A 115343-nucleotide genomic window follows, 5' to 3' on the forward strand; every position below is an offset into this window, starting at 1 on the left:
TTTCGTTCGAGCAGGGGCATGCTCATAGGGCAGAAAATGAGATAAGGTGGTGATGAATCGGAATGTTCCTCGACAAAGTTACGCAGATAATCGGCTCTACAACGTACGAAAGGTGACGGATAGTTCGATTAAGGGCTGCGGAAAAGTTAGCACCCTGGGCAACCACTTGCTTTCCGAAAAAGGAACAAAGGGCCACTGCCGGGGTTGGCCGAACCAAAAACGGGCTAAGTGGTTGTCCAGGTGGGCGTTCGGGCACAACCGAGCTTGGAGAACTACGTATAGCCAAGAAACCCTTATTTCCTATGGCGACACAAGAAAAAAACTATACGAAGCAGTTGGAGACCACCATCGAATCCCTGCGGAGCAACGACTTTTCCGAAAAAGCCCGGCCTTTCATCAACGAGTGGCTCGACGTGCTCAAAGAGAGCGACGATGTTTTGCTAAAAACCCTGACGCGCGAACTGGAGTCGCTGAAGCAACTGCTAGGTTCCAAGCAGCCCGACAAGCAGGAACTGAGCCATCTGCTGCACGACATCGGAGAACATACCCTCGAAATTGCGGCCACCACGCGCGGCGATCTAGGCAACGAACTACGCAAGCTGGGCGATGCCATCAAGCTGAGCAGCAGCAAAATCAAATAACGAATTGATCTAACGCACGAACGCAAAAGACCCGCCCACCGGCGGGTCTTCTTGTATAGAGGTAGACCTACGCTAATATTCCAGTACCAGTTCCGGTTCGGCCTTCTGGGCCAGTTGTGCTTCCAGCGTAGCGATGTGTTTCAGGAACTCCTCTTCTTTCCGTTGCATCTCCTCCTGCGTCGCGGCCAGTTCTTCCATGTTCTGACGCATCTCTTCTTCTTGTTCCTGCAATTGCTGCGTGCGCAGGGTGGCTTCCGAAAGCAGACGCGCCGTCTGGGTGTTGATGCGCTGGTTGCGCAATGCAACGGCTAAGCTTTCGCCCAGGCTGTGCAGAAACTGCATGACGTGTGGCGGAAACTCCCGGAACGACGCGACTTCGATCAAGCCTTCCACCTGGTCGTCGTGCATCAGCGGCATGATCAACAGCGCGCGGGGAAGTGCCTCGCCGAGTCCGGACGTGATGTTGATGTAGTCGGCCGGTACTTCGGTAAGGTAGGTCGGCATCTTTTCCAGAAACGTCTGGCCCAGCAGGCCCTCGCCAATTTCGATGCGCTGTTCCAGGTATTTTTTGCGATTGTAGGCATAACAGGACTGCAACGCGAGGTAGGCGCCTTCTTCGTCCTTTTCAAGGCTGTAGAAACCACCCTGGTTTGCTCCCAGGTAAGGCACAAGCTCGGCAATGAGTCGATCGCCTAGCGTTTTCAGGTCGTGCTGTTCGCGCAGAAGGTGCGCGAAGCGCGCCATGCCTTCGGTCGCCCAGGTGCGCTGTTTCTCTTCCTGCGCAGAGTGGTGCAGCAGTTGAATGTTTTTCTCCAGCTCGTTTTGCGACGAGAGCAGCTCCTCATTGCGCTGCTCCATGGCCTGATACAACGCGTCGGCTTTGTTCTCGGCTTTGCGGTTGATGAGTGCGAGCGTCAGCACAATGGCCAGCCCCACCAGGAGGGCCAGCACGCTGGAAAGCGTCCCGAGAAATCCGGTGCGGATGATCTCCGTATCGAGGTCGATCTCCAGCCAGGCATTCAAGGTCGAAAACGCGCTCAGCAGCAGCAGCGAGAAAACCGTGGTGGCGATCAAAGGCGCTTTTTCGCGCAGGTCGTAAATGATGAACGGTACCAGCGTGAACGACAGGCTGATCATATGGATGCCCGTGACGGGTTCTTCCCCGGCTTTGGCCAGGTAGGCCTCGTAGATCAGGGCCAGGAGCAGCGGCAGGGTGGCCACCACAAACCGACCGATCTGAAAGGCACCGGCCGCGTTGAAGGCGATGATGCCCAGGCAAACCAATACGCCAACGATGGGAATGTGCACCAGGGGCGGGAAGAAGAAGTAGGAGAAGAATACGAAAGGAGTAGCGATACCAAACCCGATGATGAGAGCAATGGCGTTGCTGAGCTGAATTTTCCGTTGCGTAGGGGCATCATACTCGACACGACTGCCCAACTGAATAAGTGTGGTGATCCACATCATAATAGCTTACTAATTTATTGGTACAATTATAATAAAAATTGTAACTAATTTTGTTTCGTTCGACTCGCCTACAGGCGGCGTGCTCTGTAATGAAGTAGCGTCGTTTCGAGGGAAGTACAAAGCGGAAGGCGGTTGCGTTGCCGAACCTTACGTATGGGCAGCCCAAGGCATTTGGATCGAATTAAATAGCCTAGTCGGATGACGGTGAGTGAGTTGCCGACACGGGAAATTCAGACAAAGGATTGCGCTAGGCCCCTACTAGTGCAGCGTAAGGACCAGGACCGCGAAAGTGCGTGTCGTTTCACACGGCGTACGTTTTCGGCGTGCAGGAGGAGGAGCGAGCTAGCGGTCAGTAACGTTCCCACAGGGTACGAAGCACCTCCTGCATGGCGTGTCGGTAGTCGGACGAGGGCTGCACGAAGTTGTTGTGCATGAAGCTGAAAATCAGTTTTCGCCCATCCTGGGTAATCAGGTACCCACTCAGGCAATAGGTGTTGCTCAGCGAGCCGGTTTTGGCGAAGACATAGGGCGGGCCGTCGGGGTTGCCGTACCAGTTGCGAAGCGTACCGGACTTGCCACCGGCCGGGAAGATCGTGTACAGCCGTTCGTCGCTGAGCTGTGCGTCGATTTTACGCAGAAGGGCGACCATGTTGCGTGGCGTTTGCAGGTTGTAGCGCGAAAGGCCGGAGCCGTCGACCCAACGGGGCGGGTCGGGCAAATCGGTCAGGTGCGTCCGCATCATGTACGCAATAGTAGAATCGACGCTTAGGGTATCCAGCCGTTGCGCTGAGCAGAGCATCAGCAGTTGTTCCGCAAAAAAATTGTCGCTGACGTGCATCATCCAGCGGTAGGCGCTGTCGGCCGGCAGGCTGTACAGCGTTTGCGTGGGCAGTTCCTGAAACTGGGTGGAAAGCACCACCGGGCGGTGTAGTGTGTCGGCCAACAGGGCGGCGGTAAGCGACGCTGACGGTCGGAAGGGGACATCCTGCGTAAAGGCCAGGGTGTCGGGCCTGGCCGCGTACGAAAAGTGGTTCTGGTCTACCTGACGACGCAGGTACGTGTGTCCTGGCAAGCTGGCAGAAGCTTTGTGCAGGTACTGCCCGAAAAACGCCGGGAACGGCAGCGGTTGGGATTCCTCGGCTACAAACTGAAAGCGCACGATGTTGCCGTACAAGGGCAAGGTGGAGCGTTCGGCCGAATAGTAATCGTTGTAGTCGTCCCAGGCCCACCCCGGTCCGAAGTGCGCCGCGGCGGTAGGACGGGGGACGTAGCACAGCGTCTGCGGGGCCGCGCGCAGCATCTGGAACACGTGTGCCTCGTACGTGGTATCGATGTGAGGCAGATCGGGGTGCAACAGGGTCGGGTCGCCCGTGCCGGTAAAAAAGAGCGTGTCGTGACGCAGGTCGTACCGCAGGGCCGGCAGCGAGTCGCCGAGCAGTTGCAGGCACGTGTACAGCGTCAGGATTTTGGTATTGGAGGCGGGCGTAAAGTACTTGTCACTCTGGTATTCGTACACCATCCGGTCCAGAAGCGGATCGTACAGCGCAAAACCGGTAAACGCCTGCTGAAACACCGGCGATTCTGCAATGAGGTGCCGAAACTGACGGGAAGAAAGATGGGGCGAGTGGGTAGCACAGGCCGTTAGCAGCACCGCCAGACTACCAGCGCCGAGCCGATGAAACAAACGCGACAGGGTCATGCGGAGAAAGATACCGGCTTTCTGCCATTTTTGTAACCCCGGCCCCCGCCGTCGGCGTTGTAACAGGCAAAGCATACGCTCGTCATTAACCCTCACTTCCCTCGTGAACTACCCCTCTTTAGGCACCTCCGACCTGCGGGTCAGCGAAATCAGTTTCGGATGCATGTCGTTGCAGCGCGACGACCAGCAGAACCAACGCCTGTTGCACCAGGCCCTGGACCGGGGCATCACCTTGTTCGACACCGCCGATCTGTACGACAAAGGCCGAAACGAAGCGACCGTGGGACGGGCCTTCCGCGGCATGCGCCAGCGGGTCGTGCTGGCCAGCAAAGTGGGCAACCAGTGGCGTCCCGACGGGAGTGGCTGGGACTGGAATCCCCGCAAAGACTACATTCTGACCGCCGTCGAGCAAAGCCTGAAACGCCTGCAAACCGATTACCTGGACCTGTACCAACTGCACGGCGGCACGCTCGACGATCCCATTGATGAAACCATCGAAGCTTTTGAACTGCTCAAAGAGCAGGGAAAGATTCGTGCCTACGGCATTTCGTCCATCCGGCCGAACGTAATCCGGGAGTGGGTACAACGCGCGCACCTGACCAGCGTCATGATGCAATACAGCCTGCTGGATCGCCGCCCCGAAGAGACGTGCCTTGCCTTGCTTCATCAGCACGGCATCGGGGTGTTGGCGCGCGGCAGTGTGGCGAAAGGGTTGTTACTGAACAAGCCCGCGGAATCGTACCTGGGGCATGCTCCGGCAGACGTTACACGCGCGGCGCAGGGCGTCGCCCGCCTGACGACCCCACAGCGCCCCGCTGCGGCCGTGGCCACTCGGTTTGTGCTGCACCACCCGGCCGTGACCACCGCCGTTGTGGGAATCCGGACAGAAGTGCAGCTAAACGAGGCTTTGCAAGCGGGCGATACGCCGCCGTTGACGGCGGCAGACGTGGCGCAACTGGCCGCGTCCGCCCCGGCGCGTACGTACACCGACCACCGGTGAGAAGGGCTAGCTCCTACATTTAATCAACCAAACCTTAAAGATCGCGGGAATGCCTTCGGAAGCCTACCGTTTTGGCCTGATTTCTTACCTGCGTCGGGGCAGGGAAAGGGGGCGCATTTTAGTTGCGCTTTCGTGTGCCTGCGGTCGCCCTTCCGGCCCTCGTGACGGAGATTTTTAGGCGCCTTTCCTAACAAAATCCGGTCAGCCGAGTTGTGTTGAGCACGGCCACGGCACAGGCATCGTGCGCATGTCGTTCGTGGGCCCGGCCGCCGACCGATTCGGCTATTACGTAAAAAAGAGTGGGATCACATCAAGTTCGTATATTGCGCAGACGACTTTTTTAACTCGAACATTACTAGCTCCTGAATCCCGACCTCTCTATGTCTCAGTCACTTTCTACGCGTACGTCTCAAGGCCTTACCCCCTCTCAGGATTACGACTCAGAATTTTGCGGACGCATTCCCGTGCAGTACATCAACTCGACTCAGGCGTATGGTTTTTTGCTGGTGCTGTCGGTCGATACGCTCAGCGTGCTGCAGGTCAGTGATACTTCTCGGCATTTGGGGGGACGAAAGCCCACCGAGCTGCTGGAGCGCCGGTTGGAGGAGTTGTTGCCCTCGCATCAGTACGACGTGATCCGCGACAAAGTAAAGGCCGGCTTGCCCCCACGGTTCACAACGCCCCTGTCGCTGCAGTTGGACGATACGGAGCTGCGCTTCATGGTACAATGGCACACCACCAACCAGTATCTGCTGACCGAATGGGTACCGACGTCGCTGACCCGTGCGTCGGCCAGCCAGGGATTCCCGAGTTTGCAGCAGGAAGCACAGACCTTGCAACAGGCCGAAACCTTCGAAGCCCTGGCCCAGGAAACGGTCGAGATGGTGCGGACGCTGGCCGGTTTCGACAAAGTAATGTTGTATCAGTTCGATCCGAAGTGGAACGGCGTCGTCATTGCCGAGACCAAGGCCGAAGGCATGGCGTCGTACCTGGGGCTGCGTTTTCCGGCATCGGACGTGCCACGGCAGTCGCGCGAACTGTACCGCACCAATCCGTACCGCTTTATTCCCGACCGGACGTATACGCCGGCGCGGCTGTTGCCGCTGCTGAACCCCATTACACAAAGCTTTACCGACCTGTCGCAATGCAACCTGCGGGGGGTCGCTCCGGTCCACATCGAATACCTGGGCAACATGGGCGTGACGGCGTCGCTTTCGCTGCCGATCCGGGTCAACGAAAAGCTGTGGGGCCTGATTTCGTGCCACCACCGGACCGCCCTGCAACCCGATGCCGACCTGCTGTCGTCACTCGAAGTGGCCTCTACGCTGGTGGCGTTGCGCATCAGTGCGCTGGAGAAAGAGACACACCTGCAACAACAGTTGTCCCAACACCAACACCGGGTGCTGATGCTGGAGCGCTTTTACAACGGCGATTCGCTTGAAAGCTGCCTGTTCGAACAGTCGCCCAACGTGCTGGAGCTGCTGGGCCTGAGCGGGGCTTCGCTGGTAGTGCGCAACGAAATAGTAAACCAAGGCACCACCCCATCCGTACAGCAAATTAAAGCGTTAGTCACCTGGCTACGCCGTTACCATCCCAAAGCGAGCTTTTTCAGCCAGTCGTTGGCGCAGGAAGACGAGATCGGAGAGGGCATGTATGAAGTCGCGAGTGGGTTGGTGGCATTACCACTTCTCTCTTCCAGCGAAGCCTATTTTCTAGGGTATCGCGCGGAGTTAGTGCAGTCCATCGATTGGGGCGGAAACCCCAATGAAGCGATCAACTTTGAGGCGAACAGCAAAGCCTACCACCCCCGCCATTCTTTTGAACTCTGGAAAGAAACCGTACGGTTTACGTCCACGCCCTGGCAAGATGAAGAACGTCAGTTGGCGATGCAATTGCAGGTGATGATGCAACAGAAAATTCAGGGGCAGTAAGCCATTGGTATGCAAGCAACAGAAATACAGAACGGAACACCATCGATAAAAAACGGGCAGGATCATATAGTCGTGGGCATTGGGGCCTCGGCAGGGGGGTTGGATGCAATCAATGAGCTGTTCGACCACTTGCCGCCGCGTAACAACATTTCGTACGTCATCATCCAGCACCTTTCGCCCGACTACAAAAGCCTGATGGACGAGCTGCTGGCCAAGCATACCGACATCCGCATCACGGTTGCCGAAGACCGAATGCTGGTCAAGCCCAACCACATCTACCTGATCCCAAACAAAAAGAACCTCAAGTTACAGCGGAATCGCCTGCGGCTGGACGAAAAGCCCACCGGGCCGGGGCCCAACTACGTCATCGACGTTTTTCTGGAGTCGCTGGCGCGCGAAAAGGGGCCGCTGGCCATCGGCATTATTTTGTCCGGAACAGGCTCGGACGGCGCACGCGGGGCAGAGGCCATCAAGCGCAACCGGGGGCTGGTGCTGGCGCAGGACCCGGCTTCGGCCAAGTTCGACGGTATGCCTCAGAGCGCCATTCGAACCGGCTGCGTCGACTATGTGCTGTCGCCCCGCGACATGGTCGACAAAATTCTGAGCCATCCGCATGCCGATCAGAAACTGTTACCCGCCGCGTCGGTGCCGAGCGTAGCGGCTCCCACCGGCGATGTCCTGCAACAGATTCTGGACGTGGTGCAGCGGGAGACTACCCACAATTTTTCGTTCTACAAACCGCAGACGCTGGAACGGCGCATTCAGAAGCGCATGCAGAGCTACAACTTTGCCACGCCGGAGGTGTACCTGCAGTTTCTGGAAAACCACCCGGAAGAGGCCAAGCAGCTGAGCCAGGAGTTTCTGATCGGCGTGACGCAGTTTTTCCGGGACAAGCCCGCCTTCGAGGCAATTGAAGAAAAGGTGATTCCGCAAATTGTGGAGGAAAAATCCCCGGGCAGTACCATCAAGGTGTGGGTGGCAGCCTGCAGCACCGGCGAGGAGGCCTACACCCTGGCGATGCTGTTTTCCGAATACCTGGAAAAGAACCACAAAACGGTGGAGGTGAAGATTTTCGCCACCGACATGGACGCCCACGCGTTGCAGATCGCCAACAAAGCCCAGTATCCGTTGCGCATCGCCGACGACGTGGCCGCGCGGCGGTTGCAGCGCTACTTCGTGGCCTACGACGACTACTACCTGGTGCATCCGGACCTGCGGAAAATGGTCATCTTCGCGCGGCACAACCTGTTGCACGATCCGCCGTTCAGCCACACCGACCTGATCACCTGCCGCAACCTGCTGATTTACATGAAGCCGGAGTTGCAAAAAAAGATCTTGTCGAACTTCCACTTTTCCTTGAACCTCAACGGCTTTCTGATGCTGGGCGCCAGCGAATCGGGCGCGCCGTTGCAGCCTTCGATGGAACTACTCGACAAAAAGTGGAGCATCTACCGGAACAACCAACTGAGCCGACGGTACACGCCCATCACGTTCATGCGGCCCGACACGAAATCCCCCAAGACCAACTTGCCCGCTGTTGCCAGTCAGAACTCGGGGGCGGGGCAGGCCCCCCGGCCGCGCAAAACCATGGAAGATGCCTTTGCGGCGGCCATGATGGAAGAGGCGGGCTTCGCGGGTATTTTTGTCGACGAACGCTTCGATTTTGTACAGGCCCTGGGCGACTACAAGCATTATGTGGTGTTGCCGGACAAGTCGTTTTCGCGCAATCTGCTCAACCTGCTGCCCGAAGAACTATCGGCCTCGCTGAGTGTGGCGATGCGCAAGGCCCTGCGGTTGCACACCAAAATGACCTGCCCCAGCATCCGGGCCAAGTACGGCACCGAGACGCGCAGCGTCAGCATGACGGTGATTCCGCAGCCCGAAGCCGACCCCACGCAGGGCATACTGCTGATCTTGTTCCGGGAAGAGAAATCGGCGGTGCCCGACGGACTTGCGCAAGGCGAGGTAACGGAAATGAGCCGCGCCGACATGCTGCACATCGCCGAAATCGAGGCTGAACTCAAAGAAGCGAAGGAAAACCTCCAGATGACGGTGGAAGAGCTGGAAACCTCGAACGAGGAGCTCCAGTCCAGCAACGAAGAGCTGCTCTCTTCCAACGAGGAACTGCAAAGTACCAACGAAGAGCTACAGTCGCTCAACGAAGAACTCCACAGCGTCAACGCCGAACTGAAAGAGAAGATCCGGGAGTTGTCGGAGTTGAACGACGACCTCAACAATTACTTTAACAGCACGGACATCGGCCAGATCTTCGTCGATCAGAACATGCTGATTCGGAAGTATACCCCGGCCGTAGCCCAACTGATCAACATCATCGACTCCGACATCGGGCGGTCGATCAGCCACTTTTCGTTCAACATCAAGCAGGGTGACGCGCTGCTGCCGGACATCCGTCGGGCGATGGAAGAACGGTCGGTCGTGGAACGGGAAGTGGAGGTACAGAACGGCCGCACGTACCAGATGCGCATCCAGCCCTACGTGCGCAAAGACAGCTCGGTCGACGGCGTGGTGGTGACATTTGTGGACATTACCCGACTCAAGCAGTTGAACCAGATTCTGGCCGGGGTTATGGACAGCTCGCTGAACGGCATCGCCGCGCTGGAATGCGTCGAGAACGAAGACCACGAGGTCGTCGACTTCGAATGGCGTCTGCTGAACGGCGCGGTGGGCACCATGCTGGGCCTGGAACAGGGTCAGCTGCTGAACAAGCGCTTGCGCAAAACGTTGCCGTGCTTTGTAGAAGACGGCATTTTCGCGAAGCTGATTCAGGTATACCAGGAGGGCGGAAGCCTGCATACGGAATACCACTACCGGCACCACGACACCGACGCCTGGCTCGAACTGGTGGCCGTGCAGATGAACAGGGGCATTGCGCTGACCCTCAACGAGATCACCCAAAAGAAAAAGGCCGAAGAAGAGCTGCTCGACGCCTACCGCGAAGCCAAAGAGGCCCGCGAGCGCTTGGTGTTTCTGAACAACGAACTGGAGTCGCGCGTGGCCAAACGCACGCGCGAGTTGTCGGTGAGCGAGGAGCGGTTCCGGCTGATGTCGCTGGCGACCAACGATGCCGTGTGGGATTGGAACATGGTCAACAACGAACTGTGGTGGAACGAGTCGTTTCAGGAGAAGTTCGGCGAGGCCGGCCAGGGCGAACTGGCGACCATCCAGGAGTGGTACAGCAAAGTGCACGACGCCGACCGCGCCCGGGTGATGAAAGAGATCAATCAGGTCATTAACGAGGGCTACGAAAACTGGACCAGCGAATACCGATTCCGGCTGGCCGAAGGCTCCTACGCGTTTGTCTACAGCCGCGCGTACCTGCTCAAAGACGAACAGGGCATTCCCTACCGGATGCTGGGCTCGCTGACCGACGTGACCGACCTGAAGCAGGTGCAGGAAGAGTTGAAACAAAGCAACGAAAAGCTGATTCGCATCAATACCGACCTCGACAACTTCGTCTACACGGCCTCGCACGACCTGAAAGCCCCCATCGCCAACCTGGAAGGCCTGATGCGGATGCTGCACAACAAGATTCGCACAAAGGTCTCGGACGACGACATGCGTCTTCTGAGCATGACCGATCGGTCGGTGATGCAACTGAAAAATACCATCCATTCGCTGGCCGAAGTGATTCGGGTGCAGAAAGACATGGACGAGAACGTAGAACAGGTACGGTTCGACGAGATTCTCGACGACGTCCGGTCCGATCTGTCCGATTTTCTGCACAGCACACACGCAGAACTCCATACCCACTTTCAGGTCGAGCAGCTCTACTACACACGCGTCAACCTGCGCAGCGTTCTGTATAACCTGCTGAGCAACAGCCTGAAGTACCGGCATCCCGAACGCATGCCCGACATCCGCGTGACTACCGAAGTAGTAGACGACTACGTCTTGCTTTCCGTAGAAGACAATGGGTTGGGCATGACGCCCGCGCAGCTCAAAAAGTTGTTCACCATGTTCCGGCGCTTTCATACGCACGTCGACGGCACGGGCGTGGGCCTGCACATGATCAAGCGGATCGTGGAAAACCGTGGCGGAAAAATTGAAGTCGACAGCACCGTGCAGGAGGGAACCACCTTCCGCATCTACCTGAAAGAACTGACGCCGACCCAACACGGCCTGCCGGACGAGGACGACGCTTTGTAAGGCGCTACGCCAGGCCGGCGTGTCCCGATGGCAGCGGCAGGCTGACTTCTACCGTGGTACCCTCGCCCAGTTGGCTGTCGATCTCTACCTGGCCGTGCAGCACCTCCACCAATTTTTTTACGATGTAGAGTCCCAGACCGTCGCTGCGTTCTTTTTTATCGCCCTGAAAGTAGGGATCGAACACGTAAGGCAGGTGGTCGGCCCGAATGCCCGGTCCGTTGTCGGCAATGGTTAAGACCAGCGCGTCGCCTTTCTGTGCGATGGTAACCCGGATGCGCTTGTTTTCCTGCGCGGCTTTAAAGAAGGAGATGGCGTTCTCGACCGTGTGGTTCAGGATGATCTCCAGGGGCGGCGGGTAAAAAATGAGCGGTTCGGCAGCAGTGACCGTGAACTCCAGTTGCACTGCCCGCTGTTCCAGCTCCTTTCCGAAATGTTGCCGCAAGGTCTGTTCCACCCGCTCGAAGTGGATAAACTCCATGTGATGCAACAGCATGTCGAGGCTACTCAGAATGTTCAGTTTGTTCAGCATGCCGTCCATGCCGTAAACCACGTCTTTGCACTTCTGGAGCAACTCAGCATGCCCCGGCGTGGTGAGCGTATCCGAAATCAGCCGGAACAGACCCAGCAGCGAAGTCAGCGGGCTGCGGAAGTTGTGAGAAAGCCGGTAAAAGAGCGTATTCAACTCGTTGTTCGACTGTTCCAGGGCCTGCGTGCGGCGCTGTACGATGCTTTCCAGGCGTTGCCGAAGCATGATCTCACTCACCTTGTTCAGTAAGAACTGGCCGATCAATTGAAAAAAGCGGTAGTCGGCCCGGCGGTAAGGCAGAGGCTCCTTTGTCCCGATGGTCAGCAAAAGGCGTTGGTTGGGCCGGGCAATGACGGGAAAAGCACACATGTTGGCGACCGGATGGCGCGACAAAATGGACGGCAGCGGAATGGAAAGCGCGTGCATCTCGCTCTGCGTCATCAGTACCGGAATGCCCATCTCCAGCACCTGCCGCTCGAACGAAAGAGGCTCGGAGACATCTTTCACCACGTATCCTTTCGCCAGATCCGTCTCGATCAGTACCGTCTGATTTTCGCATAAAATCAGGAAACGGCTGACACTTACGTTGACGATGTATTTCAGGTGATCGGCCAGGGCCTGGGCCACCACCTCCAGGCGGTCGGCTTCGCTGAGCCGGGACGAGAGGTTGGCAAACGATTCATAGCGTAGACGTTGAGAGGTTTCGTAACTGGGGTGGTCAAGCATGTTATCGGGAGGACAAGAGCTCGTCGTCGATGGGGATCCCTGCAATGTCTGCGATGGTATTAAGCATATTGGTAAGGTCGGCCATACTCATTAATTCCTGAATTTCCTGGTCGGAAAACCCTTCTGCCCGCAACGCCTCGAAGTCGTCGTCGGAAGTGGCGTGTGCGTCCATCGCGCATTTCGTGACGACCCGAATCGCCTGCCGGTACGAGGCCGGCACAAACTCCTGATCCAGGTCTTCGGTCAGCGACGGCGCGGGTTGGTCCGTCAGGGTACTTGCCAGTTGATTCACGGCAATGCCGTGCACGTGGGCGCAATACAGACAGCCCTTTTGCCGGGAGATGTGGTAGATGATCAGCTGCTTGAGGACCAGCGGCACCTTGCCGCGCAGCAGCGTACACTTCAGTTTCTCCCAGTTGCCACGCAGCAGTATCGCGTTGGCGCCCTGGCATTTAAACCAGTTGAGCACAAACGGAAGGCCCATTTCGCGCATGGTCTCCTGATATAGGAGCTTCACTTCGGGCGAAGCCGCCTCAAATTCAACAAGGGGAAAGCGAGCGTGAAAATGGGTCTGCATGATCGGGACGGATAGTACAAAAACAAACTCGGATGCGCGAGGGCAACTAATGTTGGTGACCGTACTTTATGGGGGGATATTACACAGAAAGCAGGAGCACGCGCCGGTTACAACAAAGGCCTCCGAAGCCGGAGACGGGTCATTTGAACGATGGAGCTGTAAGATTGAAAGGGTTTATGCGATGGATGGCGCAGAACCTGATTCTGACGGCCTGAAGAGTTGATTTGTCCAAGGGGGACCGGTTCTTGAAACAGTACAAAGATACATCGAAAGTAAACAGAATCATACACCGTGCGCCGGGGGAAATCGCCCAGAGCGTCGCCTGGGCGCACATGTAAGTTTTCAGAAAAGATTGCACAGCACGAAAATCACGCCTGAGTGGCACGTTGCCCGGTGTCGCAGGCCAAAGGGAATGTGCCCGAGCTCCGGCCGCTCCCACGAATATTCCCGATAAAATACCAAACCACGAAAAAGATATTGTAAAACTGTCGGTACGCCTTAGTTTTGCGGGTTCCCGAACTGGACTCATGCCAATCAATTACCACAGTACTAACCGACACCTGCCCAGCGGCACGTCCGAGCGTTTTCGGTTTGCCGAGGCGCTGGCACGCGGGCAAGCGCCCGACGGCGGGCTGCTGATGCCCGACCAAATTCCTACGCTTTCGCCCGAAACCCTCGAACGTTTGCGCGGTAAACCTTACGCCGAAGTGGCGTTTGCCGTTTTGTATCCCTTCGTGGAAGGCGAAATCGAAGCCGAGCGGCTGCGGGCGCTGTTGTACGACGCTTACACGTTCGACATTCCGGTGGAACCGCTGGGCGATCAGGTGTTGCTGGCGCGGCTCGACCAGGGGCCGACGGCCTCGTTCAAAGACTTTGCGGCCCGGGCCATGGCCCGCCTGATGAACGAATTTCGTCCGCCCGAGCAGCAGGTGACGGTATTGGTTGCTACCTCGGGCGATACGGGCAGCGCGGTAGGCGAAGCCTTTAAGGGCCTCGACGGGTTCCGTGTGGTCATTCTGTTCCCGGAACAGGAGGTCAGTGCGGTGCAGAAGCACCAGCTGGAGAGCATCGGGGGGAACGTGGTTGCCGTGTCGATCGACGGCAAGTTCGACGACTGCCAGCGTTACGTTAAGGCGGCCTTTACCGATCCCGATCTGAAGGCGCTGGGCCTCACGTCGGCCAATTCGATCAACGTGGGGCGGGTGCTGCCGCAGGTCGTTTACTACGTGTACCTCTACTTGAAGGTAGCGGCGCCCGGCGAAACGCTCAACTTCTGCATTCCGTCGGGCAACTTGGGCAACTCGCTGGGCGGAGAAATTGCCCGGCGCATGGGCCTGCCCATCGGCACCATCCTCATCGCCACCAACCGCAACGACGCGTTGCCCAGCTTCCTGCAAAGCGGCGCGTATGCCAAAATAGACCCCTCGCGGGCGTGCCTGTCCAACGCCATGAACGTGGGCAATCCCAGCAACCTGGCGCGTTATTTTGACCTGTACGGCGGTACGGTCGACAAAGACGGGGTGGTGCACCGGCAGCCGGATCTGGAACAGATGCGCCAGAATCTGAAGGGCGTCGCCGTGACCGACGAAGCCACCCGCGCGCGCATTCGCACCACGTACGACCAGTACGGCGTGGTGGTGGAGCCGCACGGTGCGGTAGGGTTGGAGGGGCTGGCGCAGGTGCCGCTGCCGGGACGTACCATCTGTTTCGAGACGGCCCATCCTGCCAAATTTCCCGAAGTGGTCGAAGAGGTGCTCCGGCTTTCGCCCGCACCAACCCCGGCCCTGGAGGCCATTCAGCACCGCACCGGAAAATCGGTGCCGCTGCCCAACGATTACAAACAGCTGAAGGCGTTTCTGCTCGCGTGGCAGGCCGCCGACACCACAGCGCTTTAAGACTTCGAAACGGTGGCGCGGGGCCATGGCCCCGGGAGAACACCGCAGGCAATCGGTCGGTACCATCCGGCCCGGATGTGCCTGGTAGTCACCACGCCCCGTGTTTCAATAACCTCAACAAACGTCTATCCTAGCGTACGATATGGAATGGATTAAAGTATTTGCCCCGGCGACCATCGGCAACATCGGCCCTGGGTTCGATGTATTGGGCCTGTCGGTCAAGTACGTGGGCGATACCCTCGAAGCCCGCAAAATTGAAGAAGGCATCGTCATCAGCGAGATCGAATCGGACATGCCGTTGTCGACCGATCCGGAAAAAAATACCGCGGGCATTGCGGCGGCCGAAGTCCTGAAAATCCTGAACATCACGGGAGGCGTGGAGCTGAAAATCAAAAAAGGCATGCCCTCCGGCTCGGGGCTGGGCTCGAGTGCGGCTTCGGCGGCGGCGGCGGCGTTTGCCACCAACTACCTGTACGGCGATCAGCTGACGCGCGAAGAGTTGATTTTGCCCGCTACGCGTGCGGAAGCATTTGTGTCCGGGGCCTTCTTTGCCGACAACACCGCCCCGTGTTTGCTGGGTGGCGCTACCCTGACGCGCTCCTGCATGCCGCTGGACGTGACCAAGATCGGCTCCATCTCCAACCTCCTGATCGTGTTGGTGACGCCCGACATCGTGGTGCTGACCAAAGAGGCTCGCGACATTCTGCCGACGCAGGTCGACATGAAAGACTTTATCTACAACATGGCCAATTCGTGTCTGATCACCGCGGCTTTTGCCAAGGACGATTACGGCCTGTTTGCCCGCAGCCTGAACGACGCGATTGTGGAACCGGCCCGCTCCAAGCTGATCGCCGGCTACGACGACGTGAAAGCCAATGCCCTGCGCGCCGGGGCCGACGGCGTGGCCATTTCGGGTTCGGGGCCGACGGTTTTCGCCATTACCAACGATCCACGGAAAGTACGCTTCATTCAGGACGCCATGGTGCGCACCTTCCGGATGCACGGGGTTGAGTCGACGAGCGTCATCACAGAAGTCGATAACGACGGTACCCGGCTGGTAGACGAGGAGTCGTAATTTGTCGTCGAACCAGGGGCTTTGCTTCGGTGTTGCGAGCAACCCGGGGCGGAGTGAACTGTGCATCGGCAATCCATAGGATTTCCCGGATGCGGGGTATGATCCTGGGAAGAATCTGCGTCATAATTTGGATGGCTTGAGGAGGATGCTATCTTTGACGCGCTTATTCAAACCATTGCTCACCTTAAAGAATACATCGATGTTGAATGATCTGATAGGTTCTATTAAAGGACAACTGGCAGGACAACTGGCTCAACAAACCGGCCTCACGGCCGATAAAGCCGACGATGCCGCCGAACTCGCCAAAGACAACGTGATTTCGCAACTGGGCAGCCAGGCGAAGCAGGGGAATCTGGGCGGGTTGCTCGACTTGTTCAAGCAGGGCTCGGCTCCGGCCGGAAACCCCATTATCAATTCCATGATCGGCGGCTATGTGACCGATCTGGTCAGCAAACTGGGCGTTCCGCAGGGCATCGCGCAACAAGTCGCCAACTTTGCCATCCCGTTCATCATGAACCACGTGCTCGGCAAAACTCCCAACGGCGATCAGATGGACCAGGGTGCCCTGGGCAACCTGCTGGGCGGCGACCTGCTCAAAGGGGCGGCCGGGCAGATTCTGGGCGGCCTCGGTGGCAACAAAGGAGGAGGCAATCCTCTGGGCGGTCTGGGTGGTCTGTTCAAATAGACCAACGCCGCAAGGAAGCAGCCCTTGGGCGACCGCTCCTGTGAGATGTTGACTTTTTAGTTCTATCATTATACCCAAAAACCATCATTACTCATGTCTAAACCCGTCAGCGAAATCGAGGGCATTGGTCCGGCTATGGCAGAAAAGCTTGCGAAGGCCAACATCAAAACTGTGGAAGGTCTGCTGGACAAATGCGGATCGGCCAAAGGCCGTAAAGAAGTAGCCGAACTCAGCGGGATTGACGCAAAGAAATTGCTTGACTTTGCCAACATGGCTGACCTGTTCCGCATCAACGGCGTCGGCAAGCAGTTTGCCGAACTACTGAAAGCCGCCGGTGTGGATACCGTGAAGGAACTGGGCACCCGCAAACCCGAGAACCTCCACGCCAAACTGGTAGAAGTGAACGAACAGAAAAAGCTCGCCAAATCGGTGCCGGCGCTGAGCCGCGTGCAGGCCTTTGTGGAAGAAGCCAAGACCATGGACGCCATGGTGACGCACTGAGCCCTTGTTACTTTCTTTGTAAAAAGCACCGTCTGTCACGGTGCTTTTTTGCGTTAGAGGCGAGCTGAACCCCGGACGCGTTTCTGGTGTTTGGTTCGTGGAACACGAGCCCGAAAACTGCCCATATTCTTAGAATTGCGCGATTCCGCTTGTGGAACTCCTGAAATGGCCTTACCTTTGAAGAGTAAAACAAACCAAAACGAACCAAATTCCTTGGAAGATTCTCAACACCTCCCTTCGCAGAACGGACAGTCGGCCAATGGGCAAAGCAACGGTCAGGCGGATGGATTCGATGCCGATGAGAAAATCACGGACATCGTTCCGCTCTCCGGGTTATACGAAAACTGGTTTCTGGATTATGCCTCGTACGTAATCCTGGAGCGGGCCGTGCCGGGCATTGGCGACGGCATGAAACCCGTACAGCGCCGTATTCTGCACGCCATGAAGGAGATGGACGACGGGCGGTTCAACAAAGTGGCCAACGTCATCGGGCAAACCATGCAATACCACCCGCACGGTGATGCTTCGATTGGCGACGCCATTGTGAACCTGGGGCAGAAGGATTTGTTGATCGAAACCCAGGGAAACTGGGGGGATGTGCGGACCGGCGACAGCGCGGCGGCCCCCCGGTACATCGAAGCGCGCCTCTCCAAGTTTGCCCACGATGTGCTGTTCAGCCCCAAGATTACCGAATGGCAGGCCTCGTACGACGGACGGAAGCGCGAGCCGGTTTCGTTGCCCGCCAAGTTTCCGCTGCTGCTGGCCCAGGGGGTGGAAGGCATCGCGGTCGGCTTGTCGACCAAGATCATGCCGCACAACTTCTGCGAACTGTGCGAAGCCTCGATTCAGGTGCTGAAAGGCAAACCCACCGACGTGTTGCCCGACTTCCCGACCGGCGGCACCGTCGACGTCAGCCAGTACAACGGTGGTCAGAAGGGCGGGCGCATCCGGGTGCGTGCCCGGATCGAATCCTACGACCGCAAGACGCTCGTGATCCGCGACATTCCTTACGGCACCACCACCACCAACCTGATCGATTCCATCATCAAGGCCAACGACAAAGGAAAGATCAAAGTCAAGCGCGTGGTCGACAACACGGCGCAGGATGTGGAAATTCTCGTGTCGCTGGCGCCCGGCGTTTCGCCCGACGTCACCATCGACGCCCTCTACGCCTTCACCGATTGTGAAGTCTCCATTTCGCCCAACGCGTGCGTCATCGTCAACAACAAGCCGCAGTTTTTGTCGGTGAACGACATTCTGCGCATCAACGCCGACAACACCATGGAGCTGTTGCGGCGCGAACTGGAGATCCGACGCAGCGAACTGAAGGAGAAAATCCTGTTTGCCTCGCTCGAAAAGATCTTCATCGAAAACCGCATCTACCGGAAAATCGAAGAGTGCGAAACGTGGCCCGACGTGATCGCCACGATCGACAAAGGCCTGAAGCCCTATAAGAAGCAGTTCTACCGGGAAATTACCCAGGACGACATCGTGCGGCTGACTGAAATCCGCATCAAGCGCATCTCGAAATACGATTCGTTCAAAGCCGACGAGCTGATGCGCGACCTGCAGACTGAACTGGACGAAGTAGAAAACAACCTGGCCAACCTGCGCGACTTCACGATCCTGTTCTTCAAGCAATTGCTGAAAAAATACGGGGCGGGGCGCGAGCGCAAAACGGAGATCCGGCAGTTCGATACCATTCAGGCGGCCGTGGTGGCGGTCAACAACCAGAAGCTTTATGTGAACCGGAAGGAAGGGTTCGTGGGCTATGGCCTGAAAAAAGACGAATTTGTCTGCGACTGTTCCGACCTGGACGACATCATCGTGATGCGCAAGGACGGCACCATGCAGGTGAGCAAGGTGGCCGAAAAGACCTTCGTGGGCAAGGACATTCTGTACGTGGGTGTGTTCAAACGCAACGACGAACGCATGGTCTACAACATGGCCTACCTGGACGGGGGCACCGGCCGCACCATGGTGAAACGATTCCAGGTGCTGGGCGTGACGCGCGACCGGGAGTACAACCTGATCAGCGATGCCAAGGGCTCGCGCGTGACGTACCTGTCGGCCAATCCGAACGGCGAGGCGGAAATTGTTACCGCGTACCTGACGCAGGGCTCGACCGCCCGCAAGAAATCGTTTGAGTTCGACTTTGCGACCATCGACATCAAAAACCGGAACTCGCGCGGCAACCTGCTGACCAAGTATCCGGTGCGACGGCTGCAACTGAAACAGGCCGGTTCTTCGACCCTGGGCGGGCTGGAGATCTGGTACGACCCGACCGTAGGGCGACTCAATACCGAAGAGCGCGGCTACTACGTGGGCGAATTCGAAGGCGAAGACCGCATTCTGGTCGTTCACAAAGACGGCAGCTACGAACTGACGACCTACGAACTGACCAACCGCTACGAACCCGATAGTGTCGGTGTCCTGGAGAAATTCGAGCCGGAAGGGGTGGTAACGGCCGTGTATTACGAAGGCAAACAGAAAGCCTATTACGTGAAGCGGTTCAACATCGAGACGTCGTCGATCAACAAGCGGTTCCTCTTCCTGCCCGATTCGCGCGGCACGAAGCTCATCTTGGCCACCACCGACCAACAGGCGCAACTGGAGGTGACCTACAAGAAAGACAAAAAGTCGCCGGTGGAAACAACGCAGTACGATTTCGACATGCTGGTCGACGTCAAAGGCTGGAAGGCCCTGGGAAATCGCCTGACCAACTTCGATGTCAGCAAGGTCAAACTACTGGCGTCGGACCCCGAACAGGACATCGAGAAGGTGGTGGAGAACGGCCGCATCAAGAGCAAAAGTCAGCTCGGCATTTTCTGACGAAGCCGAAGTTCATAAAAAAAGCCCGCTGCACGCAGCGGGCTTTTTTATGAACAGCTCACCCTTATTCGACAACAAGCTTGCGGGTCGCCCGGCCTTGCGGTGTTTGTAACTCGAGGAGGTAAATCCCCGCCGGTACGGTGTGCAGAAGCAGCTGACTTTCGTGCGCCTGCAACGTGGTTTCCTGCATCAGCATGCCGGTAAGCGTAAAGAGCCGGACCCGGGCCTCGTGTGTGCCGGTCGGCAACGTGAGAGAAACCTGCCCGCGCGTCGGGTTGGGGTAAAGCCGCCAGGTGTCGGCAGCCAGCAGGGACGGGGCGGCCGTGGGGGTACCGTAGTAGTAACGGGTCCGGCTGTACAGAAACCACTGGTAGCCGTCCCAGTAATAGTAATTGATGTAGAGGAGGTTGCCCAGAGGGTTGTACAGGTATTCGTACCGCTCTTGTTCGACCCACTGGTAATCTGCAGCGCTCGTGGCGCGCAGCACCGGCGAGGAGGGAGACGCCGGGAGGTGCGCAGTCGTGGGGGTATCGGTGCTGAGGGCTGCGTAGACCATATAACTAGCAATCTGTCCGTCGGCCTGGTAAGTATACACCTCGCGGCTGTAGGGCACAAAAGAAGTCGTCGCATAATCCCAGCCGTAATAAAAGGTCTGCACCAGCAGTTGCCCGGTCGGCGCGTTAACCCACTCGTACTTCCATTGCCCGATCCACTCGCCGGTGGTGGTGTACCACGAGTAATCCGCCCAGGAGGTCAGGTACCCCCAGGCATCGTAGGTGATTTCATCTTTGTAGTAGTAATACCACTTGGACGTCATGGTGTCGAACAGCGAAGCCACGATCAGCGTCAGAGCACCTGCCTCGTTGTACGCATACTCCTCTTTGCTTTGTGGCATCCACCCCGCGAAATAGTCCCAGGAAGCGTAGGTCATTACGCTGACCAGCCCCCGGTCGTTGTATGCGTATGCGTACTGACTGTAGGGCGTCTCGCTGTAGTAGTCACTGTAGTAGATGGTCTCCAGCGTATCCTGCCCCAACGCGTTGGTGGTGTATTCCCATCGGTAGTAGGCATAGTCCAGCCATTCGCTGTCGTAGCTGTCCCAAAAGCTGTACTCTAGTAGGGTCAACTGGCCGGCGTCGTTGTAAGTGTAGTCGTACCGATAGTTGGGAGCCCACGCGGTGCCGTCCCAGTAGGAGTAGGTTTCGGTAGCGGTTTGCCCCAGTGCCGTGTAGGTGTACTCGTACCGGGTATAGCCGATCCACTGGTCATCGTAGCCGCTTCCGGTGTAGTAGGCATCCAGCGTTAAGCGCCCCCAGTCGTCGTAGTCGTACTCATATTTGTAGTAAGCCACCCATACCTCCGAATACGGGTCCCAATTGTAGAATTCATCCAGAATCAGGTAGCCCCGCGCATCGTAGGCGAAGATTTCTTTGGACGAAAGAACGCTGTCGGTCGAACTGTAGAACGAATAAGTCAGGGCACTGTCGGTGCGGGCGGCGGCCGCCAGGGCGTGGGTCGGGCGACTGTGTGTGTGCGGGAGCGTCGGTTGGGTACGCTGGGGGGTACGTCGCGTCTCCTGCGGATGCTGTAGTTTTTGTAAGATGGGTTTGGCGTGCGGCGATTCCGGGAGCAGCGCCAGGGTAGAAGCGGCAGAACGTTCGCCGTTAGGAGGGAGCGGCTGAACACGCGATTGTGCGACGATCGGGCGGGCGATGGTCAAGGCCAGCAAGATCACGGGTAAAAGTTTGTACATGGGTATGAATGAGGAGTGAGGTTAGACTAATGTTTAGCAACGACATGGTAATGGGGACTGAATTTCTGCAAAAGGTAGGAAGAAGCCCGGTGGACTCCAATACTGATTCTTAAGGATTTTTTGCTCCTGATTGGATAAGAGCGTGTTGGTTAGAGGGGAAGAACAAAAAAGCACTAAAAAAAGGCCTCACATAGGAGGCCTTTGGTGTAAAGTTGATCTTAGTTAAGAGGTTATTAGTCGATATATAGCTGATTTTTTGGAAAGTGAACCGTTATTCCACCACCACTTTCCGCGTGGCCCGTCCCTGCGGCGTTTGCAACTCGAGCAGGTAAATACCCGCTGCCAGGTTACGGAGCGCTAGCCGGTGCTGCTGCCCGGAAAACGCCTCGGTCTGCATCAGTTTCCCGGTCAGCGAGAAGAGGCGTACCTGTGCCTGCCGGATACCGTCGGGTAGCGAGATCGTCAGCACATCACGGGCGGGGTTGGGGTACGCTTGCCAGGTGTCAGCGGCGAGAAGAGAAGAAGAGGAGGTGACTTGATCGGAATAGTAGTAGTAGGTTTTGGTGTCGAGGGTCCAGGCATTGGCGGTTTCATTCCATACATGCTGAGAGGTTACGGACAAATTTCCCGAATCGTCCAGACTGTATTGATACTTTCTATCTTGCTTCCACGTCTCTGATGACTGATCCCAGAGGAAAACGGCGCTCAATCTTTGTGTGCCGTCGTCATCATAAGTAAAGCCTTGACCGAAACTTCCTATCCATTTCTGGTTCTCTGTATTCCACTGGTAGTAGTTGTAAGAAGTGCTTACGTTACCATGGACATCGTACGTAGCGTCGTAGCGATAAATACCCGTCCACTGCTGGGTAGATTGATCGAAAGAGTAAAACGCAGATAACAAAAGCTGATTCGAGGCATCGTACGAGAACTCTTGTTTTGTTTTGGGTTGCCATAGATTCAGTTCATCCCACTGATAAGTCTTCTTTGATGTATGATGACCTGATGCGTCGTACGTATGTTCAACCTTGGCATAGTGCTGCCAATATTCATGAGCGTTATCCCAAAAGTATTGAGTTGTGGCAAGTAGATTACCATTTTCATGGTGCGTATATTCTTCTTTCTGGTTCTTTTCCCATGTCTTTTTTTCTACATTCCAGGTGTAGGTCAAAGTAGCGGTAAGCACATCGTATTCATCGAAGTTATATTCTTTTTTGTCTTGAGAAGAGAATTCCCACACTTGGGTTTCCTGATTCCATTGATGAGAAGTGCTAAGAAGAAGATACCCGGATTCGTCATATGTATTCTCACCTTTGGTGGTCAGTAGCCACTTGTTCGTTGCTTCGTCCCATCTGGAAAAAATTCCTGATACCATATTTCCCTTCTCATCGTAGCTGTATTCGTTCTTAATTTCTCCCTTCCATTGCTGATGGGTATCACTCCAGGTGTAATAAGCATCTGATAGTCCTTCGCCTTGTGCACTATACGTGTTTTCATACTTACGCTCTCCCTTCCATTGCTCAGTAGCCGCATCCCACAGAGAATAAGCATATAAGGTTCGATTGCCCGCTGCATCGTATGCATATTCGTTTTTATGATTGCGTTGCCAGCGATGAAGCGCTTCGTCCCATTGGTAATTGGTAATCGTGGTTTGATTTCTCAGAGGCGTATACGTGTATACATTCTTCTGAGTAGAGATCGAGTCTACAGCAGAAGAGAAGAGATAAGTGACAATGCTATCAAGCTGAGATGCTGTTGATGCTAGAGGATGAGGTATGTTTGGCGCAGAAGTAGTCTGTAAAGCAGAAGGAAAATGCTCATTGTTCCAGGACAATGGGTGTGTCTCTCGTAAAAGAGATTTCTGAATGGTCTGAGTCTGGTTGAAGGGTTGAGCTTTTACTAATGAGGGAGCTAAAAAAATAGCGGTGAGGATAATATGTTTCATAAAAAACGGCTAGTGGTGAACGAAGTACTGATATAGCCGTCGAAAGTATAAAAAGAGAAGAGCGTAAATTAGGCGTTTCGTGAGGTATACCTTACCCTGTAATACCAAGCAATGAATGCCTTGCATCAAAGAAAAGGAGGACCTTAGTAGCTCTCCCTCTATCTCATTATCCTTCTCAAAACAATACTATTCCACCAGCACTTTCCGCGTGGCCCGTCCCTGTGGCGTTTGCAGCTCGAGCAGATAAATACCCGCTGCCAGGTTACGGAGCGCTAGCCGGTGCTGCTGCCCGGAAAACGCCTCGGTCTGCATCAGTTTCCCGGTCAGCGAGAAGAGGCGTACCTGTGCCTGCCGGATACCGTCGGGTAGCGAGATCGTCAGCACATCACGGGCGGGGTTGGGGTACGCTTGCCAGGTGTCAGCGGCGAGAAGAGAAGAAGAGGAGGTGACTTGGTCGGAATAGTAATAGTAGGTTTTGGTGTCGAGGGTCCAGGCATTGGCGGTTTCATTCCAAAGGTAATACTCCACAAGGATTCTGGTACCAAGCGCATTGTATACGGTCTTTTTCTTGCTTTGTCCTTTCCATTGTTGGTTGCTCAGATCCCAGTTGTACCAGGATTGCGAGATTAGTCGATGCGCCTCGTCATAGGCATACTCTACCATGCGTGAACCTTTCCACAGATTCGTGGATTCATCCCATTGAAAATCGGCAAAGGAAGTTAAATTGCTCTCCAGATCGTATGTATACTCGGTTTTGCTCAAGCCTGTCCATTCCCCATTTTTCCATTCGTATAATGCGTACAAAAGAGGTAAACCGGAGTCGGTAAACTCATCTACACGTTTTTGAGAGGCTAGCCATTGTTGCTGTTGCGCATCCCATTTGTAAGAAATCAAAGTGAGATTCCCATTCGGACCGTAGTCGTATTCACTTTTGAAAAGTATGTCCCATTGAACAGTTGTGGAGTTCCACCTGAAACGCGTCTCTGACAGCAATACACCTAATTCATCGTAGGTATATTCAGACTCGAGATCTGGTTGCCACTGAGTCTCCACTTTATGCCAGTCATACGAGGTGCTCAGGGTGAGGTCACCTGTAGTCGTGTACTTGTTTTCAGTTTTACGATTAATCACCCACTGCTCCGTTGATTCTTTCCATAAGAAGTAGACAAGCGTCTCATGCGTGCCGGTTTCGTCAAAGGTATACTCACATTTTCGATCGGGTATCCACATTTGTGTGAACAAAGACCATTGATAATCAATTTGAATCCGCTGTCTCTGGGCGTCAGCATATTCATAAGTAACCTTTGAAATACCTCGCCATGCCTTGGTATGTTCGTCGCCCTCATAGTAAGCTGACAATATTTTTCTGCCCGACGCATCATAAGCATCTTCGTATTTGTATACCCCTTCCCACTCCCTCGTAGAAGCGTTCCAATTGTAGCTGGCATCCAGAAGCGGACGGTTCGCTTCGTTGTAAAAATGCAGGAATCTTGTTCCTAACACCCATTGCTGGTTCTGCCAATAGTAAGTAATGGAAGTATCGCGCCGATTTACCTGATCGTGTGTACTGACACTTTTGCTAAGGGGAACAGAATCGTACAGTGATGAAAATCGAAAGATAACAGTGCTATCGGGTTCGGTATCAGAAGTGGCCTGTATTTGTGGCACCATTGAAAGAGACTCCGGAAACGACGAGGGGTTACGTTCTGCTTTGTGCCATGAATTCGTAGGTCGAGCGGCTTCTGGTAGTGGTTGAGCCGTAGCTAATCCGGCTAGAAGCGACAAAACAACTAGTGCATAAAATTTCATAAAGAATGGTTAATCAGAAGAAGATACGAGTACGTCCGCCACAGAAGCGTGCAGGCGGATGTGCGAACAGGGGCAAGTAATGTGAAAAATGCCTCGTAACAAAACGAAGTGAGAAAAATCCATGTTGCCCTTCGGTGTTATAAGAGGGAACGCATTGAAAGTAAAGGAGTTGAAATCTCAACACTCCGGCATGGCGACCGGGATGTTGATCGACAGGCCGCCTTCGGAGGTTTCTTTGTACTTGGTGTGCATGTCCTGCGCAGTGTCCCACATGGTTTTGACGATCACGTCGAAGGAGACGACGGCGTGGGTGGGATCGCCGGACAGCGCGAGGTGGCTGGCCGTAATGGCCTTGATGGCACCCATCGTGTTGCGCTCGATGCAGGGAATCTGAACCAGCCCGCCTGCCGGGTCGCAGGTCAGGCCCAGGTGATGCTCCATGGCGATTTCGGCGGCCATCAGCACCTGTTGCGGACTACCGCCTAATAGGGCGGTGAGGCCCCCGGCGGCCATTGCAGACGAGACCCCGATTTCGGCCTGGCAGCCGCCCACCGCCGCCGAGATGGTCGCATTGTTTTTGAAGATGCAGCCGATCTGTCCCGACGTCAGTAGGAAACGTACGATGTCGTCGTCCCCCCGAAAATCACAGAAGCAGCGGTAGTACATCAGCACCGCCGGCACGACGCCCGCCGCGCCGTTGGTTGGGGAGGTCACCACCCGCCCGAACGAGGCGTTCTCTTCGTTGACGGCCAGCGCAAAGCAACTGAGCCATTGGTTAACGTTACTGAAAGCGGTGCCGGTCTGTCGGACGGCGTCGATCCAGGCAGGAGGGGTCTCGGGAATCGGACCCTGCAGCAACTGGCTGCACAGCAGGCGCGCCCGGCGTTTTACGCGCAGCCCGCCGGGCAAAATGCCCTCTTGCCGGCAACCCCGTAACATGCAGGCCACCATCGTATCCCAGATCTTGAGCATGCGTTGTCGCACGTACGTGGCGTCGTGAAACGCCAGCTCATTTTGGTACACCACCTCGGCGATGGTGCCGCCCTGGCGGTCGGTGTGCGCAATCAGGTCCTGCCCCGAATCGATGGGGAACGGCAGCGTGACGTCGGTTTCGTCTGGTGTTTCCGCGTCGTGCTCCTGAGTGATGAATCCGCCTCCTACCGAATAATAGGTTTCCTCGACCGTAGTGCCGTGCGCCAGCGTCGCTGTAAACGTCAGCCCGTTGGGGTGAAAGGGCAGGGCATGTGACTGGAACACGAGGGCCTGCGCCGGATCGAAGGCGACGGGCGTACCGTTAACCAGAAGCTGTTTTTCCTGTTTGATGCGGGCAATCGTCGTGAAAATCTGGTCGGGCGGAAAGGTTTCCGGATCATGGCCTTCCAGGCCCATCATCACCGCCACGTCGGTGCCGTGGCCGACGCCGGTTTTGGAAAGGGAACCGAACAACGCTACGGACAGCGACGTAACCGACTGGTCGGCCAGCATGGCCGCAAAACGCGCCGCGGCTTTCCAGGGCCCCAGCGTATGTGAGCTGGAAGGGCCAATGCCGATTTTGTACAGGTCGAAGATGCTGAGCCGTGCCATATAAAAAAGTGCGTTGCCGGGCGTCGCAGCCCAGCGGCAAAGGTCACACCCAGACGGCGGACTTCCTAGCGGCGAAAGCGTACATGAAGAATCCTCATCAATCCGCTACGCCCCCGTTCACCAGGCGCTGGAAAAGACGTAGTGCAGTCCCGCCTCAACGCCGCCCCAGACCACATGCCGTTTGCTCATGTCGCCCCGGTAGCCGCTGGTCAGGTTTTTATAGAGCGATTCTTCCGCCTCGACCCACGCCTTCTCGCGCATTTCCAGCACGTTGCCGTTGGCCCGGATGTCCAGGGTAAGGTACAGGTCTTCCGTGAGGTTGAAGAAAGCGCCGAAGGCAATCACCCCCCCGAAATCGAACGTGTTGAACTGGTACTTGTCGTCGTTATCGGTGGAGGCGTAGGTTGCTTCGTAGGTCAGGAAGGGCGAGTTGGTGCCGCCGTCGAACGTGAAGCGCTCTTCGCCGCGGAGGAGAAACGAAAATTGCGGACCGATGTAAAAGTTAAACCCCACCGTGCGGTCGGGCGAGGAAGAAAAGCGAAACAGAATCGGGACATTCAGGTACTGGAGCTCGGTGGTGCGCTCACCGATGGCTACGTCCAGCTCTTCCACGTCGAAGGTCTGGCGGATGTTAGTCAGAATGGCCTGCCCAAACAGCCCCACCTCGTCGGAAAAATGGTACCCGACCGACAGCCCCACCGGCGCAAAGGCGTAAGAAGGCACCACCTCAAATTCCGGTGAATCGAACATCTGCTGGTCGAGCACCCAGGTGGTGTTGTAACTGCTGACCAAGCCTACGTGAAGACCTTGCTGTGCCAGGGCGGGGAAAGAACAACTCAAAAGTACGGCTAGGGTGGGTAGTATTTTCATGAGAAATAGGAAGGGAGGGGTACGGGCAGCAAAAGATGGTCATAAGTTGCCTTTTTGTCAACCTTTTTTTACACATCCCCCTTCCGATACCTGCCTGCGGCCGCACCTTTTTTCCTACGCCTCTGCCTTTTCGGAAGAGGGCTGAAGGGTAATCACCACCGACTTGGAGACGGGCTGATTGCTGTGCCGCGCCGACCGCGTATGGGGCACCAGCACATTGGCCTCGGGGAAGTAGGTCGCCACGCACCGCCGCGGAATGGGGTAAGGAACTACCAGAAAGCTGCGCGCTGCCCGCTCCACGCCGTCGTAGTGGCTGAACAGATCGATGCGGTCTTCTTTCTGCAACCCCAGTTCGGTCATATCGTCTTCGTGCATCAGTACCACCCGCCGGTCGTAGTGAATGCCCCGGTAGCGGTCGTGCAGGCCGTAAATGGTGGTGTTGTACTGGTCGTGGCTGCGGATGGTCATCATCAGAAACTCGTCCGCTTGCAGGTGATGTTCCGCCAGGGCATTGATCGTAAACAGCGCCTTCCCGCTCGTGGTTTTAAACTCCTGTTCCCGCGCACCGTTGGGCAGGTAAAAGCCGCCCGGTTGCCGCACGCGCCGGTTGTAGTCGTCGAAGCCGGGCACGGTCTGCTCAATCGCGTCGCGAATGCGGTCGTAGTTCACCGTCATCGCATCCCAGTCGACGGTGGTACGCGCGCCGAGGGTAGCTTTGGCCAGTTCGGCCACGATTTTCGGTTCGCTCAGCAAATGCTCCGAAATCGGATCTTTGCCGCCCTGCGTCTGGTGCACCACGCCTGTTGAGTTCTCGACCGTCAGGAATTGCTTGCCGCTCGCCTGCCGGTCGCGCTCCGTCCGGCCCAGACAAGGCAGAATCAGCGCCGTTTTGCCGTGCACGAGGTGGCTGCGGTTGAGCTTCGTCGAGACGTGCACGGTCATATCGCATTGTTCCAATGCCCTGGCGGTGTAGTCCGTGTCGGGGGTAGCGGAAAGGAAGTTGCCGCCCATGCCCATGAAGAATTTGGCTTTGCCTTCGGCCATGGCCTGGATCGAGTTCACCACGTCGTAGCCGTTCTCGGCCGGAGGATCGAACCCGAACACCTCCTTCAGTTTCTGACCGAACTCCGGCTTAAGTTTCTCCCAAATGCCCACCGTACGGTCGCCTTGCACGTTGCTGTGGCCGCGCACCGGGCAGGTGCCCGCGCCCGGTTTGCCGATGCTGCCTTTCATCAACAGCAGATTAACAATTTCGCGCACGTTGTCGACGCCGTTGCGGTGTTGGGTGACGCCCATCGCCCAGCAGATGATAATCTTCTGCCTGTGGGCCAGCAGGTCGGCCGCTTCCTCAATTTTCTCACGCGGAATGCTAGTCTGTGCAATCAGAGCGTCGAGGTCGTAGCGGTCCAGGTCGGCCACCAGCGCGTCGTAGCCCTGCGTCTTTTCCCGGATAAAGGCGTGGTCCAGCACGGTGCCGGGGGCCGCCGCTTCCCGCACCAGCAGCAGTTTCATCAGGGCTTTCAGTAGTGCTACATCGCCGTTGACGCGCACTTGCAGGAAAATATCGGTCAGCGTGGTACCCGGCCCGAGCGATTCCCACGGATGTTGCGGGTGTTTGAAGGCCAGCAGCCCCGTTTCGGGGAGCGGGTTGACCGCGATGATGCGACAGCCGTTGCGCTTGGCGATTTGCAGCGCGGTCAGCATGCGCGGATGGTTGGTGCCGGGGTTCTGCCCCATGATCATGATCACCTCGGCCTCGTAAAAGTCTTCCAGCTTCACGGAGCCTTTGCCGATGCCCACCGTTTCGGCCAGCCCGAAGCTGGTGGATTCGTGGCACATGTTGGAGCAGTCGGGCAGGTTGTTGGTGCCGAACTGCCGCACGAACAACTGGTAGAGAAACGCCGCCTCGTTCGAGGTCCGTCCCGAGGTGTAAAAGATCGCTTCGTCGGGCGAGGCAAGGCGGTTGAGGTGCTCGGCCATCAGCCGGAAGGCGTCGGCCCAGGCAATGGATTCATAGTGGGTCGCGCCTTCGCGCAAAACCATCGGCTCGGTAATGCGGCCGCTTTTCCCGATCTCGTAATCCGACCACGTCGCCAGTTCGGCTACCGAATGGTGCCGGAAAAACGCCGGATCGACACGCGTGGTGGTGGCCTCTTCGGCGACGGCCTTGGCCCCGTTCTCGCAGAATTCTACCACCGAGCGGTGGTCGTCCGGGTCGGGCCAGGCGCATCCCGGGCAATCGAACCCGTCGAACTGGTTGATCTGCGTCATCAGTTTGGTGCCTTCCACAACCCCGACTTCGCCGTAGACGTGCTTGGCCGAGTTCAGAATGGCGGGAATACCCGACGCGACTTTGGTGCGGTGGGTCAGGATGACTTTAGCGTGTTGGTCAGCGCTTGAGGTCGACATAGGAGAGGGAGGATTGAAAATTTCAGATTACAAATTGGCTAATGGCCTGATATGCTGATCGTCTCATGCAACCGTTTCTCGCAGCACTACACGCGCTTCGCCAGTGTATACGTTAAACCGCTGGTCGCGCACAAAGCCGAGCAACGTAAGGCCGTACTGCCGCGCCAGTGCCACGGCCAGGCTCGACGGAGCACCCACCGCCGCCACCAGAGGAATGCCCGCCCGGATGGCCTTTTGCACCAGTTCGAAACTAACGCGACCGCTGAGCAGCACGAACGAAGTACGCAGAGGCTGTTGATTTTCAGCGACGTAGCTGCCGATCAGTTTATCGAGCGCGTTGTGACGCCCGACGTCCTCACGCCAGCGCAGCAGCGTTCCCGCACTGTCGAACAGCCCCGCCGCGTGCAGGCCGCCGGTGTGTTCAAAGACCAGTTGGGCTCGGCGGAGGAGCGCCGGTGCCCGGTGGATGGCCTCTTCGGCGACGGAAAAATCGGTCGGGAGGGGGCGCGGGCACGCGACGGCCAGCGCTTCGATCGACGCCTTGCCGCACACGCCGCAGCTGGATGAGGTGTAAAAATGCCGTTGGAGTCGCGCCAGGTCGAGCACGACCGACGGAGCCAGTTCGACCCGCACCACGTTGTCGCGCTCTTCGGGGTGTTGTACCTGTGTGCAGTACCGGAGGCTGTGTACCTGATCGTACGTCTGAATGATGTCTTCCGCGAACAGAAAGCCGAGGGCCAGTTCAAAATCGTGGCCGGGGGTGCGCATCGTAACCGAAAGGCGGTGCTGTTGCCGGTCTTCCCAGGGACCGTGGCCGAGGCGGATTTCCAGCGGCTCTTCTACCGCCAGCAGATCGACTTCTTCCGACGGGTGGGTGCCAATGCGAAGAATGGGAGTAGGGTGTACGCTCGTTGTCATCAAAAAAGTGTTCGGTGGTCAGATCGGTGGTCCGGGCAAGGCGGCACCGATCCTTCACGTAAAGTAACTCTTTTTGACACAAGAAGTTTACACCTCATCCATCCACACGTCGCTCTTCACCCTCATCCGCCCTCGGCGCTCTGCCGCTTATTCGTTCCGCAGGACCTGTACCGGATTGACGGTTGCGGCGCGGGTCGCCTGCCAGCCGACGGTCAGCAGCGCGATGAGCAATGCCAGTACCCCGGCCGCGGCAAACAGCCACAGCGGCACGTCGATGCGGTACGCGAAGTTGTCGAGCCAGCGTTGCATCAGGTACCAGGCGGCGGGCCAGGCCAGCAGGTTGGCGACGAGCACCAGCCCCACCATCTCGCGGGAGAGGAGTTGCACCAGGCCCGGTACGGACGCGCCGAGCACTTTGCGGACCCCGATTTCCTTGAGGCGACGGGCCGTGCTGAACGCGGTGAGGCCGAACAGTCCCAGGCAGGCGATGAAGATGGCGATGCCGGCAAACAGCAGGAACAGTTGCCCCTGTGCCTGTTCGGTGCGGTAAAGGTTGTCGAAATTTTCGTCGAGGAAGTGGTATTCGAACGGGCGCTCGGGCAGGAACTGATGCCACGTTTGTTCCAGATGGGCGACCCCGGCCTCCAGATCGCCGCCCGTCAGCTTGACCGACAGAGCATTGTAGTAGTTCCGGCTCATGTGCATGACCAGGGGCACGATGGGCTCGTGCAGCGACTCGAAGTGGAAGTCTTTCACCACGCCGATGATCTTACCGGCCTGTCCGCCGTAGACAAACTCCTGGTCGATGGCCTGTTGAGGATCGTTCCAGCCGATCATGCGAATGGCCGATTCGTTCAGGATAAACGCCAGCGAATCGTCGGTGCCCACCTCGCGCGAGAAGTTGCGCCCGGCCGCCAGTTCCATCTGGTAGGTCGGAATAAAGTCGTGGTCGACGCGCAGGTTTTTGATGACCGTAGACGTCGAGATCAGGCTGTCGCCCTGCCGCACCTGCGAGCCCTGCGAGTCGAGCAGCCGGCCCGAGGGTGTGCGCGAGGAGCGGCCCACGTGCTGGACGCCGGCGTTGCGCAGCGCTTCCTGGCGGAACGACAGGTAGGCATCGTTCAACTCGTCGTGGTAAGGCAGAAGCACGATCTGGTCTTTGCTGAAGCCCAGCGCCTGACTGCGGACGTAGTGGATCTGCTGGTAGACCACGCCGGTGCAAATAACCAGCAGAATGGAGATGGCAAACTGGGTGACGACCAGCACCTTGCGCAGGGGGGCGCTGCCGGTTGCCGACTGGTCGATCTTGCCTTTCAGGGCACGAATGGGCTGGAAGGCCGCCAGCACCAGCGCCGGGTAGAAGCCCGCCGCCAGACCGGTCAGCAACGTGCCGCCCCCCAGCAGCAGCCAGATCGTCGGATTGGTGAGCGGACTCAGCGCCAGCGTTTTGTCGGTAAACTGTTCCAGCCACGGCAGCGCGAGGGTTGCCAGGACCAGCGCCAGCCCCGCCGACACCACGGCCAGCAGCACCGCCTCGGTCAGGAACTGCCCGCGCAGGTGTTCGCGCGTCGCGCCGACCACTTTTCGCACCCCGACCTCTTTCGAGCGGGTGGCCGAGCGGGCGGTCGACAGGTTGGTAAAGTTGATGACGGCAATGGCCAGCAGGAACAGCGCAATCAGCCCCAGTCCGTACACGTTGCGGATGTTGCCGTTCGCCTCGATTTCCGAATCGAGCTGCGAGTGGAGGTGAATGGCGCGGAGCGGTTGCAGGTAGAGGTGCGTCCAGGTAGACGGCGGCCGGTAGTTCGGGTCGTTGGTGGTCTGGCCCATGTGTTTGTCCAGAAACGCCGGTAATTCTGCCTCCAGGCTCATCGCCGGGTAACCTTCCTGAAACAGGAGGTACGTTGCAAACGAGTTGTTGCCCCAGTTGGTCCGCAGGCCTTCCCGGCCGTATACTTCATCGCTTTCCAGCGTTTTGAACGAGATCAAGAGGTTGGGGTGAAGGTGCGACTGGCGGGGAAAATCCTCAAACACACCGGTTACGCGTACGTCGAACTGGTTGTCGGCCCGCAACAGTTGCCCGATGGGGTCGGCGTTGCCGAAATAGCGTTCGGCCGTCGAGCGACTGAGCATTACGGTCGCAGGCTCGCTCAGGGCCGTGGCCGGGTTGCCCTGCACCACCGGAATGGTAAAGACGTCGAACACGTTCTCTTCCGCAAAAAAGACATCATCCTCGTTGAACGCCCGCGGCGCACTGCCGTCCTGGGTAGGAATGGAAAACAGACTGGAGGTTTCCAGCAGGCGCGTGGCGTGCTCCACACCCGCAAAATCTTCTTCCAGCAGCGGCCCGAACGGGGGCGCCACGTGGCCCAGGTGCAGGCTTACGGTGCCGTCGGGCGAGAGGAAGTCGCGCGTGACGCGGTAAATCCGGTCGGCTTTGGCGTGCTGTCGGTCGTAGCCCAGTTCATCCTGGATAAAGAGGCCGATCAGCAGACAGCAGGCCAGCCCTACGGCCAGCCCCAATGCATTGATGAGCGTGTAGCTCTTGTGGCGTAGCAGGTTCCGAAACGAGGTGATAAGGTAGTTGCGTAACATACAGGTAGGGAGAAAATAAGGGTAACTACCGCCATAAGATGCAGCTTTTCCGGCCCCGGTTGCACCCGAAAACGACCAGCGGAGAAATAACCGGATAAATGGAAGCATCCCCTGCCTGGCGTCATCAGCTTTTTGCAACAGCAGCGGCTTTGTCGCCGTTTGTACTCATCAGTAGGGGTGGAATCTTACCTTTGCGCTGAGCATCAATCTATTGTAGAACCCTATTTGCTGATCATGCAGGAAACCCTAGAACGGATCTATTTTAACAATTCAGTACAAGCCTACCTCATTGCGGCCGCCATTATCCTGATCGGGATGATTGTGGTGAAGGCCTTCAAAGACATCGTCTACAAACGCCTGAAAAAGTTATCGGCCGCGACCGACAGCAACATCGACGACTACGTGATCGAGAGCATCGGGAAGTTCGGAATTCCTATTCTTTACTTTCTGGTGATCTACATCGGCCTGCGCACGCTCACGTTCTCGGCGCGTGTGACGCGCATCATCGAAGTGGCCACAACGGTGGTGATCACGTTTTTTGCCATTCGGTTCATCGCCACGACCATTCTACTCCTGCTGAGAACCTACGTGCGGAAACAGGAAAACGGGGAGGAGAAAGTCAAACAGCTGGGCGGCATCATCTTCATCGTAAACGTCGTGGTCTGGGGCATTGGGCTGCTGTTTCTGCTGGATAACATCGGCTTTGACGTAACGGCCATGATTGCGGGCCTGGGCATCGGCGGGATTGCCATTGCGCTGGCGGCGCAGAACATCCTGGGCGATTTGTTCAACTACTTTGTGATCTTTTTCGACCGTCCGTTCGAGATCGGCGACTTCATCATCATCGACAACAAAATGGGCTCGGTCGAGTACATCGGCCTGAAAACCACGCGCGTCAAGAGTCTGTCGGGCGAGCAGTTGGTGTTCTCCAACAGCGACCTGACGTCGTCGCGCATCCACAACTACAAGCGCATGCAGCGCCGGCGGATCGTGTTTCAGGTAACGGTGATTTACCAGACGTCGCTGGAGCAGCTCAAGGAAATTCCGAAGGTGTTGCGCGCTGCCGTCGAAGCGCAGGAAAACGTACTGTTCGACCGCGCGCACTTTGCGTCGTACGGCGATTCCAGCCTCAACTTCGAAATCGTCTACAACGTACTGACGGGCGATTACAACCAGTACATGGACATTCAGCAGGCGATCAACCTGCGCATTTTTGAAGAGTTTCAACGCCTGGGCGTCGAGTTTGCGTATCCGACCCGCACGCTCTACCTGGCCGGGCAGACGGAAGAAAATCCGCTGGCGCCCAAGTTTCAGTAGCGCTAACCTCGTTCGGATTGTATTCAAAGCTGTCGCTCGTTCGAGCGACAGCTTTTTTTATGTCAAGGTGGAAATCCACCAAACGCTCCCCGATCAGGGCGGTGGTACGCAGGGAGGAGCGATACCAACACGTGCGCATACCTATTTTTAGGTATTGTATCTTCCCCGGGGTTTCGCGTTCTTGTCGGCCTAACGAGCTGACTGACTGAAGTTTACTCGTGAAGAGAGAGGAACACAGGGCTTTTCCACAGGCCCGTCTACATTTTTAAGGGACCACACTTCGGCCGTGTAGGGCAAGGGGACTGCAGAGTAGCCACGAGGCGGAGCCAGGTGTTTTTACGTGTTTCGCACAGTCTGCATCTGAAGACAGTGCGAAGCCCTACCGCTCTGTCACTTGCTCGACTTCGCTTGTCCATACCACTGATCGACTTCCGCCATGCGTACAATGCTGCATTGCTCACGTGTTTTGTTGTGGGGAGTTATGGGGCTGCTGGTCGGGGTAGGCGGCGGGGCCAGAAGCGCAAGAGCGCAACCTCCCACCCCCGAATCGCTACGCACCCCGCTGGGGCAGACCCAGCAACCGTCCCTGCAAGCACAGCGGTGCCTGGCGCTTTGCGAGTACCACCACTACAATTCGGCCCCGGACTCGTGCCGCTGGTACGCAGCACAGGCCCTGCGGAGCGTACCCGCCCGTTCCGTGCAGGCGGCCTGGGCACAGACCTGGCTGGCGAGTGCGTGGCTGCGCGAGAAGCAGTTCGATTCGGCGGCGTACTACCTGGAGGCGGCAGCACAGGGCTTTCGTCACCACAAATTGCCGGAGGGCATCGCGCGGGTGCTGACCGAACAGGCGGCGTTGCAAAGCGCGCAAGACCAAGTGCCGGCGGCCCGCCAACGCTACCAGGAAGCCCTGGCGTACTGCCGGCAACACGAGCTGCCCACGGCCGAGGCCGATGTGCTGCGGGCCTACAGCTTTATGGCCATGCGCGAGCAGCAGCTGGATTCGGCCGCGCTGTACAACCAAACGGCCGAGGCCTTGTACCGGCGAACCGAGCATCGCCGGGGATTGGCGCATGTCGTGTGGATGCACGGCTTGCTGGCGCAGCGGCGTGCCGACTATGCCGAGGCCCGCGTGTGGCTGGACAGTGCTCTGGCGCTGGCCGACGGGGCCGCATGTTTTCGGTTGGGGACAGAGTGCTACACGACGCTGGCCAATGTACAGGTAGAAAGTGGCGATTACGTGGCAGCACTCGCTACGCTGTTGCGGACGGCCGAGCGGCACCGGCAGGTGGGCCATACCGAAGGCATGGGGCAGGCCTATCTGGGCATGGGCAACGTGCACTACTACCGTGACGAATATCCGTTGGCGCGGCGGTATTACCTCCGGGCCCTGGAAGCCTTCGAAGCCACCCGGTTGCTGGACGGGCTGGCCCGCGGCTACGGAAACCTGGCGGCCGTTCAACGCCTGGAAGGAGACATTGAAGGGGCATTGCGCAGCCACGAAAGGTCGTTGCAGTACCGCGAAGCCTTGGGCAATCAGGCGATGATCGCGCACGCACACACCAACCTGGCCAATCTGTACCTGGACGAACGGGAAGACCTGGCGAAAGCCCGGCACCACCTGGAGCTGGCGGAACCCATCGTCGAGGCACGGCAAAATGCGTACGACCGGGCGTACCTGTGGCTGGTGTTCAGTCAGTTGTTCCTTAAAGAAGGTAAGATAACGGCGGCCTTGCAGCGCGCCCACGACGTGTTGTCGCTGGCGCACGGAAACGGAATTCCGGAGCTGGAGCTGGAAACGTACGTCCATCTGCAAAACCTGTTTGCGCAACGACACCAGTTCGACTCAGCCTATCATTACTTGGTGCAAGCGTCGACCTTGCGCGATACGCTGCTGAGCGAAGAAAATAGCGTCCGCATTGCCGAGCTGGAGACCCGCTACCAAACCCGACAGAAGGACGACAGTTTGCAGTTCGCCCGCCAGAGCGTCACGCTGTTGGGGGCCGAAGCCGAAGTCCGCGAAGCACGTCTGTTCCGGCAGCGGTGGCTGAGCATTTCCGCCCTGGCCCTGGTAGCCCTGTTGGGCGGGTGGGTCTATACCCTGGCGCAAACCCGCAGGCAACTGCAGCAACAACGCGAAGCGCTTGCCACCACCAACCGGCAACTGGACCGGGCCAATGGTCAGCTACAGGAGCGCAACCAGCAGCTCGACGCGACCAACGCACAGCTGCAATGCACCGTTCAGCACCTGGATGAGGCCAACCGACAGTTGCAGGAAAGCAACCAGACGCTGGCGCAGCAGAAAATCCAGATCGAAACGCTGATGCGGGAGCAGAGCCATCGCCTGAAAAATCACCTGAGTGCCGTGGCCGGTCTGTTGACACTCCAGTCGCATTCGCTCGTTGATCCGTCGGCGCGGCAGGCCCTGGAAGAGAGCCACGCGCGCGTAGAGGCCATCATGCTGGTGCAGCAGATGTTGTACGGCAAAGACCTGACCCACCTGCCGGTCGACGTGTACCTGACCGAGCTCATCCGGACCATTCTGCGGATGTACGGCTTCTGCGAGCAACTGGCCCGTCTCCACATCGCGCCTTTGCGGTTACCCGCCGACCAGGTGTTGCACCTCGGGCTGCTTGTGAACGAATTGGTGACCAACGCCGCAAAATACGCCCTGCCCACCGTCCGCGACCCCGCCCTGGACGTAGGGCTGCAACCCGAGTCGGCAGCGCAGTTGCGCCTCTGGGTGAGCGACAATGGCCCCGGCTTTGTACCCGACACCACAGCAACGGCTTCGTTCGGGTTGCGGCTGGTAGCGCTGCAAACACGGCAGTTGGAAGGTCAAGCACGTTGGAGCAACGGGCAGGGCATGTGTTTTACGCTGGAATTTCCGCACGAAACCCTGGAGGGAGGTGCTGCCCTCTGATCATACCACAACCGCAACCTGATGGGGCAATTCTCCACCTTATTACTGAGCCTACTGATGTTGGGCCGAGTAGCACAACCCGCTGTCCTTGATAGCCTTACGCAAGAAGTACAGAACAGCCCAACAGTGGCGCAGCAGATCGACGCGCTCTTTTCCCTGACGGAAGCGCAACTCAGAAGGGCTCCTTTGTCAGAGGCTTTGACGTCGGCACGACAGGCCGTTCGGTTAAGTAGGGAGGCGGATGATCGTGAAAGGTTGGGAGAAGCCTGTGTGTGGGTCGGCGAAGTGTATTACCGGCTGTCGCAGCACGATTCGGTCGCGTTTTACCTTGACGAGAGCAAAAGGTGGCCGGCCCAGGCAACTACCCAGGTCCGGCGTATGCTGGTGGAAGGAAGACTGGCCAACGTCACCGGCCGGCAGCAAGAGGCGGCTCACCGGTTCGCGCAGGCTCTGGCACGCGCCGCTACGCTGTCCGACGTAGGGTTGCTCAGCCTGGCTTACTTGGAACAGGGCCTCTTTCTTACGGAGCGGGGGCAGTTGGATGCAGCCCGGAGCACGCTGGCTTTGCACGATTCACTGCTCGCGGAAACGGACGATCCGTACGGGCAGACGGCCAACCTATACCTGCATGGCGTCTATTGGGTAAACTCGTCACAATACGATTCGGCCACTACGGTGCTGACCCAAACGGTGCGACAGGCCGAAAAATTTGCGTATACGCGTCTAAAAGCTGATGCCCTCAACCGACTCGCCCAACTGTACCGCCATCGTGGGGAGTATGACCAGTCCCTGACGCTGCTGATGCAGTCGCTACAGATCTACGAGGGGTTGCAAGAGTCCAGCGGCGTGGCCAATGCCTACCTCAACATAGGCTCCGTCTATAGCTATACCCAACGGTACGCATCCGCCATTAACCACTTTCAGCAGGCGTACGCTGCCTTCCAGGCCATGCAAGACGTCAAAGGCCAGGCGCGGGTGCTCAACAACCTGGGGGTCGCCTTCGACTACCAAGGCCTGCCCGACAGTGCCCTGGCCTACTACGAGCGGGCACTTGTTTTTAAAGAACAGGCCGGAGATCGGATAGGAGCTGCCAACACGCGGTTCAACATCGGAGCGATTTACCTCGAACAAAAGTCGGATTACGGGAAAGCCGCCCGCTATCTGGAAGACGCGCACCAGATTTTTTTGCAGGAGGGCAGTCCGTACGATCGCGTCTACTCCTTTCAGGCGCTCGGGCGCCTTCGCTTTTTCCAACAACGGTTTGCCGACGCCTTAGCATGGCAGCACCGCGCCTGGCGTCTGGCCGAAGAAATCGGCGCCAAGCGTCAGATCTGGAAAATGCACGACCAACTGGCCGCAACCTACAAGGCGCAGCAGCGGTTCGACTCCGCCTACTGGCACATGGAACAAGTGGCCAACTGGACCGATACCCTGTTGCGGGAAGAAAACAGCGAACAAGTGGCCGAACTGGAGACGCGCTACCGTACCCAGCAGAAAGACGACAGCCTACAACTCTCTCGACAGAAAGTCACCCTGTTGGCGGCTGAAGCCGAGGCGCGGGAAGCTACGCTGTCGTGGCAGCGGTGGCTGAGCGGACTAGCGCTGGCGGTTGCGCTTCTGCTGGGAGCACTGCTGGCCTTGTTGGTACAGGCTTGGCGAAGGCAGCAACAGCACGAAGCCGAACTGGCACAAACCAACCGCTCGTTGCAGGAAAGTAACCAGGAACTGGCACGACAGAAATCGCGGATTGAGAATTTGATGCGGGAGCAAAGCCACCGCCTGAAAAATCACCTGAGTGCCGTGGCCGGTCTGCTGACGCTGCAGTCACATACGTTGGTCGACCCTTCAGCCCGTCAAGCTTTGCAGGAGAGCCACGCGCGTGTAGAAGCCATTGTGCTGGTGCAGCAGATGTTGTACGGCAAAGACCTGACCCACCTGCCGGTTGATGTGTACCTGACCGAACTGGTCCACCACATTCTGCGCACGTACGGCTTGTCCGAACAGGTCGCCCGCTTGGTGGTTATGCCGACCCGCCTTCCGGCCGATCAGGTGCTTTCCGTAGGACTGATTGTGAATGAGTTGGTGACCAACGCCGCGAAGCATGCGTTCTCGGAGGTCCGTGACCCCGCCCTGGAAGTAGGCCTGCAACCCGAGTCGGCCGCACAGTTGCGCCTCTGGGTGCGGGACAACGGCCCCGGCTTTGTACCTGAGGGAACCGAGCCGGCGTCCTTTGGACTGCGTCTGGTACAACTGCAAACGCAGCAGTTGGAGGGCCAATCACGTTGGACTAATGGGCAGGGAACTTGTTTTACGCTGGAATTTCCGCAGTACGGGTAGGGCAGGGGCAGTGTGGAAAAGGACCTGGTGAACCGCCGACAATCGCGTTCCGGAGCCGAACCGAAATGGCCTCAATGGCCTGTTTCGGCACCGTCGTCGGCTACGGTCGTCAGCCGGCAGACCGAATCCATAAAGGCCTTGCGGTAGGTTTCGCCGATGATGACCGGATTGGCATTGACCCACACGTAGGTCCGGTTGAACTTGGTGACGTGCTTCAGATTAACGACGCAGGACCGATTGATGCGTACCAGGTCGGGGTGCGGAAACTGCTGCTGGAACTTTACCAGATTCAGGCTCAGCGTGTAGGGAAACTTCGCCTCCTGTACGTGGATGAACAACAATCCGTTTTGGGTTTCGATCCGCTCGATGTCGTCCACCCCCACGCGGTAATATACTCCCTTGTCGCTCACGTAAAACGCTTGTCGGGTTGCCACCGGAAAGGCGGGTGTGGCCTCGGGGACGGGTTTCGGTTGGGGCGGGGACGGCGCCTGGGTGGCCGCTTCGGTAATACGCCCGGAATACTGGCGGATGGCTTTCTCGATTTCCAGCTTGACCTGCTGCGTGAGATACGGTTTGTAGAGAAATGCTTCGGGGCGGGTCTGCGCAATGACGTCGAGCGCGTCCACTTCGCGCGTGCCGGTGAGGTAGATAATGGGCAGGTCGCAGGACGACCGCAGTTGCCGGGCCGTTTCGATCCCGTCCATCCGCCGTCCGGTTCGGTCCAGTTCTATGTCCAGAATCACCACGTCGGGCGTATGCTGACGCACGTACGTCAGTGCCTCTTCCCCGCTGTGGAGCAGCGCCATCACCTCGTAATCCATGCTCCGCAGGTGCAACCCCAACTGCTCGGCCTGCATAACGTCATCTTCTACAACCAGAATGCGTACTTTTTTCATAAGCGGGAACGTTTCGCAGGGCCTGCATGGCGGAGGACGGAACCTGAATATAAAAAGAGAACGTGAATTTTTACGGTCGCTTCCCGCCAACGCATCGCTTTTTCCCGGTAGCCTTGCCTTCCCGCTGTTGTAACAGATAACCGACCACGAACGACACAGGAGTCCGTCAGATCAGGTGCTTCTTCGAGGCCCACCGGATCACGGCGTTGATGTTGGGCAGTTGCGTCTTCTTCAGAATATTCTTCCGGTGCGTGTGGACCGTGTGCACACTCAGGTTCAGCTCCTGGGCAATCTGTTTGCTGCTCAGGCCGCTGGCTACCAGCCGAACCACCTCCTGCTCGCGGTCCGTCATGGGCGAAGCGTTCAGGTCGACAACGCGTGGCGTTTCGGTGGGTTTGAGGCGTGAAGCATCCGACGTGCTCTTAAAAGGGGCGTACGAAAAGGCGAGAGGCAACATAAGCAACGGCAAGAAAGAATGAGAGAAAAATAAGTTAAACAGTTTCGCTTCTATCGGGCATACTTGTAATAAATGTGTGATGGAAAATCTATAAAATGCCTGACAATCACAATGTTGTTCCCGCAAATGGGGGTATTTTTCCTACAAAGAGGTTCCGTTGTTCTGTAACACTTCGTACCATGTTTGTTGCGTCTGAACCGGCGCGTTCCAGACCTGAGCACGTAAAACGCAATCCGAGGACGGGCGCAAAAAACAAAGCGGTCCGCTGCATGCAGCGGACCGCTTTATCAGGAAATGAGTTGACGCAAACGGATTATTGCTTGATGGCACGCAGGGTAAAGACCTGTTCGTGCGTGGTCGCCCGAATCACGTAGATGCCCGCGGGTTGACCACGCAGGTCGATTTCCAGGCCGGAGGCCTGGCGTTGCACAGGCACGTGGGAAAGCACGCGTCCCTCCAGCGTAGCGACCTGCACCTGCGCCTGATCCAAATCTACCTCCGTAGAAAACAGCGTAAATTGACCCTGCGTAGGATTGGGGTAGATTTCGAGGGCAGCAGCGCGTGTGGCTGAGGCCTGCCGGGTATCGCTACAGTTGGTAGCGGCACTCCCCATGCCCGAGGCGGCTTCGCCCGTGTTGGTAATGAACAACTTGTCGAAGTTGGTGTGAAACTCCCTGAATTCGAAGTCGATGGTGTTGGTGCCACTCATCAGCTCCTCACCGCTGAACGGCACGTCGGCCCATTGGTACGCATCGCCCACGGGTAAGTCCCAGCGTTGCCAGGCGCCGTCGTTCAGACGAATCCAGAAGGAATTCCGGTTGTTGGAGATGGCGCGGAAACGGGCCGAGATGGTGTAATGGTCGGTTTGTGGCGCCTCAAAAGCAAAGCGGATGCGATCCGACATCATGTCGGTCGGGCTGAAATGGCTGGTAGACGAGTAGGCGTATGCGCCGTGCGACGCCAGCGTGCTGCCGTTGGTCTGCCAGTTGGTGCCCACCTCAGCACACTCGGCCTCCAGGTAGGCCGTGAAGTCGACCCTGCAGTTGGTCGCTTCAGGCCCCAGGTCGGTGGGGAGGGATCCGTCGGTCACGACGAGCTTGTCGAAGTTGGTATGGGCTTCGCGGTACTCTACATCAATGTGGTTGGTGCCGCTCATCAGTTCCGCACCGCTGAAGGGCAGGGTCGCCCATTGGTAGGGAGAGCCCACGGGCAGATCCCACCGTTGCCAGGCACCGCCGTTGAGCCGGACCCAGAACGAATTTCGGTTGGGCCCCAGCGCACGAAACCGGGCCGCCACGGTGTAGTGGTCGGTTTGTGGCGCCTCGAACGTGAAGCGGATGCGGTCGCTGGCCTGGCCAGTGGGGCTGTAGTTGCTGGACGACGCGTAGGCATACTGCCCATGAGAGGTCAGCGTACTGGTACTGGTGGTCCAGTGGGCTCCTACCTCTGCGCATTCGGCTTCGAACGACAGCCTGACGTCAGTGGACGTTGCGTCGTAGTAGACCAAGCCACTGAAAGGGTGGGTGCCATCGGCGATCTGAAAATCGTGCAGTCGTTGGAATCCCGAACCGTCTGTCATCAGGCGGAAGAGCGTACCGTAATCATCGGACCCTTCTTGCTGGGTTGTGCCGTACAGGTACCCGTCCTCACCCAGGAGGAGACTCCCCACCGGCGCGCCGCCACTGACGGTCGAAAAGTCGTAGAGCTTCTGGAAGCCACTGCCGTCGAGGTGAATGCTGAACAACGTGCCCAACCCGTGCGTACCTCCCTGGTGTGTCATGCCATAGAGTAGGCCCCCGCTGCCCTCGACCAACCCACCGATGGGGCCATCGCCGTCGCTGGTATTGAAATGGTGAAGCACCTCGGGCATGCTACCGTCCTTGGCTACTTTTACGATGGTGCCCTTGTCTTCTTCGTAATTACTGCCGTTATAAAAATCACCGCCGAAGTTTGTCATCATGTACAGAAACCCGTCGCTGCCCTCAATTAACTCATGCGGTTCAAAACCCTGTGGAATATCATAGTAACCATCCTCGTTCAGAGAGTAGCTAAACGTCAGGATTTCTTCGGTCGAGCTGCCGGCTACCGGTGCTTTCACAACACTTGCATTGTCTCCATAAATGAAGTCAACAAACCCACCGTTCGAGAAATATAGGAAACCGTCGGAGCCCAGAATCAGGCCGGACCAGGGCGCAATGGCGTAGTCGAAAAGATTAAAGAAATCGGGAACTTCAGTGTAAGCACTGCCATCCAGCGCCATGCTGAAAAGGTTGACCCACGATCCATACGAGCCGGTGCTGCGGGCCGACTCGTTATAATCCATCAGAAGTCCGTACAGGCGTTGGTTGTAAAGGGCGATTTTTCCGCCGGGGAAACGTCCATTCGAGAAATCGTGCAGTTTTTGAAACGTGCTGGAGGGAAGATGGTAGCGAAAAAAGGTACCGGATTGGGACGCGCCGCCCTGACGACAGGTGCCGTAAAGGTAATCGCCGATGAGTGTCAGCGAGAGGGCATCGCAGTTGCCTCCATCGGGCGGCCCCAGGGGGTGGACGTGCTCTGTTGGGGACGAGGAGGTGGCAATTCGGAACAGGCTACCCGGGGCCTGGGTGCCATCCAGTAAGGTCACGATATAGTAGTCGGACAAGGCGTACAGGTACCCGTCGTTGCCTTGAATGAAACTGCCGATCGGGTGGTAATCATAGGGAGTGTCAAGTTCGGTAAACGAATCGTCGGACTCGATCCTAAAAAGTGTGGTCGGGCCCGCTTCGCTGAAACGAGAACCGTCGCGCGTGCCTTCGTAAAAACCGTACAAGTGGTTGTCGTTCGCCACCATCAGCGATTTCAGAATACGTTGGTTGTAAAATCGATCCGAACCTATGCCGATGGTAGCCGGCAGAACCGAATAAGCGGTGCCGTCGGGTTGTAGCTTGTATACATCGTACGTAGCGCCGTAGCCGCCTCCCGCCGAGGTGTAAATACCATAGAGGTAGCCGTTCGGTGCTTGCACCAGGCCACCCACAGGCTGGTTAGGTTGCGGGAACGTATGCAACACCGCAAAGCCCGTCCCGTCGGTCTGCAGACGAAACACACTCCCTTCTCCTACAGACTGCCAGTTCAGGCCGGTTCCCAGGGCAACACCGTATAGTGCGCCGCCTGCCTCCAGCAAACTCCCCACCGGCCGTCCCCCGTCTGTTTCGGTCATGTCGTGGAGTTTGTCAAAACCGGTGCCGTCGGGCATAATCCGAAATACAGTACCCAGGTCGTTGGCCCCACCCAGGCTGGTCGAGCCGTAGAAATAGCCGTCGCTGCCCAGGATCAGACTGCCCACGGGCAAAGTCCCATCCGCATCGGAAAACGTGTACGCGATGGTGAAGGTGCCATCCAGGGCCAGTCGATAAAATGCGGTCCTCGTCATGCCGTACAGGGCGCCGTCCGGCCCTTCCGTCAACCCCGTAGCTGCTTGCCCCTCACCCGGCGTGAAAGCATGCAACCGGGTAAACTCTCCCGAAGCGGAGGAGTGAAAAATTGTGCCCAGGTTATGGTCTCCCCCCAGGGTATTGACACTGTAAAACAGAGCATTGCTCGCCTGCACAGGGCGGTCGGCCGGTTGGTAACCAAGGTCAAGAAAGGCGTATTCAACCCGGAAATCGCTGCCATCCGGTTGAGACGAGAACAAGGTGCCGGCTCCCAGACCTCCGCTGGTGGTGGCGCCATACAGGCGGGCCTGAGCATACAGGTGTGTCGGGACGAGTGCGCTGACCGAGAGCGTACTCATCCACAGAATCGCCAGGGCGATTCGATGGTGAACGTTAACGTGAATCATAGGATAGGGTATAAGAGTGAAATTAAAAAGCGAGGTGAGGGGTGCAGTACGTCTTTCTGAGGAATTGGCCGGGTTGGAAAGAGGCCAGTTCGCTCATACATGAACCAAACTGTGGTGCCGAAAAGAAAAGCTGCTATCGCGTCGAAACCGATGGCAAGCGCACAAGAGAAAAATAGAGATCAGGCTCTACACCCAAACGGAGTCATCACAGGGAAATACCTGAGGACAAGGTAGTTAAATGGTTTGTAGAAAAGAATAAGTAGTAAAAAAATAATATGGCAATAACAAAAAGGCGGCCATAAGACGCGGCAGTAGCACCACGTGAAAGTCCCAAACCGCTCACCAAACGGATGTGGCCAAGGGAACGTAGGGGCGCTGGAAAATGAGTTGGGCCAGCAAGCAAAAGCATGGAAAGCCTAAGACAAGCTTCCACGCATGGGTGATAGTAACCTCTAAATTATAATGATTGATAGTAAAAAGGCTATATTCGAATCTTAATGGCCAGTTTACTATAACGATTGCTGGACATAGAAGAGGTCAACTGTAGCAGAAATAACGGCACCTTTTGGAAAAGGTGCGTTTATACATACGTTGGCGGCAATATAAAAATGGGATACGATCTACACATAACTCGAAAATCAAATTGGTTTGATGAAGAATCATCAAGAGACATTTCTCTAACTGATTGGATTAGTTATGTGACTAAAGACGATGAAATGCGCTTAGATCATTTTGCAGGAGCAGTAACCGATGATGGACAAAAAATTAGGATTGAAGATGAAGGACTAAGTGTCTGGGCAAAATATTCTAAAAATGGTATAAATGGCAACTTTGCTTGGTTCACTTATGCAAATGGACAGATAGTTGTGAAGAATCCAGATAAAGAAATAATTAACAAAATGATTGATATTGCATCGGTTCTTGGAGCGAAAGTTCAGGGAGATGATGGTGAATTATATGAGATTAAGGAATTTATTAACAAAGAAATGCAACCTTGGTGGAAGTTTTGGAAATGAGAATGAGTAAACTGCCGCCAACAAAATTCAGCCACAAACCCTATTTTGAAATTCAATTTGTGGGTTTTATGCCCTAAGTTCTGATATTGAAACACGAACAAAAAATGCAAATATGATCGGCCTGTGGCTGCATTTATCCGTTGTAGGGCATTATGGAAAATGAAACAATTTTATTAGATCACGCAATTGATGATGAGCGACTCAAAGTAGCTTACTCTAGGATTTTGCATATTAAACTCGATAAGATTTTTATTGTATCAGATTTAGCTGAATATTTTGATCGAGAGGAAAAGACAGATGATGAAACAGTAGTCATTCAAAAATTCTTGTTTAAGCGGGGAGATTTTACTTTTGAGTTGATACCTTGGATTTGTCCAATGACTAGAACTTATGATTTTGATCAAAATCATAAGTTCTACAAAGAGTTAGCAAAAGAATTAAAATGCTCGATATTAATTCCAGGTGATTACAAAGATTTATCAGATTCGTATGAAATAATTATTACAGATGGCAAAGATGATAGAGAAATTATTGCTGACCATCCAGACGAATATGGAATAAAAGGAATAAAGGAGAGATAAACGCCCTACAACACAAGGCAAGTAGCATGGCTAGGGCGTGTATGCAAACTCCAAAAGCATTGTAAATTAGGTGAATGCAGCGAAGCGATGCCCCGCCGGGACGAGCTTACCGATCGCCAGTGGGGACGACTCAGCCAGTGGTTGCCAAAGCAGAAGCCAGCTACGGGGCGACCTGCTAGTGACCACCGACTAATTTTAAATGCCATCCATTGGGTAGTACGTACTGGTGCTCCCTGGCGAGATCTACCTGAGCGTTATGAGCAGGGGGCGGCCCCTCTTGGTCAACGGTCTATAGCCGCTATCAACGCTGGTGTAAAGCAGGCATCTGGGAGAAAATCTGGCAGAGCTTGCAGGAAGCTGACAATGCCGAAGCCAAAATCGATCGCCCGGCGACCCGGTGGCAGGTCCATTTCATCGATACTACAGTGATCAGGGCGCATCAACATGCGGCCGGCCACCGTGGCAACGGAGCAAAAAAAGAGTAGCCTGGAGCAGGAAGCATTGGGTCGCAGTCAGGGTGGATTTACCACTAAGGTTCATGTGCGAGTAGAAAGATACAGGCGCCTGATGCAGGTCAAACTCACTACAACCTGACACGCATTACTTGACACTACCACTATCTAGTATTAACAATACCTGGAATTCTACTGCCTTGGTTGAAATTAAAAAATATAACGTAGGTTAAAATTACCAAAGCGATAATATTTGCCTAACTAAAATAATATAAGATAAGTATGTTGAGGGAATAGTTAGGAGCCATATAACTAAATAGTGTATTTTGAAGCTATTTTCATAAGTGAGGCTAAATAAAGCTATTAAGAAAATAATGTGCATTACATATATAAATATCAAAACACCCCCAAAATGTCCGCTTGAGTTACTAAAAAACTTATAAATAGAATAAAACGCAATTGCTATCTCTAATAAAGATATTGTCCTAATAAAAATAGCTGCAAAAGTGTCAGGTCTCATAAAATATTAATTTGCAAATGTTGCGATATGGTTTTTAGACAGGGTCTTAACAATCGTAAAAGTAAATTGATCTGAAGAATATCCTCCATCCTTAATCGATCGCGCACTTTTCATGAGTGATGTTGATTGCTCTGTTTATCGAAGTCGGAATGGTCGAAAATGTAGGCTGTGTAATGTTTTTAAGTGTCGCTGAGTGATCCCATTTGGGAAGAATAATAGGGAGCTCACTTCGCTAGCTAGCTGTTTATTCCAACAACGAAAACCGGCACGCCATCTACCTCATTTACCCAATTTTAAAATAGCAGCGGTATTGGCTGTCGATCAGCTTAAAAACCTTGTATAGGGCCATTCGGCTACAGGTTTTGGAATCAAAATAAAACTCTTATCCTCTGAATTTTTCACTATATGACCTCACTTATAAAACATGAAGTAGGTCAGAAAACTCTTTTTTAAATCTCACTGGATCGAATGGTATTGCGTTAATTTTTTGACTATATGATCCTATCAATTGATCAAGTGAAGGATTATTATTAAGCTTAGCTACAATTAATCCTATAATATACCTTAAAGGCTCTACACTTCCTGTTAAAACAGATTTATACTCTGGATTATCATTTATTGCACTATCTATATCAGATACACTAGAATACCTATCAAAGTATTCTAGCGCAGCATTTTCGAAGCAGTAGATTATTAAGTTGACAGCATTCTCAGTCTCGTTTTTATCGTTGCAAGCAATACTCAAACTTGAATTTTTTCTATAAATACCATCGGTATTATCATCCAACTTGTACACATCTACTTTTGTGTCGATTATATCAATATTATTGTTTCTAGAAGATATTTTTCTGTGAATTTCTTCTATAGGCTTTATTCTTATAGCCATAACTGGCTCAATTGATAATCCACTTCCATGACTATAAAACAAAATAATATATTTCTTATAACATCACCTTCTTCTCTATAAAACCAGGAATCGGACCCTGCTCTTTTGTATTCAAAACCATACAAATTTAAGAAAAGGTTTATTCCTTTAATTAGAAGATTACTTTTTCCCTAAATGTCATTTTTTCCTTATTTTAGAAGAGGAAATATCTGCAATTGATACTTATTGCTCGGCGAAGCCTTCGCCCGCTGCTACATTAGCCGTTGCCTACAAGCTAAAAAACAAAAAAGTGCCTCTATGACACCCTTACCTCAGTTTATTTAGGAAGGATATCTGAGAAACTTTTTTACTCGCGTCGACGGTTTTGCTACTCCTGGCAGTTCTGGGTAGAAGTCCAAGTAAAGGCTTCTACGTCCTTTGCTGACCGTCTTCTCTCGCACTATAATGCGGATCGCTTTCGTGATGATATGCTTGTACCGGTTTTGTACCCATCTTGTGTAGATACACTAAAGGTGCAAATAATATCAAATCATGGGCGATTATACGCAAGTATGTGATGCATTAAAGGTCTGATAGTCACTAGTTTTTCATTATTGCTTTCTGGTAACTATTATATTTCACTTCCCGATGCAGAACTTCGAGAAGATATTGGCCAACAGATCGTCGGTGGTGATTTCGCCGGTGATTTCGCCAAGGTGGTGAAGCGACTGACGGATGTCCATGGCCAAGAAGTCGCCGGTGACGCCCGCGTCGAGGCTGGCCAGTACCTGGTCGAGGGCCTCGCGGGTTTTCAGGAGGCTTTCGTAGTGGCGCAGGTTGGTGACGGTGGTGTTACCGGTCCGGAACTCCTGCAGGTCGACGGTGGCGAGCAGGCGTTGCTGGAGGGCCTCCAGCCCTTCACCGGTAGCGGCCGAGAGAAACAAGAGATCTGCAATGGACTGAAAAGCACTGCGTTGCACTGCGGACAACTGGTCCACCTTGTTGGCGATAGGCACCACGGGCGTACCGGTTTCGCGGATGGTAGCCAGGACGTCCGGGATTTCGGCCGGGTCGGTGTCGGTGGCATCGAACAGGTAAAGGATCAGCGAAGCCTGCCGCATCTTTTCCTGGGTGCGTTGCACGCCCAGTGCTTCGATGGTGTCCTGCGTTTCGCGCAGGCCTGCCGTGTCGATGAAGCGGAAGGTGACACCCCCCACCACCAGCTCGTCTTCAATAAAATCGCGGGTCGTGCCGGGAATGTCCGAGACGATGGCTTTCTCTTCGTTGAGCAGCTTATTTAATAAGGTAGATTTTCCGGCGTTGGGTTTGCCCACGATCACGGTCGGGACCCCGTTCTTGATCACATTGCCCAGATCGAACGAGCGGATCAGCCCGTCGATCACGCGGTGCAGGTCCCGAATCAGGGTGCGCAGGTCGTCCCGGTTTGCAAATTCCACGTCCTCTTCGCCGAAGTCCAGTTCCAGCTCAACCATCGACGCGAAGTGAACCAGCTTTTCGCGCAGCTCGTGCAGTTCGCGCGAAAAACCGCCGCGCATCTGGTGCAGGGCGGCCCGGTGTGCGGTTTCCGATTCGGCCGCGATGAGGTCGCCGACGGCTTCGGCCTGGGCCAGGTCGAACTGGCCGTTCAGAAAGGCCCGCTTGGTGAACTCACCGGGTTGGGCCATGCGCGCGCCCTGGCGAATGAACAATTGCACCAGCCGACGGACAATGTAATTGGACCCGTGGCAGGAAATCTCCACCACATCTTCGCGTGTAAACGACCGGGGGGCCTTGTACAAACTGACTACCACTTCATCGACAATATCGTCACCGTCGCGAATGGTGCCGAAGTGTAACGTGTGTGACGGCTGGGCTTGCAGATCTTTGGCCGGAAAAACGCGATTGCACAGGGCAATGGCGTCAGGTCCCGAGAGGCGGACGATGGCCAGGGCGGCGGTGCCGGGCGCAGTAGCCGGCGCCACGATGGTATCTTGATGATGGAGAAGAGACGTGTGCATAACGGTACGGCAAAGATACACGGAATCAGGGCGATCAGTTCCTGAACCCTCTCTCGCTGCATACCCAACAGTTGCGTTGCCGCGCTGCCCGTCTGTGCAACGCAAAATGTCCTACTCATCGGTCGACAAGTAGGACAGGGTAAGAGGCTGCCGTGTGCCCGGTCAGGGGGTGGGCACCGTGTAACTTTTTTCGTATTTCTCCCAGGGCGTATCCTTAAAATGATCGCTTCCGAAATAGGAGAGCACTTTCAGAAACTCAGGGGCTTTCATGTACCCCGGCACCGGCTGAATCAGGTTCATCTCCTCGTCGAGGTAGACGGTGGTGGGGAAGCTCAGTTTGCCGTTCAGCAGCGCGGCGGCCAGTTCGTGGTAACCGTTACGTCCGCTCGGTACAAATTTGAACGTCTGTCCTTTGAACTGGATCGGGTCTTTGCCTTCGGCATCGAACTTGACGGCGTAGAAGTTCTCGTTCATGTACTTGACCACTTCCGGGTCAGAAAAGGTCGTCTGGTCCATTCGCTTGCACCAGCCGCACCAGTCGGTGTAGACGTCGAGAAATACCTTCTTGGGGTTTTTCTGGTTCAGGGCCATCGCTTCCTCAAAGGTGAGCCAGTTGATCTGCTCGGCCGGGGCCGTTGCCGCCGGGTCAGAAAACGTAAAAGCACTAGCGAGCATGCCGCTCAGCACCACAAACAAAAAGGCCAATTTTTGGGTGAGGGTATGGATCATAGGAGAAACGGTTGCTTAATGGGAAAACGACTAAGGAGTAGCAAGTTAAATGCCATTTCGTTGGAAAGCAGTCGTCAGGGAGACAAACGCTTACGATGCAAGCGGTGTCTAGTGTTAAAAGGAATTTCCGCGGCAGAAGGTTCAACGGCCCGCTATGAGGAATGTAAGAGCCCGTTAGCGTATAAAAATCCATGCACAATCGTGTAGATCTACGCACAGTCGTCATGACGCGATGGAGCGTGATGCTATACGACGACAGGGAACAAGCGTAGATAAAAACATCTTCTGTCTAGCGTTAAAGCAAAGCCATACCCTAAACAATGGCGTGGTTCTATAAACTATCTTGATTATGTTAATTTAGCTACGAATCAACCGAGACGTAAATGTTCTCGCCCACTTCGCGGGAAACGATTTGCGATGGACGCGCTTCGATGCTGATTTCCAGCGACTGATCAAATTCCACACGGTCCAGGACCTGCACACGCGCCCCAATGGTAATCGCCAGCTTGTCGAGGTATTGCAAAAAGAGGGGAGAGGTTTCGCGGACACCTTCTACGGTCAGGGGCTGATGGTGCGGGGCTTCGTTGAGCGGCAGGCGAGGGGTGGCCTGAATGCGCCCACGCTGATCGGGAATCGGGTCTCCGTGCGGATCGAACTGGGGATAGCCCAGCAGTTCGTCAAGGCGTTCGATCAGTAGCGGCGACTGAATGTGCTCTAATTGCTCGGCAACCTCGTGCACCTGGTCCCACTGAAATTTAAGTTTCTCGACCAGAAACGTTTCCCAGAGGCGGTGCTTGCGGATCACCTGCAAGGCAATGGCCTGCCCGCTGTCGGTCAGCGATACCCCCTGATACTTTATATAATGAATAAGGTCCTTCGCGGCCAGCTTGCGTAGCATGTCGGTGACGGAGGCAGGGCGGGTGTCTACAGCTTCGGCAATGGCGTTGGTAGAGACCGAAGCGGTGTCTCCTTCGGTGAGGTGGTAAATGGCCTTCAGGTAGTTCTCTTCCGTGTAGGTAAACATAATCGAGGTCAAAGAAAACAAAGATAAGGAGGGGCAGGAAGATTGCGGCGAAAGAAGGATTAATTAGACGTGCCTAAAAAATGCCCAACGTACGCTTGACAAGGGCTACTAACGTGTGATGCTCCGAATTTTGCCAAAGCAATTTTGCTAAATCATGCTCTTCGGTAGACTTATAAAAACTAAACACCTTTATATTGCTAATAATATTACTAATCTCATCTTTGCTAATATTGCTAAATATGGCAGATTGGTAAGGTTGTGCGATGGTTTCCCAATAGGGGTTAGGCGTCATGAGCACGGGTAGCCGATGCGCCATGTATTCGAACAGCTTGGTGGGAAAGGAGTAATCGACCGCCGGAGAGCGATGGTAAGGCAGCAGGCCTACGCCTGCGTGTCGTATTTCTGCCACGATTTGGTCATGTGGCACGGGCCGGTCCCCTCCTATGAGCCGAATGTACGGTTTCTGTGCCACGGCGGCCTGCAAGCGCTGCCAGACGGATTCCTGTGCGCAGTAACCGATGATGGTCAGCCTGGTGTCCGGATCCAGTGCGTACGCCCTCTCGGCAAACGTAATCGCATCGAACAAGCCGTAATGTTCTGCTAAAGTCCCGCTGAGCAGGAATCGGTTCCTTGGATTGTTCAGACAAGACGGCGGGTTTTCAAGAAAGGTCTGTTCTGGTTTGTATTTATTTTCTAAAATCGTAAACTTGTTCTGCACAAACGGAAGCTCGTTTTGGTAGTGCCGCTCGGCCAGCAGATACTGGTCTGTAAAGAGGCGAGTCCCCCACTCCAAAAGCCTGACAGATTGTCCTAAAATGGTGCGAATTCCCCTCGGCCAGACGTTTGTTTGCGTAATGTTCATCTGATAGTTCTCTAGTACATCGTAGTACATTTTTGCCCCGAATATTATTTTGTACGCAATCGTAACTAACTGATATTCAGGTGTATTGATGATGATGAGATCAGGTCTGACTTGTAGTAGTTTTTTTGCATAATTCCATTGTGCCTTCAGGCGACCCCAACTCAATCGCTTGAAGGCCGGCAAAGGATGGAAAAACAGGGTAGCGGGGGCGTCAGGACGGGGAGCGGGGTAGCCGATCACGTGAATGTGGGCGTTGGGGAGCGCTGCCAGGCTTAACCCGATTTTTGCATACATTCGCGTGTCGTTGATCGGTTTCAGGACCGAGGCAAGGACAATAATCGTTTTTTTCACGCCTGAAAGATAATTAGTTTCCATGCAGGAGATTCAAGCTCTGATTGAGGCGGCCTGGGAAGACCGGAGCCGTTTGCAAGACCCAGAGGTGGTCAAAACCATTGATTTTATCATCGAAGAACTCGACAAAGGCCGTCTGCGCGTGGCGCAGCCCCTCGATGACGGTTCGTGGCAGGTGAACGACTGGGTGAAGAAGGCCGTGATCCTTTATTTCCCTTTGCGGAAGATGGAGGTGATCGAATGCCCCCCATTCGAGTACCATGACAAAATGCAGTTAAAGCAAAACTATAAGCAACAAGGCGTAAGAGTCGTACCCCCAGCCACAGCACGCTACGGCGCTTACCTGTCGAAAGGGGTGATTCTGATGCCCTCGTACGTGAACATCGGGGCCTACGTGGACGAGGGAACCATGGTCGATACGTGGGCGACAGTCGGGAGCTGCGCCCAGGTCGGAAAAGGCGTGCACCTGAGTGGTGGCGTCGGTGTTGGCGGGGTGCTGGAGCCGGTGCAGGCCGCGCCGGTCATCATCGAAGACGGTGCGTTTATTGGTTCGCGCTGCATTCTGGTGGAAGGCGTTCGGGTCGGGAAGGAAGCGGTGCTTGGTGCGAACGTAACGATCACCGGTTCGTCGAAAATTATCGACGTGACGGGCGACGAACCAAAAGAATACAAGGGATACGTGCCGGAACGGTCGGTCGTGATCCCCGGTAGCTATACTAAAAAGTTTCCAGCGGGTGAGTTTCAAGTGCCTTGTGCGCTCATCATTGGCAAACGAAAAGCCAGCACCGATCTAAAGACTTCGCTAAACGACGCCCTGCGTACTAATGACGTGGCGGTGTAGTTTGTTTTGCTAAAAATATCACTTGGTTGTAATACTAAAAGCGGCGTGTCTGATAGCCAGGCACGCCGCTTTTGCTTTGGCGATCGCGCTAATCCGGAGGGGATGGATTCGAGCGCTCTAAAAATCAAGAAGCCGTATCACCGCTACGGTGTTTGTCTTGGTAGAAGCAGTACGTTTACTACCGCAGTGATTTGCGGAATTGCTCCGCCACTACCAATTCCTTGGTACCGTGGGACGGCCCCCCGTGACTCCAGTCATAGAAGCCACCGCCCGATTTGATGCCCAACCGACCGGCCGTCACCATGTTGACGAGTAAAGGGCAGGGGGCGTATTTCGGTTGACCAAAGCCTTCCTGCAACACACGCATGATCGACAGACAGACGTCCAGACCGATGAAGTCGGCCAGTTGCAGCGGCCCCATCGGATGGGCCATGCCGAGTTTCATGACGGTATCGATTTCTTCTACGCCCGCGACCCCTTCAAAAAGCGTATAGATCGCTTCGTTGATCATCGGCATCAGGACGCGATTCGAAACGAAGCCGGGGTAATCGTTCACTTCCGTCGGTGTCTTCCCGAGTTGGTGGGCCAGCGCCATGATCTGTTGCGTGACGGCATCGGAGGTGGAGAAGCCCCGGATCACCTCTACGAGTTGCATCACCGGTACCGGATTGAAGAAGTGCATCCCGATCACCTGAGCGGGGCGCTTCGTCACGGCCGCGATTCGCGTGATGGCGATAGACGAGGTATTGGTAGCCAGAATCGTCTCTGGCGGGCAGACGTCGTCCAGTTGCCGGAAAATTTTCTCTTTTATGGCGAAGTTCTCGGATGCGGCCTCCACGACGAGTTCCGCCCCTTTTACGCCGGACGGAAGGTCGGTGCTGGTCCGAATCCGGTCCAGCGTCTGTTGTTTCCCGGCGGCATCCAGAATCGCTTTTTTCACCTGCCGGTCCAGGTTCTTTTCGATAGTTTGGAGGGCTTTCCCAAGCGCCTGTTCGGAGACGTCAATCAGCGTTACGTTGTGTTCGTGCTGGGCGAAGACGTGCGCGATGCCGTTGCCCATCGTGCCCGCCCCGATCACTGCAATGTTTTTCATGTGCTCGATTTTCAGGTTGTGTGGGGTAAAGATAGGCAAGCCGACGCCGAACAGCTGCAAAAGTGCCTCGCAGCGTTTCGCGGAGGAGCACGACGTTTTGGAAGAGCGGAGCCAGGAAGGGCAATAATACGTCGCTGCGTCGCCACGGAGCGTTTCTGGGGCAACGCAGCGGAAGATTACTCCGTCAGCAACCGGCGCTCGGCGCTTTCGGAGCGCTCGAAGTGAAACTCGTGGAGAAGGGCGTCCATTTTGGCGGCAATGGGATCGTTCCCCGGATTGCCGATGCTGCCTTCGTGCGTGTGGTGCACCGTTTTCTCGGGGTTAAATTGCCCGTTGGCGATGGCCTGTCCCACTTTTTTGTACGCATCGCGGAACGGCACGCCACTCAATACCTCCTTGTTTACTTCCTCGACACTGAACAGGTACCGGTAGCGGTCGTCGTCCAGAATGTCGGTGCGCACGCGGATGTTTTCCAGCATCAGGTCGCACATCTGCAGACAGGCGCGGGCGTCGGCGAACGATGGAATGAACGATTCTTTCACCAGTTGCAGGTCGCGGTGGTAGCCGGAAGGCAGGTTGGCCGTCAGCATCCCGATCTCGTTCGGCAGGGCCTGCAAGCGGTTTCCCCGGGCACGGATCAGCTCCCAGACGTCCGGGTTTTTCTTGTGAGGCATGATGCTGGAGCCCGTCGTCAGTTCGTCGGGAAACGAAATAAACCCGAAATTCTGGCTCATGTACAGCGTCGCGTCCATCGCCAGCCGGGCCAGCGTCCCGCCGAGCGAAGCCAGCGCAAACGCGACCGTCCGTTCTACTTTGCCCCGGCCCATCTGCGCGTACACCACGTTCCAGTTCAGTCGTTCGAAGCCCAGCAGGTCGGTCGTCATCTGGCGGTTCAGCGGAAAGGACGAGCCGTAGCCCGCCGCCGAGCCGAGCGGATTCTGATCGTTGATGCGGTAAGCGGCCAGCAGCAGTTGCAGGTCGTCGGTCAGACTTTCGGCGTAGGCCCCAAACCACAACCCGAACGACGAGGGCATGGCGACCTGAAAGTGCGTGTAGCCGGGCAGCAGCACCTGGCGGTGTTTTTCGCTGAGAATGATCAGGCGGTTAAACAACATGCGGATGTCCTGTACCAGGTGCCGCAACTCGCCGCGAATGAACAGCTTCAGGTCGACCAGCACCTGATCGTTCCGCGACCGCCCGCTGTGGACTTTTTTGCCCATGTCGCCCAGCTTCCGCGTGAGCATCAGCTCCACCTGCGAATGCACGTCCTCGATGCCCTCCTCAATGGCAAACTCACCCGCCTCGATGTTCCGGTGAATGGCCCGCAACTCCGTCGTCAGCGTCCCCAATTCCTCCTGCGTCAGCAGCCCGATGCTTTGCAGCATACGAATGTGCGCCAGCGTCCCCAGCACGTCCCAGGGGGCGAGGTAGAGGTCCATTTCGCGGTCGCGACCGACAGTAAATTGTTCGATGGCCTGGTGGGTGGCGGTGCCTTTGTCCCAGAGTTTCATGTGGCGTAGCGTTTATAACGTAAGGGTAGAAGCTTCCTGTGAGGCACGAAAGTAAAGAATCGGGAGAGAATAGGGCGGAGCGTAAGCGAATGAGTGGATTATTGAATGAGCGAATGAGTGAAGAGCGCGGGGCGGTTGACGCAAAGAGCAGAGCGCAGGGAGTTTAGAGCTTAAAGTTCAAAGCTGAACGTGTAAAGAACAGGTACGTTGCCTACTTCTTTTACCCACGAACCGAATACACCAACAACTCAGTAACGAATAAACAGCGTTCCACTCTAGGCTTTAAACCGCCCGGCGGCCTGTTCTGAACTCATAACTCTGAACTCATAACTCTGAACTCGTAACGCTGAACTCAATGGATCGCCAGTCCTTCCAGCAATCGGATGTAGAGGTCGATGCCTTCCTGCAACTCGGACGGGCGGATAAATTCGTCGGCGGTGTGGGACCGGGCCGAATCGCCGGGACCGATTTTGAGGGTCGGAAAGGGCATGAGCGCCTGATCGGACAGGGTCGGCGAGCCGTAATGCGACAAGCCGAGCGACAAACCACGTTGCACCACCGGATGGTCCAGCGGCAACCCCGACGGGTTCAGCCGGGTAGAGCGGGGCTGGATGTCGCTGCGCACGTGCCGACGGATGATTTCCAGCGTCTCCAGATTCGAATAGCATTCGGTGGTGCGGACATCCACCACGAAGCGACAGCGGTCGGGGACGACGTTGTGCTGCGACCCTGCTTCGATCTGCGTCACCGACATTTTGACTTTCCCCAGGTGAGGCGACACGTCTGGAAACTCGAACGTACGAAACCATTCTACATCGCGCAGGGCGTGGTAAATGGCGTTGTCGCCTTCGTCGCGGGCGGCGTGTCCGGCCTGGCCGTATGCCGTACCGTCCAGCACCATCAGCCCCTTTTCGGCGATGGCCATTTGCATCTGCGTCGGCTCTCCGACGATGCCCAGGGCAATCGGGCCGAGGGTGGGCAGAAGGCTCTCAATCCCGTTTTTACCCGAAATTTCCTCTTCGGCTGTGGCCGCCCAGATCAGGTTGTAAGGCCGGTCTGTTTGTGTTTCCAGGTGGCGAAAGGCAGCCAGCAGTGCCACCAGCGGTCCGCCGGCGTCGTTGCTGCCCAGGCCGTGCAGGCGATCTTCCTGTTCCGTGGGCGAGAAGGGATCGAGTGTCCAGCCCTGCGCGGGCTTCACCGTGTCGTGGTGCGAGTTGAGCAGCAGCGTGGGCCGTTCGTCGCGCCAGTCGGCCGAGCGCAGCCAGACGTTGTTCCCCTGCCGTTGTGGTGCATACCCTTTTTCCTGTAGAAAGGTGAACAGCAGGGCGGCGGTCGCTTCCTCTTCACGGCTGAACGAAGGCGTCGCGATGAGTTGCTTGAGGAGCTGGAGACTGTCGTCGAAAAGCGAAGCGGTTGCGGTCATAGGCGACAAAAATAGGAGAGAACGACAGAAACCGCAGGTTTCCGCCGTGCCCTTTTCCAGACCCGTCCGCACAAAAGGCAACCGCGCTGTCGTCGGACGGCTTGAAAACCGTCACGAGAGGCCGTCCGCTGACTGGTACCTGTAAAGATTTCTTACAGCCGCGGGTCGACTTCTTCGCTTTCCAGGGCTAGCACGCCGAAAACGCACTCGTGGACCTGCCGGAGCGGGGCACCCGCCACAAACCGTTCGAGGGCTTCCAGACCCAGGGCGAATTCGCGGAGGGCGAGCGACCGTTTTTTGCCCAGGCCGCGTTTGCGTAGCTCCTTCAAATGGGGTTCCAGTGTGTAATCCGGGCCGTAGATGATGCGCAGGTATTCGCGGCCGCGGCATTTGACGGCGGGTTGCACTAGCCCGTGGGCGTTGCGCACGAGAAAAGGTTCTGGCTTGATGACCATCCCTTCGCCGCCGTGTGCCGTGAGGGCTTCCCACCAGGCGATGCCTTCCCGGCAACTGGCCTCGTCTTCCGTATCGATCCTCACGTACGACGTCGCCAGCAGGATCGGATCGAACGCACAGAAGCGGGCGAGGGTCTCCATGTGCCAGCCGTGCGACTGATCGGTGTGGACTTTTCCTTCGGTCGCCAGCAGGTGAAAGGGGGCCAATCGGTAGTCGTCGAGCGACTGAACGTCCCAGCAATACTGACGATAGGCGTCCACGAATTGCCCCGCCAGCGTGGCGCGTTGCTGGTAATGGTCTTGCAGCGTATCGATGGTCAGACCCCGTTGCTGCGCCTGTGCCAGTAGCGTATTGACCTCGGCCAGAGCGTGCGTTGAGGCGGCGCCCACGGCGGCGTACTGGTGTTGCAACAGCGCCTGCGCCTTGGCCGACCAGGGCATTAGTTCGGTATCCAGGCAGGCCCAGTCCGTTTGAAATTCGTCCCAGAACTTCGCCTGCGTCATCGCGTCGCGCAGCCGGGTCAGGAGTGCCTGTTCGGTCGCTTTATCCGGGAAAAAGGGGCGTCCGGTGCGGGTGTAGACAAGGCCGATGCCTTCGTCCTGCACGCCGAAGCGGCGTTGTGCGGCTGCCTCGTCCCGGCACAGCACCACGACGGCACGCGAGCCCATGTGTTTTTCTTCGCAGATGACGTGACGCACGCCCTGGCTGCGGTAGTGTTGAAAGGCCTCGGCCGGATGCTCCAGCAGACCCGGTTGCTGCGACGTTTCCGACGGCGACATGGTGGGCGGCAGGTAAATCAGCCAGCGCGGGTTGGCTCCGAAGCGACTCATGACTTCCAGCGCGGCAATGGAGTTCTCTTCGCGGATGGTGACGGGCGGATGAAAGCGCGTTTCGAGGCGGCGCTTGCCCGTGACGTCGGCCAGGTCGAGCACGTCGTCGGCCAGTTGTTGGGCCGTAGTGGTTTCGGTAGGCACCGGATGCAGCGGACGGGCCGGTTCGGCGTAGACCTGCCGGGCCGACACCTCGACAAGTTCACGTTCCGGATAACGCAGGGCGGTGAGCTTTCCACCGAAAACGCAGCCCGTATCGATGTCGATTGTGTGGTTCAGCCATTCGGCTTGGGGAACGGGCGTATGGCCATAGACGACGGTGGCGCGTCCGCGGTACTCCTCCGCCCAGGGGTAGCGTACGGGCAGGCCAAATTCGTCAATTTCGCCGGTGGTTTCGCCGTAGAGGCAGAAATTGCGCACCGCCCCGGAACCCCGGCCCTGCATCTCCTCGCGCAGGCCGGCGTGGGCCACCACCAACTGCCCGCCGTCCAGCACCAGGTGACTCACCAGACCCCGGATGAAGTCACGGACCTCGTCCTTGAATGCAGGAGAAGTCGATTCCAGTTGCGCCCAGGTTTCGGCCAGGCCGTGCCGCATTTGTACGTTTTTGCCGTTCAGTTTCTTCTCCAGTTTTACGTCATGGTTGCCCGGCACGCAGAACGCCACGCCGTCGCGCACCATGTCCATCACCAGCCGCAACACGCCCGGCGAATTCGGACCGCGGTCTACCAGATCGCCTAGAAAGATCACCTTCCGACCGCTCGGGGGCGTCACCCGAAAATGCCCGTCTTCCGTGGTGGTGATGGCATAGCCCAACTTTTCCAGCAGTTCCTGAAGTTCGTCGAAACAGCCGTGGACATCGCCAATGATGTCGAACGGTCCCCGTTCTTCCTGCCGGTTGTTCCAGAGGGGCACGCGTGTGATTTCGGCAGCGGCAACCTCTTCGGGCGAGCGTAACACGTGGATGTGCCGGAATCCTTCCCGTTTCAGTCCTTTCAACGAGCGTTTCAGGGCCGCCCGCTGCTGGCCGATGACGTGCCCACCGAACGAACGGTCGGCTCGCCCGGCATGGCGATCCCGCAGGAGGCGGTCGGGCAGATCCAGCACAACGGCCACGGGCAGGCAGTGGTACTCACGGGCCAGCTGCAGCAGCGTTTTCCGCGACTCGGGGCGCACGTTGGTGGCGTCGATCACGGTCAGTTTGCCGCGTTTCAGCCGCTTGGCCGCGATGTAGTGCAGCACGTCGAACGCATCCTGCGTGGCGGCCTGTTCGTTTTCGTCGTCCGACACCAGCGCGCGGCATTCGTCCGACGTGATGATTTCCGTTTTCCGGAAGTGGTGCTGCGCAAAGGTCGATTTGCCGGAGCTACTCGCCCCGATCAGGACGACGAGCGAAAGTTCAGGGATTTGGAATTGCATCGCTTAAGGTTGATGGTGGTCGAGGTATTGTTTTTCCAGACGTGATAATTCGGGCAGATTCCAGGGAAAGTCACGTACGATCATCTCTAGTTCATAATCATCCAACTGCGCCAGTTTTTTTCCATAACGGATGTGTGCGGCCTGCTCTCTTTTATGTTGGATCGGGTAGAAAAGCGCGCCTTGCACTTGGGCATAACAGGCCATAGAGATATGCTCATCTACGAGCAACTGTAACGACTGCGGGTGGGAGGGATCGGCTAACCGTTGACGCAGTTGCTGAGGCAGCTGGTCGACCGTGGTGGGTTGCTGGTTCAGGAAGACGCGTTCGGCAGAATCGACCCGCACCTGGAGCGAAGGGCCAAATAGTTTTTGAAAACAGTTGGGTGATAACGGAACACCGGCTGGATCGGCAAAGCTGGCTTTAGAAATTTGCTGTAGCGCTTCGTCACAGATGTAGCTTTCTGTCACCAGCGGGAAAAAACGTCGGGCGCGGTAAGCTTCAGGAGGTAGAAGAGAAGAAAATGGAACCGTCGCGTAAAAAACCTGATCCACCCCTTCTCGCCGAAGCCTGATGGCCAGATTACGCACGAATTGTAGCGAAACAGAGCGGTCAACAATTAAGTTGACGCGTACGGGCAGCGCATGTTCGTCGAAGTAGGAATTGCCAGCTCCGCCATAAATTAACTGGATCAGTTCGGTCCGGTCAAGCGGTTGGTACTTATACAGTAAGGTAGGGGACAACTGAGGATCGTTTTTGGCGCGTGCCACCAGGAGATCAAAGTGATTGCCCACACTTCCCAACAACGGTTCTGGGGTAGCAATGGAAGAGGGAAGGTCAAGCTGGTAATGTTGGTAAAATTGCACAATTGGCGTCGGTGGTGCAGAAAGATCCCATCGGGCTACGAGAAACCCGAACAGCAGCATCCCTCCGAGCGACCCCAGCATTGGCCTCCAGAGCCGTCCTTTGTGGAGCCGACGGAGGGTCAGCCACGATTGACCGAAGATGACTAGCACCAACATGACGAACAGATAGCGGTAGTCAGGATAAAAATCGAGCAGGAAGAAACTGACGATGTTAAAAAGTATGGGCAAGATAAAGCCCAGCCGTGAGGCTACATCCAGAAAAGGCCACAGTACAAACCGCTGGTCGTTGCCTATCGAAAGCCGATGCCGTCGGGTGCGCAAGCCTTGTTGAGGCTTGCGCCGGGCGTACCAGATTTGCAGGCAAATGTTTTGCCCCAGGATGTACGCTACAAACGCAATGAAGCGGTTATAAAAAGTACGAGCTTCGGGCGAAAGCGCGAAAGGCTCGTGCATTGAAAAGACCAGCATGCAACCTTCGCGCAACACCACTACCCAGGCGTAGAACGTAAGGGCGGTGAGCGCCCCTAGCCCTACGCCTACCCAGCGCCGGTCGGGCGGAAGCGGATCAAAATCCCCTCGCTGCTGCAGAAATCCTCGGATAAGTGCCATTATGCCAATCGAAAAACGGCCATTTGCGACGGGGCACCCACGTCAGGATCTGTTTCACCGACGGGAAAGAGAGAAACGGTGTAGTCAAAGCGTTCGGCGATGCCGTCGGCCCACGTTTGAAACTCGGCACGGCTCCACTCGAAGCGGTGGTCGGTATGGCGGAACGTACCGGCGGTGAGCGATTCGTAGCGAACATTATAGTCGGCGTTGGGCGTGGTGAGGACGACCGTGCCGGGACGAGCAAACTCAAAGACCACGCGCGCAAAGGCATGGAGGCGGGCGGGGTCGAGGTGTTCGATCACTTCCACGATGGCCGCCCCGTCGAACCCTTCCAGCCGGGCATCGCGGTAGGTGAGCGATCCTTGCATCAGTTGCAGCCGTTCGCGCTGGCGGGGCGATAGTTCGTCGTAATGCAGCCGGTCGGCGGCGCGTTGCAGCGAGCGATACGACACGTCCATGCCCACAATCTGTTCAAACTGCCCGTCGCGCAGCAGAAGTTGTAGGAGCTTGCCTTCACCACAACCCAGGTCGAGGACACGGCGGACCCCGGCTCTTCGCAGTTGTTCGACAGCGGCCAGCAACCGTTGCTGGTGCAGCGAAACGCGCGGCTCGGTTGGCGCGACGGGTTCCGTAACATCTTCGGCTTCAGGGAGGAGATCGCCGTCTAAGGCTTCTTCCACCGCTTCATTTTCAAGAAGACGCGACAGGGCCAGCCGGGTCAGGCCGCCCAGCTTCATCAGGTACTGGCGGGTGATGTAGTCGCGTTCGGGATGCGTGGCCAGCCAACCTTCGCCTTTGGTCAGCAGCTTGTCGACTTCCTGTGCCGATACCCAGTAGTGTTTTTCGCGGTCCAGGACCGGCATCAATACGTAAAGGTGCGATAAGAGCGTCTGGACCGGCAATTCGTGCCGCAGGGTGACCGAAAAATAGGGACTTTCGCCCCAGGCCGGAAACTGCGGATCGAGCGGATGGGGCGTGATGTCAAGCGCATACCCCAACGGCTTAAAGAGGCGCTTCAGGGCATCCGCGCCCCCGCGTGCCCGCACCACGGAAAGGCGCGCTTCCAGCGGCAACGGCGTATCGACCAGGTGAGGTCGGTCGTGGCAACGGCCGTTCAGCGCGGACGAATACACCTGCGCCAGCGCGTGGCTCAGAAACGACGAGGCGACGTAGGGCCGGTCGTTTACGTACTGCTGGAGGGCAAAGCCTTCCCCGGCGGGCCCCGATTTCCGACGGACCAGGGCAATGGGATCGAGGTCGAGCAGCAGCGCGGCCGTGCAGCGTTGGGCGGTGGCTTCGGGATAAAAGACGTGGGCTTTCCCCGCCGAGATGTCGAACGTCTGGACGCGGTCGGGGTGTTTGTGCAGCAGGTAGCCCAGTTCGGTGGCGGCCAGCCCTTCGCTGGGGCGGCCCGTGGTTGAAAGAGTCAGCAGCATAGCGTTACCAAAGTAACGACATCCGCCTCGCGAAACCGCTGCAGTGTAGGATTTTCCGAAAGAAGGAAGCGTTAACTGCCCGCCAGAATGGCGCGGAGCTGCTGGGCGTCGAACGGCTTGGTCAGGTAGCCAGCCACGTTGAACTGCCGGGCGCGTTCCAGGTCGCCGGGTGCGCTGGAACTGGTGTACATCACCACCTTGGGTTTGCTGGCAAAATGAGTTTGGGTGAACTGCTCCAGAAACTCGAATCCGTTCATAACGGGCATGTTGATGTCGAGCATGATCAGGTCCGGGCACGGATCTGAAGCGATGGAAACGCACTTCTGACTCAGAATGTCGAGGCCTTCCCGGCCGTTAACGGCTACTTCGACGTGTTGGGTGATGTCGGCCAGGGCCAAAAGTGCCTGGGTAACTTCGTTGCTCACTTTGTCGTCGTCGATCAGGAGCACGGAATTCAGTTTCTCCATCGGGTATTAGTTGAATCGGACGGTAAAAATACTCCCTTTATTGAGTTCAGAGGTAATTTCGATCGTACCGCCGTGGTTTTCGATGATGCGTTTGATGATGTAGAGGCCAATGCCGCTGCCTTCTACGTGGGCGTGCAGCCGCTTGTACATCTCAAATGCCTTGGTTTGGTCTTCCGGAGCGAGGCCCAGCCCGTTGTCGCGCACCTGCAATACGACCTGGCCCTGTTCCTGGTATGTACTGATCCAGACTTCCGGCGACCGCGCCGGGGCGTGGTACTTCAGGGCGTTGCTCAAGAGGTTGTACAGAATGCTGCGCAGGTCTTTGCGCGGGTAGAGAAGGGTCGGCACCTGAAAATCGACGTGGAGGCGCGCCCGGGTTTCCAACCGTAGCGGAGCAATGTCTTGTTGAATTTCGTCCAGCAGCGGCTGAAACGCCACCTCTTGCGCGGTTTCGGAGAGGCCCTTCTGTACTTTGGCAATTTCGGACAGTTGTTGGATGACGGTCCGCAGCCGCTGGTGCGATTCCGCCATCATGCTCAGCCAGTGCAGGTCGGCCGCCGGAAGTTTCGGCGCGACCAGGGTCTGAAAAACCTGCAACAGCCCTTCCAGATTGGCAATGGGATGTTTCAGGTCATGCGAAGCCACGTACACAAAATTATCCAGGTCGTTGTTGATGCGGAGTAGCTGCTCGTTTTGCGCTTGCAACGCCTGTTCTTTCTCTTTGAGCGTCGAGATGTCGGTGATGGACCCCACCATGCGGTACGGCTGGCCGGCGGCATCGTACACAATCAGGCCCCGGCCCAGCACGTAGGCGTAGGTTTGGTCGGCGCGCAACAGGCGGTACTCGGTCTGCCACGAGCGCTGTTCGGCGGCCCGGCAGGCGTCGATCGTCTGGCGAACACGCGGCAAATCGTCCGGATGAATCCGGCTGAACCAGGAGGTGAGCGTGTGGCCCTCTTCCTGTTCCCGGATGTAACCGAACAGCTGTTCAAAGATCGGACTGACATAGACTGTCGGTTCGCTAAGCAGGTGATCCCAGATCACGTCGTTGGTGGCCTGCGCTACCAACGCAAAGCGCTCGTTGCTGGCCTGGAGCTCCTGCGTGCGTTGCCGGACCCGTACTTCCAGATCGTTGTTCAGCTGCTGCAGCACGTCGCTCATGTCCGTAAGCGCGGTATGCGACTCCTGCAACTGTTGCAGCGTTTGGCGCAACTCCTGTTCGACGCGTTTGAGGGGCGTTACGTCCTGCGTAATTCCGCGAATGGCGCGAATTTTTCCCCCTTCGGCGCGTTGCGGATAGCCACGGGTGTGGAGAATGCGCTCCTGGCCATCGGTGTTTCGCCGGATGCGGTACGTATATTCGTAGGGCGTGCCCAGTTGGGCGGCCTCGCCGATGCGCTGCAACAGACCGGGGGCATCTTCCGGATGCACACGACTCGCCAGGTCGTTGAGCGAGATGGGCGTGTTCGGCGACAGGCCGAAAATCTGGTACAACTCGTCTGACCAGAGAATTTGGCGCGTATCGTTTTTCAGCAGGATTTCCCAGTGCCCCAGGTGGGCCCGCTGTTGCGATTCCTGCAACAACGCATGGGTGCGCAAGAGGTTGTCGTGCAGGGTGACCTCGCGGGTAACGTCGTCGAACAGCCAGAGGCGTCCGTGCAGCCCTTCCTGCCGAATCGGCAGGTAACTCACGCGCAGGATGACGTGCTCCGGGTCTTCGTATTTCCAGAGCCAGTCGTGCAGGGCCTTGTCGGGCCGCTCGACCAGTCGGTGGGCCACCTCCATAATTTCTTCCTGATTGCTGGCCCGCATTCGCAGGTCGTGCAGGGCCAGGGCCAGTTCTTCGGCCGGATGGGTGCCGGCGGGTCGGTTCAGCCAGCGGGCGGCCGCTTCATTGAGCGTAACCCGGGGCGTGTGGTGGTCGATGTAGACAAAGCCCTGCGTCACAAACGTAGACAAAACCCGAAGCTGCTCGTGGGGCAGGGCCGGTGGGAGGTCGGTGCGGGTCGGGAGCGACGTAAGCTGACTCAGGCAACAGGACAGGAACAGTTGCAGCGAAGGGTCGATCTCCGTCAGGTGCTGCCAGCCCATCACCAGCGTGCTTTCGCCGCCGGGGGTACGCACCGGCAGGAGGGCTGCACAGCCCATTTCGGTGGTGGCTAACAACGTTTGCAGCGGTGCTAGCGCTTCGGGCGTATCCAGAAACGTGGGGGCGGTTGTGTGCAGGTAGGTTGCGTAATCCGGTTGCGAGAGGGGCGGGGTGGGCCGCCAGCGGGGTTGGGTAAACGCCACCTGCACAGCCGACGTTGTGGTAGGACGGAGCCACCAGAGCGTAGTCGCCTCGGCCAGGCGAAACAGGAGTTCCAGGCCCTTTTCCAGCGAACGCACGTCGGTGCCCGACGTAACCGCGTGCAAAAAACGGTGCGTCTGCTGGAGCCAGTAAAGCCCCTGTTCTTCTGTATGAAACCCAAGATTAGGCATCGGCAGTGTGCATGGCGTTGACTACGAAAGGTCGAAAAGCGGTTGTGCAGCGGCGAAAAATTGCGTTCCTGGTTCACCGAAATCGGGAATCCGAACGGGCATGGGCATAAACTACGGCGCTGCGCCTAACGGGTGGGAATGCACGGCGCCTATGGTACTTGTGCCGCTTGATGCACGTCGATTCTCCCTTTGCTGACCTTAAAAAAGCGTATTTCGTTGCAAGTACTCGCCCTCCCAGCAAGCATGTTAAAAACGAATCGGCACGGAATCAACCGGGTTCTATTCTTAAAAAAATCCAGCAACCGCGGTCCGGCTTCAGTGCTTCTACCAAAAGTAGGCAGGAGTGGCGCATTCTAACCGGAATCGCGATTTTCCCTACAAAGATAGGACACTCTTGTATGTGATGTTTCAATGGGAAGTTAAAAAAAAGACGGCGCTTTATGGAATTGCCCTGCGCCCTGCATCCTTATGGAAAAGCCAAGGGCCTATGCACCGTCTCTACGTTTTATTTCTCTTCCTCAGCACTTGTTCCGCCGCCGTTCAGGCCCAGTCATCGCCCGACGCGTTGCGGCAATCGCCCCGACACTACCGCTACCGCCTCACCGACGCAGAGGCCATCCGATTGTTGGAAAAAGGCCTGGGTGCCGTTGATTCTGCCTTTTTTCACACGCCCTACGATTCCGTGCCCCGAACAGCCGACTTTGCCGAAGCGCCGTCGGGCTATTACCTGCAGGCTCATGTCGTAGAAAATCAGGTGCGGCTGACGTTCCAGCCCGTGCGCAACGTCGTGGTGACACTCCTCGACAACCAGCGCGACTTTGCGCTGGTGCTGCACGATCTTGCCGGAGATCTGATCCGGGACGCGCACGTCACGGTCGGAGACCGTCGTGTAAGGTTTGATGCCAAAACGCAAGCTTACCGGCGCAGCCGCAGCAACGCGCAGGGACTCCTGACGGTCGAGTGGGACGGCAAGCGATCGTACTTCTGGATAGATCGTCAGTACAACCAAAGCCTGGTGTTACGCGCCGTGCGTCCGATCATCTACCTGCCCCTCAAGTACCTCTGGCGACCCGTGCGCGGAGGCGTGGGGCAACTGGTCCGCTCGATCCGGTACGGCGACTGGTGGTGGTGGGAACACCAGGTCTACCGCATCGGGGCGTGGTTCGAGCCGAAGCCCTATACCGGGTACCTGACGTTCGACCAGCCGAAGTACCGTCCCGGCGATACGGTGCGCGTCAAGGCATTTGTGACGCAGAAACGCGGCCGCCCGCTGCGTCGACCGATGTACGTCCGACTCTACACCCAAAAAGGGACGGTGGTGCTCGATACACTGACGCCCTACCGCCCGGGCGGGTACGAATTCACCTTTGTGTTGCACGACAACCTGCGGTTGCAACTGGACCGGGAGTACCTGCTTTCGTTCGAGAAACGTCCCTTCGGCCGTGACATCAGCGCTTCCTTCCGCCTGGAAGACTACGAACTGAAACGCACCTACGTGCACCTCCGCAGTGACCGGAACCACAGCCGCCCCGGCCATCCGCTCACGCTGCATTTGCAGTCGGTCGATGCCAACGACCTGAACCTGCCCGACGCGCGCATCGAGGTGCGTTTGCTGGCGCAACCCGTCAAGGATTGGGATGCCGCACAGGTGTTTGTGCCCGATACGCTCTGGACCCACCGGCAACCGCTCGATCCGGTAGGCGAAACGATGCTGGAACTGCCCGATTCGGTGCTGCCTGCGGCCTCGTTCCCGTACCGGATTGAGGTGCAGTTTTCCGATGCTGCCAACGAAGTGCAACAGAAAACCCTGGACGTGACGCATGTGGTGTCGACCCAGATTCCGGATGTACAGTTTCAACTGGTGGGGGATACCCTGCGGATCGATCCAGGAACCGAAGAAATAATACCACTTACCGGTGCCCGGCGTGGCGACGCCCGGCGTGGCAACGCTCAATTGGTGCGCCGGCGTGGAGCTGTGGAAGAAGTACAGCCTATTCAATTGCCTTACCAAACCCGGATCGATCCGTGGGTGCAGACTTACCGGGTGGTGCTGGATTCCGGGCGCGTGCAGGAAGACTTCATGCTGGCGACCCAAGCATCCCAGGTCACGTTTCTGGCGGACCGAACGGCCGATTCGCTGTGGATCGACGTCACCAATCCCCGGCAGGTGCCGCTGTGGTACACGTTGTTCCGAAACCAGCGGCCCGTTGTCCGCGGCCACGGCATTGCCTGGCGTTACGCTACCACGGCCGAACCGGACGCGTCATATTCCGTCACACTCGAATACCCCTGGGGAGGCAAGGAGGTACGGCACGAGCATTACACGATTCCGTTTCAGGAAAAGGCTCTGCACATTGCGGTGACCCAGCCGCTGGTGGCCGAACCCGGCGCGTCGATTCAGACCGACATCGAAGTGAAAGACGCAGCGGGCCGTCCGGTAGCGGACGTCGACCTGACGGCCTACGGCTACACCAAAGATTTCCGGGCCGCTCCTACAGCAGTGCCGTATTTGGGTAAAGCCCAGCGAGGACGGCGGGCCTTCAATCAGTTTGCGTTTCGGGCTGCGCCATCTGCGACGCAGACCCCGTTGCGCCAGCGCTTTGCCCGTGCACATCGGCTCGATAGCCTACGCTTTTACCGGCTCCTGTTTCCGGAGGGCGGGTACTACCAGGAGTCTCACCCGCTGCCCGATTCCTCGGCCGAACTGGTGCCGTATGTCGTGGAACAAGGACAGTTGTTGCACCTCTATTACGTGACCCTCGACCAGGAACCGGTCTATTACCACGCCACCCAGCAGGAGCAGTCGCGCGCCATCCGGGTCGATACGGGCTGGCATCACGTCGGATTACGTACGCACGATCGGTTCGTTTCGATCGACAGTGTCTACCTGGCGGTCGGGCACCGGCTGTACCTGAGTATCGAACGCGACCAACCGTCGCCGCATGTGCGCCATCAGCCGTTCCCGGCCACGTACACGCTGTCGGAGCAGGAATGGCTGGGGCGTCGGCTCTTATTTCTGCGTCGCACGTGGGGGCACGACGTAGTAGTGCGCCGGAATGGCCAGGTCTGGCTGCCGCTGGAACACACCGCGCCGGGGCTTCCGCTCATCCTCGGGCCGATGCGGCCGGGCGATATCGTCCTCCACTGGCCGGACGGGCAGACGCAGCGCGGCTGGTTTGAGCCGGGGTGGGAATACGAAATGGAGCCGGAACTGATCAAAATGCGGGAATTGCCGGGTGGTCAGTCGCTACGGCCCCGGTTCCAGGAACAACTGACGGTAAAGTACGCTGCCTTCGACGGATTTGCGCAGGAAGAGCCTTCGCTCGACGAGGCGCGTGTGCAGGAGCGGTTGCGCGAACGCCGAGCCGTTCGGCATTATCAAGCCCCTAAATACGACCTGCCTTCGTCTACCGCCGAGGGGTACGGGCGGCTGCAGTGGCAACTTCGGTCCCCGACGAACGAGCCGGTCCGACACGTGCTGTTGTTCCGCCCCGATAGCGCCCATGTTGTCCGCGTGGCACCGGGCTACGACCGGGAGCTGCACCAACTGGCACCGGGACACTACCAACTGGTGCTGATGCTGGCCGATCACCGGTACCTGATCGCCGATTCGGTGGACGTCCGGGCCAACGGAGTGCGCTGCCTGACCCTCGACACCACCCACGTCCATCCGGCCGATGCGTTCAGCATCCGGGCCGGGGCCATCATCCTGCGCGAAACCGGCGTGTCGGCGTACGTTCAAGACGTGCGCACACAGGAATTGCGCAACATCCAGACGCTGTACCAGAGTCGGGCGGTGCCGTCTACCTATTCGCAGTGGGTGACGGGCAAGGTGGTGGACCACACAGGGGAGGGCATTCCGGGAGTCAGCATTCTGGTCAAAGGTTCCTCGTTCGGCACCATTACGGACGTGGAGGGCCAGTACCAGCTCTGGGTGCCGCCCTTCGCCCGGTTGGTCATCGCTTCCGTCGGCTACCTGAGTCAGGAAGTCGATGCGCAACGCGAAAGCGTCATCGTGCTGGAAGAAGATATCAAGCAACTGTCGGAAGTAGTCGTGGTGGGTTACGCCACACAGCGTCAGCGGGAGTTGACCGGCACTGTTGTGACCACGTTATCGGGTAAAGTGGCCGGAATGGTCATTCTAGGAAACACGACGATGGCCCCGGCGGCTCCGCTGGTGCTGGTCGACGGCGTGCCGTACGCAGGAAACCTGGCCGATTTCGGCGATACGCAACAGTGGCGGACGGAACGGCTTTCGCCTCAGGCGGGTACGGCCCTCTACGGAGCGCGGGCCGCTGGTGGGGTCATTCTGATCACTACCCAGCGCAGCAGCCCTTCCTCGCAAGGTACCATTGCTTCCTCGGAAGGCACGGCCGCCTATGAGGTGCGCCAGCATTTCCAGGACCGGGCGTACTGGCAGCCCCGCCTGCGCACCGACCGCCACGGCCGGGCGTCGTTCACCACCACGTTGCCCGACGACATCACTGCCTGGGAAACGCACGTACTGGCGATGGACGGCAAGCGGCATTCCGGGCAGGTGCAGGGCCAGATCAAGGCGTTCAAGCGGGTGGCGGCGCAACTGGCGGTGCCCCGGTTTCTGGTGGCGGGCGACTCGACGCGGGTCTTCGGCAAGCTGGTCAACTACACAGCTGATTCTATTCACGTGACCACCCAGTTTAGGTCCGGAACTACGGAGCGGCAGCACGAAGCGCACGTAAAACACCTGCTGCTCGATACCCTGGCGCTGGTGGCAGAAGGAGCCGATTCGCTGGCGGTGGAATTCAGCGTGCAGCGCGACGATGGCTACCAGGATGGCGAACGGCGTTTTGTGCCCGTCTACCCGCAGGGCGTCACGGAAACGGAGGGTTTCTTCGCGGTGCTGGACCAGGACACGACATGGACGCTGGAGGTTGATTCGTTGCCCGGAACCCTCCATCTGTACGCACGGGCTCATGCGCTCGACTTTCTCCTCGACGAAATCGAGCACGTCCGTACGTACGGCTACCTCTGCAACGAACAGGCCGCGTCCATGCTGAAAATGCTGGTGCTGGAAAAACGCATCCGACTGCACCTGGACGCACCGTTCCGTCACGAAGCCCAGGCGAAACGGCTGGTCAAACGGTTAGTCCACGATCAGAATACCGATCAGGGCTGGGGCTGGTGGCCCGGCGTTTCTGCCCAACCCTGGATCAGCCAGCAGGTGGTCGAAGCCTTGCTGATGGCCCAGGAAGAAGGGTGGGCCGATGCCCTGCCGGAAGATACGTGGCGGGCGTTTTTCGCGCGTCAACTCGATAAGGCTTCCGCGGGCGATCAACTTCGTTTGCTCCAGCTCCTGCGGCAGTTGGACGCGCCACTGGCCTACGAACCCCGGCTGGCCGCGCTGGCGCAGGACACCACGTTGTCGTTTCATCAGCACCTGCAACTGCTTCAGCTGCGGCAGCAGCTTGGCTTGCCGTATACACTCGATACGCTCGCGCAGACGGTCCGTTCCACGTTGTTCGGCAACGCGTATTGGGGGCAGGCCCTCTATGTACCGGGTGCGGGGACGTCGGTAACCACCACGCTGCTGGCCTACCAACTGTTGCGTGCGCAGGAGGCTCAGCAGGAGGCCCGGCAGGAGGCCCGGCAACATGCGGCGCTCCTCCGGCGCATCCGGGGCTATCTGCTCGAAGCGCGTCAACCCGGCTACTGGCGTAATACTTATGAATCGGCGCAGGTCGTAGAGACGCTGTTGCCCGATGTCCTGCGCGAACAACATGCTCTTTCGCTGCCGCAACTGCGCGTTAACGGAGCGGTGGTGACGAATTTTCCGCTGGAACGCACCTGGGACACAAACGCGCCCCTGACCCTGCAGAAAACGGGCGGTGGCACCGTGTACCTGACGGCCTACCAGCGTCGATTCAACCCGGCACCCGAGCGCGTCACGGGCGATTTTACGGTAACAACCCACTTTAAAGAGGGAGGCAAACCGGTAACCGATCTGACGACCGGGCAGCCGGTCACGCTGGTCGTGGACGTGACCACACAACAAGCATTCGAGTACGTGATGGTGGAGGTACCGATCCCGGCCGGTTGTTCTTACGGCACGAAAACGCACCACGGGAACGAGGTGCATCGGGAATACTTCCGGGAAAAGACCGCGATCTTCTGCCAGCGGTTGGCGGCCGGTACCCACGCGTTCGAAATCGAGCTGGTGCCGCGGTTTTCCGGCCGCTACCACCTGAACCCCGCGCGCGCCGAATTGATGTATTTCCCTACGTTTTACGGTCGCGAAGGCCAGAAACAGGTCCTGATTCCGTGAGTCTTTATGCGTCGGTCGTTTTCAGCGAAGCGGTAAGAAAATTAGCCTTACATCGCGAGAAGATTTCTCACGACGATGCGTTCGAAGGGACAACGGGAGCACATGTCTTACTGTTTTACAAAGCGTGCGATGTGCTTTCCCTGACGGGTCGTCGCTTCCACAATGTAGAGGCCGGACGGCAGGGAACCGACCTGGAGCGAAACCTGCGAACCGGTGACGTCCTGTTCCTGCACGACCCGTCCCAGCACGTCGCGAACCGTGAGGTGCGTCAGGGCCTGTGCGGCCTCCACGGTGAGTTGTCCGGCGCTGGGATTCGGGTAGAGGCGGAGCGGAGCACCCTGTGCAAGGGAGCCCGGGGTGGCGGTCACGGGGCCATAAGGCGCGAGACCGGCGGGCGGCGCCGGCAGTTTTTCGGACGTGTAGAGTTTGAACTCGCCGGGGCGGAGGGTGAGCGCGGCGGCCGTGTCGGTAACCGTGATGCTGTCGGCCGCGAAGAAATCGTACCACGTGCCGGTTTGCTGAAAAGCCGGGCTGAGTTCAGCCGTCGTCACGTCGAAGTTGCCCACGATGGTGACGTGCATTGTCGAATCGCTCAGGTGGAGGCGTTTCTTGAGGCCGTCTTCCACCAAGGTGAAATCGTCCGTAGAAAAGACGGAATAGTGGGTTTTCAGATCGATCAGCGCCGCGAAGGTCTGGTACAGCTCGTAGCGCTCCGGCTCCTGCAGGTAATCCCACCGGATGGGTTTCGGATTGGTGCGGCATCCGTTGTTGATCGAACCGTCCTCACAAGCATTGATCGAATACTCGTAGCCGAGTTCACCGAACTGCCACACCATTTTCGGGCCGGGAATCGGGAAGAAAAAGACCGCCGCCGCTTTGACGCGGTCGAGGGCGGTGGGAAGGTCTTTCACGTTGTAGTCGCCGCTGGCGTTGCCGTACGCCAAATTTTTGAACATCAGCCGCTCTTCGTCGTGGCTTTCCATGAACGTGACGCCATCGGGGTCGGTCCAGCCGTGAGTCAGGTACGACGCGCCCGCCAAGCTCGCGTTTTCGACGTAGCCCATCGTATTCTGGTTGTACGGATCGGTCATCTTGTTCCACAGCATCATGCCGTAGGCACCCAATTCCTGTTCCTCCTGTGGCGAACCGAAGTGTTCCAGGATGACGTAGGCGCTCGCATCGACCGTCCGGAGCTGGTCGTACATCCGCTCCAGAATCGCCACGCGCGAGGCATCGTACTGACTCCAGGCGTCCACATCCGAAGTTTGCCGTTGCGTAAAGCCTTTACTCAGGTCATACCGGAAGCCGTCTACGTGGTACTCTTCCAGCCAGAACGCATTGACGCGGTCGACGAACGCCTGCGTCGCCACGCTTTCGTGGTTGAAGTCGAAAAAGACGGAGAAGGGGTGGGTCGCTTCCGGGTTGAGCCACGGATTATTGGCGGCGGGCCTCGTGCCGTCCCAGTAAAGCTTCACGAACGGGTTTTCGTAGTCGGCGTGGTTCAGGACCAGGTCCAGAATCACCGCCATGCCCTGCGCGTGGGCGGAGTCGATCAGCGCCTTGAGGTCGTTTTTGGCGCCGTAGTATTTGTCCGGCGCGAAGTAATAGATCGGGTTGTAGCCCCAGCTCAGGTTCCCTGCGAATTCCTGCACGGGCATCAGTTCTAGGGCGTTGATGCCCAGGGTTTTCAGGTACGAGAGCGAATCGATGATCGTCCGGTAATCGTGGGCATCCACAAAATCGCGCACCAGCAATTCATAAATCACCAGATCGTCTGCTTCCGGCCGCACGAAGTCCGTCGTTTGCCAGGCGTAAGCGGGGGCATCGGTCTGAAACACCGCCACCGTGCCGGTCGTCTGGCCCGTCGGGTAAGGCTTCAGGTTCGGGTAGGTTTCGGCCGGAATGAAGGGATCGTTGGCCTCGTCCAGAATCTTTTCGGCGTAGGGGTCGCCCACCCGCACGGCACCGTCCACAAAATACTGAAAGCCGTATTCCTGCCCCGGTGTGAGGTCGTCCAGTTGAATCCAGAAGTGGTCACCGCCGGGCGTCTGGTTCAGTGCATAGTCAATGGAAATCTGCCAGTCGGAGAGGTCGCTGAGCAGGTACGCAAACGATTTTTCCGGGGCGTACAGCGACAGCACCACTGACGTAGTGCTTCGGTAGTTGATGCCGTCGACCACGCCTTCGGGGAGGGGAGCCACCACGGTCGCCGCCCGCACCACGTACCGAAACGAATCGGCCTGCGTGGCGGTCGCGGTCTGGCCCACGACTTTGATCCAGCCTTCGCCCGATGCACCCACCGATAGCTCGTAGGTGAGCGCGGTGCCGGTGGTTTGCGCCAGTTGCGTTTCGTTCTGGTACAGCGTCAGTTGCGCCGATTCCGAACTCACCACCGAAATGGGCAACGTACTGCCCGCTTCCGGCAGCACCAGCTCGGCGGTGGGGCTCTCGAACTGCACCGACAGTTCCGTGTCGTAGATCGTCAGGTAGATGTTCTGGTTGTTGGGATCTTTGCCTTCTTTCGAGCCGTCGGCATTGCGGAACACCAGCCCCAGTTTCCAGATGCGCGTGCTGTCCGGCACCCCGAAATACGTACGCGGCGTAATCGTAATACGCCACAGGTTGGGGTTTTCCGCGTCCTGCGTCATCAGCCCCACCCCGTTGTCCTGTCCCCAGGCCTGTCCCTCGGGCTGGAAATCGTACCCGGCCCCGGCGCCGTTTTCCTGCGTTCCGGCCCCGGCATGCATGTAGACTTTAGTGGCTCCGACCAGACCGCTAGTGCCCTGCGTTGCGTCGTAAAGGATTGTGACCGGCGCATCGGCCGTCGGAAAGGCTGGATCGGAGGTGACCTGTGCGCGGAGCGATCCGGCCGACCACAACAGCAGCACGGCCCAGCAGGCAAAACGAAGGAGGCGTGGTGGAAGCATGGCGATGGAAGGGAAGGGTGAGCGCTAAAGGTAGAAGATTCAAAGAAGAAGACAATCCTTTGCGCATCTAAAAAGAGCCACACAGTGATGTATAAAGAAGTTACGTTATGATAAATATAGAAGACGCAAAACGTAAGGAGAAAAGCGCACCTGCCGTATGCCTGAAGGCGCGGGAGCTAGGCGGCCTGTTCTTGTTTCGCTGGTTCCTGCAAGCGCCGTAGGGGGGCAACGGCCAGCACAATGCTCAGCACGATCAGCACGGCACCCATCAGAAAAGGCGCGCCTGGAAAATAAAACGGGGCCTGATCGCCCGTGAAATAGGCAAACAGGTTGGTCATGAGCGGTGGGCCGAGGATGCTCGTGACGCTGATCAGGCTGGTGAGTGCCCCTTGCAATTCGCCCTGTTCGTTGGCGGGCACCTGCGTGGATAACAGCCCCTGCAACGCCGGACCGGAAATGCCGCCCAGCGCGTACGGCACCAGGAAAATGTACATCTGCCAGCCCTGCGTGGCGAAGGAGAACAGGAGGAAACCCAGCATGTAAAATGCAAAACCCACAAAGATGGAGCGTTTCATGCCCAGCTTCGGGATGGTAAAGCGGGTCAGAAAGCCCTGCACCACCCCGACCAGCAGCCCCAGTGCTCCCAGCGAAAAACCGACCTGCGCTTCGCTCCAGCCGAACCGCTCCATCGTGAAATACGACCACGTGCTTTGCGGGGCGTGGGCCGCCAGGTAGATCAACACCAGCGACGCCAGCAGGCCCATCAGCACCGGATAGCGCCGCGCCTGTTGCAGCGAGCCGATCGGGTTGGCCCGTTTCCAACGGAACGCCCGCCGGTTTTCTGCCGTCAGCGATTCGGGGAGGATGAAATAGCCGTAGAGGAAGTTGAGGAACGTCAGCCCCGCCGCCGCCAGAAACGGAATGCGCGAGCCGTACTGGCCGAGCACACCGCCCAGCACCGGCCCGATGACAAACCCCACGCCGAAGGCCGCGCCGATCATCCCGAAGTTCTGCGCCCGCTTTTCCGGTGGACTCACGTCGGCGATGTACGCCGAGGCCGTGGTGAAACTTGCGCCCATCACGCCCGCCACGATGCGCCCGATGAACAGCCAGCCGATGGTCGGGGCAAAGGCCAGAAACAGGTAGTCGACACCGAAGCCGAACAGCGAAGCCAGCAGCACGGGCCGCCGTCCGTAGCGGTCGCTCAGCCCACCCACCACCGGGGCGCAGAGAAACTGCATGAAGGCGTAGGCGAACAGGAGCCACCCCCCGTAGGTCGCGGCCTGACTCAGGTCATCGTGAATCAGTTCGGTAATCAAGGTCGGCAGCACCGGCGCGATGATGCCCAGCCCGATCACGTCGATCAGCAACGTCACGAAGATGAAACCGAGGGCAGCTTTACGTGGCTCGGCCTGATGGGAAGGAGAAGACATAGCGTAGGGGAGAAAGAGTCGGGCGCAAAGGTCGAGAACTGGCTAGGAATTTCCGCGCGCTCCAGATGAAGAAATACTGAACACTGATAAGGAGAACTTGAAAGGCGGGAAGAGGCGCCTGAAGTGCGAAAATGAAGGCACTCGTGCTATAAATATTTAAAGTTATGATAAATAAAGTAAACGAAACTAGCTACGCAAGAAAAGCCCAGGGGTTTAGTGAGAATTCATCTTTGAAAATAAATTAATAATGACGACACCCAGCATGATCAACCCTATGCCGATGATGGCGGGTAAGTCGGGTTTTTGTTTGAAAAAGACGATTCCCAGTAGGGTAATGGCGATAATCCCGACGCCTGACCAAATGGCGTAGGCTACGCCGATCGGGACCACTTTCAGGGTTAAGCTTAAAAAGTAGAATGAAAACAGGTAACTGATCACCGTAACGACGGAGGCACCCCATTGGCTAAACCCCTCTGACTTCTTTAGGTAGGTCGTGCCCATGATTTCAAACGCAATGGCCAGAAGCAAAAACAAATAAGGCTTCATCGTGCTCGTTTCGTTAACCTGATCGGACTGTACGCTGTACTGCGGAAGGTGCTTGCTGAACCGATGATCAGCCGGAACTCAGTCAGCGTAGGACCGGAACAACCCCGCTATGCCTCCGTCAGCCACGTCCCCTGTGGTTGCTGGAATTGCAACTGGTCCGATTTGCAAACGACGACGTGCTGTGCGCCTTTCGCCAAAGCCCGGAAGCCGTTGTCCAGCTTGGGAAGCATGCCTTCTTTGATGGTGCCGTCGTCTTTGAGCGTACGATACCGGGCAGACGTCAGCTCCGCGACCAGGGAATTCGGATCGTTTAAATCGCGCATCACGCCGGGGTGTTCGAAGCAGTAGGCCAGCGTCACGTCGTAGTACGCGGACAAGGCGGCGGCCAGTTCGGCGGCGATGGTGTCGGCGTTGGTGTTGAACAGTTGCCCGTGGCCGTCGTGCGTGATGGCCGCGAAGACCGGGACCGCTCCGGTCTCGAGCAGCGCGTGCAGGCCGTCGCCATTTACACTTTCCACGTCGCCGACAAAGCCCCAGTCGATCTCACCGACGGGCCGTTTCCGGGCGCGGATCAGGTTCAGGTCGGCTCCGGTCAATCCGACGGCGTTGACACCCGCCGCCTGCAACTGTGCCACGACTTTACGGCTGATCAGCCCGCCGTAGACCATCGTGATGACGTCGAGCGTGTCGGCATCGGTGATGCGGCGACCCTGCACCATGCGGCTTTCCAGGCCGAGGCGACCCGCCACGTCGGTTGCGGTGCGTCCCCCGCCGTGGACGAGGACTTTTTTCCCGGGAATGGCGGCAAAGTGGGCGATGAGTTCCTGAAGAGCGTCCGGCTCTTCCACGACTTTTCCACCGACTTTGGCAAGAAGAAGAGGTTCCAAAGGATGAGGTTTTAGGACTTACAGGGATTCCAGCAACCGCTTCAATACCACGGTGGCCGACCAGGTGCGGTTTTCAGCTTCGGGCAGGATGAGCGACTGCGGACTGTCCAGCACGGCGTCGGTGACGATCACGTTACGACGGACGGGAAGGCAGTGCATGAACTTCGCCTGGTTGGTCAGGGCCATTTTTTCGGCCGTTACGGTCCAGGACGGATCGCGGCTCAGGATCTGCCCGTAGTCCTGGTACGACGACCAGTTTTTGGCGTAGATAAAATCGGCTCCGGCAAACGCCCGGTTCTGGTCGTGTTCGATGGTAACGCCTTTCGTGAAATCTTCCGACAGTTCGTAGCCCTGGGGATGGGTCACCACCAGATCGACATCGGCCTCTTTCATCCACTCCACAAACGAGTTGGGCACGGCCTGTGGCAGGGCGCGGGGGTGTGGGGCCCAGGTCAGCACCACTTTGGGGCGCGCCACGGTCTTGTGCTCCTCAATGGTGATCAGGTCGGCGAGCGACTGCAACGGGTGGCGGATGGCCGATTCAAGGCTGACGATGGGCCGCCCGGCGTAGCGCACGAACGAATGAAGAATCCGATCGCTGTAGTCTTCCGCGCGGTTTTTCAGGGTCGGGAAGGCGCGCACGCCGAGGACATCGCAGTATTGCCCCATCACGGCGGCGGCGTCTTTGATGTGTTCGGCCGTATCGCCGTCCATCACCACGCCTTCGGCCGTTTCCAGCTTCCAGCCGTCTTTGTCGACGTTCATCACGACCACCGACATGCCGAGCTTTTGCGCCGCTACCTGCGTGCTGAGCCGGGTGCGGAGGCTGGGGTTGAAGAAAATCAGCCCCAGGGTTTTGTCCTGGCCGATTTTGGGCACGCCCGCGGATTTGAGCTGGCGGGCTTCGGCGACCAGAGAAGAAAGGTTGTCCGTGTCGTGGACGGAGAGAAAATGTTGCATGAAAAAAGGACTTGCGAGGGTGCGAAGTTAGGACACTTCCGAAAACAGGAGGGTCATTCCCGGCCGGAATAGGACATTTGCTGTTTGATTTTCTGCGCGGCCTCGCGTCCGGCCCAGCGTTCACAGAGGAAAAGGCCCAGGTCGAGCGAGGCGGCCACGGCCCCGGCGGTGATCACGTCGCCGTCTTCGACGATGCGTTCCTCAACGACTTCCCGGCAAAACGGAGCCAGCGTCTGATACTCGTGGGGATTGCAGGTGGCGCGGCGGTTGCGCAGCAAACCGGCGGCTCCGAGCAGCAGACTGCCCGTGCAGACAGAAATTTTGAGCGGCACCGTCGCGGCCGTGCGTAGCCAGTGCACAAACCCTTCGTCGTGCACGAGCGGCCGGGTTCCGTACCCGCCCGGCACAATCACCGCGTCGTACAAGTGCAGGTCGGGTTGTACCCGCTGCGGCACGAGGGTCAGCCCGAACCCATCCTGAATTGGCGTGGTGTAGGCGCACGTCTCCCACGCGAAATCGGGCAGAAAGCCGTTGCTCCTCAACCGCGTGAGCGGATCGTACACGCCCACGAAGTCGAGGAGGGTAATGTCCGGGAAGAGGATGAACGCGACGCGCATCAGGAAGCGGCCACCTGGGACAGCACCTGTTCCAGTTTTTCGGTGAACAGATCGGCCTGTTCCTGCGTCAGGTTCAGCGGCGGCAGCAGACGGATGATGTTCGTGCCCGACGCGCCCGTGAACAGTTGGTAGTCGAACAGGAGGCTTTTGCGCAGCGCCGCCACGGGGAAGTCGAACTCCAGCCCGATCATCAGGCCTTGGCCGCGTACTTCCTTCACACCGTCCAGGCCGCGCAGTTGGTCCATCCAGTACGCGCCCAGTTCCGCCGCCTTGGCGACCAGGCCTTCGTCTTCCAGCACATCGAGCACGGCCAGCCCCGCCGCGCAGGCGAGGTGGTTCCCACCGAACGTCGTACCCAGCATGCCGTGCACGGGCTTCAGGTGCGGCGCCACGAGCACGCCCCCGATCGGGAAGCCGTTGCCCATGCCTTTCGCGACGGTGATCAGATCCGGCTGTATGTCGGCGTACTGATGCGCGAAGAACTTCCCACTCCGTCCGTAGCCCGACTGAATTTCGTCCGCAATCAGGACCGTCCCCGTCTCTTTACAAAGTTCCGCCGCGCGTTGCCAGAATGCCGGGGTCGGGATGTGGACGCCGCCGACGCCCTGGATGCCCTCCACGATCAGCGCACAGACGTCGCCTTTCCGCAGTTCGGTTTCCAGCGCATCCACATCGTTGAAGGGAATGAAGGTCACCTCGTGCCCGGCATTGACTGGCGCGACGATCTTGGGATTGTCCGTCGCCGCCACCGCTGCGGAGGTCCGTCCGTGGAAGGCCTTCTTCAGCGCCACAATCCGCTTACGACCGGTATGGAACGACGCCAGCTTCAGGGCGTTCTCGTTGGCTTCCGCGCCGGAGTTGCACAGAAACAGCGCGTAGTCATCGTAGCCCGACAGGCGGCCCAGTTTCTCGGCCAGGGCTTCCTGCAACCCGTTCTGCACGGAGTTGGAATAAAAGCCGATGGTGTGGACCTGCTGGCTGACTTTTTCTGCATAATGCGGATGGCAGTGGCCGATGGAAATCACGGCATGGCCGCCGTAGAGGTCGAGGTACCGGGTGCCCTGGGCATCCCAGAGGTAACAGCCCTCTGCCCGCACGGGCTCAATGTTGTAAAGGGGATATACGTCGAAGGTTTTCATGAGAAGTTTAGTGTTTAAAGCTTAAGGCTTAAAGAGTTGACTGTTGAAAGTTTAAGATGCCTGACGCACTTTCTGAATGAGCCGAATCAGCATCGCCTTGATTGCTTGAAGGACAGCTTGCAAAGAAGCATGTTCTTCTGGTGTGAGATACCCAAGCTCTTTGCATAAAAGGAAATAATACTCTGTTTCATGGAGCGAACCGAGTGATATCTGAAAGTAGTTAGCAATGTCTTTGTCTGAGTATTTACCACAGCCTTCTGCAATATTAGCCGGAATCGAAACCGACGCGCGACGAAGTTGATTGGTAAGGCCGTAGACTTCCTCTTTGGGAAACCTGTTGCTGACCCGGTAGACCTCCAGCACCAACTGATGCGCTTTCTGCCAAACCATTAGTTTCCGAAAGTCCTGCATAATAGCTTTTTCGATGAGTACCATACTAAGCCACCAGAGCCTTTGGGTGAACTAGTCTCATTTAGCCTTAAGCTTTTCACTCCAATATACTGCCTTAGTTTGGGTGCGTCAGCCGCTCTAAGCCTTAAGCTTTTAGCGCTAAACTTAAAACGCCAGCGCCTTCAGCGTCAGGCCCGCTTTTTCTTCCCGACCGAACATCAGGTTCATGTTTTGCACCGCCTGCCCGGACGCGCCTTTCAGGAGGTTGTCAATCATGCTGATGATCAGCAACTGGTCGTCGTGCTTTTCTAGGTAAACGATTCCCTTGTTGGTGCCCACCACCTGTTTCAGAGCCGGATTGCTGTCCGACAGGTACACGAACGGATGTGGCGCGTAATAGTCCTGGTAGAGCGCTTTGGCTTCGTCCAGCGAACCGGCAAACGGCGTGTAGGCCGTCGCCAGGATGCCCCGCGTGAAGTTGCCCCGCACCGGAATGAAGTGCAGCTTGTGGGCGAAGTCGGGTTGCAACTGGTGGAGCGACTGCCCGATCTCGCCCAGGTGCTGGTGGTTGAAGGCTTTGTAGACCGACACGTTGTTGCTGCGCCAGCTGAAGTGTGTTGTGGCACTCGGCGCTTGCCCGGCCCCGGTCGAGCCCGTCACCGCGTTGATGTGGACGTCGTCGTGCAATTGGCCGGCGGCCGCCAGCGGCAACAGTGCCAGTTGAATGCAGGTTGCGAAACAGCCCGGGTTAGCCACGTGCTGGGCCGTGCGGATCGCTTCTCGGTTCAGTTCCGGTAGTCCGTAGACATAGTTGTTTCCTTCGCGTTTCAGGCGGAAGTCCTGGCTCAGGTCAATGATTTTCACGGAATCGGGGACGGGGTGGGCCTCCAGGAACGTGGCTGCCGCGCCGTGTCCGACGCAGAGGAACAACACGTCGATGCCGTCGAAGTCCAGCGCGTCGGTAAAGAGGAGGTCCGTCTCGCCCAGCAGATCCTGGTGGGTGCTGTGCAGCGGCTTGCCCGCCTGGCTCTGACTGTGGACAAATTTGAGTTCGACGTCGGGATGGAACAGCAGCAGGCGCAGTAATTCGCCTGCCGTGTAGCCTGCCCCGCCGATGATGCCTACGTGAATACTCATGATTGGGCGTCGGTTGACTGGGTGAGTGAACCCGGCGCGACTTTCTCGTCTTCGTTCACTGCGTAATAGATTTTCAGGGCGTTGCCCATCACCTTCGTAAAGCCTTTGACGTCTTCGCCGGTCCAGGCGCGGTTCATCTCGCCGTACGAGCCGAATTTGGCGTTCATCAGGTCGTGGTCGGATTCGATGCCGAGCACCTCGAAGCGGTAGGGCGACAGGCGGACGTGGACCTGTCCCGTCACGTTCTTTTGCGTATCAGCCAGGAACGTCTCGATGTTGCGCATCACCGGCTCCAGGTATTGGGCTTCGTGCAGGAGCATGCCGTACCAGTTGCCCAGTTGCTCCTTCCAGTAGAGTTGCCACTTGGTCAGCACGTGCTTTTCGAGGACGTGGTGGGCTTTGATCAGGATCAGCGAAGCGGCCGCTTCGAACCCGACCCGGCCCTTGATGCCGATGATCGTGTCGCCGACGTGGATGTCGCGCCCGACGGCGTAGAGCGCTCCGAGACGTTCCACCTCGCGGATGGCGTCTACCGGATGGTCGTACGTTTTGCCGTTCAGGCCTCGCAGTTCGCCCTGTTCGAAATGCAGCGTGATGGTCTGCTCGCCCTGGCCCTGCAACTGACTGGGGTACGCTTCGTTGGGCAGCGTGCTGTGAGAAGTGAGGGTTTCGCGTCCGCCGACGCTGGTGCCCCATAGGCCTTTGTTGATCGAGTAGGCGGCTTTTTCCCAGTTGCCTTCTACACCGTGTTCTTTCAGGAAGTCGATTTCCGCTTCGCGCGAAAGTTGCAGGTCGCGGATGGGCGTGAGGATCTCCAGTTCAGGAGCCAGAATCTGGATCGCCAGGTCGAAACGCACCTGGTCGTTGCCCGCGCCGGTGCTGCCGTGGGCAATGTACTTCGCGCCGATTTCCTGCGCATAGCGTACGGTGGCCAGCGCCTGAAACATCCGCTCCGAACTTACCGACAAGGGGTAGGTCTGGTTCCGGAGGATGTTCCCGAAAATCAGGTAGCGAATGCAATTCTGGTAGTAATTCTCGGTTTCGTCGAGCGTGACGTGCTTGGTGACCTGCAACCGTTCGGCACGGCGGGCTACTTCGGCCAGTTCTTCGTCGGAAAAACCACCGGTTTGCACCAGGGCGGTGTACACATCCAGGCCTTTGGTTTCGGCGAGGTACACGGCGCAGTAGGTCGTGTCGAGGCCGCCCGAAAAGGCGAGTACTACTTTATCTTTCAAGGAGGTAGGGATTATGGGTTAATAAATTTCAATTTCGAAAGTCCGGCCTGTAGCGCCTCTTGCCCCGCGGGTTGTCGCAGCACGTCCGCCAGGGAACGCGGGGGGCTGATCTCTCCCGTTCGGGCGTTGGGGAGCGACAACTGGAACCACGCGACGCTGTGCCAGGCCCCAAATTTATAGCCTATGTCGCGATATAGCCCGATGGGTTCAAAACCAAAGGCCTGATGAAAGGCTTCGCTGGCCGGATTCGGCAGGGTGATGCCCGCGTAGACGTTGCGAAAGCCTTGCAGGGTGAGCAACGCCAGGAGGGAGGTATACAGCGCCTGCCCGATGCCCCGCCGGTGAAAGGTGGGCGCCAGGTATACTGACGACTCCACGGACCAGTCGTAGGCCGTGCGCTGTCGGTGCGACGTCGCGTAGGCATAGCCTGCCACCGTACCGTCGACATCAAAGACCAGCCACGGGTACTTCGGCAGGGTGCGGGTTATGCGCTGCCCAAACTCCGCTTCCGAGGGCACAGCCCACTCGAACGAAGTCGCGGTCGTTTCCACAAAAGGTGCGTAAATGGCCCGAAGAGCTGCGGCATCGTCCGGGCGGGCCAGTCGGATCGTTGCCATGTGCGTTGGGGGTTAGCTGAAGAGTTTTGCAAGACCGACCACACTGGCCATCACCGGAGCGTTTTTCTTGCGCCTACGGCCCAGTACGTGCTGTTTGAAGCGTACCCAGCGCGCGTACACGCTCAGGCTCTTGTCCCAGCCTTTTTTCTCGGTGCCCTGTTCTTTCTCTTTCTTCTTCTCGGCCGGATCGTATAACATGCCGGTGCAGAGGCAGTTCTTGCGGTTCGTGCGGGTCAGAATGTCGTAGTTGACACAGCTCTGGCATCCGTTCCAGAACGTCTCGTCGGTCGTCAGTTCCGAAAACGTCACGGGTTTGTAGCCCAGTTCGGAATTGATCTTCATGACCGGCAAAGACGTGGTGATGCCAAACAGCTTGGCGTCGGGGTACTTCTTCCGGGTCAGTTCAAACGCTTTGGATTTGATCCGCTTGGCCAAGCCGCCGCTGCGGAATTCGGGCACGACGATCAGGCCGGAGTTGGCCACAAACTGGCCGTGGCTCCACGTTTCGATGTAACAGAAACCGGCAAACTGACCCCGCTCGGTCAGAGCGATGATGGCCTTGCCTTCCTCCATTTTCCGACGGACATACTCTGGATGGCGTTTGGCGATGCCCGTACCGCGAATGCGGGCGGCATCTTCCATTTGCTGACAAATTTCTTCGGCGTAGCGAAAATGTGATGAATTCGCCACCTGAACCTCAATTTTTTCCATGGGTTCTCAGGAAGTTGAAACGTGCTTGTAAAAGAAGGATGAAGAAAAAAAGGAGAAGGCGATAAAGGACGTACCTACGCCGTGAACATGACGATACCCCTAAGGGGCCTGCTTGGGAAGCAGACTGCCGGAGTAAAAGGTCGGACGTGGTGCGTCATGTTCATTTTGCCTGTCAGCGAAATTGAGGTGCAAATGTAAACGATAAATAAAATTAATTTCCAAATAGTTCCCCGAAGAATTTCAGAAGCCACGAAAGAAAATTAGCCGATTCAGACGGGTTTCCAAACAAAAAACCACCGGCATGAACCCCAAAGAGACTTACGGCTCACGAGCCGCGGGGCGGATTTTGTTGCCGATTTTGTAAAAAGTGACAACACGGCGGCCTCCTGGAAAAATACTACCGGGCACTGGACCTGTTCCGGGTGATTGCATGGCGTGATGCCCAGCCGGGAAAGACCTGCGGAGGAAAGGCAGCGCCGCCTGTTGGCAGACATTGCGCCGCCGAACGCAGCTTCCCCGATCCGGCTCCGGAATGGGGCAACGCCCTCACCATCTCCTGTATTGTCGCGCAAAACGCGGCCTGCGCTCAGATGTACTTTTCCAAGTCGGTCAACGTCACGTCTCGGAAGTCGGCATACGTGGCAACGGCGCCTTTGGCGAGCAGTTCTTCAGACGTTTGGGTGGTCGTAATTCCGATCACGTGGCACCCCGCCCGGTGGCCCGACTCCACACCCGCCAGCGAGTCTTCGAACACAATGCAACGGGCCGGCTCGAACCGCAGGGCCGCCGCGGCCTTCAGGTAAATTTCGGGATCGGGCTTGCCTTTATCGAAGTGTGCCTCGTGCAGGATGGTGGTAAAGTAACGGGTGGTGCCGGTTTCGTCCAGCGTGAAATCGACGTTCGCCCGCGGGGCCGACGTCGCGATGGCGTACGGGATCTGGGTCGCCTGCAACGCGTTCAAAAAGCCGCGCAGTCCGGGCAGCAGTTCGATGGTGTCGCGGTACATATCCCGGAACATCGATTCCTTCTCGTCGGCGTAGCGTTTGACTTGTTCCGGTGACATTGCCTCGTCGTGAAACAGGTAGGGAATCCACTCCCGGTTGTTGCGTCCGTAGACCTTCTCGCGAAGTTCTTGTTCGCTGAGCTCCAGCCCGTACTTCTCGGTAAACTTTTGGATCGATTTTTTATGCATCGGATTGCTGTCGACCAGCACTCCGTCCATGTCGAAAATGACGGCAAATTCTTTCATACAGCAATAGCAAACGGGGGCTGCCGGGAAGAGTTACAAAGCCGGGATCGGCCGGAGAGGAAGAAACACGTTCAGCGCAAAGGCATCCGTGGAATAGAGGAGGCTTATGACCACTCTGCTTGCGAGAAAAGGCTAATGCATAAGTGTAAAAGCATTTTGATTAATTATAATCAAATTTGATCATAATTAATCATGCGTAGTGACAGTCAATTTTTTGGGCTGTGAGCGCATCGCAAAGCGCTTTGCTGTCAGGATGATTATCCGTAATGAACTGGTGCAACTCGTCCGGGCGACACAGGCGCATCATCTCCCGGCGACCCATTTTGCTGTGGTCGACCAACAGCGAAACGTGGCGGCATTGTCCCATCAGCGTGCGTTCTGTCTCGGCAATCAGGGGGTGAGCACAGGTGACCAGTTCGGGCGTCACGCCACCCGCTGAGAAGAAGGCCCGGTCGGCGTAATACTCCCGCAGTTCCTCGTTGGTACGCGGGCCAATCAACACCCCGGAATCGGGCAGCAGCATGCCGCCGATCAGGAACACATCGGCCCCCCGTTTCTGGCTGCGGTGCTGGTCCAATTGGTGGGCGAACAACAGCGAATTGGTGATGATGCGGATCGGTCGGTCGGCCAGGAGCGGGGCCAGTTCCATCGTGGTGGTGCCACTGCCCACCATCACGACCTCGCCATCGTTTACTTCCGTTGCGGCCCGTTGGGCGATCCGTTGTTTTTCATGACGCAGCACTACCTGGCGATACGCAGGCGGGAGCTGATCTATAGGCGAAGCTTGGGTAGCCATCTGCCGGACGGTAATCCCCCCCCAGGTCTTCTTCACCCGACCCTGATCCACCAGCTGCGTGAAATCACGGCGGATGGTGGCGGGGGAGGCGTCGCACAAATCACAGGCGTCCTCGACGGACAGATCGACGTGCTTTTCCAAGTAATGGAAGATCAGTTCAAAGCGTTGTTCCTGCGTCATACCGCAAAGCTACCAAATCATAAATGATCAATTTTGATCATTTATGATTTAAAGTGATTGATGTATTTGGGACTGTCTAGAGGACTTGTCGCTGGACTGATGAATTAGTAATGCTAAAGGTCGTTTTGTTGCTGTGTGCTATGCCCCCAAACCAAAAGATCTATGGGTTGACGTCAGCCAACGACAGGACGAACAAAGAGCGCAAAAAGCTCAGGCAAATGAAGCGTACTGTGACGCACAAGTCTGGCGTGAAAGAGCTTGAAAGCAATGGAGCCTGCATTGCCCCTCCGATATGGAAGAAGCAGTTAAGTTTTCAAAAGAAAAACGTGTGTACTTGCTCCGTCTCTCTAGCAGGAAATCAGTTGCGCAACTGCCCGCTCGCCTTTTCATCCGGGCGCCGGTCTATTCTATCGTGAAGGGTCTAACGAGCAGAATGAGAAACTGACTCAAAAGAAAAGTCAAACAACAGTCCGGTGATCGACGTGAACTGTAGGTAGAGAAGTCTCGTGGCACCGAAGTGCAAACGTAACAGCTTGGGGATGTCGTGATGCACCCGACTGAAGAAGCAAACCGTACCGGAGCGAAAGCGCCATCGGCCCACCGGTGGTTGTATGTCGAAAGGCGAAGGTACGTTGACGCTGCAACACAAGTGGATAAGTGTACCGGCTATCAGCAAGAGAATACGAGTCAGTCTTACGGATACGACGGAGAAAAAAGGGTGAGGAGCCAGCGCAATCCTGGGCGGTTGCCAAGGTGAGGGTTGGGCCTGTGCGGTGGCGTGATGCAGCAACCGGCACGGTAGTGACTCTCCCAAAATGAGATCCCAAAGTACCGCTACATGACTCGCCGGGGGAAGCCGAAACTGCCGCTAGTGCCACTGTCCCACTTTGTACTTTTCTGAGGTTCGGGCGCTGTAGCGACCGAGGGGTAATCTCTACAGGATCGTACGAGTCGATAGCACCCTGCGTTGGCTGTTCGGTAATGCAACGAAGATCCGGCGCGCATACACTCGGGTTGGAAGCGATTAGTAGAGCGGAAGTATGACTCGCATTTTCCGGCAAAGCGGTAGGCAGATGGGGTCTGTCGATTTGTGCTCTGATCGACCACGTTTCTGGAAATAATACCAAATGAGTACTTAGCATTCCTTCCGCCTTTTTTGCATGACTGCTTGTAACTCCTGAGCCAGGAGTATGCATTTGCGAGGTGTTTAAGGCGTAAGCTGTACGCTTCCTGCGTTGGTTTTCGGGTCGTGCGTTGGAGGTCTTTAGGGCCTCGCGAACCTGATGCAACGGGCGTGATTGCGCATCCGCGCAAGGGCGGGTTGCGTCCTCAACCGCAGCGCGATCTGGGTTGTGAGCCGGATCTACGGTAAGAAAAATCGGAAGAAAATCGGAGGAAGCTTCGGCCTGATTTTGTGCGCGAGTCCTTGTCGCTGACGGGCGGAGCGGACTGTCTAACCCAAGCGTCCAGCTAGGGCAGGGTAGAGATTGAACAGCGTAATACGAGGTTGTCCAATCTTCTGATGGCACGAAAACGTCTTCTAAAGTGGCTTGTGAGAAGGGCACAGCTTCGCCAATCGAGGTCTCTAACGCCTGTAACGGGTTAAAAACGTCGGATTGGGCTTGTGCCACGGCCGTTGTCGTAACGATTCCTGGGGAGATGCGATGAAGCAGGGATGGTGGCCCGGCCCGCAACGGAGGTCGTACCCCGCGGCGCACGGAGGCCTGTACTATGGCAGATGAGGGGTTGCCCAGGCAGCGCTGTGCGGAGTAAAGAACCCGCTGCGGAGGTGCCGGTGCCATAGCCTGCACGGTCGCCTCGACATGAGCAGGGGCACCAGGCGTGAACGTCTCCGATCCCAGTACGGTTGCGGCGTGGGCACATGCCTGTCCGGTAGCGTGCGCCCCACCGGGAGCAGCCATCAGGTAACACAGGAAAACGAGCAGACGCAACACGCGAGAAGAGGGAATTACGGTACGGGATTAACGGCAAAATACAGCTTTCTCTACGCGATACAAAGTGCTTGAGGTGCAGTACGTTAGAATTTTTATAAAGCCCCACCCCGGCCTGAAAAGCGTAGGGTAGGGCTTGTTCGAAGAGAAATCCAATTTAGCGGGAGCGGCCTTTTGCGGTGCATTCGGGTGAAGGTACTGTGAGCCGAAGCTGGTAATAAGTACTACCGCTCGATCACGCCATTGCCCCGTCCGTTACGTATTGCGGATGGCGAAGTAGTTTACCGAGATTACAAAAGCATACAGCAGGAACACCACCAGGTCGGAGGTCATTTTTGTATTGAACGGGAAAATTCCGAAGCCCGTCAGGAAGTCGAGCACCAGCATGACGGCTATGGCAATGCCGATGCCCCGGATCAGCTTGGCCCCCTTCATGTGTTTGTCGATCTGGAACCAAACGCCCACTACCATAACCATGAGAAACGAACTGCCTGTTAAGAAATCGAAAATGGCCCATTGGGTGAACCAGTGAGCTACGAAAGACACAAGGCACAGCAGCATTATGCCGCCCAGCCAGTTGGTGCCGCGGATCTCGCGCTCGGAAAGCGCGTGTTTGCCATACTTGGTGAACCGCAGAAACAGATTGAACAGCGGCGTGGCGATCCAGGTCGTGATGACGAAAATGCCGTATAAAATCAAGACTGCGGTGGCGTACGGAGCAATCGCCGGATTGGAGTCTTTTAACGAATCCACCACGCGCATGATTAGCCAGAGCCCGATGATGACCGCCCACTGCAGGCGACTACTTTGCTTGCCGAGCCAGAAGTAATACTTCACAAACAAGCGATAGTACCAGTTTCTGGCCTTCAGGGCCTCCAGAAGCCCCACGCGAGCAAATTCCATCGACGGATCGAGGCGCAGGGCTTCCCCAAAATGACGCTCCGCTTCGCGGTGGTGGCCTTGTTCCAGCAACGACCAGCCCGTGTTGGCGTGTGTGAAGGCATCTTCCGGATCTTGCTCCAGGGCATCCTCGATGGTGAGGCGGGCTTCTACGTTCCGGTTTAGTTTGGTGAGGCACTGGGCCCGCAGGTTCAGGCAGGTGGTATCTTCCGCGCTTTGTTCCAGGCCCTGGTTCGCAAATTCGAGGGCTTCTTCCCACTTTTTTTGCAGCATGCGGATGCGGGCCAGCAAAGCATAGTGATGCGCTTCCGAGCTATCCAGGCGCAGGGCTTCGCGGGACACGCGTTCGGCCTCTTCCAGCTTTTTCTGTTGGCACAGGGTGTATCCCAGAATGTAGTGGTTAAAGGCCACGTCCGCCTGCAGACGAACCGCCTCCCGTGCCGACTGTTCTGCGTCAGAGAGACGGTCCTGTTCCAGCTGGCACACGGCCAGCAGGGCGTGGATGGAATCATCTTGCGGGTAATGCGCCTGAACGGACCGGAGCGTCTGTTCGGCCTGCGCAAACCGTTTCTGTTCAATCAGCAGCTGCGCACGCTGCACGGCGGGGTCGAAAACCATCTTATTTTTTGATCTTGAGGTAGTGCAAAATGTCGTCGTACAGCCCCGACTCGTTGGCGTAGAGGGCGTAATTTTTGGCGGTGGCGAACCACTCGCGGGTGGTGGGCTTGTGTTTGCCGAGGGCGGCTTTCAGGTCCGATGTGGTGAGCGGTTGCGGTACGCCCTTTCGTAGTGCTTCCTGCAACTTTTGCTCAACAGCCAGGTCCACGATGGCTTTCAGGTCCGCACCGGAATAGTCGGTGGCGCGGCGGGCCAGGCTTGTATAGTCGATTTTTTCAATGGGTTTGCCCTGCAATTGCAGTTGCAGAATGGCTTCGCGCGCCGCCTCGTCGGGGGGCGCGACGAAGATCACCCGGTCGAACCGCCCGGCCCGGCGGAAGGCGTTGTCGAGGTGCCAGGGGGCATTGGTCGCGCCCAGAATCAGCAGCCCGTCGTTGTCGGAGTCCATGCCGTCGAGTTCGGCCAGAAACTGGTTGATCAGCGTTCGGTTGCCGCTTTTGCGCAGGTCGGTCCGGTTGGCGCCCAGCGCGTCTACCTCGTCGAAAAACAGCACGCAGGGTTTCTGCCGTCGCGCCTGTTCGAAAATGGCGGCCAGGTTTTTCTCGCTGTTGCCGATGTACATGTCGAGGATGTCGTCGAGCGAAACGGAGATAAACGACGCCTGGACTTCCCCGGCCGTGGCACGGGCCAGGTGCGTTTTGCCGCAGCCGGGAGGGCCATACAACAGAATGCCGCCGCCGATTTTCTTGCCGTAGGCGCGGTACATCTCGGCGTGTTGCAGCGGGTAGATGATCTTCAGCCGGATTTCTTCCTTCACGGCGTCCATGCCGCCTACGTCGGCAAACGTCTGTTTCGGGCGTTCGGTCGAGATGTGCGAAGTCTCCTCCGATCCGGGCGTTTCAACCGCCGGGTTCCGTGCCTGGAAGTTCGGATCGGCGGGGAGTTTCAGCCGCAGGTCGTTCGCCAGTTGTGGATCGGCCAGCGAACTGTCGGCACGCACGGCCGTCTGGTAGTGGTCGTACGCATCGGCGTACTGCTGCGTATGGTGCAGAAAGCGGGCGTAGAACAGATGCACTTCGGCCGGAACGGGCGGACGCTCCAGCAGCGTCTCCAGCAAAATCGACGATTCCGAGGCCTTGCCCAGGTGCCAGAAGGTCTTCGCCAGGCCCAGTTGCGCGTCGCGATCGTCGGAGTCGCGTTGCAGCACCGCCCTGTATTCGGTTTCCGCTTCACGGTAACGATCGGCTTCGAACAGGGTGGCTGCCAGGTGTTTACGAAGCGGCAGGTTGTCGGGTGAAAGGCGAAGGGCTTCCTGAAGAAGGGTGATTTGGTCCATGCGATAGCGGGTTCGGGCGGGGAAAATAGCGGGTTTACGTAGAATAAAGAAGTAAAAGTAAGGTCCGATTTATAATTCCGAGAAACGAAAGAGAGCACCGCACGATCAGCGCGCACCCTAGGCAGGAGCGTCGGGAAGTGGTTGAGCGACAAAGCCGCTACGGTCGTAAGGCCTTTGGCAGCACTGCATACCCGAAAAAAACAAGCCTCGGTGTTCCGTGCCCATGCAGGAAATAACGGGTTGCCGGGCGGCCCTTCTACCTCAAGGGTTACTTGAAAAGGCCATCAGAAAGTATCCTGTATAGCTTCCTGTTGGGGCTAACCCACTAGAACCGGATGGCGTCAAGGTAGAGTGGTGCGTACTTGCCAAAGGACAGGCTACAAAAAAAAAGAGATTTCTGATGCTTCAGAAATCTCTTCGTGCTGAATAGATGATGAGAGGGTTTATTCGGTATCGGCCTCGACGGCGAGCATCGGGACGTCCGCGGCATTCACGTTGGCCAGGAGTTTATAGCCAGCGCCTACTTCGAATACAACGTTGGTATTCGCGAGTTTCGACAAGTCGTATACGCGGCTGAAGCTCGATTTTTTGTCGGTCACGTCGATGGAAATCAATTGCTGGTTCTGGTCAACGATCCGGACCACGAAAGGAGCCGACGAAGTGCCGTTTACCGTAACCTGGTAGCGCTTGTCTGACAGCGCCTTGAGTGCCACGCGGGGCTGCGCAAGCGTCGGTGCCTGGTGCGCTACGGGAAACTCCTGCGTGCCGGTCGGGGTGGTTACCTGTACTGTATAGCTACCGTACGGCATCTCACTGAAGTTGTACACGCGCGCAAACGAGATGTTGCGCGTCTGATCCCGCCGAATGACCTGACCCTGGGCGTCCAGAATCCGCACCGTAACGTGGTCTGCATCGCCGGTCGCGGCATAACGCAGGCGGAAGCGGCCTTCCTGGGCTTCGAGCGGAGTCAGTACCGCCTGAGGAGACGTTGCAACGTGGTCGTTAGAAGTGGCACGCACCGTACCCGAAAAGCAGCAAACCTGCGCAAGGAGCAGAGCACTGAATAAAAGCTTCATTTGTTTGTTTATTGTTATTTGAGCGCAAAAATAGCGGCGGATCGCATTGCGCCGACGCGGGCGTAATGAACCCGGCGCAATGAGAAACAGGTCCATCAGCCAGGCTTGTAAGGTCTGACCAAAATCGGGCGTGGCCGCGACAGAAACGCGCTTTTACCCGCAGCGGACGGACCTAGCCGTGCAAAACAACGCGTAGGGTTTTGCGCTACTAAACGACCGCGTGCTAGTAGGTTCCGGGCGGGTTTTGCAAGGATTTGTTGAAGGGAGAACCGTAACGTAAAAGAAGCGTCAGAAGCGCACGTATCCGCCGACTTCCCAGACTTCCGGCTTGAAGTTTAACTGAAACTCGTGCGAGGCTGGTCCGACGTGTTGCGCCCGCGAATCCCGAAGCTTGTGTCGGTACGCCAGGGAAGCAAACTGGAGCGCAATGCCGGCGCGCTTGCCCAGATCACAGCGCAAGGCGGGCACAACGCGTACCTGAACGGCCTGTTGGCGTGATCGGTTGGCTTGAGAAGCGACCCAATATTCCCCGTCGGTGAAGGCCCACGTGCCGGTGCTGTCTACCCAATGCAGAGCGGCACTGCGTGCATTGGAACTTAACTTCTGTTGCTGGAACACGTAGCCTGCCTGCCCGCCAATTACCACAGAAAAACACTCGGAAAGCGTAGTAAGGTATTGCACGAAGGCAAACGGGGTTAGTTCGCTGTGCGTCAGTGTGCTATGCGTGTAGCCCTGCCAGGAAGAATAACCGTAGGGAGCGGGATTGAACGCAGGAGCACTGCGGGTGGGATTGGTCTCCTGTTTCGAAAACGTGTGCGCAAGGCCCACGCCGTAGTAGAAAGAATCATTCCATCGCCGCCCGACGCTTACGGTGGCGTGCAGCTTCTGTTGGATCTGCCCGTAGAGGCCGGCAGGCGCATCGAGGCGATCGTGGTAGCGGTAGGTATACCCCAAGTGGGACTCAACGAGGTAGCGGGACTGTCCCCAACAGTGGAGAGACCCGAGCAACAGGATCAGGGCAAAGGTAGCTTTCATAACACAGGCGTTCCAGCGAAAAAGTAACGTGACAGCAGAGATGCGTTCTAGAAGAGAAAACTAAAGCCTGATCCGGCGGCCGGCAACTTCCAGTACATTTCTGCAGCCGCGTGCGGTGTGCCTTTTTTCAATACATCGTTATTGTTTAGCGATGAAGCCGTGCGAAGTGGCCCGTTTTTGCCCTGGCCAAAGAGGCGCCGGTGCTTTGCAGTAGTGCTGGTAACAGGAACGAGAAAGAAGTTGATCAATAAGGACTTACAGCAAAGCCGCCCCGCGAAAAAGGACCAGAAAGAGGCGTCGCGCTCAATCGCTTGGCAAAGAAGCCGGAGCGAGGAGGGGGCACCAGGGGCGTAGATGCGTCCGGTAGCAAGTGTGCTAAAAGAAGGCCTTTTGCCGCGGCCAGAATAGCGCAGAAGCGCGAAGTTAGAGGGGCAACGACACGGTAAAGACCGATCCCTGCCCTATGGTGCTCTCCACGCCGATGTTGCCGCCGGCGTTGTCCACGATCTTCTTGACCATATAGAGCCCGATGCCCGAACCTTCCACGTGGTCGTGGAGGCGTTTGAACATGGAGAAAAGTTTCTGTTCCTGCGTCAGGTCCATGCCGAGTCCGTTGTCCTGCACACTGAACTGCAATGCGTGTTCCTGGTGCTGGCAACTGACCCAGACTTCTGGCGTCCGGTCGGGCGAATGGTACTTTAAAGCATTGGAGATCAGGTTGTAAACGATGCTGCGCAGGTTTTTGGGCGAAAAGCGGATCGAAGGGCATTCTTGCACATCGAGGTGGATGTGCGCGTGGATGGCCTGCACCATGGGGTCCAGGTCCAGCAATACTTCGTTCAGCACCACCGCCAGATCGACCGGGGTTTCCTGTTCCAGTCCCTGTTTTTGCAGCTTCGAGACTTCCGTCAGTTGGTCGATCGTCCGTTTGAAGCGCTCGACCGACTGCGCCATGGCAGACGTCAGCGGCTGAAACTGTTCCTGTTGGTGCGGGTCGTGGGCCAGCCGTTTCACCAGCACCTGCAGCAGCCCCTCAATGTTGTTGATGGGGGCTTTCAGGTCGTGCGAGGCGGTATAGATGAAATTGTCGAGGTCGTTGTTGATCTTGGTCAGTTCCTGCGTGCGTTCCTCCACGCGCGCTTCCAGGTCCTGATTGAGTTGGTGGACGTGGGCATTGGCCCGTTCCAGTTCCTTCTTCTGTTCGTAAAATCCTACGAAGGCCGTGACTTTGGCTTTGGTGATGAACGGATGAAGCGGCTTGAAGAGGAAGTCGACCGCCCCGGCCTCAAAACCCCGGATCATGTGCGACAGGTCCTGGTCGATGGCCGTCACGAAGATGATGGGCACGTCGCGGGTTCTGGAAATATTCCGCAGGTAGCGCGCCACTTCGAAGCCGTTCATGTCGGGCATTTGCACGTCCAGCAGAATGAGCGCCAGGTCTTCTTTCAATGCGATCTTCAGTGCCTCCTCGCCCGAATGTGCAAAAAGATAGGTAATCTTCTCGTCCTCTTTTTTGAGAAGCGTCTCCAGACTGATCAGGTTTTCTGGTCGGTCATCCACCAGAAGTATGTTTACCATGGAGCTGTAAAAAGTTTTTTGGACAGTATGCGAAGTGAACGGCGTGTCATGCAAAGGAAAGCAAAAACGAGTGAATCTGGGCGACATTTTGTACCAGGCAGTCCGGAATAAGGCTAATCGCCGCCATCGGCATGGTTTTGACCTCGGCTTCGTCAGGGTTTTGTACCAGTGCCATGCCGCCCTGGGTCCAGATGTCTTTCAACCCTGCACTGCCGTCCCGGCTGGCGCCGCTGAGCAGAATACCGGTCGCTTCGGCGCCGAACGTTTCGGCCGCACTGGTAAAGGTCACGTCGATGGAGGGGCGCGAGTAATTCTCTAGTTCCGACACGTCGAGTGCAAACGTGCGGTCGCGCTCAATCAGCACGTGGTAGTTGGCTGGCGCCAGGTACACCATGCCCGCTTCGATGCTCTCTTTTTCGTCGACCTCTTTGACGCGCAGGGTCAGCTTTTTCTGAAACAGGTACTGCAGGTCGCTTTCGGCGTTACGCAGGCGGTGCAAAACCAGCACAATCGGGATCGGGTAGGCGGCGGGGAGTTCTTCCAGAATGGACAGCGAGGCCTGAATGCCGCCCCACGAGCCACCGATCACAATCAGTTTGGGTACTTCCACCATCAGCCTGCTTTTCGGTAAATGCGGTTTTCTTTATCGACCGGTGAATAATGGCGTTGAATGTCGGACAGGGCCAGCGTTTCTTTCTTGCCCAGGCCCAGGTACCCCAGGTCGACCAGACTTTCGTCGAACAGCCGAAAGACGCGTTCCTGCAGGGGGCGGGAAAAGTAGATCAACACGTTGCGGCACAAAATGAGGTGGAATTCATTGAACGAAGAGTCGGTAGCCAGGTTGTGGGGGTAAAAGACCACATTGGTAAGTAAGTACGAGTGAAATTTTATACTCCCGTAGTTACTCACGTAATAGCTGGAGAACTCCTGTTTGCCCCCGGCCGCATAGTAGCCCGACGTATAAGCGGCGATTTGCGAGGCCGGAAAAATGCCTTCTTTCGCCTGCCGGAGCACCTTCTGGTTGATGTCGGTGGCGTAAATTTTGGTACGGTTGAGCAGGCCCGCTTCGTGCAGGAGGATGGCGAGCGAGAAAAGTTCTTCGCCGCTTGAGCACCCGGCGTCCCAGATCTTGATGAACGGGTACGTCGACAGAATGGGTAGCACGTCGGTCCGCAACGCCCGGAAAAACGACGGATCGCGAAACATCTCCGTGACGTTGACGGTGATTTCCTGTAAAAACCGCTCGAAAAAATAAGGGTCGTGGTAGACCTGCTGCCGCAACAGGTCGACGCTGGCAATGGGCTGATTGGACAGAAAGCGTCGCACGCGCCGGTAGATCGACGCGCGGGCGTAGCCCCGGAAATCGTAACCGTACTGTTGGTATATGTCAAAAATCAACGCTTCTACCTCCTGTTCGAACACTTCCTGTTCAAAACGGGCCTCGTGTTCACCCCTCATACAACCACACGCGTAACAACGTCAACAATTTATCGGTATCCACCGGTTTGGAAATGTAATCGGAAGCGCCTGCCCGGAGGCACTTCTCGCGGTCTTCTTTCATGGCTTTGGCCGTAAGTGCAATGATCGGTAGATGTTTCAAACGTAGATGCTGCCGAATTTGTTTGGTGGCTTCAATGCCGTCCATTTCGGGCATCATCACGTCCATCAACACCACGTCGATGTCGTGCTCGGCTTCCAGTTTTTGCAGGGCTTCCTGTCCGTCGTAGGCCACCTGCACTTCCATGCCGTGCAGTTCCAGCAGGCTGCTGAGCGAGTAGACGTTGCGCACGTCGTCGTCCACCACCAGCACCTTGCGGTGTTGCAGCACTTCCTCGGGTACGTGCAGTTTCATCTGAAAGGCGTTGCCCAGGGGCAGTTTCTGGTTCACCTTGTGCAGGAACAGCTGCACTTCGTCGAGCAGGCGCAGGTACGAGTATTCGTTTTTGATGATGATCGTGTTGGCGAACTCTTTCAGGCGGGTTTCTTCTTCCTCGCTCAGGTCTTTGCCGGAGTAGATGATGATCGGCAGGTCGCTCCAGTCCCGGTTGGCCCGCAGGCGCTGCATCCACTCGTACCCTTTCATGCCGGGCAGGTTCAGGTCCAGAATCACGCAGTCGATCTTCCGCTTGGCCAGGGTTTTTTCGGCCGCCTCGGCCGAGAAGGCCGACACCGATTTCAGGCCGTGTGCGCGCAGCAGTTCGGCGATGGCCTGGTTCTCCACCTCGTTGTCTTCCACAATCAGGATGGTCTCGATCGAGCGGTCGGTCACGTCGGCGATGGTCGCAAAGGCTTTGTTGAGCATTTCGAGCGTGACCGGCTTGGGCAGGTATTCCTCGTGCTCGTGAAAATCGCCGGTCACTTCTTTGTCGTATGCCGACATCACGTGGACGCTGGCGTAGCGCAGGTCCGGGTCCTGGCGGATCTGTTGCAGCACCTCCCAGCCGGTAGTGTCCGGCAGGTGAATGTCGAGCAGAATGGCGTCCGGTTTCTCGGCCCGGGCCAGGGTAAGTCCCTCCGTACCGGTGTGTGCCTGCGCCACCTTGAAGTTCTTGGCGCGGGCAAAGTCGGCCAGAATGTCGCTGAAGCCTTTGTCGTCTTCAATGATCAGGACCGAAATCTGCTTTTTGTCGTTCTCCTGGGTTTGCAGCGTATCGAATACCTGTTGCACGCCTGCCGCCTTGGCCAGCACCGGAACCGGATCGGTGGGCACGGGGGCCACCGAGGGCGGGGGAAGGGGTTTGGCTGCCGGGGCAACCGGCCGAGGGGCAGCGGGCTGTTCCGCCGGCGCGGCGTCGGTAGTCGCGGGGATGCGGGGCAGGTACAACGTGAACGTACTACCGACGCCCGGTTCGCTCTCCAGGGCCAGTTCGCCGCCCAACAGGGCCGCCAGCTCTTTGTTGATGGTCAGCCCCAGGCCGGTGCCGCCGTATTTGCGTGTGGTCGACGAGTCGGCCTGCTGGAAGGCTTCGAACACCAGGTTCTGTTTTTCCTTCGGAATGCCGATGCCGGAGTCGCGCACCGAAAAGGCGATGACGTCGGCGGCCGCCTGCAGTTGTTCGGAACGGAACGCGGGGCGCTGCCGCACCGGATGGATGCTGAGCTCGACCTCGCCGCCTTCGTCGGTAAATTTGATGGCGTTGCCAATGAAGTTTTTCAGGATCTGCTCCAGTCGGAAGCGGTCGGTCGTGATCGTCGCGACGCCGTCGGGGGTGCTGTGCTCGTGGAAGCGGATGTTTTTGCGGGCGGCCATTTCGCGGAAATAAGGTTCCATGCGGATGGCATCGAGCGGAATTTCGGCCAGTTCCAGGCGGATCATGCCCGACTCGATCTTCGAAAGGTCGAGGATTTCGTTGATGAGCTTGAGCAGGTCGTTGCCCGATTTGTGGATGATCTGCGCGTGGTCGATCTGTTTGCTGCTCAGGTTCTTCTCGTTGTTGTCTGCCAGCAGACGCGACAAGATCAGGATGCTGTTGAGGGGCGTACGCAACTCGTGCGACATGTTGGCCAGGAAGTCGCTCTTGTACTGACTCACGGTTTCCACCTGCTGGATTTTCAGCTCGATGGCGGCGCGGGCGTCTTCCAGGGCTTTGTTTTTGTTCTGCAGTGCTTCAAACTGCTCGTCGAGCAACTGGGCCTTTTCTTCCAGCTCGGCGTTTTTCTCCTGCAACTCTTCCTGGTTGACGCGCAGCTCCTCTTCCGAAGCTTTCAGTTCGGCGTTCAACTGGCGCAGCTCTTCCTGTTGGGTTTCCAGCTCCTCGGCCTGGTTCTGCGTTTCGTACAGCAGCTCCTGCGTTTGCAAATGGCTCTTCAGGGTATGCAGCACTACGGCCATCCGCTCGCTGGCGGTTTCCAGAAAACGCTGCTGCACCGGCGTGTAGGGGCGGCGTGCGCAGAGTTCCAGCACCCCGACCACGGTGTCGGAGAAATGGAGCGGCAGGATGATGAGGTGGCCCGGATCAAGGTCGGCCAGTCCGGTACTGATTTTCAGATGAGCATCTTCCACGTCTTCCAGCACTTTGACACGCTGTTCGCTGGCGGCCTGACCGACCTTGCCGACGCCCACTCGGAACGCGGGCAGCTCGTCGGGGCGGTAGTTGATGCCGTAAGCGGCCGCCGGGGTGAGTTGCCCGTCGTCGTGGTGCAGGTACACCAGGCCGGCTTCGGAAGCGGTGTATTCGCACAGGAATTTGACCGCCTGGCTGGTAACGGACTCCAGCGTGGTTTCGGTGGTAATCAGGTTGTTGAGGTCAGAGATGCCCGTCAGGGTCCAGTTTCGGTGGGTGTTGTCCAGCGAAAACTGGTGCAGTTTGTCCCGCATCTCCCGCAGGGCGTGGCTCAGCACATCTTCGTCGCTCTGCACGTCGACTTCCACAGCATAGTGGCCTTCGCCGATGGCCTGCGCAACTTGCGAGAGCGCCTTGTTTTTCTGCATCACGCCCCGGAACGAGTCGGCCACCTGCCCGATTTCGTCTGTCCCCGTCACGCGCAGCGTCACGTCGGTCGCACCCATGCGGATACGATCCGCTGCATTTTTCAACTGGTACAACGAGTTGGCAATCAGGTTGATGAGGTAGAGCGACAACAGCCCCGTAAGGCCCAGCACGCCCAAAAGCACGGTGGCCAGCAAAATCAGGTTGACCCTTTTCTGGTTGATTTCGGCATCGACCTGGTCTTTGATGCGCTGGATCATCTGCCCCTCTATCTGCCGGAAGCCGTCGATTCCGGCCGCGAGTTGTTCGTTGACCTGCGAGGGGGCAAGCGTGGAAAGGTCGAGTTGCGGATTGGTATTCAGGGTGAGAAACAACTGCGCAATCGACTTGTAGCGCTGCGAGTCGGTGAGGGCGGTCAGGTCGGCGACGTCGGCGGGGCTGGCGTAGCGCTGAAAATCGCGTAACGACTGTTCGAAAAAGCCGTGGTACGTGCTGAAACGCGCGAAAGAGGTATGCGAAAACTGACCAGCCGGGAGCGTGCGCATCAGCAGACTGCGGATGCGCCCCAGTTGTACTTTGGCGTCGGTCAGATCCCGAAAACTGGAAAGCTGCCGCCCGATTTCCAGGTTGCCGATGTCGGAGGCGTTGGCGTCCATCCGGTCCAGAAAGCTGTACGTGACGTCAGAGGCATAGCGCCGAAACGCGTTGGTGTCCAGCGTTTTGCGGTCCAGATCCCGTCGATAGGCGTGCAGGTCGTTCAGCAGCGCCAGCGATGCGAGCGAGCGCCCCGTGCTGTCCAGAAACGTTTGCAGGGCCTGCCCGGCAATGTCGGTCGCGTTGCGTTGGGTCTGTGCCTGGGCCAGGCTCGAGTCGGCATCGGTCTCGGCCGCAATGAAGGCAAAGGCGGTTTCGTTCTGAAACGCGTGAATCAGGGTGGAAATTTTTTCCGACTCCGCCAGTTGCACGTACTCTTCCTGCAGCTTTTTATTTTCGGTGATCTCGTTTTGGATGGTCGACAAGACAAACACCAACAGAGGAATGAGTAAGCAGGCAATGAGAAGAACCAGCTTCTCCCGGATTTTTAGATTTTTTAGAAAATTCATGAAGCCAACGGCGTAAAAAGTCCGGAGACGAAGCGGCTCCGGCAAGGATGTATCGTGCCGACGAAGTTAGCGCGAAATGGTGGAACATGCAGTCAGAAGTGGCAATTGCATGAAGCGGCTGGTAGGGCAGAGGGAACAGTGGGCCGTGGGCGAAGTGTGAGGTGTGAAGTGCGAGGTGCGAGGTTTGACTTGTGACGTTTGACGTGCGAAGTAGAAAGAAGAGGTCACCCGGCACGGGCATTTGAGGTGCCGCCTTGAACTCATCGCCTCAAACGCCCGCGCCGCCGCCTAGCGCAACTTTAAGCTCTGAACTCTGAACTCTAAACTCATAACTCTGAACGCCTAATCTTTCACGCTATATAATAAGGACTAGGGTTCCGCCGATGATCAGGGCCGCCCCCAGCGCGGTTTTGAGCGAAAGCGGCTCGCCCAGAAAGACCACCGAGAGGAGAATGGCAAGCGCCACACTGAGTTTGTCGACTGGTGCGACGAGCGACACCCGACCGATTTGCAACGCTTTAAAATAGAAGATCCAGGAAAGTCCCGTGGCCACGCCCGACAAGAGGAGAAACGTCCAGTTCTGCCAGGATAGCTGAGGCAACCCTGCCAGGGCCCCCCGGTACCAGACCAACCCCCAGGCAACCGCCAGGATCACCACGGTCCGAACGGCCGTCGCCAGGTCAGAGTCCACGCCACGAATGCCGACTTTGGCCAGCACGGCGGTCAGGGCTGCAAACAGGGCCGAAAGAAGTGCGTACGCCCACCACGTCATAGTAAAGAAGTTTAAGGAACCGTGTTGAGGAAAACCGGCACGTAGCTGTACGCAGCAGGCAGGACGTTGGTTGAGGGAGCGGGGGACGCGCGCTTTTCCCAACCGGTTCTGTGGAATTTTCCCAGAACCCTTACCTTCGATGTGTGCGTTACCGAAACCTGCAAATCGGCACCAAGCTGGCCATCGTGGTGGTGGTGCTCAACCTGAGCCTGATTGGCCTGCTTTCTCTGCTGTTCTTTCAGCAATTTCAACTGGCCCTGAACGAGCGGGTACTGCTGCAACTTTCGTCGATCCTGCAACTCAAAAAGGTGCAGATCGAGCGACTCTTGTCCGAAACTCAGGCGGAGTTAAACCAGACCGGAACCGTGCCCAAGGCGGCGGCGGTGCTGTTCGATACGCTTGTGGTGCGACAGGGGCCGCCGCTTACGCTGCACATACCGTCGTTGACTGCGCCCGTGCACTTGCCACCGTTGCGACGCAACGCGGGGACCATCCACGACCTGACGCCTGCGCACCCGACCGGCCGGATGACGTTCGCGTTTCAACTGCCTGTCGACGGGCAGCAGGAGCGGTGGGTGGGCCTGACGCTCGATGCGGTGCAGGAGATTCTGTTCGAACGGACGGGCATGGGCGAAACGGGCGAGTCATACCTGGTGGGGCAGGATACCACCTTGCGGTCGCAGTCGCGGTTCTTTCCTCAGACCAATCCGACCCACCTGCGTGTTGCGACCGAAGGGGCTATGGCGGCGCTGGCCGGAAACGCCGGACACGTGCAAACCCACGACTACCGCGACGTGCCGGTGTTTAGTGCCTACGAACCTTTGGAAATCAACGGGTTGCATTGGGCCATTTTGTCGGAGATCGACGAGCGCGAAGCCTTGGAGCCGCTCCACCGCCTGCGCACCCGCCTCTGGCTGCTGGCCGGAGCGGTCTTGTTCCTGACGGTGGTCGTCACTTCGCTACTATCGCGGGTGGTGACACAACCCATCGTATTGATGGAAAAAGTACTGAACACCATGTCGAAGGGCGATTTGTCGCCCGAAGTGCCCCCGGCTGCCAGCACCGACGAACTGGGCCGCATGCATGCCGCGCTGGCGCGGCTGGTGGGCGCACTCAAACAGACCATTGCCTATGCCGACCAGATTGGCGCGGGCGATTTTGAGGCCGATTACCCCCTGGCCAGTCAGGAGGATGCACTGGGGCAGGCGCTTTTGCGGATGCGCGATCAACTAAAAGCGTATCAGGAAAAAGAGCAGGCCTTCCGACGGGAAAACCAGCGCAGCCTGTTGCGAGGCGTGGAGACCGAACGGGCGCGGCTGGCCAAAGAGTTGCACGACGGCCTGGGACCGCTGCTGACCAGCCTGAAAATGCGCATCCAGGCGCTCCCCCTGACGTCTCCGGAAAAGGAGGTTCTGAAAACCCAACTCGACGAGACCATCCAGGAAGTGCGACGCATGTCGTATAACCTGATGCCCAGCGTGTTGCGCGATTTTGGCGTGGGCGAGGCCGTGCAGAATCTGGTTACGCAAATGCAGGGCATCACCAGTACACAGCTCCGGTACGTCAATTCGGTGGAAGAGGGCGTCGTCATCCCGGCTGAGGTGGGCACGGCGCTCTACCGCATTGCCCAGGAAGCCCTGCACAACGGCATCCGTCACGCGCAGGCCGCTGAAATTCGCCTGTCGATCACCACGTTCGAAGACCGCATCAGCTTCTATTACCGGGACAACGGCGTCGGTTTTGACACGCGCCGGGAGTACAGCGGGCTGGGATTGCGCAACATGCGCGAGCGAGTTTTGCTGCTGGACGGTATGTTTGTCCTGGAATCGGATGCCTCGGGCACGCTCCTCGAAATCGAACTACCACTGTAAGCGGGCGGGTGGCGTAGTGGGCAGAACGTAACGTGCGAGGTGTGACGTCTGAGATGCGAAGTGCGAAGTGCGAAGTGGAAAGAAGAAGGCATCCTGCACCGCACGTTAAGCCTTCACCGTTGAGCTTTCCACCCCTAACTCTAAAACGCGTTCATGCTATGGGATTCATCAAGGTTGTGATTGCCGACGATCACCAGCTTTTTCGGGACGGGGTACTGGCCTTGCTGGCTCGCGACGAAGACATTGATGTGGTGGGAGAGGCCGCTACCGGCGAAGAGGCATTGCACATCATTGCCCTACGCGAACCACACGTCGCGCTGATCGACCTCGGCCTGCCGGAGCGGCACGGGCTGGACGTGATCAAGCTTTTGCGCAAGCGCCATCCGCAGGTAAAGTGCATTGCCCTGACCATGCACGACGAAGGGCAGTATGTGGTGCAGGCGGTGCGCAACGGCGCGTACGGATACCTCCTGAAAAATGCTGACGAGGCCGAACTCAAGCAGGCCATTCATACGGTCTTCACCGGGAAAAAGTACTTTAATGCCTACATCTCGGAGTTGATGATCCAGAACATGGCCGTGCAGGGAAGTCAGGTGAAGAAGCTATCGCAACGCGAACAGGAAGTGTTGCAGCGCGTAGCCGAGGGAAAAATTACCAAGGAAATTGCGGACGAACTGAGCGTCAGTACCCGCACGGTAGAGACGCACCGCGTCAATATTATGAAGAAACTGGACGTGCGTAACACCGCCGAACTGATCAAAAAAGCGGCCCAACTCAAGTTGATTTAGCTTCCTGATTTTTTGCAATTTCATCCGTATAAATACGGAGGGTACGCTCTGTATTTATCCTCGTTAAAAAATACCATTTTTTCGAGAGAAAACTCCGCGCGTAAGGCCCGTAAGTTTGAGTAACGAATTGATCACTCAAATTTACCGATATGAAACGCATTGCCATTTTGCTCGTAGGCTTAGGTATGATAAGCAGTGTGGCGATGGCCCAGGAGAAACGGACTGAGTTGAAAGGGCCTAAAGCCAAGAATTACCGATACGACAAAAACTACACCGGAGGAACCGAAGTGTACTCGACGGGCGAAACCCGGGCAGAGTTGAAAGGCCCCGCGGCCAAAAACTACAGCCCTGCCCAAGATGAGGCGCGCACCGCTCGCTACGGGACGGTCGTCACGACCGGCAGCGAACGTACACAGCTCAAAGGACCTCGTGCCAAGAACTACAAGCCTTGGCGTAAAAAAGACTAGTCAACTAGTATACATAAGTGAATGAATGACCTCCTGGGGAATCTCCGTTGCCCAGGAGGTTTTTTGTGTTTGAGGGGGAAGCAACTACTGCTTCAGGAGCTTGCCGGTTAGGGCTTTCGCGCCGTCGCCGATGCGGACAAAGTACAATCCGACCGGCCATGTAGCCACCTCCAGCGATACTTCGTTTTGTCCGGTTTGCACTCCCACCGGCGTAGCAAAAATGCGTGTGCCGACCGGTGTGAACACCTCGAGTGCAACCAAACCGGAGGCTTCGGACGAGAAGCGTACCCGTACCGTGCTTTGCGTCGCCGGGTTGGGATAGAGACGCAGGCGCTGGCGGTCTTCCGGGGCGGCATCGTCCGCACGGGAGGTCGTTCCCGGATGGACCTTGAACGCCACGTCCTTCACAAAAGGAGGCAACGCCAGTTCGAGGTCGGTACTGCCTTCTACCAACGCCACCGGCGCGGACCCCATAGCCTGACCGGTTTTGGGATCGTAAAAGTCGCCCACGTAGTCTTGAAAAGGCGTCATCCCCGCCAGCCGAATCTTCACCCCGGCGAGCGGCGCGACGGTTGCCGGATCGGCCCATTCGCCGTACGATTGGTCGGTGACGTACCCGTACGCATGCTCCGGCCCCTGGTAGCCGTAGGCGCGGGCCTGGTTGATGGCCACGTTGGTGAATCGGAGCGACGCGAGGTTGATCCAGTCTTCGCCGCGGTTGTAGAGGCGAAACGTGTGTGTGCCCGCCGTAAGGCCCGGCAACGCATAAGTGCCGCCCGCCGTCATGGTCCAGGAGGTGAGCAGGTTGTTTCCGTCGTACACGTCGATGATCTTACTCCCGGAAGCCGACACTTCGGCCACCACCAACTGCAGTGTGCTGGTGTCTTGCAGCGTAATCTGAATCTGTACTTCCCGGTTGCGGTCGGCGCGCCAGGAGCCTTGCAGGTAGGAGCTGAACCCCGCCAGAGGGTTGGTGCTGCCGTCGGCCTGTACGTCGATCACGAACGGATTCGGGTCGTTGTAGCCATCCCAGTTGGCGTTGCCGGGTACCAGCGTCAGGGTCGTGGTGGCGTTGGCAGCCTGCGTAAACCCGAATTGCTGGGCCTGTCCGCCGGTATGCATCACCACGTCTTCGCCCTGCCAGTACGACGACAGCGGCGCGAACAGGCCGTACCAGTCGGCCCGGTCTACGTAATCCCAATACCAGAACAGGCTGGGGTTTTCGCTCATGGCGCCGATCCACTGCGTTTTCCGGACATGGTCGCCCCAGCGGTCGGGGTGGTTGGTGCCGGTGTAGTCGTTGTTTGTACCGAACTCGCCACAAAGCACCGGCTTGTCAAATTCCTCGATAAAACTTCGTCCCTGGTTGTAGATGACCTGTTCGACGTTGCTGGCGTAAATGTGGTACTGTACCTGATCGAGCGCGGCGTTGTCCTGCAACAGCGGCATGGTGGAGTTGTCTTGTCCGGTGCTGGTGCTGACCAGGTGCCCGTGCGGGTCGAGATCGTGCAGGTAGGTGCTCATCGTGTTGTGCCATGCGTCGATGGCGGCATCGGTGCCATCGGTGTATTCCACTTCGTTAAAGAGTTCCCAACTGAGGATGTTCGGTGAGTAGCCCCACCGCGCCACGATGTAGCGGTATAGCTTCTTCGTCTGGGCGATGGCGTCGGCGTTGGTAAAGAAATCAGCCGGATTGCTGAGGTAGCCACCGTTGGCACTGTTGTAGGGGTTTTCGTCCCAGTTAGGGTTGACGTTCGTCGAGACCTGCCCGTGGTGTTGCAGCACCAGTTGCAGGTAGATGCCCTTCTCGGCGCACAGGTTCAGGACGGAATCGAGCAACACCGACGCTTCCGGGCTGTAGCGGCCCAGCCCTGCGTAGACGTTAGACCAGTGGTTCGGACCCCATTCGATCGCCTGTCGCGCGAAGCCGGCGAGCCAGTAACGCATCCAGGTTATTTCGCCCGGTGCGAAGTGGTCCAGATAGTCGTGGTAAAAACCGGCCAGGTTGCCGCTGTTCCACGAAACGTTGAGCCCGACGGGGTAATAGGGAACGCCGTTGTCGAAGCGCATAAATTGCGGGTTGGTGGCGTCCAGCCGCACAAAACCCGGCGCTGCGCCTTCGTCGGTAGCGTCTAGCGTAACCGGAGCCGACGTGCCCGCAAGGCCGGAGGCTTCGGTGACCTGGATCGTAACGGAATAGGCACCCACCTCCATCGGAGTGAAGCGGAGCTGCCAGGTGGCCGCATTCACGTCAGGGGCATTCCAGCCGTCGCCGGTTGCGTTGAACGTGGTCGGAACGTGGTAAAAGCAGGGCATGGTCAGCGTAGCACCCGATGGAGTGGAGATGAGCGCGTCGACTTGCACCTCGTCGGGGTCGTACGGGTTTGTGTAAGAGGTGCTGAGGGAAAACGTGGCCTCGGCGCGTCCAAAGACGGGCACGGTGGTGGCGGTAAAGGCTACGTCCGTGATGTCCACGGCGTGAGCACTCGTCGTCAGCAGAAGCCAGACGCATACCAAAAGGTAGTGGTGGTTCATATCAGAAATTCTTATCCAAAAAAAGAGGTTCTCTACGGCGGAACCTGCCTAAAAGTAGAGAATATGGGCCGCTTCGCAGGAAAAACGGAAACAAAAAAGCGACGGCTTGTCAGCAGTCGCTTGAAGAGGACACGAGGCGCGGTCGGTCAGGAGACCAGTTCCGGCAATTCTTCTGCCAAAGGTTCGGTTTCCAGGTACGGATCGGGGTTGTAGAGCGCCTGGTACCACGCCACCGAACTGGCAAACGACGTCCAGAGGCTCAGCGGCAGGTAGGCCCAGGCCAATTTCCGATCGTCGCGGTAGGCCAGCGTCAGGCTCGACAGCGCCACCAGCGTATCGGCTTGCGTCCAGGCCAGGGCCAGCACCGGACTCTTCTTCCGGAAATAAGCCCACCCGAACGTCATGAAGATCAGCCAGTGAACCCCCTGCAAGGCCAGGAGGGCGTTCCGGTTCTTGAGGGTTTTGCCTTCGTTGAGCAGACGCAACCCACCCCAGGTCAGGGCAATGTTGTTGAGGGGCCACGCCACCCCGAACAACCAAGCAGGCGGCGACCACGGTGGCGTCTTTTCTTTCTCGTAAAATTCGTCTTGTTCTTTATTGTCTTTGATGCTACCCGTCGAAATGCGTCCTATGACGGAAACGGCTCCGAGAAAAAGCGCACCATGCCACCACTTGACGGTGGGTTTTGAGGCGCCTGGGCGCATGTCGTTCAGGAGCGAACGGAGTTGTGTGGTCAGTGTCATGCGATAACTTGTAAGGGATCTGGCAAAAAGGCCTATGCTTTAAACGCAGCGATTTCATAGGGGTTATGGCACGCCAGCCGGTGGTTAGCCCGCACGTTTCGTTTGCCGGGGGGACGTGAACAGCACCCAGGCAAACGCCCCGGCGAAGAGGGTGTAGAGGATCGTTAGGGGCAAAAAGAGTGAGAGGTGCGTCTGAAGCGTAACGGTGCCTTTGACCAGCGCAAGCGCGCCCACCGCAAAGTGCGCGAAATTGCCGAGGGCCACAGGGCGGCTGTAGATGCCGCCGATCAGCTTACTTTTTGCCATCCAGTTCAGCATCCCGAACCCCAGGTAGAGGGCGCTGGCCAGTTGCATCAGCAGCGTCACGGCGAGCGTATCGTTCCCCAGGTACCGCGCCAGATCATCGGCCAGAAACGACCCCACTGTGCCCAAACTGCCTAAGAAAACTGCGCTGGCGGTCATTAAAAATTTGGAATTCATGGTCATAGAGCGACGTGCCGGAACATTTAGTGAGTCGGTTGAGGCGCAGGACGATTCCCGGATTCGATTTTCCGGTTGTGGAGGACGTAAATCGTCACCCCGTACAGCAAGACAATGGCAAACGGGATCGCCACGAAGCGGTGTTCCGGAAATGCATACCACAGCACAAGCACGACCAGCGTCCGGGCCACAGCATGGAAAGCGCCCACCCAGTGGTCGATCATCCAGGTGAGCGGCAGCCACATCAGGCCGGTCAGGATACCGACGGACAGCGGCAGGGACGTCGGGTCCACAAGAAAGAAGGGAATGGCCAGCGCATAGACCAACAGGGCCTGCCCCACGGTCAGGAAAAACAGTTGGTCAAGTGCGTTTTTCGGTCGCGTGCGGTCCTTAAAATCTTCGCCCGTCCACTTCGAAATCGCCATGCCGAGGTACACAATGCTGCCGGTCATCCCGAACAAGACCCAGACCATGACGGTTGTCGGCAACATCAGGCCGGCAATGCCCACCACCAGCCAGGCGAATAACCCGGCCAGCGGCATGGCCAGAAATTTCCGGTTCTTGAAATCTTGCTTGTGCTCGTCGAGCGTTCGGTTAAATATAGGCATGGGAACAAATGACGTGTGTTAGTCAAGGTGAAAAGAAGAAAGCGTGTCGGGCAAAAGCGTTGCCTCCCCTCGTAAAAACGAAGAGCACAGGGCGCCTTTCCTGAGAAGGCCCCACAACTCGAGTGACCTAGAAACTCATGAGGTCGCGGAAGCGACTACTCTGGCGGCGCGAGACTTCGATCGCTTCGCTGGGAGTGGCGGCGGATTCGGTACGGAGGTAGAGTTTGAGCGTGTGGCTGAACCAGGGCTCGATGCGGTCGATCCAGTGGATGTTGACGATGTGCTTGCGGCTGGCGCGGAAAAACGTGCGGCTGTCGAGGCGCGTCTCCATGTAGTTGAGCGTCCGCGGAATCATGGGGCGGTGCTCCCCGAAGTAGATGCGCGTGTAGTTGTTATCGACCTCGAAGAGCCGGATGTCGGCCAGCGGCACAAACCAGCAGCGGTCGCCGTCACGCACAAACACCTTGTCGTGCAGGCCGAGCACCTCGGGTGGCCCCGTTTCCGTGGGCTTTTCGGGAAGTTTGGTGAGGGCCGCCGCCAGCCGGTCGGGCTGGATGGGTTTCTGTAGGTAGTCGAGCGCATTCACCTCGAAGGCCTTCAGCGCGTAGGCATCGTAGGCGGTGGTGAAGATCACTTCGGGCACGTAGTCGAGGCTTTCCAGCAGCGCAAAGCCGTCTTCGCCGGGAAGCTGGATGTCGAGAAACATCAGGTCGGGCCGGAGCGAGGCGACGAGTTGCCGCGCCTCGGGGGCATCCTGCGCTTCGCCGACGACTTCGACCTGTGGGAGGTCTTTCAGCAGGTGGCGGAGTTCCTGACGGGCCAGGCGAGAATCTTCGACGATGAGGGCTTTGATCGACATGAAAGAAGGGAGCGTGAGAGTTTAGCGTGATGAGTTCAAAATGCAGAATTCAGCAATTCGACAAGGACACCTTAAGCCACCGGGATGCGAAATCGGGCGGCAACGGTGTCGGGTGAGCCGTTTTCCAGCGTAAATTCGGTGATTTCGCCGAACAGAAGTCGCAGGCGTTCGGCGGCGTTGCGCAGACCGATGCCGGTACCTGCGCTGGCGCTTTCCAGTTGTCCGGAATTTTGCACCTCGATTTCGAGCAGCGGTCCGCTCCGGAACGTCCGTACCCGTACTTCGCCGCCCTGCGGTCGGTTCGCAATGCCGTGCTTGATGGCGTTTTCGACCAACAACTGCACCGTCATCGGCGGCACGGCTACTTCCAGCGTGGCGGGATCGGCCTCAATCTGGTAACGCAGACGCTTTTCGTAGTGGATCGACTCCAGCGTCAGGTAATCCTGCACCACCTCCAGTTCGCGCTTCAGCGGCACCCGGTCCTGGTTGTTGAACTGAATCGTGTACCGAAGCAGCGTCGACAGGTGGGTAATCATCTCGCGTGCCCGGTGGGGATCTTCCAACACCAGCGCCCGAATGTTGTTGAGGCTGTTGAAGACAAAATGCGGATTCAACTGCGATTTGAGGGCCGTCAGTTCGGCCTCGTTGACCGCCGCCTGCAACTTCCACTTTTCCACTTCCTGCCGCTGGCGGTCTTCAAACACGTGGATGATGAAGTACAACAGCGTCCACCAGCAGTAGACCATGAACGTGCTCAGCGCGTAGCCCCCCAGCGAAAACAGATTGTAGTCCGACCAGATGTAGAGGTGCAGCACCGCTACCAGCACAAACACCATCACCGCCAGACTCGCCACCGCCAGCCCCAGCAGGAGAGGAGGCAGGCGTACCAGCAGGGGAACGGGCCGGAGCCGCAACCATCCCCACCGGCGCAGCAGGTGCCGCAGGAGGTGCGAAGTCAGCAGCATGGTGCCGGTGATGACGCCCTGCGACAGGACCATTTTGAGGGTTAGGCCGTTGAAGGCAGCCGTGAAAAACAGGCCGATGGCACCGTAAAGGCTCCAGCCGACAAGCTGGCTGATCCAGTAAAGGGTCGGGCGTGTGAGTCGCATGGGTCGGTTATAAGTTGAGGGGTGACAAGTTAGAAAGTTACAGGTTGAAAAGTTCGGAGTTGAGAGTGATGAGTGAGGAGTTGAAAGTTCAAGGTTGAAAGCTTAACGTGTGGTGCAGGATGCCTTCTTCTTTCCACGTCGCACTTCGCAACTCACACTTCTGCCTTCTCCTGCACTCTGCCCTACGCCCCGCGCGCGCTGCGCTATTCACTCATTCAGTAATTCTCTCATTCATTTATTCACTACCGCGCCCCCTCGCGCTGGTGTCAGAAACTGATCCAGCACCCGGAAGAAGCCTTCGGGATCGTCCCACATGATGAAGTGTTTAGCCGTATCGAACAGTTCGAGTTGCACGTGCGGCAGGTTTTGGAACTGCGCCTGGTAGGCGGGGAGGACCGTTTCGCGGGTGGCCCCGTAGTCTTTGTAGCCGATCCACGCGCCCATTGCCAGCGTAGGTACCTTAATTTTGGGCAGGTCGGCCCGCAGGTCGGTCGTGTAGAGTTCGTACATCGCCTGCCCGATCGTCGTTGGGTCTGACTGCACGCCCCACTCGGTGGCTTCCCGGATGCGCGCCGAGTCGGAAATCATCGTGCGCAGGTACAGGGCCATCTGCTGGCGGACTTGTTCGGGCATCTGGTTGGTATCCACCTTGCGCATGTTTTCGGCCAGGGGCTTCGCCGATTCGGCCGTGGCACCGGGCATCTGAATGGCCGTGAGAAACGGCAGGCCGTCGACCGTTACCAGAGGACCGACCAAGTCGGGGGCTTCGATGCCCAACGAAAGCGCCAGAAAACCGCCGAGGCTGTGTCCTACGATGATGGGTTTTTCCAGGTGCTGCTCCTGAATGTAGGCAATGATCTCATCGCGGACGGTCGGTAAAAACGGATCGGGTTGCGCCAGCGGCGCTTGTCCGGCGAATCCGGCCAGCGTCAGCACATGGCACTCGTAACGGTCCCGGTAGTGCGCCACCGTTTCGTCCCAGACCGAGCCGTCGGACGACAGGCCGGGAATGAGCAGCATCGGTTGTCCTTGACCGGTCACTTCTACCGTAAAGGCCGTCGGGTCAGCCCGCAGAGAGGCACTGGTCAGGCAGCACACTAGCAAGAGAAGGAAGTAGGGAAGGCGTTTCATAAGCTTCGTGGTTTAGGTTCGACACAAGAATAGGGCGTCGCCCACCCAATCCGAAGTGATTTTGAGAGAGCGGTCATTTCGTTGAGGGAGCGGTAGTGCGGGGAGCTTGGGGCGAAGCGCAGAGCGCAGGAGAAGGCAGAAGTGTGAGTTGTGAAATGTGACGTGATGATGAAGATGTCATCCTGTTAAGGAGCTTCTTACGGCTGGCGTTGTACTATCGCACGTTAAGCCTTAAACTTTGAGCCTTAAACTTTAAACTCTGCACTCTGAGCTTTTCAACTTTCTAAACTTTCCAACCTGTAACCTTCCAACCTTCTCAACCCTCCCAACCAATCGCGCGCCCGATCGTACCCATGAATACATCATCGATAAAGAAGAATCAGAGTATGGCTGAAAAAATATGGCTCATCACGGGCTGCTCAACAGGCTTCGGGCGCGAGCTCGCTAAACTGGCGGCCGGCAAAGGCGACAAAGTCGTCGGGACGGTGCGGAAACCGGAGCATCAGGAATCACTGGAAACCTTGTCGGAAAACATCACGGCGGTGCTGATGGACGTCACCGACCACGCAACCGTTGCGGCCGGTGTGCAGAAGGCCATCGACCTGCACGGGCGGATCGACGTGCTGGTGAACAACGCGGGGTACGGGTCGCTCGGCAGTGTGGAAGAAGTAACGGAAGAAGAGACCTTTCGGCAGTTCGACGTCAACGTGTTCGGGGCGTTGCGGCTGATCCGTGCGGTGCTGCCCCACATGCGGCAGCAGCGGTCGGGCCACATCCTCAACATCACGTCCATTGCCGGGTTGCAGGGCTATCCGGGCGTGGGCATCTACAACGGCTCCAAGTTTGCGCTGGAGGGCATCGGCGAAGGATTGGCGGCCGACGTGCGTCCGCTGGGCATCCGGGTGACCAACGTGGAGCCGGGCCCCTTCCGTACCGACTGGGCGGGGCGCTCGGCCACGTTTACCGCCTCGAAAATCGACGACTACGCCGATTCGGCCGCGAAAAACCTGGACTCGATCAGTGGCGTGAGTGGCAGGCAGAAGGGTGATCCGGTGCGGGCGGCCGAGGCCATGTATGCCCTGACCGAACTGGACAACCCGCCGATGCACCTGCCGCTCGGCAGCGTGGCCTACAAGCGGTTCCGCGCCAAGCTGCAAGCCATGTCCGAAGAACTGGACGCTTTTGCACACCTCGGCGAGCCGACCGATTTTCCGGAAGAAGTGACCCACTAACCCAACCGGGACCTTCCCTAACCGAAAGCACTGCCCACAAGCAGTGCTTTTTTAATACCTACCGACGCCCGGGCCGCGTTTCGGACGAAAATGATTTCTGGCAAAATGGGTTAACTTAAGCGGTTAAAACAGTGGGCTAAACTTTTTTGATTCTCATGCATACCTCTGCACCTCAGCAGCATTTGTTGCTTTCGCGACTGGCAGAACACACCTCTTACCTGATTTTTGCTTATGAAGTCAGCACCCGCAGCTTCCTGTACGCCAACCCGGCTTTTGAGCGGATCTGGCAGGCCGATGGGGCCATTTCGCTCAAAACTCCTGACTCGCTGTTGATGCGCGTACACGCTGACGACCGCACTTTTGTCCACGAAAAATTCGAAGAGCTACTGCAAGGC

Annotated in this window: 81 protein-coding genes (2 of these 81 cut by a window edge); 22 read left to right on the forward strand and 59 right to left on the reverse strand. The window is 57.3% G+C overall.

Annotated features, from left to right (window positions below; genetic code table 11):
- A protein-coding gene (gene lepB / locus BLR44_RS25145) for a signal peptidase I (RefSeq protein WP_245706170.1) crosses the window boundary here: on the reverse strand, positions 1 to 26 show its 5' end (the start). Its footprint begins 1084 nt before the window's first position; 26 of the gene's 1110 nt are visible here — the first part of the coding sequence; its start codon is at positions 24 to 26; the stop codon falls past the left edge of the window.
- 276 nt (positions 27 to 302) lie between these two features.
- On the opposite strand from lepB, the gene BLR44_RS25150 reads away from it, so the two are divergent.
- Positions 303 to 641: a hypothetical protein gene (locus BLR44_RS25150; protein WP_089687451.1), complete on the forward strand. Its 339-nt coding sequence runs from the start codon at positions 303 to 305 to the stop codon at positions 639 to 641.
- A 72-nt stretch (positions 642 to 713) separates the two neighbouring features.
- On the opposite strand, the gene BLR44_RS25155 is transcribed toward BLR44_RS25150, so the two are convergent.
- Together BLR44_RS25155 and BLR44_RS25160 are read right to left on the reverse strand one after the other, a co-directional pair.
- Positions 714 to 2108 carry a GAF domain-containing protein gene (locus BLR44_RS25155; RefSeq protein WP_089687455.1) on the reverse strand — a complete coding sequence of 465 codons (1395 nt, stop codon included), beginning with the start codon at positions 2106 to 2108 and terminating at the stop codon, positions 714 to 716.
- A gap of 349 nt (positions 2109 to 2457) precedes the next feature.
- Positions 2458 to 3807: a D-alanyl-D-alanine carboxypeptidase/D-alanyl-D-alanine-endopeptidase gene (locus BLR44_RS25160; protein ID WP_218127183.1), complete on the reverse strand. Its 1350-nt coding sequence runs from the start codon at positions 3805 to 3807 to the stop codon at positions 2458 to 2460.
- 103 nt (positions 3808 to 3910) lie between these two features.
- Here BLR44_RS25160 and BLR44_RS25165 point away from each other — a divergent pair, with 103 nt between their 5' ends.
- The 3 genes from BLR44_RS25165 (at position 3911) to BLR44_RS25175 (ending at position 10905) form a co-directional block, all read left to right on the forward strand.
- The gene (locus BLR44_RS25165; protein WP_089687462.1) at positions 3911 to 4807 is read left to right on the forward strand and encodes an aldo/keto reductase; all 897 of its coding nucleotides are present in this window, start codon (positions 3911 to 3913) and stop codon (positions 4805 to 4807) included.
- Positions 4808 to 5187: 380 nt separating this feature from the next.
- Positions 5188 to 6738, forward strand: coding sequence for a GAF domain-containing protein (locus BLR44_RS25170; protein ID WP_089687466.1), 1551 nt, complete (start codon positions 5188 to 5190; stop codon positions 6736 to 6738).
- Between the two features lie 9 nt (positions 6739 to 6747).
- Positions 6748 to 10905 carry a chemotaxis protein CheB gene (locus tag BLR44_RS25175; protein ID WP_089687469.1) on the forward strand — a complete coding sequence of 1386 codons (4158 nt, stop codon included), beginning with the start codon at positions 6748 to 6750 and terminating at the stop codon, positions 10903 to 10905.
- Positions 10906 to 10909: 4 nt separating this feature from the next.
- Here BLR44_RS25175 and BLR44_RS25180 read toward each other — a convergent pair whose 3' ends face one another.
- Together BLR44_RS25180 and BLR44_RS25185 are read right to left on the reverse strand one after the other, a co-directional pair.
- Positions 10910 to 12157, reverse strand: a complete 1248-nt coding sequence (locus BLR44_RS25180; RefSeq protein WP_089687473.1) for a sensor histidine kinase — start codon at positions 12155 to 12157, stop codon at positions 10910 to 10912.
- A gap of 1 nt (position 12158) precedes the next feature.
- On the reverse strand, positions 12159 to 12734 hold the full coding sequence (locus BLR44_RS25185) for a carboxymuconolactone decarboxylase family protein (RefSeq protein WP_089687476.1): 576 nt from the start codon (positions 12732 to 12734) through the stop codon (positions 12159 to 12161).
- A 527-nt stretch (positions 12735 to 13261) separates the two neighbouring features.
- Between BLR44_RS25185 and thrC the strand changes: the two genes are divergently transcribed.
- The 5 genes from thrC to BLR44_RS25215 all read left to right on the forward strand — a co-directional run bounded on the left by thrC (position 13262) and on the right by BLR44_RS25215 (position 19722).
- The gene (thrC, locus tag BLR44_RS25195; protein ID WP_089687483.1) at positions 13262 to 14629 is read left to right on the forward strand and encodes a threonine synthase; all 1368 of its coding nucleotides are present in this window, start codon (positions 13262 to 13264) and stop codon (positions 14627 to 14629) included.
- Between the two features lie 142 nt (positions 14630 to 14771).
- On the forward strand, positions 14772 to 15704 hold the full coding sequence (locus tag BLR44_RS25200; RefSeq protein WP_089687485.1) for a homoserine kinase: 933 nt from the start codon (positions 14772 to 14774) through the stop codon (positions 15702 to 15704).
- 199 nt (positions 15705 to 15903) lie between these two features.
- Positions 15904 to 16389, forward strand: a complete 486-nt coding sequence (locus BLR44_RS25205; RefSeq protein ID WP_089687488.1) for a hypothetical protein — start codon at positions 15904 to 15906, stop codon at positions 16387 to 16389.
- A gap of 93 nt (positions 16390 to 16482) precedes the next feature.
- Positions 16483 to 16890, forward strand: coding sequence for a DUF4332 domain-containing protein (locus tag BLR44_RS25210; protein WP_089687493.1), 408 nt, complete (start codon positions 16483 to 16485; stop codon positions 16888 to 16890).
- A 213-nt stretch (positions 16891 to 17103) separates the two neighbouring features.
- Positions 17104 to 19722 carry a DNA gyrase/topoisomerase IV subunit A gene (locus BLR44_RS25215; protein WP_262482308.1) on the forward strand — a complete coding sequence of 873 codons (2619 nt, stop codon included), beginning with the start codon at positions 17104 to 17106 and terminating at the stop codon, positions 19720 to 19722.
- Positions 19723 to 19786: 64 nt separating this feature from the next.
- Here the strand turns inward: BLR44_RS25215 and BLR44_RS25220 are convergent, their stop codons facing one another.
- The 8 genes from BLR44_RS25220 to BLR44_RS25255 form a co-directional block, all read right to left on the reverse strand.
- Positions 19787 to 21475, reverse strand: a complete 1689-nt coding sequence (locus tag BLR44_RS25220; protein WP_089687499.1) for a T9SS type A sorting domain-containing protein — start codon at positions 21473 to 21475, stop codon at positions 19787 to 19789.
- 271 nt (positions 21476 to 21746) lie between these two features.
- Positions 21747 to 23417: a T9SS type A sorting domain-containing protein gene (locus BLR44_RS25225; protein ID WP_089687503.1), complete on the reverse strand. Its 1671-nt coding sequence runs from the start codon at positions 23415 to 23417 to the stop codon at positions 21747 to 21749.
- Positions 23418 to 23603: 186 nt separating this feature from the next.
- Positions 23604 to 25226, reverse strand: a complete 1623-nt coding sequence (locus BLR44_RS25230; RefSeq protein WP_089687505.1) for a DUF3836 domain-containing protein — start codon at positions 25224 to 25226, stop codon at positions 23604 to 23606.
- A gap of 177 nt (positions 25227 to 25403) precedes the next feature.
- Positions 25404 to 26810 carry an L-serine ammonia-lyase gene (locus BLR44_RS25235; RefSeq protein WP_089687509.1) on the reverse strand — a complete coding sequence of 469 codons (1407 nt, stop codon included), beginning with the start codon at positions 26808 to 26810 and terminating at the stop codon, positions 25404 to 25406.
- A 117-nt stretch (positions 26811 to 26927) separates the two neighbouring features.
- Positions 26928 to 27680 carry a porin family protein gene (locus BLR44_RS25240; protein WP_089687512.1) on the reverse strand — a complete coding sequence of 251 codons (753 nt, stop codon included), beginning with the start codon at positions 27678 to 27680 and terminating at the stop codon, positions 26928 to 26930.
- 114 nt (positions 27681 to 27794) lie between these two features.
- A complete protein-coding gene (locus BLR44_RS25245; protein ID WP_089687515.1) occupies positions 27795 to 30089 on the reverse strand; it encodes an FdhF/YdeP family oxidoreductase in 2295 nt (764 codons plus the stop codon).
- A 63-nt stretch (positions 30090 to 30152) separates the two neighbouring features.
- Complete coding sequence (gene fdhD / locus BLR44_RS25250) at positions 30153 to 31007, reverse strand: formate dehydrogenase accessory sulfurtransferase FdhD (RefSeq protein ID WP_089687518.1); 855 nt, start codon at positions 31005 to 31007, stop codon at positions 30153 to 30155.
- A gap of 147 nt (positions 31008 to 31154) precedes the next feature.
- On the reverse strand, positions 31155 to 33602 hold the full coding sequence (locus BLR44_RS25255; protein WP_089687521.1) for an ABC transporter permease: 2448 nt from the start codon (positions 33600 to 33602) through the stop codon (positions 31155 to 31157).
- Positions 33603 to 33836: 234 nt separating this feature from the next.
- On the opposite strand from BLR44_RS25255, the gene BLR44_RS25260 reads away from it, so the two are divergent.
- The 3 genes from BLR44_RS25260 to BLR44_RS25270 all read left to right on the forward strand — a co-directional run bounded on the left by BLR44_RS25260 (position 33837) and on the right by BLR44_RS25270 (position 40176).
- Positions 33837 to 34919: a mechanosensitive ion channel family protein gene (locus BLR44_RS25260; protein ID WP_089687721.1), complete on the forward strand. Its 1083-nt coding sequence runs from the start codon at positions 33837 to 33839 to the stop codon at positions 34917 to 34919.
- 466 nt (positions 34920 to 35385) lie between these two features.
- Positions 35386 to 37839, forward strand: a complete 2454-nt coding sequence (locus BLR44_RS25265) for a histidine kinase dimerization/phosphoacceptor domain -containing protein (protein WP_218127184.1) — start codon at positions 35386 to 35388, stop codon at positions 37837 to 37839.
- 255 nt (positions 37840 to 38094) lie between these two features.
- On the forward strand, positions 38095 to 40176 hold the full coding sequence (locus BLR44_RS25270; protein ID WP_218127185.1) for a tetratricopeptide repeat protein: 2082 nt from the start codon (positions 38095 to 38097) through the stop codon (positions 40174 to 40176).
- A gap of 71 nt (positions 40177 to 40247) precedes the next feature.
- Here BLR44_RS25270 and BLR44_RS25275 read toward each other — a convergent pair whose 3' ends face one another.
- From BLR44_RS25275 to BLR44_RS25285, 3 genes are all read right to left on the reverse strand, one after another.
- Positions 40248 to 41072, reverse strand: coding sequence for a LytR/AlgR family response regulator transcription factor (locus BLR44_RS25275; protein ID WP_089687530.1), 825 nt, complete (start codon positions 41070 to 41072; stop codon positions 40248 to 40250).
- A 166-nt stretch (positions 41073 to 41238) separates the two neighbouring features.
- Positions 41239 to 41529, reverse strand: coding sequence for a response regulator transcription factor (locus BLR44_RS25280; protein WP_143017471.1), 291 nt, complete (start codon positions 41527 to 41529; stop codon positions 41239 to 41241).
- 313 nt (positions 41530 to 41842) lie between these two features.
- Positions 41843 to 45352 (reverse strand): choice-of-anchor tandem repeat GloVer-containing protein, encoded by a 3510-nt coding sequence (locus tag BLR44_RS25285; RefSeq protein WP_089687536.1) that lies wholly within the window; start codon positions 45350 to 45352, stop codon positions 41843 to 41845.
- A 608-nt stretch (positions 45353 to 45960) separates the two neighbouring features.
- Between BLR44_RS25285 and BLR44_RS25290 the strand changes: the two genes are divergently transcribed.
- The 3 genes from BLR44_RS25290 (at position 45961) to BLR44_RS29440 (ending at position 47378) form a co-directional block, all read left to right on the forward strand.
- Positions 45961 to 46368, forward strand: coding sequence for a hypothetical protein (locus tag BLR44_RS25290; RefSeq protein ID WP_089687538.1), 408 nt, complete (start codon positions 45961 to 45963; stop codon positions 46366 to 46368).
- A 152-nt stretch (positions 46369 to 46520) separates the two neighbouring features.
- Positions 46521 to 46949, forward strand: coding sequence for a hypothetical protein (locus tag BLR44_RS25295; RefSeq protein ID WP_089687541.1), 429 nt, complete (start codon positions 46521 to 46523; stop codon positions 46947 to 46949).
- A gap of 87 nt (positions 46950 to 47036) precedes the next feature.
- Positions 47037 to 47378, forward strand: coding sequence for a transposase (locus tag BLR44_RS29440; RefSeq protein WP_089687543.1), 342 nt, complete (start codon positions 47037 to 47039; stop codon positions 47376 to 47378).
- Between the two features lie 958 nt (positions 47379 to 48336).
- On the opposite strand, the gene BLR44_RS28740 is transcribed toward BLR44_RS29440, so the two are convergent.
- The 5 genes from BLR44_RS28740 to BLR44_RS25325 all read right to left on the reverse strand — a co-directional run bounded on the left by BLR44_RS28740 (position 48337) and on the right by BLR44_RS25325 (position 53770).
- Entirely contained in the window at positions 48337 to 48849 is a 513-nt protein-coding gene (locus tag BLR44_RS28740) for a hypothetical protein (RefSeq protein ID WP_218127186.1), read from the reverse strand.
- 575 nt (positions 48850 to 49424) lie between these two features.
- A complete protein-coding gene (mnmE, locus tag BLR44_RS25310) occupies positions 49425 to 50804 on the reverse strand; it encodes a tRNA uridine-5-carboxymethylaminomethyl(34) synthesis GTPase MnmE (RefSeq protein WP_089687546.1) in 1380 nt (459 codons plus the stop codon).
- Positions 50805 to 50966: 162 nt separating this feature from the next.
- Entirely contained in the window at positions 50967 to 51533 is a 567-nt protein-coding gene (locus BLR44_RS25315; RefSeq protein WP_218127187.1) for a thioredoxin family protein, read from the reverse strand.
- Positions 51534 to 51894: 361 nt separating this feature from the next.
- Positions 51895 to 52569 (reverse strand): metal-dependent transcriptional regulator, encoded by a 675-nt coding sequence (locus BLR44_RS25320; RefSeq protein WP_317042812.1) that lies wholly within the window; start codon positions 52567 to 52569, stop codon positions 51895 to 51897.
- A 61-nt stretch (positions 52570 to 52630) separates the two neighbouring features.
- Positions 52631 to 53770: a glycosyltransferase gene (locus tag BLR44_RS25325; protein WP_176956205.1), complete on the reverse strand. Its 1140-nt coding sequence runs from the start codon at positions 53768 to 53770 to the stop codon at positions 52631 to 52633.
- Positions 53771 to 53792: 22 nt separating this feature from the next.
- Here BLR44_RS25325 and BLR44_RS25330 point away from each other — a divergent pair, with 22 nt between their 5' ends.
- Positions 53793 to 54611, forward strand: a complete 819-nt coding sequence (locus BLR44_RS25330; protein WP_089687553.1) for a 2,3,4,5-tetrahydropyridine-2,6-dicarboxylate N-succinyltransferase — start codon at positions 53793 to 53795, stop codon at positions 54609 to 54611.
- Positions 54612 to 54789: 178 nt separating this feature from the next.
- Here BLR44_RS25330 and BLR44_RS25335 read toward each other — a convergent pair whose 3' ends face one another.
- From BLR44_RS25335 to BLR44_RS25370, 8 genes are all read right to left on the reverse strand, one after another.
- Positions 54790 to 55704 carry a 3-hydroxybutyryl-CoA dehydrogenase gene (locus tag BLR44_RS25335; RefSeq protein WP_089687731.1) on the reverse strand — a complete coding sequence of 305 codons (915 nt, stop codon included), beginning with the start codon at positions 55702 to 55704 and terminating at the stop codon, positions 54790 to 54792.
- Positions 55705 to 55880: 176 nt separating this feature from the next.
- Positions 55881 to 57215 (reverse strand): argininosuccinate lyase, encoded by a 1335-nt coding sequence (gene argH / locus BLR44_RS25340; RefSeq protein ID WP_089687556.1) that lies wholly within the window; start codon positions 57213 to 57215, stop codon positions 55881 to 55883.
- Between the two features lie 352 nt (positions 57216 to 57567).
- The gene (locus BLR44_RS25345; RefSeq protein WP_089687735.1) at positions 57568 to 58638 is read right to left on the reverse strand and encodes a M20 family metallo-hydrolase; all 1071 of its coding nucleotides are present in this window, start codon (positions 58636 to 58638) and stop codon (positions 57568 to 57570) included.
- Between the two features lie 152 nt (positions 58639 to 58790).
- Positions 58791 to 61343, reverse strand: coding sequence for a polynucleotide kinase-phosphatase (locus BLR44_RS25350; protein ID WP_089687559.1), 2553 nt, complete (start codon positions 61341 to 61343; stop codon positions 58791 to 58793).
- A gap of 3 nt (positions 61344 to 61346) precedes the next feature.
- Positions 61347 to 62675 (reverse strand): ExbD/TolR family protein, encoded by a 1329-nt coding sequence (locus BLR44_RS25355; RefSeq protein ID WP_143017473.1) that lies wholly within the window; start codon positions 62673 to 62675, stop codon positions 61347 to 61349.
- Between the two features lie 140 nt (positions 62676 to 62815).
- On the reverse strand, positions 62816 to 64252 hold the full coding sequence (locus BLR44_RS25360) for a 3' terminal RNA ribose 2'-O-methyltransferase Hen1 (RefSeq protein WP_089687565.1): 1437 nt from the start codon (positions 64250 to 64252) through the stop codon (positions 62816 to 62818).
- Between the two features lie 71 nt (positions 64253 to 64323).
- Positions 64324 to 64719, reverse strand: coding sequence for a response regulator (locus BLR44_RS25365; RefSeq protein WP_089687568.1), 396 nt, complete (start codon positions 64717 to 64719; stop codon positions 64324 to 64326).
- Positions 64720 to 64725: 6 nt separating this feature from the next.
- Positions 64726 to 67200: a PAS domain-containing sensor histidine kinase gene (locus tag BLR44_RS25370; RefSeq protein WP_089687570.1), complete on the reverse strand. Its 2475-nt coding sequence runs from the start codon at positions 67198 to 67200 to the stop codon at positions 64726 to 64728.
- Positions 67201 to 67687: 487 nt separating this feature from the next.
- Here BLR44_RS25370 and BLR44_RS25375 point away from each other — a divergent pair, with 487 nt between their 5' ends.
- Entirely contained in the window at positions 67688 to 73501 is a 5814-nt protein-coding gene (locus BLR44_RS25375) for an alpha-2-macroglobulin family protein (RefSeq protein WP_176956206.1), read from the forward strand.
- 107 nt (positions 73502 to 73608) lie between these two features.
- Here BLR44_RS25375 and BLR44_RS25380 read toward each other — a convergent pair whose 3' ends face one another.
- The 23 genes from BLR44_RS25380 to BLR44_RS25490 all read right to left on the reverse strand — a co-directional run bounded on the left by BLR44_RS25380 (position 73609) and on the right by BLR44_RS25490 (position 103125).
- Complete coding sequence (locus tag BLR44_RS25380) at positions 73609 to 76428, reverse strand: DUF4961 domain-containing protein (protein ID WP_089687577.1); 2820 nt, start codon at positions 76426 to 76428, stop codon at positions 73609 to 73611.
- Between the two features lie 176 nt (positions 76429 to 76604).
- On the reverse strand, positions 76605 to 77861 hold the full coding sequence (locus BLR44_RS25385) for a TCR/Tet family MFS transporter (RefSeq protein WP_089687581.1): 1257 nt from the start codon (positions 77859 to 77861) through the stop codon (positions 76605 to 76607).
- A gap of 213 nt (positions 77862 to 78074) precedes the next feature.
- Positions 78075 to 78407: a DMT family transporter gene (locus BLR44_RS25390; RefSeq protein ID WP_089687583.1), complete on the reverse strand. Its 333-nt coding sequence runs from the start codon at positions 78405 to 78407 to the stop codon at positions 78075 to 78077.
- Positions 78408 to 78514: 107 nt separating this feature from the next.
- Positions 78515 to 79294 carry an acetylglutamate kinase gene (gene argB, locus BLR44_RS25395; RefSeq protein ID WP_089687585.1) on the reverse strand — a complete coding sequence of 260 codons (780 nt, stop codon included), beginning with the start codon at positions 79292 to 79294 and terminating at the stop codon, positions 78515 to 78517.
- 18 nt (positions 79295 to 79312) lie between these two features.
- Positions 79313 to 80254, reverse strand: a complete 942-nt coding sequence (locus BLR44_RS25400; RefSeq protein ID WP_089687588.1) for an N-acetylornithine carbamoyltransferase — start codon at positions 80252 to 80254, stop codon at positions 79313 to 79315.
- Positions 80255 to 80307: 53 nt separating this feature from the next.
- A complete protein-coding gene (locus BLR44_RS25405; RefSeq protein ID WP_089687591.1) occupies positions 80308 to 80871 on the reverse strand; it encodes a DJ-1/PfpI family protein in 564 nt (187 codons plus the stop codon).
- Entirely contained in the window at positions 80871 to 82010 is a 1140-nt protein-coding gene (locus BLR44_RS25410; protein WP_089687595.1) for an aspartate aminotransferase family protein, read from the reverse strand. The genes BLR44_RS25405 and BLR44_RS25410 overlap by 1 nt, the downstream gene beginning before the upstream one ends.
- Positions 82011 to 82061: 51 nt before the next feature.
- On the reverse strand, positions 82062 to 82445 hold the full coding sequence (locus BLR44_RS25415; protein WP_245706171.1) for a four helix bundle protein: 384 nt from the start codon (positions 82443 to 82445) through the stop codon (positions 82062 to 82064).
- A gap of 120 nt (positions 82446 to 82565) precedes the next feature.
- Positions 82566 to 83537, reverse strand: coding sequence for an N-acetyl-gamma-glutamyl-phosphate reductase (gene argC, locus BLR44_RS25420; RefSeq protein ID WP_089687598.1), 972 nt, complete (start codon positions 83535 to 83537; stop codon positions 82566 to 82568).
- Positions 83534 to 84772 (reverse strand): argininosuccinate synthase, encoded by a 1239-nt coding sequence (locus BLR44_RS25425; RefSeq protein WP_089687601.1) that lies wholly within the window; start codon positions 84770 to 84772, stop codon positions 83534 to 83536. Before BLR44_RS25425 ends, argC begins: the two co-directional genes overlap by 4 nt.
- Positions 84773 to 84783: 11 nt before the next feature.
- A complete protein-coding gene (locus tag BLR44_RS25430) occupies positions 84784 to 85389 on the reverse strand; it encodes an arsinothricin resistance N-acetyltransferase ArsN1 family B (RefSeq protein WP_089687605.1) in 606 nt (201 codons plus the stop codon).
- Positions 85390 to 85401: 12 nt separating this feature from the next.
- A complete protein-coding gene (locus BLR44_RS25435) occupies positions 85402 to 86100 on the reverse strand; it encodes a GNAT family N-acetyltransferase (RefSeq protein ID WP_089687608.1) in 699 nt (232 codons plus the stop codon).
- A 586-nt stretch (positions 86101 to 86686) separates the two neighbouring features.
- The gene (locus BLR44_RS25440) at positions 86687 to 87349 is read right to left on the reverse strand and encodes an HAD family hydrolase (protein ID WP_089687611.1); all 663 of its coding nucleotides are present in this window, start codon (positions 87347 to 87349) and stop codon (positions 86687 to 86689) included.
- 190 nt (positions 87350 to 87539) lie between these two features.
- Positions 87540 to 88325, reverse strand: coding sequence for a DeoR/GlpR family DNA-binding transcription regulator (locus BLR44_RS25445; RefSeq protein ID WP_089687614.1), 786 nt, complete (start codon positions 88323 to 88325; stop codon positions 87540 to 87542).
- 2207 nt (positions 88326 to 90532) lie between these two features.
- Positions 90533 to 91795, reverse strand: coding sequence for a tetratricopeptide repeat protein (locus BLR44_RS25450; RefSeq protein ID WP_089687619.1), 1263 nt, complete (start codon positions 91793 to 91795; stop codon positions 90533 to 90535).
- Position 91796: 1 nt separating this feature from the next.
- Positions 91797 to 93131, reverse strand: coding sequence for an ATP-binding protein (locus BLR44_RS25455; RefSeq protein WP_089687621.1), 1335 nt, complete (start codon positions 93129 to 93131; stop codon positions 91797 to 91799).
- Between the two features lie 443 nt (positions 93132 to 93574).
- Positions 93575 to 94207: a T9SS type B sorting domain-containing protein gene (locus tag BLR44_RS25460; protein WP_089687623.1), complete on the reverse strand. Its 633-nt coding sequence runs from the start codon at positions 94205 to 94207 to the stop codon at positions 93575 to 93577.
- 288 nt (positions 94208 to 94495) lie between these two features.
- Positions 94496 to 95242, reverse strand: coding sequence for a hypothetical protein (locus BLR44_RS25465; RefSeq protein WP_089687626.1), 747 nt, complete (start codon positions 95240 to 95242; stop codon positions 94496 to 94498).
- 423 nt (positions 95243 to 95665) lie between these two features.
- Positions 95666 to 96820 carry a sensor histidine kinase gene (locus tag BLR44_RS25470; protein WP_089687629.1) on the reverse strand — a complete coding sequence of 385 codons (1155 nt, stop codon included), beginning with the start codon at positions 96818 to 96820 and terminating at the stop codon, positions 95666 to 95668.
- Positions 96821 to 96866: 46 nt separating this feature from the next.
- Complete coding sequence (locus tag BLR44_RS25475; protein ID WP_089687632.1) at positions 96867 to 97433, reverse strand: chemotaxis protein CheB; 567 nt, start codon at positions 97431 to 97433, stop codon at positions 96867 to 96869.
- Positions 97433 to 98278, reverse strand: a complete 846-nt coding sequence (locus tag BLR44_RS25480; protein WP_089687635.1) for a CheR family methyltransferase — start codon at positions 98276 to 98278, stop codon at positions 97433 to 97435. Before BLR44_RS25480 ends, BLR44_RS25475 begins: the two co-directional genes overlap by 1 nt.
- Positions 98268 to 102353 carry a response regulator gene (locus BLR44_RS25485; RefSeq protein WP_089687741.1) on the reverse strand — a complete coding sequence of 1362 codons (4086 nt, stop codon included), beginning with the start codon at positions 102351 to 102353 and terminating at the stop codon, positions 98268 to 98270. Before BLR44_RS25485 ends, BLR44_RS25480 begins: the two co-directional genes overlap by 11 nt.
- 355 nt (positions 102354 to 102708) lie before the next feature.
- Positions 102709 to 103125: an EamA family transporter gene (locus tag BLR44_RS25490; protein ID WP_089687637.1), complete on the reverse strand. Its 417-nt coding sequence runs from the start codon at positions 103123 to 103125 to the stop codon at positions 102709 to 102711.
- Between the two features lie 143 nt (positions 103126 to 103268).
- Between BLR44_RS25490 and BLR44_RS25495 the strand changes: the two genes are divergently transcribed.
- The 3 genes from BLR44_RS25495 to BLR44_RS25505 all read left to right on the forward strand — a co-directional run bounded on the left by BLR44_RS25495 (position 103269) and on the right by BLR44_RS25505 (position 106251).
- Positions 103269 to 104996, forward strand: coding sequence for a HAMP domain-containing protein (locus tag BLR44_RS25495; protein ID WP_089687641.1), 1728 nt, complete (start codon positions 103269 to 103271; stop codon positions 104994 to 104996).
- A gap of 158 nt (positions 104997 to 105154) precedes the next feature.
- Positions 105155 to 105784, forward strand: a complete 630-nt coding sequence (locus tag BLR44_RS25500; RefSeq protein ID WP_089687644.1) for a response regulator — start codon at positions 105155 to 105157, stop codon at positions 105782 to 105784.
- A gap of 149 nt (positions 105785 to 105933) precedes the next feature.
- A complete protein-coding gene (locus tag BLR44_RS25505; protein WP_089687648.1) occupies positions 105934 to 106251 on the forward strand; it encodes a hypothetical protein in 318 nt (105 codons plus the stop codon).
- 84 nt (positions 106252 to 106335) lie between these two features.
- Here BLR44_RS25505 and BLR44_RS25510 read toward each other — a convergent pair whose 3' ends face one another.
- From BLR44_RS25510 to BLR44_RS25540, 7 genes are all read right to left on the reverse strand, one after another.
- The gene (locus BLR44_RS25510; RefSeq protein ID WP_089687651.1) at positions 106336 to 108786 is read right to left on the reverse strand and encodes a DUF5060 domain-containing protein; all 2451 of its coding nucleotides are present in this window, start codon (positions 108784 to 108786) and stop codon (positions 106336 to 106338) included.
- A gap of 146 nt (positions 108787 to 108932) precedes the next feature.
- Positions 108933 to 109529: a TspO/MBR family protein gene (locus BLR44_RS25515; RefSeq protein WP_089687654.1), complete on the reverse strand. Its 597-nt coding sequence runs from the start codon at positions 109527 to 109529 to the stop codon at positions 108933 to 108935.
- Between the two features lie 84 nt (positions 109530 to 109613).
- Entirely contained in the window at positions 109614 to 110009 is a 396-nt protein-coding gene (locus BLR44_RS25520) for a hypothetical protein (RefSeq protein WP_089687744.1), read from the reverse strand.
- A gap of 26 nt (positions 110010 to 110035) precedes the next feature.
- The gene (locus BLR44_RS25525) at positions 110036 to 110617 is read right to left on the reverse strand and encodes a DUF7010 family protein (RefSeq protein WP_089687657.1); all 582 of its coding nucleotides are present in this window, start codon (positions 110615 to 110617) and stop codon (positions 110036 to 110038) included.
- A gap of 127 nt (positions 110618 to 110744) precedes the next feature.
- On the reverse strand, positions 110745 to 111476 hold the full coding sequence (locus BLR44_RS25530; protein ID WP_317042813.1) for a LytR/AlgR family response regulator transcription factor: 732 nt from the start codon (positions 111474 to 111476) through the stop codon (positions 110745 to 110747).
- A 71-nt stretch (positions 111477 to 111547) separates the two neighbouring features.
- Positions 111548 to 112585 carry a sensor histidine kinase gene (locus tag BLR44_RS25535; RefSeq protein ID WP_089687661.1) on the reverse strand — a complete coding sequence of 346 codons (1038 nt, stop codon included), beginning with the start codon at positions 112583 to 112585 and terminating at the stop codon, positions 111548 to 111550.
- A gap of 231 nt (positions 112586 to 112816) precedes the next feature.
- Complete coding sequence (locus BLR44_RS25540) at positions 112817 to 113716, reverse strand: alpha/beta fold hydrolase (RefSeq protein ID WP_218127188.1); 900 nt, start codon at positions 113714 to 113716, stop codon at positions 112817 to 112819.
- 386 nt (positions 113717 to 114102) lie between these two features.
- Between BLR44_RS25540 and BLR44_RS25545 the strand changes: the two genes are divergently transcribed.
- The gene (locus BLR44_RS25545) at positions 114103 to 114948 is read left to right on the forward strand and encodes an oxidoreductase (protein WP_089687664.1); all 846 of its coding nucleotides are present in this window, start codon (positions 114103 to 114105) and stop codon (positions 114946 to 114948) included.
- Positions 114949 to 115103: 155 nt separating this feature from the next.
- Positions 115104 to 115343, forward strand: the beginning of a protein-coding gene (locus BLR44_RS25550; RefSeq protein WP_089687668.1) for a PAS domain-containing sensor histidine kinase. The gene runs 852 nt beyond the window's last position; 240 of the gene's 1092 nt are visible here — the first part of the coding sequence; it begins with the start codon at positions 115104 to 115106; its stop codon lies off the right edge, out of view.

Origin of the sequence: Catalinimonas alkaloidigena, assembly GCF_900100765.1 — a bacterium.
Lineage (GTDB): Bacteria > Bacteroidota > Bacteroidia > Cytophagales > Flexibacteraceae > Mooreia > Mooreia alkaloidigena.

Coding starts and splice junctions, on each gene's coding strand:
- BLR44_RS25150 (WP_089687451.1), top strand. CDS start 303: ATGGCGACACAAGAAAAAAACTATACGAAGCAGTTGGAGACCACCATC.
- BLR44_RS25155 (WP_089687455.1), bottom strand. CDS start 2,108: ATGATGTGGATCACCACACTTATTCAGTTGGGCAGTCGTGTCGAGTAT.
- BLR44_RS25160 (WP_218127183.1), bottom strand. CDS start 3,807: ATGACCCTGTCGCGTTTGTTTCATCGGCTCGGCGCTGGTAGTCTGGCG.
- BLR44_RS25170 (WP_089687466.1), top strand. CDS start 5,188: ATGTCTCAGTCACTTTCTACGCGTACGTCTCAAGGCCTTACCCCCTCT.
- BLR44_RS25175 (WP_089687469.1), top strand. CDS start 6,748: ATGCAAGCAACAGAAATACAGAACGGAACACCATCGATAAAAAACGGG.
- BLR44_RS25180 (WP_089687473.1), bottom strand. CDS start 12,157: ATGCTTGACCACCCCAGTTACGAAACCTCTCAACGTCTACGCTATGAA.
- BLR44_RS25185 (WP_089687476.1), bottom strand. CDS start 12,734: ATGCAGACCCATTTTCACGCTCGCTTTCCCCTTGTTGAATTTGAGGCG.
- thrC (WP_089687483.1), top strand. CDS start 13,262: ATGCCAATCAATTACCACAGTACTAACCGACACCTGCCCAGCGGCACG.
- BLR44_RS25200 (WP_089687485.1), top strand. CDS start 14,772: ATGGAATGGATTAAAGTATTTGCCCCGGCGACCATCGGCAACATCGGC.
- BLR44_RS25205 (WP_089687488.1), top strand. CDS start 15,904: ATGTTGAATGATCTGATAGGTTCTATTAAAGGACAACTGGCAGGACAA.
- BLR44_RS25210 (WP_089687493.1), top strand. CDS start 16,483: ATGTCTAAACCCGTCAGCGAAATCGAGGGCATTGGTCCGGCTATGGCA.
- BLR44_RS25220 (WP_089687499.1), bottom strand. CDS start 21,475: ATGTACAAACTTTTACCCGTGATCTTGCTGGCCTTGACCATCGCCCGC.
- BLR44_RS25225 (WP_089687503.1), bottom strand. CDS start 23,417: ATGAAACATATTATCCTCACCGCTATTTTTTTAGCTCCCTCATTAGTA.
- BLR44_RS25230 (WP_089687505.1), bottom strand. CDS start 25,226: ATGAAATTTTATGCACTAGTTGTTTTGTCGCTTCTAGCCGGATTAGCT.
- BLR44_RS25235 (WP_089687509.1), bottom strand. CDS start 26,810: ATGGCACGGCTCAGCATCTTCGACCTGTACAAAATCGGCATTGGCCCT.
- BLR44_RS25240 (WP_089687512.1), bottom strand. CDS start 27,680: ATGAAAATACTACCCACCCTAGCCGTACTTTTGAGTTGTTCTTTCCCC.
- BLR44_RS25245 (WP_089687515.1), bottom strand. CDS start 30,089: ATGTCGACCTCAAGCGCTGACCAACACGCTAAAGTCATCCTGACCCAC.
- fdhD (WP_089687518.1), bottom strand. CDS start 31,007: ATGACAACGAGCGTACACCCTACTCCCATTCTTCGCATTGGCACCCAC.
- BLR44_RS25255 (WP_089687521.1), bottom strand. CDS start 33,602: ATGTTACGCAACTACCTTATCACCTCGTTTCGGAACCTGCTACGCCAC.
- BLR44_RS25260 (WP_089687721.1), top strand. CDS start 33,837: ATGCAGGAAACCCTAGAACGGATCTATTTTAACAATTCAGTACAAGCC.
- BLR44_RS25275 (WP_089687530.1), bottom strand. CDS start 41,072: ATGAAAAAAGTACGCATTCTGGTTGTAGAAGATGACGTTATGCAGGCC.
- BLR44_RS25280 (WP_143017471.1), bottom strand. CDS start 41,529: ATGTTGCCTCTCGCCTTTTCGTACGCCCCTTTTAAGAGCACGTCGGAT.
- BLR44_RS25285 (WP_089687536.1), bottom strand. CDS start 45,352: ATGATTCACGTTAACGTTCACCATCGAATCGCCCTGGCGATTCTGTGG.
- BLR44_RS25290 (WP_089687538.1), top strand. CDS start 45,961: ATGGGATACGATCTACACATAACTCGAAAATCAAATTGGTTTGATGAA.
- BLR44_RS25295 (WP_089687541.1), top strand. CDS start 46,521: ATGGAAAATGAAACAATTTTATTAGATCACGCAATTGATGATGAGCGA.
- BLR44_RS29440 (WP_089687543.1), top strand. CDS start 47,037: ATGCCCCGCCGGGACGAGCTTACCGATCGCCAGTGGGGACGACTCAGC.
- mnmE (WP_089687546.1), bottom strand. CDS start 50,804: ATGCACACGTCTCTTCTCCATCATCAAGATACCATCGTGGCGCCGGCT.
- BLR44_RS25315 (WP_218127187.1), bottom strand. CDS start 51,533: ATGATCCATACCCTCACCCAAAAATTGGCCTTTTTGTTTGTGGTGCTG.
- BLR44_RS25330 (WP_089687553.1), top strand. CDS start 53,793: ATGCAGGAGATTCAAGCTCTGATTGAGGCGGCCTGGGAAGACCGGAGC.
- BLR44_RS25335 (WP_089687731.1), bottom strand. CDS start 55,704: ATGAAAAACATTGCAGTGATCGGGGCGGGCACGATGGGCAACGGCATC.
- argH (WP_089687556.1), bottom strand. CDS start 57,215: ATGAAACTCTGGGACAAAGGCACCGCCACCCACCAGGCCATCGAACAA.
- BLR44_RS25345 (WP_089687735.1), bottom strand. CDS start 58,638: ATGACCGCAACCGCTTCGCTTTTCGACGACAGTCTCCAGCTCCTCAAG.
- BLR44_RS25350 (WP_089687559.1), bottom strand. CDS start 61,343: ATGCAATTCCAAATCCCTGAACTTTCGCTCGTCGTCCTGATCGGGGCG.
- BLR44_RS25355 (WP_143017473.1), bottom strand. CDS start 62,675: ATGCTGGTCTTTTCAATGCACGAGCCTTTCGCGCTTTCGCCCGAAGCT.
- BLR44_RS25360 (WP_089687565.1), bottom strand. CDS start 64,252: ATGCTGCTGACTCTTTCAACCACGGGCCGCCCCAGCGAAGGGCTGGCC.
- BLR44_RS25365 (WP_089687568.1), bottom strand. CDS start 64,719: ATGGAGAAACTGAATTCCGTGCTCCTGATCGACGACGACAAAGTGAGC.
- BLR44_RS25370 (WP_089687570.1), bottom strand. CDS start 67,200: ATGCCTAATCTTGGGTTTCATACAGAAGAACAGGGGCTTTACTGGCTC.
- BLR44_RS25375 (WP_176956206.1), top strand. CDS start 67,688: ATGCACCGTCTCTACGTTTTATTTCTCTTCCTCAGCACTTGTTCCGCC.
- BLR44_RS25380 (WP_089687577.1), bottom strand. CDS start 76,428: ATGCTTCCACCACGCCTCCTTCGTTTTGCCTGCTGGGCCGTGCTGCTG.
- BLR44_RS25385 (WP_089687581.1), bottom strand. CDS start 77,861: ATGTCTTCTCCTTCCCATCAGGCCGAGCCACGTAAAGCTGCCCTCGGT.
- BLR44_RS25390 (WP_089687583.1), bottom strand. CDS start 78,407: ATGAAGCCTTATTTGTTTTTGCTTCTGGCCATTGCGTTTGAAATCATG.
- BLR44_RS25400 (WP_089687588.1), bottom strand. CDS start 80,254: ATGCAACATTTTCTCTCCGTCCACGACACGGACAACCTTTCTTCTCTG.
- BLR44_RS25405 (WP_089687591.1), bottom strand. CDS start 80,871: ATGCGCGTCGCGTTCATCCTCTTCCCGGACATTACCCTCCTCGACTTC.
- BLR44_RS25410 (WP_089687595.1), bottom strand. CDS start 82,010: ATGAAAACCTTCGACGTATATCCCCTTTACAACATTGAGCCCGTGCGG.
- BLR44_RS25415 (WP_245706171.1), bottom strand. CDS start 82,445: ATGGTACTCATCGAAAAAGCTATTATGCAGGACTTTCGGAAACTAATG.
- argC (WP_089687598.1), bottom strand. CDS start 83,537: ATGAGTATTCACGTAGGCATCATCGGCGGGGCAGGCTACACGGCAGGC.
- BLR44_RS25430 (WP_089687605.1), bottom strand. CDS start 85,389: ATGGCAACGATCCGACTGGCCCGCCCGGACGATGCCGCAGCTCTTCGG.
- BLR44_RS25435 (WP_089687608.1), bottom strand. CDS start 86,100: ATGGAAAAAATTGAGGTTCAGGTGGCGAATTCATCACATTTTCGCTAC.
- BLR44_RS25440 (WP_089687611.1), bottom strand. CDS start 87,349: ATGAAAGAATTTGCCGTCATTTTCGACATGGACGGAGTGCTGGTCGAC.
- BLR44_RS25445 (WP_089687614.1), bottom strand. CDS start 88,325: ATGACGCAGGAACAACGCTTTGAACTGATCTTCCATTACTTGGAAAAG.
- BLR44_RS25450 (WP_089687619.1), bottom strand. CDS start 91,795: ATGGTTTTCGACCCCGCCGTGCAGCGTGCGCAGCTGCTGATTGAACAG.
- BLR44_RS25455 (WP_089687621.1), bottom strand. CDS start 93,131: ATGGACCAAATCACCCTTCTTCAGGAAGCCCTTCGCCTTTCACCCGAC.
- BLR44_RS25460 (WP_089687623.1), bottom strand. CDS start 94,207: ATGAAGCTTTTATTCAGTGCTCTGCTCCTTGCGCAGGTTTGCTGCTTT.
- BLR44_RS25465 (WP_089687626.1), bottom strand. CDS start 95,242: ATGAAAGCTACCTTTGCCCTGATCCTGTTGCTCGGGTCTCTCCACTGT.
- BLR44_RS25470 (WP_089687629.1), bottom strand. CDS start 96,820: ATGGTAAACATACTTCTGGTGGATGACCGACCAGAAAACCTGATCAGT.
- BLR44_RS25475 (WP_089687632.1), bottom strand. CDS start 97,433: ATGGTGGAAGTACCCAAACTGATTGTGATCGGTGGCTCGTGGGGCGGC.
- BLR44_RS25480 (WP_089687635.1), bottom strand. CDS start 98,278: ATGAGGGGTGAACACGAGGCCCGTTTTGAACAGGAAGTGTTCGAACAG.
- BLR44_RS25485 (WP_089687741.1), bottom strand. CDS start 102,353: ATGAATTTTCTAAAAAATCTAAAAATCCGGGAGAAGCTGGTTCTTCTC.
- BLR44_RS25490 (WP_089687637.1), bottom strand. CDS start 103,125: ATGACGTGGTGGGCGTACGCACTTCTTTCGGCCCTGTTTGCAGCCCTG.
- BLR44_RS25500 (WP_089687644.1), top strand. CDS start 105,155: ATGGGATTCATCAAGGTTGTGATTGCCGACGATCACCAGCTTTTTCGG.
- BLR44_RS25505 (WP_089687648.1), top strand. CDS start 105,934: ATGAAACGCATTGCCATTTTGCTCGTAGGCTTAGGTATGATAAGCAGT.
- BLR44_RS25510 (WP_089687651.1), bottom strand. CDS start 108,786: ATGAACCACCACTACCTTTTGGTATGCGTCTGGCTTCTGCTGACGACG.
- BLR44_RS25515 (WP_089687654.1), bottom strand. CDS start 109,529: ATGACACTGACCACACAACTCCGTTCGCTCCTGAACGACATGCGCCCA.
- BLR44_RS25520 (WP_089687744.1), bottom strand. CDS start 110,009: ATGAATTCCAAATTTTTAATGACCGCCAGCGCAGTTTTCTTAGGCAGT.
- BLR44_RS25525 (WP_089687657.1), bottom strand. CDS start 110,617: ATGCCTATATTTAACCGAACGCTCGACGAGCACAAGCAAGATTTCAAG.
- BLR44_RS25530 (WP_317042813.1), bottom strand. CDS start 111,476: ATGTCGATCAAAGCCCTCATCGTCGAAGATTCTCGCCTGGCCCGTCAG.
- BLR44_RS25535 (WP_089687661.1), bottom strand. CDS start 112,585: ATGCGACTCACACGCCCGACCCTTTACTGGATCAGCCAGCTTGTCGGC.
- BLR44_RS25540 (WP_218127188.1), bottom strand. CDS start 113,716: ATGAAACGCCTTCCCTACTTCCTTCTCTTGCTAGTGTGCTGCCTGACC.
- BLR44_RS25545 (WP_089687664.1), top strand. CDS start 114,103: ATGGCTGAAAAAATATGGCTCATCACGGGCTGCTCAACAGGCTTCGGG.